Annotated in this window: 109 protein-coding genes, 3 tRNA genes and 2 pseudogenes (2 of these 114 cut by a window edge); 61 read left to right on the top strand and 53 right to left on the bottom strand. The window is 67.8% G+C overall.

Features of this window, described 5'->3' with window-relative positions:
• Positions 1-981 carry the 5' portion of an amidase gene (locus ACJH6I_RS12230; RefSeq protein ID WP_318985306.1) on the bottom strand. 447 nt of this gene lie to the left of the window's left edge, so the window shows 981 of its 1,428 coding nt (coding positions 1-981); the start codon lies at positions 979-981; the stop codon falls past the left edge of the window.
• Between the two features lie 80 nt (positions 982-1,061).
• Between ACJH6I_RS12230 and recO the strand changes: the two genes are divergently transcribed.
• The 4 genes from recO to ACJH6I_RS12250 are packed head-to-tail and all read left to right on the top strand — an operon-like array spanning position 1,062 to position 3,561.
• The gene (gene recO / locus ACJH6I_RS12235; protein WP_212812242.1) at positions 1,062-1,907 is read left to right on the top strand and encodes a DNA repair protein RecO; all 846 of its coding nucleotides are present in this window, start codon (positions 1,062-1,064) and stop codon (positions 1,905-1,907) included.
• Positions 1,852-2,736, top strand: coding sequence for a decaprenyl diphosphate synthase (locus ACJH6I_RS12240; RefSeq protein WP_212812241.1), 885 nt, complete (start codon positions 1,852-1,854; stop codon positions 2,734-2,736). The genes recO and ACJH6I_RS12240 overlap by 56 nt, the downstream gene beginning before the upstream one ends.
• Positions 2,736-3,149, top strand: a complete 414-nt coding sequence (locus ACJH6I_RS12245; RefSeq protein WP_212812240.1) for a hypothetical protein — start codon at positions 2,736-2,738, stop codon at positions 3,147-3,149. The genes ACJH6I_RS12240 and ACJH6I_RS12245 overlap by 1 nt, the downstream gene beginning before the upstream one ends.
• Before the next feature lie 7 nt (positions 3,150-3,156).
• A complete protein-coding gene (locus tag ACJH6I_RS12250) occupies positions 3,157-3,561 on the top strand; it encodes an NUDIX domain-containing protein (RefSeq protein ID WP_212812239.1) in 405 nt (134 codons plus the stop codon).
• Between the two features lie 3 nt (positions 3,562-3,564).
• On the opposite strand, the gene ACJH6I_RS12255 is transcribed toward ACJH6I_RS12250, so the two are convergent.
• Both ACJH6I_RS12255 and ACJH6I_RS12260 read right to left on the bottom strand, forming a co-directional pair.
• Positions 3,565-3,960, bottom strand: a complete 396-nt coding sequence (locus ACJH6I_RS12255) for a Fur family transcriptional regulator (protein ID WP_212812238.1) — start codon at positions 3,958-3,960, stop codon at positions 3,565-3,567.
• The gene (locus ACJH6I_RS12260; RefSeq protein ID WP_212812237.1) at positions 3,957-4,313 is read right to left on the bottom strand and encodes a metalloregulator ArsR/SmtB family transcription factor; all 357 of its coding nucleotides are present in this window, start codon (positions 4,311-4,313) and stop codon (positions 3,957-3,959) included. Before ACJH6I_RS12260 ends, ACJH6I_RS12255 begins: the two co-directional genes overlap by 4 nt.
• A 150-nt stretch (positions 4,314-4,463) precedes the next feature.
• Here ACJH6I_RS12260 and ACJH6I_RS12265 point away from each other — a divergent pair, with 150 nt between their 5' ends.
• The 4 genes from ACJH6I_RS12265 to ACJH6I_RS12280 all read left to right on the top strand — a co-directional run bounded on the left by ACJH6I_RS12265 (position 4,464) and on the right by ACJH6I_RS12280 (position 8,520).
• Positions 4,464-5,849, top strand: coding sequence for a glycine--tRNA ligase (locus ACJH6I_RS12265; RefSeq protein WP_406784137.1), 1,386 nt, complete (start codon positions 4,464-4,466; stop codon positions 5,847-5,849).
• A 116-nt stretch (positions 5,850-5,965) separates the two neighbouring features.
• On the top strand, positions 5,966-7,177 hold the full coding sequence (locus ACJH6I_RS12270; RefSeq protein ID WP_406784138.1) for an EspA/EspE family type VII secretion system effector: 1,212 nt from the start codon (positions 5,966-5,968) through the stop codon (positions 7,175-7,177).
• Positions 7,177-7,611 carry a hypothetical protein gene (locus ACJH6I_RS12275; RefSeq protein WP_346414410.1) on the top strand — a complete coding sequence of 145 codons (435 nt, stop codon included), beginning with the start codon at positions 7,177-7,179 and terminating at the stop codon, positions 7,609-7,611. The genes ACJH6I_RS12270 and ACJH6I_RS12275 overlap by 1 nt, the downstream gene beginning before the upstream one ends.
• Positions 7,612-7,680: 69 nt before the next feature.
• Positions 7,681-8,520 carry an SDR family oxidoreductase gene (locus ACJH6I_RS12280; RefSeq protein WP_346414411.1) on the top strand — a complete coding sequence of 280 codons (840 nt, stop codon included), beginning with the start codon at positions 7,681-7,683 and terminating at the stop codon, positions 8,518-8,520.
• 13 nt (positions 8,521-8,533) lie between these two features.
• Here ACJH6I_RS12280 and ACJH6I_RS12285 read toward each other — a convergent pair whose 3' ends face one another.
• Positions 8,534-10,492, bottom strand: a complete 1,959-nt coding sequence (locus ACJH6I_RS12285) for a TPM domain-containing protein (protein WP_346414412.1) — start codon at positions 10,490-10,492, stop codon at positions 8,534-8,536.
• 63 nt (positions 10,493-10,555) lie between these two features.
• On the opposite strand from ACJH6I_RS12285, the gene ACJH6I_RS12290 reads away from it, so the two are divergent.
• From ACJH6I_RS12290 to ACJH6I_RS12300, 3 genes are all read left to right on the top strand, one after another.
• On the top strand, positions 10,556-11,824 hold the full coding sequence (locus ACJH6I_RS12290) for a deoxyguanosinetriphosphate triphosphohydrolase (RefSeq protein WP_346414413.1): 1,269 nt from the start codon (positions 10,556-10,558) through the stop codon (positions 11,822-11,824).
• A 25-nt stretch (positions 11,825-11,849) separates the two neighbouring features.
• A complete protein-coding gene (gene dnaG, locus ACJH6I_RS12295) occupies positions 11,850-13,745 on the top strand; it encodes a DNA primase (RefSeq protein ID WP_346414414.1) in 1,896 nt (631 codons plus the stop codon).
• 80 nt (positions 13,746-13,825) lie between these two features.
• Positions 13,826-14,107, top strand: coding sequence for a hypothetical protein (locus ACJH6I_RS12300; RefSeq protein ID WP_318985297.1), 282 nt, complete (start codon positions 13,826-13,828; stop codon positions 14,105-14,107).
• A 38-nt stretch (positions 14,108-14,145) separates the two neighbouring features.
• Here ACJH6I_RS12300 and ACJH6I_RS12305 read toward each other — a convergent pair whose 3' ends face one another.
• On the bottom strand, positions 14,146-14,388 hold the full coding sequence (locus tag ACJH6I_RS12305; protein WP_212812228.1) for a hypothetical protein: 243 nt from the start codon (positions 14,386-14,388) through the stop codon (positions 14,146-14,148).
• Positions 14,389-14,546: 158 nt separating this feature from the next.
• On the opposite strand from ACJH6I_RS12305, the gene ACJH6I_RS12310 reads away from it, so the two are divergent.
• The 3 genes from ACJH6I_RS12310 to ACJH6I_RS12320 all read left to right on the top strand — a co-directional run bounded on the left by ACJH6I_RS12310 (position 14,547) and on the right by ACJH6I_RS12320 (position 16,060).
• Positions 14,547-14,619 (top strand) — tRNA-Asn (locus ACJH6I_RS12310).
• A gap of 182 nt (positions 14,620-14,801) precedes the next feature.
• On the top strand, positions 14,802-15,032 hold the full coding sequence (locus ACJH6I_RS12315; protein ID WP_133427281.1) for a hypothetical protein: 231 nt from the start codon (positions 14,802-14,804) through the stop codon (positions 15,030-15,032).
• 176 nt (positions 15,033-15,208) lie between these two features.
• Entirely contained in the window at positions 15,209-16,060 is an 852-nt protein-coding gene (locus ACJH6I_RS12320) for a PRC and DUF2382 domain-containing protein (protein ID WP_318985296.1), read from the top strand.
• Between the two features lie 5 nt (positions 16,061-16,065).
• Here the strand turns inward: ACJH6I_RS12320 and ACJH6I_RS12325 are convergent, their stop codons facing one another.
• From ACJH6I_RS12325 to ACJH6I_RS12335, 3 genes are all read right to left on the bottom strand, one after another.
• On the bottom strand, positions 16,066-16,536 hold the full coding sequence (locus tag ACJH6I_RS12325) for a GNAT family N-acetyltransferase (RefSeq protein WP_318985295.1): 471 nt from the start codon (positions 16,534-16,536) through the stop codon (positions 16,066-16,068).
• A 30-nt stretch (positions 16,537-16,566) separates the two neighbouring features.
• Complete coding sequence (locus tag ACJH6I_RS12330; RefSeq protein WP_212812225.1) at positions 16,567-16,965, bottom strand: hypothetical protein; 399 nt, start codon at positions 16,963-16,965, stop codon at positions 16,567-16,569.
• Positions 16,966-17,052: 87 nt separating this feature from the next.
• Positions 17,053-18,708: a cellulase family glycosylhydrolase gene (locus tag ACJH6I_RS12335; protein ID WP_318985294.1), complete on the bottom strand. Its 1,656-nt coding sequence runs from the start codon at positions 18,706-18,708 to the stop codon at positions 17,053-17,055.
• 257 nt (positions 18,709-18,965) lie between these two features.
• Here ACJH6I_RS12335 and ACJH6I_RS12340 point away from each other — a divergent pair, with 257 nt between their 5' ends.
• Positions 18,966-19,466 (top strand): LppP/LprE family lipoprotein, encoded by a 501-nt coding sequence (locus ACJH6I_RS12340; RefSeq protein WP_318985293.1) that lies wholly within the window; start codon positions 18,966-18,968, stop codon positions 19,464-19,466.
• Positions 19,467-19,469: 3 nt separating this feature from the next.
• Here ACJH6I_RS12340 and ACJH6I_RS12345 read toward each other — a convergent pair whose 3' ends face one another.
• Entirely contained in the window at positions 19,470-19,913 is a 444-nt protein-coding gene (locus ACJH6I_RS12345; RefSeq protein WP_212812223.1) for a MarR family winged helix-turn-helix transcriptional regulator, read from the bottom strand.
• Between the two features lie 100 nt (positions 19,914-20,013).
• On the opposite strand from ACJH6I_RS12345, the gene ACJH6I_RS12350 reads away from it, so the two are divergent.
• Both ACJH6I_RS12350 and ACJH6I_RS12355 read left to right on the top strand, forming a co-directional pair.
• Entirely contained in the window at positions 20,014-22,041 is a 2,028-nt protein-coding gene (locus ACJH6I_RS12350) for an ATP-binding cassette domain-containing protein (RefSeq protein ID WP_318985292.1), read from the top strand.
• The gene (locus ACJH6I_RS12355; RefSeq protein ID WP_212812221.1) at positions 22,038-22,874 is read left to right on the top strand and encodes an energy-coupling factor transporter transmembrane protein EcfT; all 837 of its coding nucleotides are present in this window, start codon (positions 22,038-22,040) and stop codon (positions 22,872-22,874) included. The genes ACJH6I_RS12350 and ACJH6I_RS12355 overlap by 4 nt, the downstream gene beginning before the upstream one ends.
• Here the strand turns inward: ACJH6I_RS12355 and ACJH6I_RS12360 are convergent.
• Genes ACJH6I_RS12360 through ACJH6I_RS12370 form a run of 3 tightly spaced genes read right to left on the bottom strand, consistent with a single transcriptional unit; the run spans position 22,871 to position 25,861 of the window.
• Entirely contained in the window at positions 22,871-24,193 is a 1,323-nt protein-coding gene (locus ACJH6I_RS12360; protein WP_318985291.1) for a sugar ABC transporter substrate-binding protein, read from the bottom strand. The genes ACJH6I_RS12355 and ACJH6I_RS12360 overlap by 4 nt on opposite strands.
• Entirely contained in the window at positions 24,190-25,002 is an 813-nt protein-coding gene (locus ACJH6I_RS12365) for a carbohydrate ABC transporter permease (RefSeq protein WP_318985290.1), read from the bottom strand. The genes ACJH6I_RS12360 and ACJH6I_RS12365 overlap by 4 nt, the downstream gene beginning before the upstream one ends.
• Positions 24,989-25,861, bottom strand: coding sequence for a carbohydrate ABC transporter permease (locus tag ACJH6I_RS12370; protein ID WP_406784139.1), 873 nt, complete (start codon positions 25,859-25,861; stop codon positions 24,989-24,991). The genes ACJH6I_RS12365 and ACJH6I_RS12370 overlap by 14 nt, the downstream gene beginning before the upstream one ends.
• Before the next feature lie 38 nt (positions 25,862-25,899).
• Here ACJH6I_RS12370 and ACJH6I_RS12375 point away from each other — a divergent pair, with 38 nt between their 5' ends.
• Both ACJH6I_RS12375 and ACJH6I_RS12380 read left to right on the top strand, forming a co-directional pair.
• A complete protein-coding gene (locus ACJH6I_RS12375) occupies positions 25,900-27,417 on the top strand; it encodes a TldD/PmbA family protein (protein WP_406775426.1) in 1,518 nt (505 codons plus the stop codon).
• Positions 27,417-28,787 carry a metallopeptidase TldD-related protein gene (locus tag ACJH6I_RS12380; RefSeq protein WP_406784140.1) on the top strand — a complete coding sequence of 457 codons (1,371 nt, stop codon included), beginning with the start codon at positions 27,417-27,419 and terminating at the stop codon, positions 28,785-28,787. Before ACJH6I_RS12375 ends, ACJH6I_RS12380 begins: the two co-directional genes overlap by 1 nt.
• Here ACJH6I_RS12380 and ACJH6I_RS12385 read toward each other — a convergent pair.
• The gene (locus tag ACJH6I_RS12385; protein ID WP_406784141.1) at positions 28,771-29,796 is read right to left on the bottom strand and encodes a threonine aldolase family protein; all 1,026 of its coding nucleotides are present in this window, start codon (positions 29,794-29,796) and stop codon (positions 28,771-28,773) included. The genes ACJH6I_RS12380 and ACJH6I_RS12385 overlap by 17 nt on opposite strands.
• Before the next feature lie 14 nt (positions 29,797-29,810).
• Here ACJH6I_RS12385 and ACJH6I_RS12390 point away from each other — a divergent pair, with 14 nt between their 5' ends.
• Positions 29,811-30,653 carry a carboxymuconolactone decarboxylase family protein gene (locus ACJH6I_RS12390; protein ID WP_318985341.1) on the top strand — a complete coding sequence of 281 codons (843 nt, stop codon included), beginning with the start codon at positions 29,811-29,813 and terminating at the stop codon, positions 30,651-30,653.
• A gap of 119 nt (positions 30,654-30,772) precedes the next feature.
• Positions 30,773-32,173 carry a DUF222 domain-containing protein gene (locus ACJH6I_RS12395; protein WP_318985285.1) on the top strand — a complete coding sequence of 467 codons (1,401 nt, stop codon included), beginning with the start codon at positions 30,773-30,775 and terminating at the stop codon, positions 32,171-32,173.
• A 79-nt stretch (positions 32,174-32,252) separates the two neighbouring features.
• Here ACJH6I_RS12395 and ACJH6I_RS12400 read toward each other — a convergent pair whose 3' ends face one another.
• Positions 32,253-33,056, bottom strand: a complete 804-nt coding sequence (locus tag ACJH6I_RS12400) for a thioesterase family protein (protein ID WP_318985284.1) — start codon at positions 33,054-33,056, stop codon at positions 32,253-32,255.
• A 283-nt stretch (positions 33,057-33,339) separates the two neighbouring features.
• On the opposite strand from ACJH6I_RS12400, the gene ACJH6I_RS12405 reads away from it, so the two are divergent.
• Complete coding sequence (locus ACJH6I_RS12405) at positions 33,340-33,759, top strand: polyketide cyclase (RefSeq protein ID WP_406784142.1); 420 nt, start codon at positions 33,340-33,342, stop codon at positions 33,757-33,759.
• 76 nt (positions 33,760-33,835) lie between these two features.
• Positions 33,836-33,909, top strand: a tRNA-Ile gene (locus ACJH6I_RS12410).
• A gap of 126 nt (positions 33,910-34,035) precedes the next feature.
• Here the strand turns inward: ACJH6I_RS12410 and ACJH6I_RS12415 are convergent.
• Positions 34,036-34,407, bottom strand: coding sequence for a hypothetical protein (locus ACJH6I_RS12415; RefSeq protein WP_318985282.1), 372 nt, complete (start codon positions 34,405-34,407; stop codon positions 34,036-34,038).
• Positions 34,408-34,573: 166 nt separating this feature from the next.
• Between ACJH6I_RS12415 and ACJH6I_RS12420 the strand changes: the two genes are divergently transcribed.
• Positions 34,574-36,655, top strand: a complete 2,082-nt coding sequence (locus ACJH6I_RS12420; RefSeq protein WP_406784188.1) for an FUSC family protein — start codon at positions 34,574-34,576, stop codon at positions 36,653-36,655.
• 117 nt (positions 36,656-36,772) lie between these two features.
• A pseudogene (locus tag ACJH6I_RS12425) lies at positions 36,773-38,104 on the top strand (erythromycin esterase family protein); the annotation flags it as partial.
• A gap of 101 nt (positions 38,105-38,205) precedes the next feature.
• On the opposite strand, the gene ACJH6I_RS12430 reads toward ACJH6I_RS12425, so the two are convergent.
• The 4 genes from ACJH6I_RS12430 to ACJH6I_RS12445 all read right to left on the bottom strand — a co-directional run bounded on the left by ACJH6I_RS12430 (position 38,206) and on the right by ACJH6I_RS12445 (position 40,053).
• Complete coding sequence (locus ACJH6I_RS12430) at positions 38,206-38,529, bottom strand: CD225/dispanin family protein (protein WP_029105914.1); 324 nt, start codon at positions 38,527-38,529, stop codon at positions 38,206-38,208.
• Positions 38,530-38,735: 206 nt separating this feature from the next.
• Positions 38,736-39,350, bottom strand: a complete 615-nt coding sequence (locus ACJH6I_RS12435) for a hypothetical protein (RefSeq protein WP_318985280.1) — start codon at positions 39,348-39,350, stop codon at positions 38,736-38,738.
• A gap of 28 nt (positions 39,351-39,378) precedes the next feature.
• Positions 39,379-39,723: a heme-binding protein gene (locus tag ACJH6I_RS12440; RefSeq protein WP_212812209.1), complete on the bottom strand. Its 345-nt coding sequence runs from the start codon at positions 39,721-39,723 to the stop codon at positions 39,379-39,381.
• A gap of 36 nt (positions 39,724-39,759) precedes the next feature.
• Positions 39,760-40,053: a hypothetical protein gene (locus tag ACJH6I_RS12445; RefSeq protein ID WP_064860199.1), complete on the bottom strand. Its 294-nt coding sequence runs from the start codon at positions 40,051-40,053 to the stop codon at positions 39,760-39,762.
• A gap of 240 nt (positions 40,054-40,293) precedes the next feature.
• On the opposite strand from ACJH6I_RS12445, the gene ACJH6I_RS12450 reads away from it, so the two are divergent.
• From ACJH6I_RS12450 to ACJH6I_RS12470, 5 genes are all read left to right on the top strand, one after another.
• Entirely contained in the window at positions 40,294-40,854 is a 561-nt protein-coding gene (locus ACJH6I_RS12450) for a hypothetical protein (RefSeq protein WP_064983527.1), read from the top strand.
• The gene (locus ACJH6I_RS12455; RefSeq protein WP_406784143.1) at positions 40,854-42,173 is read left to right on the top strand and encodes a Dyp-type peroxidase; all 1,320 of its coding nucleotides are present in this window, start codon (positions 40,854-40,856) and stop codon (positions 42,171-42,173) included. The genes ACJH6I_RS12450 and ACJH6I_RS12455 overlap by 1 nt, the downstream gene beginning before the upstream one ends.
• A 136-nt stretch (positions 42,174-42,309) precedes the next feature.
• Positions 42,310-42,549, top strand: coding sequence for a CsbD family protein (locus ACJH6I_RS12460; RefSeq protein WP_318985278.1), 240 nt, complete (start codon positions 42,310-42,312; stop codon positions 42,547-42,549).
• Positions 42,550-42,576: 27 nt separating this feature from the next.
• Entirely contained in the window at positions 42,577-43,563 is a 987-nt protein-coding gene (locus tag ACJH6I_RS12465; RefSeq protein WP_212812204.1) for a TIGR03557 family F420-dependent LLM class oxidoreductase, read from the top strand.
• A gap of 179 nt (positions 43,564-43,742) precedes the next feature.
• Entirely contained in the window at positions 43,743-43,889 is a 147-nt protein-coding gene (locus ACJH6I_RS12470) for a hypothetical protein (protein ID WP_212812203.1), read from the top strand.
• 12 nt (positions 43,890-43,901) lie between these two features.
• Here ACJH6I_RS12470 and ACJH6I_RS12475 read toward each other — a convergent pair whose 3' ends face one another.
• Positions 43,902-44,318: a transglycosylase family protein gene (locus ACJH6I_RS12475; protein ID WP_020104397.1), complete on the bottom strand. Its 417-nt coding sequence runs from the start codon at positions 44,316-44,318 to the stop codon at positions 43,902-43,904.
• Positions 44,319-44,836: 518 nt separating this feature from the next.
• Here ACJH6I_RS12475 and ACJH6I_RS12480 point away from each other — a divergent pair.
• The 3 genes from ACJH6I_RS12480 to ACJH6I_RS12490 all read left to right on the top strand — a co-directional run bounded on the left by ACJH6I_RS12480 (position 44,837) and on the right by ACJH6I_RS12490 (position 48,577).
• A complete protein-coding gene (locus tag ACJH6I_RS12480) occupies positions 44,837-45,067 on the top strand; it encodes a hypothetical protein (protein WP_212812202.1) in 231 nt (76 codons plus the stop codon).
• A 69-nt stretch (positions 45,068-45,136) separates the two neighbouring features.
• Positions 45,137-46,639, top strand: a complete 1,503-nt coding sequence (locus ACJH6I_RS12485; RefSeq protein ID WP_212812201.1) for an alpha/beta hydrolase family protein — start codon at positions 45,137-45,139, stop codon at positions 46,637-46,639.
• 144 nt (positions 46,640-46,783) lie between these two features.
• A complete protein-coding gene (locus ACJH6I_RS12490) occupies positions 46,784-48,577 on the top strand; it encodes a hypothetical protein (protein ID WP_212812200.1) in 1,794 nt (597 codons plus the stop codon).
• A gap of 14 nt (positions 48,578-48,591) precedes the next feature.
• Here the strand turns inward: ACJH6I_RS12490 and ACJH6I_RS12495 are convergent, their stop codons facing one another.
• From ACJH6I_RS12495 to ACJH6I_RS12505, 3 genes are read right to left on the bottom strand one after another with little or no spacing between them, the layout of a single operon-like run.
• Positions 48,592-48,963 carry a cupin domain-containing protein gene (locus ACJH6I_RS12495; protein ID WP_212812199.1) on the bottom strand — a complete coding sequence of 124 codons (372 nt, stop codon included), beginning with the start codon at positions 48,961-48,963 and terminating at the stop codon, positions 48,592-48,594.
• Positions 48,960-49,886, bottom strand: coding sequence for an alpha/beta hydrolase (locus tag ACJH6I_RS12500; RefSeq protein ID WP_212812198.1), 927 nt, complete (start codon positions 49,884-49,886; stop codon positions 48,960-48,962). The genes ACJH6I_RS12495 and ACJH6I_RS12500 overlap by 4 nt, the downstream gene beginning before the upstream one ends.
• A 54-nt stretch (positions 49,887-49,940) precedes the next feature.
• Positions 49,941-50,747 (bottom strand): AraC family transcriptional regulator, encoded by an 807-nt coding sequence (locus tag ACJH6I_RS12505; protein ID WP_212812197.1) that lies wholly within the window; start codon positions 50,745-50,747, stop codon positions 49,941-49,943.
• A 117-nt stretch (positions 50,748-50,864) separates the two neighbouring features.
• Between ACJH6I_RS12505 and ACJH6I_RS12510 the strand changes: the two genes are divergently transcribed.
• From ACJH6I_RS12510 to ACJH6I_RS12540, 7 genes are all read left to right on the top strand, one after another.
• Positions 50,865-51,890 (top strand): zinc-binding dehydrogenase, encoded by a 1,026-nt coding sequence (locus ACJH6I_RS12510; protein ID WP_212812196.1) that lies wholly within the window; start codon positions 50,865-50,867, stop codon positions 51,888-51,890.
• A 5-nt stretch (positions 51,891-51,895) separates the two neighbouring features.
• Positions 51,896-52,795, top strand: a complete 900-nt coding sequence (locus tag ACJH6I_RS12515; RefSeq protein ID WP_212814884.1) for an alpha/beta fold hydrolase — start codon at positions 51,896-51,898, stop codon at positions 52,793-52,795.
• A 156-nt stretch (positions 52,796-52,951) separates the two neighbouring features.
• Entirely contained in the window at positions 52,952-54,256 is a 1,305-nt protein-coding gene (locus tag ACJH6I_RS12520) for a saccharopine dehydrogenase family protein (RefSeq protein ID WP_212812195.1), read from the top strand.
• Positions 54,253-55,539: an FAD-binding oxidoreductase gene (locus ACJH6I_RS12525; RefSeq protein ID WP_212812194.1), complete on the top strand. Its 1,287-nt coding sequence runs from the start codon at positions 54,253-54,255 to the stop codon at positions 55,537-55,539. The genes ACJH6I_RS12520 and ACJH6I_RS12525 overlap by 4 nt, the downstream gene beginning before the upstream one ends.
• Before the next feature lie 2 nt (positions 55,540-55,541).
• Positions 55,542-56,231, top strand: a complete 690-nt coding sequence (locus ACJH6I_RS12530) for a transporter (RefSeq protein ID WP_212812193.1) — start codon at positions 55,542-55,544, stop codon at positions 56,229-56,231.
• A gap of 7 nt (positions 56,232-56,238) precedes the next feature.
• Entirely contained in the window at positions 56,239-56,835 is a 597-nt protein-coding gene (locus ACJH6I_RS12535; protein WP_212812192.1) for a TetR/AcrR family transcriptional regulator, read from the top strand.
• A gap of 2 nt (positions 56,836-56,837) precedes the next feature.
• Positions 56,838-57,848 (top strand): TIGR03617 family F420-dependent LLM class oxidoreductase, encoded by a 1,011-nt coding sequence (locus ACJH6I_RS12540; protein ID WP_212812191.1) that lies wholly within the window; start codon positions 56,838-56,840, stop codon positions 57,846-57,848.
• 56 nt (positions 57,849-57,904) lie between these two features.
• Here the strand turns inward: ACJH6I_RS12540 and ACJH6I_RS12545 are convergent, their stop codons facing one another.
• Genes ACJH6I_RS12545 through ACJH6I_RS12555 form a run of 3 tightly spaced genes read right to left on the bottom strand, consistent with a single transcriptional unit; the run spans position 57,905 to position 61,734 of the window.
• Entirely contained in the window at positions 57,905-58,375 is a 471-nt protein-coding gene (locus ACJH6I_RS12545; protein WP_020104387.1) for a DUF5078 domain-containing protein, read from the bottom strand.
• 18 nt (positions 58,376-58,393) lie between these two features.
• Positions 58,394-61,306, bottom strand: a complete 2,913-nt coding sequence (locus ACJH6I_RS12550) for an RND family transporter (RefSeq protein ID WP_212812190.1) — start codon at positions 61,304-61,306, stop codon at positions 58,394-58,396.
• Entirely contained in the window at positions 61,303-61,734 is a 432-nt protein-coding gene (locus ACJH6I_RS12555) for an MmpS family transport accessory protein (RefSeq protein WP_133425868.1), read from the bottom strand. Before ACJH6I_RS12555 ends, ACJH6I_RS12550 begins: the two co-directional genes overlap by 4 nt.
• Before the next feature lie 261 nt (positions 61,735-61,995).
• On the opposite strand from ACJH6I_RS12555, the gene ACJH6I_RS12560 reads away from it, so the two are divergent.
• Complete coding sequence (locus ACJH6I_RS12560) at positions 61,996-62,331, top strand: DUF732 domain-containing protein (RefSeq protein WP_053853988.1); 336 nt, start codon at positions 61,996-61,998, stop codon at positions 62,329-62,331.
• 23 nt (positions 62,332-62,354) lie between these two features.
• Here ACJH6I_RS12560 and ACJH6I_RS12565 read toward each other — a convergent pair whose 3' ends face one another.
• Positions 62,355-63,107: an SDR family NAD(P)-dependent oxidoreductase gene (locus ACJH6I_RS12565; RefSeq protein ID WP_064860214.1), complete on the bottom strand. Its 753-nt coding sequence runs from the start codon at positions 63,105-63,107 to the stop codon at positions 62,355-62,357.
• A gap of 72 nt (positions 63,108-63,179) precedes the next feature.
• Between ACJH6I_RS12565 and ACJH6I_RS12570 the strand changes: the two genes are divergently transcribed.
• Positions 63,180-63,710: a hypothetical protein gene (locus ACJH6I_RS12570; protein ID WP_212812189.1), complete on the top strand. Its 531-nt coding sequence runs from the start codon at positions 63,180-63,182 to the stop codon at positions 63,708-63,710.
• A 12-nt stretch (positions 63,711-63,722) separates the two neighbouring features.
• On the opposite strand, the gene ACJH6I_RS12575 is transcribed toward ACJH6I_RS12570, so the two are convergent.
• Positions 63,723-64,436 carry a FadR/GntR family transcriptional regulator gene (locus ACJH6I_RS12575; protein ID WP_371824531.1) on the bottom strand — a complete coding sequence of 238 codons (714 nt, stop codon included), beginning with the start codon at positions 64,434-64,436 and terminating at the stop codon, positions 63,723-63,725.
• Positions 64,437-64,563: 127 nt separating this feature from the next.
• Here ACJH6I_RS12575 and ACJH6I_RS12580 point away from each other — a divergent pair, with 127 nt between their 5' ends.
• On the top strand, positions 64,564-65,097 hold the full coding sequence (locus ACJH6I_RS12580) for a gluconokinase (protein WP_212812187.1): 534 nt from the start codon (positions 64,564-64,566) through the stop codon (positions 65,095-65,097).
• Complete coding sequence (locus ACJH6I_RS12585; protein ID WP_212812186.1) at positions 65,097-66,494, top strand: GntP family permease; 1,398 nt, start codon at positions 65,097-65,099, stop codon at positions 66,492-66,494. The genes ACJH6I_RS12580 and ACJH6I_RS12585 overlap by 1 nt, the downstream gene beginning before the upstream one ends.
• On the opposite strand, the gene ACJH6I_RS12590 is transcribed toward ACJH6I_RS12585, so the two are convergent.
• From ACJH6I_RS12590 to ACJH6I_RS12600, 3 genes are all read right to left on the bottom strand, one after another.
• Positions 66,491-67,558, bottom strand: coding sequence for an SAM-dependent methyltransferase (locus ACJH6I_RS12590; RefSeq protein WP_212812185.1), 1,068 nt, complete (start codon positions 67,556-67,558; stop codon positions 66,491-66,493). The genes ACJH6I_RS12585 and ACJH6I_RS12590 overlap by 4 nt on opposite strands.
• Positions 67,559-67,635: 77 nt before the next feature.
• Positions 67,636-68,259 (bottom strand): MBL fold metallo-hydrolase, encoded by a 624-nt coding sequence (locus tag ACJH6I_RS12595; protein WP_212812184.1) that lies wholly within the window; start codon positions 68,257-68,259, stop codon positions 67,636-67,638.
• Positions 68,256-69,344, bottom strand: a complete 1,089-nt coding sequence (locus tag ACJH6I_RS12600; protein WP_053853984.1) for an S-(hydroxymethyl)mycothiol dehydrogenase — start codon at positions 69,342-69,344, stop codon at positions 68,256-68,258. Before ACJH6I_RS12600 ends, ACJH6I_RS12595 begins: the two co-directional genes overlap by 4 nt.
• 113 nt (positions 69,345-69,457) lie before the next feature.
• On the opposite strand from ACJH6I_RS12600, the gene ACJH6I_RS12605 reads away from it, so the two are divergent.
• Positions 69,458-70,276 carry a serine hydrolase gene (locus ACJH6I_RS12605; RefSeq protein ID WP_212812183.1) on the top strand — a complete coding sequence of 273 codons (819 nt, stop codon included), beginning with the start codon at positions 69,458-69,460 and terminating at the stop codon, positions 70,274-70,276.
• Here ACJH6I_RS12605 and ACJH6I_RS12610 read toward each other — a convergent pair.
• Positions 70,273-71,691, bottom strand: coding sequence for an NCS2 family permease (locus ACJH6I_RS12610; RefSeq protein ID WP_212812182.1), 1,419 nt, complete (start codon positions 71,689-71,691; stop codon positions 70,273-70,275). The genes ACJH6I_RS12605 and ACJH6I_RS12610 overlap by 4 nt on opposite strands.
• A gap of 256 nt (positions 71,692-71,947) precedes the next feature.
• Here ACJH6I_RS12610 and ACJH6I_RS12615 point away from each other — a divergent pair, with 256 nt between their 5' ends.
• A complete protein-coding gene (locus tag ACJH6I_RS12615; RefSeq protein WP_212812181.1) occupies positions 71,948-72,463 on the top strand; it encodes a DUF3145 domain-containing protein in 516 nt (171 codons plus the stop codon).
• Positions 72,464-72,587: 124 nt separating this feature from the next.
• Here the strand turns inward: ACJH6I_RS12615 and ACJH6I_RS12620 are convergent, their stop codons facing one another.
• The 3 genes and pseudogenes from ACJH6I_RS12620 to ACJH6I_RS12630 all read right to left on the bottom strand — a co-directional run bounded on the left by ACJH6I_RS12620 (position 72,588) and on the right by ACJH6I_RS12630 (position 75,819).
• Complete coding sequence (locus ACJH6I_RS12620) at positions 72,588-74,045, bottom strand: NAD(P)/FAD-dependent oxidoreductase (RefSeq protein ID WP_212812180.1); 1,458 nt, start codon at positions 74,043-74,045, stop codon at positions 72,588-72,590.
• Positions 74,045-74,959 (bottom strand): annotated as a pseudogene (locus tag ACJH6I_RS12625) (patatin-like phospholipase family protein). The gene ACJH6I_RS12620 and the pseudogene ACJH6I_RS12625 overlap by 1 nt, the downstream one beginning before the upstream one ends.
• The gene (locus tag ACJH6I_RS12630; protein ID WP_244872608.1) at positions 74,956-75,819 is read right to left on the bottom strand and encodes an SDR family oxidoreductase; all 864 of its coding nucleotides are present in this window, start codon (positions 75,817-75,819) and stop codon (positions 74,956-74,958) included. The pseudogene ACJH6I_RS12625 and the gene ACJH6I_RS12630 overlap by 4 nt, the downstream one beginning before the upstream one ends.
• Before the next feature lie 136 nt (positions 75,820-75,955).
• Between ACJH6I_RS12630 and ACJH6I_RS12635 the strand changes: the two genes are divergently transcribed.
• Positions 75,956-76,594, top strand: coding sequence for a TetR/AcrR family transcriptional regulator (locus tag ACJH6I_RS12635; RefSeq protein WP_212812177.1), 639 nt, complete (start codon positions 75,956-75,958; stop codon positions 76,592-76,594).
• An 11-nt stretch (positions 76,595-76,605) separates the two neighbouring features.
• Here the strand turns inward: ACJH6I_RS12635 and ACJH6I_RS12640 are convergent, their stop codons facing one another.
• Both ACJH6I_RS12640 and ACJH6I_RS12645 read right to left on the bottom strand, forming a co-directional pair.
• Positions 76,606-77,493: a diacylglycerol kinase gene (locus ACJH6I_RS12640; RefSeq protein ID WP_212812176.1), complete on the bottom strand. Its 888-nt coding sequence runs from the start codon at positions 77,491-77,493 to the stop codon at positions 76,606-76,608.
• Positions 77,490-79,070, bottom strand: coding sequence for an FAD-binding oxidoreductase (locus ACJH6I_RS12645; protein WP_371824562.1), 1,581 nt, complete (start codon positions 79,068-79,070; stop codon positions 77,490-77,492). The genes ACJH6I_RS12640 and ACJH6I_RS12645 overlap by 4 nt, the downstream gene beginning before the upstream one ends.
• Positions 79,071-79,120: 50 nt before the next feature.
• Here ACJH6I_RS12645 and ACJH6I_RS12650 point away from each other — a divergent pair, with 50 nt between their 5' ends.
• From ACJH6I_RS12650 to ACJH6I_RS12670, 5 genes are all read left to right on the top strand, one after another.
• Positions 79,121-79,705, top strand: coding sequence for a TetR/AcrR family transcriptional regulator (locus ACJH6I_RS12650; RefSeq protein WP_212812174.1), 585 nt, complete (start codon positions 79,121-79,123; stop codon positions 79,703-79,705).
• Entirely contained in the window at positions 79,702-81,222 is a 1,521-nt protein-coding gene (locus ACJH6I_RS12655; RefSeq protein WP_212812173.1) for a glycerol-3-phosphate dehydrogenase/oxidase, read from the top strand. Before ACJH6I_RS12650 ends, ACJH6I_RS12655 begins: the two co-directional genes overlap by 4 nt.
• Before the next feature lie 256 nt (positions 81,223-81,478).
• On the top strand, positions 81,479-82,612 hold the full coding sequence (locus ACJH6I_RS12660; RefSeq protein ID WP_212812172.1) for an LLM class flavin-dependent oxidoreductase: 1,134 nt from the start codon (positions 81,479-81,481) through the stop codon (positions 82,610-82,612).
• 3 nt (positions 82,613-82,615) lie between these two features.
• Positions 82,616-83,815 (top strand): acyl-CoA dehydrogenase family protein, encoded by a 1,200-nt coding sequence (locus tag ACJH6I_RS12665; RefSeq protein WP_212812171.1) that lies wholly within the window; start codon positions 82,616-82,618, stop codon positions 83,813-83,815.
• 64 nt (positions 83,816-83,879) lie between these two features.
• Positions 83,880-85,160: an MFS transporter gene (locus tag ACJH6I_RS12670; RefSeq protein ID WP_212812170.1), complete on the top strand. Its 1,281-nt coding sequence runs from the start codon at positions 83,880-83,882 to the stop codon at positions 85,158-85,160.
• Here ACJH6I_RS12670 and ACJH6I_RS12675 read toward each other — a convergent pair whose 3' ends face one another.
• A complete protein-coding gene (locus ACJH6I_RS12675) occupies positions 85,161-86,042 on the bottom strand; it encodes a LysR family transcriptional regulator (RefSeq protein ID WP_212812169.1) in 882 nt (293 codons plus the stop codon).
• A gap of 88 nt (positions 86,043-86,130) precedes the next feature.
• On the opposite strand from ACJH6I_RS12675, the gene ACJH6I_RS12680 reads away from it, so the two are divergent.
• Complete coding sequence (locus tag ACJH6I_RS12680; RefSeq protein WP_212812168.1) at positions 86,131-86,880, top strand: SDR family oxidoreductase; 750 nt, start codon at positions 86,131-86,133, stop codon at positions 86,878-86,880.
• Positions 86,881-86,891: 11 nt separating this feature from the next.
• Here the strand turns inward: ACJH6I_RS12680 and ACJH6I_RS12685 are convergent, their stop codons facing one another.
• From ACJH6I_RS12685 to aceE, 8 genes are all read right to left on the bottom strand, one after another.
• Positions 86,892-87,536 (bottom strand): dihydrofolate reductase family protein, encoded by a 645-nt coding sequence (locus ACJH6I_RS12685; RefSeq protein WP_212812167.1) that lies wholly within the window; start codon positions 87,534-87,536, stop codon positions 86,892-86,894.
• Positions 87,537-87,633: 97 nt separating this feature from the next.
• Complete coding sequence (locus ACJH6I_RS12690) at positions 87,634-89,061, bottom strand: acyl-CoA carboxylase subunit beta (RefSeq protein ID WP_212812166.1); 1,428 nt, start codon at positions 89,059-89,061, stop codon at positions 87,634-87,636.
• A 39-nt stretch (positions 89,062-89,100) separates the two neighbouring features.
• Positions 89,101-90,369, bottom strand: coding sequence for a 3-oxoacyl-ACP synthase KasB (kasB, locus tag ACJH6I_RS12695; RefSeq protein ID WP_212812165.1), 1,269 nt, complete (start codon positions 90,367-90,369; stop codon positions 89,101-89,103).
• A 22-nt stretch (positions 90,370-90,391) separates the two neighbouring features.
• A complete protein-coding gene (gene kasA, locus ACJH6I_RS12700; RefSeq protein WP_212812164.1) occupies positions 90,392-91,642 on the bottom strand; it encodes a 3-oxoacyl-ACP synthase KasA in 1,251 nt (416 codons plus the stop codon).
• Positions 91,639-91,932: a meromycolate extension acyl carrier protein AcpM gene (acpM, locus tag ACJH6I_RS12705; protein ID WP_061006272.1), complete on the bottom strand. Its 294-nt coding sequence runs from the start codon at positions 91,930-91,932 to the stop codon at positions 91,639-91,641. The genes kasA and acpM overlap by 4 nt, the downstream gene beginning before the upstream one ends.
• A 92-nt stretch (positions 91,933-92,024) precedes the next feature.
• Complete coding sequence (locus ACJH6I_RS12710; protein WP_212814883.1) at positions 92,025-92,957, bottom strand: ACP S-malonyltransferase; 933 nt, start codon at positions 92,955-92,957, stop codon at positions 92,025-92,027.
• 198 nt (positions 92,958-93,155) lie between these two features.
• Positions 93,156-94,400, bottom strand: coding sequence for a PucR family transcriptional regulator (locus tag ACJH6I_RS12715; RefSeq protein WP_406784144.1), 1,245 nt, complete (start codon positions 94,398-94,400; stop codon positions 93,156-93,158).
• Positions 94,401-94,496: 96 nt separating this feature from the next.
• Positions 94,497-97,292: a pyruvate dehydrogenase (acetyl-transferring), homodimeric type gene (gene aceE / locus ACJH6I_RS12720; protein ID WP_318985244.1), complete on the bottom strand. Its 2,796-nt coding sequence runs from the start codon at positions 97,290-97,292 to the stop codon at positions 94,497-94,499.
• A 152-nt stretch (positions 97,293-97,444) separates the two neighbouring features.
• Here aceE and ACJH6I_RS12725 point away from each other — a divergent pair, with 152 nt between their 5' ends.
• The 4 genes from ACJH6I_RS12725 to ACJH6I_RS12740 all read left to right on the top strand — a co-directional run bounded on the left by ACJH6I_RS12725 (position 97,445) and on the right by ACJH6I_RS12740 (position 99,281).
• Positions 97,445-97,984, top strand: a complete 540-nt coding sequence (locus tag ACJH6I_RS12725) for a hypothetical protein (protein ID WP_212812161.1) — start codon at positions 97,445-97,447, stop codon at positions 97,982-97,984.
• Positions 97,985-98,102: 118 nt separating this feature from the next.
• Positions 98,103-98,525 (top strand): DUF3052 domain-containing protein, encoded by a 423-nt coding sequence (locus ACJH6I_RS12730; protein WP_064979978.1) that lies wholly within the window; start codon positions 98,103-98,105, stop codon positions 98,523-98,525.
• A 184-nt stretch (positions 98,526-98,709) separates the two neighbouring features.
• The gene (locus ACJH6I_RS12735) at positions 98,710-99,165 is read left to right on the top strand and encodes a peroxiredoxin (protein WP_212812160.1); all 456 of its coding nucleotides are present in this window, start codon (positions 98,710-98,712) and stop codon (positions 99,163-99,165) included.
• A 41-nt stretch (positions 99,166-99,206) separates the two neighbouring features.
• Positions 99,207-99,281 (top strand) — tRNA-Val (locus ACJH6I_RS12740).
• A gap of 22 nt (positions 99,282-99,303) precedes the next feature.
• On the opposite strand, the gene ACJH6I_RS12745 is transcribed toward ACJH6I_RS12740, so the two are convergent.
• The 4 genes from ACJH6I_RS12745 to ACJH6I_RS12760 form a co-directional block, all read right to left on the bottom strand.
• A complete protein-coding gene (locus ACJH6I_RS12745) occupies positions 99,304-100,014 on the bottom strand; it encodes an MgtC/SapB family protein (RefSeq protein WP_029105869.1) in 711 nt (236 codons plus the stop codon).
• Positions 100,015-100,227: 213 nt separating this feature from the next.
• Complete coding sequence (locus ACJH6I_RS12750) at positions 100,228-101,358, bottom strand: hypothetical protein (RefSeq protein WP_406774979.1); 1,131 nt, start codon at positions 101,356-101,358, stop codon at positions 100,228-100,230.
• 105 nt (positions 101,359-101,463) lie between these two features.
• Entirely contained in the window at positions 101,464-102,669 is a 1,206-nt protein-coding gene (locus ACJH6I_RS12755) for a hypothetical protein (protein ID WP_406784145.1), read from the bottom strand.
• Positions 102,670-102,760: 91 nt separating this feature from the next.
• A complete protein-coding gene (locus tag ACJH6I_RS12760) occupies positions 102,761-103,036 on the bottom strand; it encodes a DUF4242 domain-containing protein (RefSeq protein WP_318985242.1) in 276 nt (91 codons plus the stop codon).
• A 259-nt stretch (positions 103,037-103,295) separates the two neighbouring features.
• Between ACJH6I_RS12760 and ACJH6I_RS12765 the strand changes: the two genes are divergently transcribed.
• From ACJH6I_RS12765 to ACJH6I_RS12775, 3 genes are all read left to right on the top strand, one after another.
• Positions 103,296-104,546, top strand: coding sequence for a PGRS repeat-containing protein (locus ACJH6I_RS12765; protein ID WP_318985241.1), 1,251 nt, complete (start codon positions 103,296-103,298; stop codon positions 104,544-104,546).
• 77 nt (positions 104,547-104,623) lie between these two features.
• Positions 104,624-107,512, top strand: a complete 2,889-nt coding sequence (locus tag ACJH6I_RS12770) for a BTAD domain-containing putative transcriptional regulator (RefSeq protein ID WP_318985240.1) — start codon at positions 104,624-104,626, stop codon at positions 107,510-107,512.
• A gap of 41 nt (positions 107,513-107,553) precedes the next feature.
• Entirely contained in the window at positions 107,554-108,810 is a 1,257-nt protein-coding gene (locus ACJH6I_RS12775) for an HNH endonuclease signature motif containing protein (protein WP_318985239.1), read from the top strand.
• Here the strand turns inward: ACJH6I_RS12775 and ACJH6I_RS12780 are convergent.
• Both ACJH6I_RS12780 and ACJH6I_RS12785 read right to left on the bottom strand, forming a co-directional pair.
• A complete protein-coding gene (locus tag ACJH6I_RS12780) occupies positions 108,807-109,382 on the bottom strand; it encodes a hypothetical protein (protein ID WP_318985238.1) in 576 nt (191 codons plus the stop codon). The genes ACJH6I_RS12775 and ACJH6I_RS12780 overlap by 4 nt on opposite strands.
• Positions 109,383-109,398: 16 nt before the next feature.
• Positions 109,399-109,968, bottom strand: coding sequence for a hypothetical protein (locus ACJH6I_RS12785; RefSeq protein ID WP_318985237.1), 570 nt, complete (start codon positions 109,966-109,968; stop codon positions 109,399-109,401).
• A gap of 344 nt (positions 109,969-110,312) precedes the next feature.
• On the opposite strand from ACJH6I_RS12785, the gene mddA reads away from it, so the two are divergent.
• Positions 110,313-111,041, top strand: coding sequence for a methanethiol S-methyltransferase (mddA, locus tag ACJH6I_RS12790; RefSeq protein ID WP_318985339.1), 729 nt, complete (start codon positions 110,313-110,315; stop codon positions 111,039-111,041).
• Here mddA and ACJH6I_RS12795 read toward each other — a convergent pair whose 3' ends face one another.
• A protein-coding gene (locus ACJH6I_RS12795) for a thiocyanate hydrolase (protein WP_318985236.1) crosses the window boundary here: on the bottom strand, positions 111,042-111,170 show its 3' end. It continues 213 nt past the right edge of the window; the window shows 129 of its 342 coding nt (coding positions 214-342); its start codon lies beyond the right edge, outside the window; the stop codon is at positions 111,042-111,044.

The raw sequence follows: 111,170 nt of genomic DNA on the forward strand, positions 1-111,170 counted from the left end.
GTCGCGCCATTCGGCGAGTCCGGAGGTGGAGCGGGCCAGGAAGTCCAGGGACAGCCGCAGCCCGTACTCGGGATCGGCCGGCCGGACCGTGTGACCGAGCTCCTCCAGTTGTCCCGCAACGGTGTTCAGCGCGGCCCGGATCTCCGGATGCAGCCGGGCCGGGAACAGCGTGAACGGAAACTTGGTCGACAACGCGACGCGCAGGGGCCCCGGCGCTCGGCCGACGGCCTCGGCCGCGGCGATGGGCGCCGGCTTGTGCAGATCCCCGTCGACGTTGCCGGAGGCGGCGTCGAGAACCAGCGCCGCGTCGGCGACGGTGCGGGCCAGCACGCCGTTGACCGTGATGCCGTTGAAGGCTTCGGGCAGCGGCCAGGTGGAGATGCGTCCGCGCTGCGGTTTGATGCCGACGAGATGCGTCCAGGCGGCGGGGATGCGGACGCTGCCCGCACCGTCGGATCCGATTGCGGCGGTGACCAATCCGGCCGCGACGGCCGCGGCGCTACCGCCCGACGACCCACCCGGGGTGTGCGCGCGCGACCAGGGGTTGCGGGTGTGCCCGAAACCGGGCCCGCTGGTGAACGGCCACTGGCCGAGCTCGCAGGTGTTGGTCTTGCCGACGATCACCGCACCGGCCGCCTTCAGCCGGCGCACCACCTCGGCGTCCGCGGTGGCCGGGGGCACGTCGCCGTCGGTGCCGAACCGGGTGGGCACGCCCGCGACGTCGACGTCGTCCTTGATCGCGATGGGTACGCCGAGAAGCGGAAGATGTTGTCCGGCAGCGCGTTTGCGGTCTGCTTCGGCGGCGTCGGCGAGCGCCTGTTCGGTGAAGACCACCCGGAAGGCGTTCAGCTCGAGCTGACTGGCCGCGATGGCATCCAGCGACTGCCGCACGATCTGCTGTGACGTCACCGTGCCGCTCGCGAGGCGGTACAACTGCTGGGTCAGAGTCGGGAATCGGGGCTGCGCGGAACGTTCGGCCATGTCGGTTCCGAGGATAGTGGTGCGCACTTGCCCGGCGCTGCCTAACGGAAGTTGTCGGTCCGTGATGGGACAATCGCCCGATGCGGTTGTACCGGGATCGAGCGGTCGTGCTGCGCCAGCACAAGCTCGGCGAGGCCGACCGGATCGTCACGCTGCTCACCCGCGAACACGGGCTGGTCCGCGCGGTGGCCAAGGGCGTGCGGCGGACCCGCAGCAAGTTCGGCTCGCGGCTGGAGCCGTTCGCCCACATCGACGTGCAGCTGCATCCCGGCCGCAACCTCGACATCGTCACCCAGGTGGTGTCCCTCGACGCGTTCGCCGCCGACATCGTCAACGACTACGGCCGCTACACCTGCGGCTGCGCCATCCTGGAGACCGCCGAGCGGCTGGCCGGTGAGGAACGCAACCCGATGCCGGCACTGCAGCGGCTCACCGTCGGCGCACTGCGGGCCGTCGCCGACGGCAGCCGGCCCCGTGAACTGGTCCTCGACGCCTATCTGCTGCGGGCCATGGGGATCGCCGGCTGGGCGCCGGCCATCACCGAGTGCGCGCGCTGCGCCGCACCCGGTCCGCACCGGGCGTTCCATGTCGCGGCAGGCGGCAGCGTGTGTGTGCACTGCCGGCCGTCGGGATCGGTCACCCCGCCGCAGGGTGTGCTGGATCTGATGGCCGCGCTGCACGACGGCGACTGGGAGTTTGCGCAGGCCTCGCCGACCGGGCACCGCAGCCAGGCCAGCGGGCTGGTGGCCGCGCACCTGCAGTGGCATCTGGAGCGTCAGCTGCGGACATTGCCCCTCGTCGAGCGTGCGTACCGTCCCGATACCGCACTCATTGAGCAGCGCGTGACCCTACTCAGGCAGGATATTGCCCATGGCACTCAACCGGGCGCGCAAGACCAGCTATCCACAGCTGCCTCAGGCGCCTGACGACTATCCGATCTTCCCGGACGTTTCGACCTGGCCCGTGGTCTTTCCGGAGCTCCCACCGAACTCCAACGGCCGCTTCGCACGGCCGCCGCAGCACCCGTCCAAGGCCGTCGCACCGCAGATTCCCGCCGACCAGGTACCCAACCACGTCGCCGTCGTCATGGACGGCAACGGCCGGTGGGCCACCCAGCGCGGGCTCGGACGCACCGAGGGCCACAAGATGGGTGAGGCGGTGTTGATCGACATCACCTGCGGAGCCATCGAACTGGGCATCAAACACCTGTCGGTGTACGCGTTCTCCACCGAGAACTGGAAGCGCAGCACCGAAGAGGTGCGGTTCCTGATGGGCTTCAACCGCGAGGTGGTGCGCCGCCGCCGCGAGAACCTCAACGCGATGGGCGTCAACATGCGGTGGGTCGGGTCGCGGCCGCGCATGTGGAGCAGCGTCATCAAGGAGTTCGACATCGCCGAGCAGATGACCGTCGGCAACGACGTCATCACCGTCAACTACTGCGTGAACTACGGCGGGCGTACCGAGATCGTCGAAGCGGCGCGCGAACTCGCCGAGCAGGCGGCGGCCGGCAAGATCAACCCGAACCGCATCTCCGAGGCGTCGTTCGCCAAGCACCTGCACCGCCCCGACATCCCCGACGTCGACCTGTTCATCCGCACCTCGGGCGAGCAGCGCGCCAGCAACTTCATGCTGTGGCAGGCGGCGTACGCCGAGTACGTCTTCCAGGACAAGCTCTGGCCGGACTACGACCGCCGCGACCTGTGGGCGGCGTGCGAGGAGTACGTCAACCGCAACCGACGGTTCGGGAGGGCCTGATGGCGGACTTGTTGCAGCGGTTGGCAGCCGTGCTCGCGGATTCGGTGACCATCGTCGAAGAGACCGACGGCGCCCTCACCGTCGCACACGACGGGACGGTGGCGTCACTGCGCGTGGTGAACATCGGCGAGGGACTCGACCTGGTCTCACTGACGCAGCCACTGGCATGGGATATCAAGCTGGACAACAAGGTTCGGGACCGCGTGGCCGATCACGCGGGTCGCACCATGCTCGGCTCGGTGGTGCTGGTGGAGCGGGCCGGTGATCCGCGGTCCAACGGCGCCAAGAAGGTCGGCGACGTGATGCTGCGCTACAACTTCCCGGCCGCCGGACTCAGCGACGACGCCTTGTCCACCCTCGTCATGCTGGTGCTGTCCACCGGCGTCGACGTGCGGGCCGACCTGACGTCGTGACGCCGGCGTGACCGTCATCCGGATCGTCGCCGCGGTGGTCGCCGACGAACGCGGGCACCTGCTGGTCGTCCGCAAACGTGGCACGACGACGTTCATGCAACCCGGCGGCAAGTTCGAACCGGGGGAGTCGCCGGTCGACGCGCTGGCCCGCGAGATCCGGGAGGAACTCGGGGTCGGCATCACCGACGTGCGGGAGTTGGGTCACCACACGGCGGTCGCGGCCAACGAGCCCGGGCACACGGTCGACGCCGAGCTGTTCCTCGTGCAGCTCGACGGCGCGCCGCAGATCGCGGCCGAGATCGAGGAGATGGCCTGGATCGATCCGTCGGCACCCGGCGACATCAGGCTGGCGCCGCTGACGGCCGAGGCGGTGCTGGACTGGGCGCGGAGCCGGGCGGCTCTGGAGCCCTGAACGTCAGGCGCCGGTGCAGGCCGAGCACACCCCGAAAATCTCGATGGTGTGACTGACATCGGAAAAGCCATGGGCGGCAGCGGTTTCGGTGGCCCACGCCTCGACCTCGGTGCCGGCCACCTCGACCGTGGCGCCGCACTGCCGGCACACGAGGTGATGGTGATGGTGGGCCTGCGAGCAGCGCCGGTAGAGCGCCTCACCGCTGTCGTTGCGCAGGCTGTCGACCTGTCCGGCCGCGGCCATCGACTGCAGGGTGCGGTAGACGGTCGTCAGGCCGATGCCCTCGCCGCGGCGGCGCAGTTCGTCGTGCAGCTCCTGGGCGGACCGGAATTCTTCGACGTTGGTGAGCAGCGCCGCGATCGCGGTGCGCTGCTTGGTGGACCGGGTGGGAGCGCTCACGACCGGTCCTCCTCGACGTGCGCGATGGCGTCGACGACGATGTGCGCGAGGTGATGGTCGACCAGGCGGTACATCACCTCGCGGCCGGCGCGTTCACCCGCGACGACCCCGGCCGACTTGAGGATGCGCAGGTGCTGGCTGACCAGGGGCTGCGGGACTTCCAGGGCGTCGACGAGTTCGTGCACGCAGCGCTGTGACTCCCGCAGCTGCATCACGATGGCGATGCGGATGGGCGCGGCGAGGGCGCGCAGCAGGTCGCCGGCGGCGTCGAGCGTGTCCCGCGGCGGGGACGACGGAAACGGCGCGCCGCTGTGCTGGTGGTCGAGCTCGTCATGCGTAGTGGTGGGTGGCACCCCGGCAACTCCCGACTATTGGAAATAGTTTTCATTTAGCTTTCCATGCGCGCATACGCATGTCAAAGGTGGGTGCGACATTGGCCGATCAGCGGGGCCTTTAGGCTGGACGGGTTGCATCCCAGCTGACTCGAGGAGTGCTCGAACATCGTGGCGTCCATCATCGACACCGTTGCCAACCTGGCCAAACGCCGTGGTCTGGTCTTCCAGTCCGGCGAAATCTACGGCGGCACAAAGTCTGCGTGGGATTACGGGCCACTGGGTGTCGAGCTCAAGGAGAACATCAAGCGCCAGTGGTGGAAGTCCGTCGTCACGTCCCGCGACGACGTCGTCGGCCTGGACAGCGCGATCATCCTGCCCCGTCAGGTGTGGGTGGCCTCGGGCCACGTCGCGGTGTTCAACGACCCGCTGGTCGAGTGCCTGAACTGCCACAAGCGGCACCGTCAGGACCACATGCAGGAGGCCTACGCCCTGAGGAAGGGCCTCGATGACCCTGATGCCGTGCCGATGGACGAGATCGTCTGCCCGGACTGCGGCACCAAGGGCCAGTGGACCGAGCCCCGCGACTTCAACATGATGCTCAAGACCTACCTCGGGCCCATCGAGTCCGAGGAAGGCATGCACTACCTGCGCCCGGAGACCGCACAGGGCATCTTCGTGAACTTCGCCAACGTGGTGACCACCGCGCGCAAGAAGCCGCCGTTCGGCATCGGCCAGATCGGCAAGAGCTTCCGCAACGAGATCACGCCCGGCAACTTCATCTTCCGCACGCGCGAGTTCGAGCAGATGGAGATGGAGTTCTTCGTCGAGCCCTCGACCGCGCCCGAGTGGCACAAGTACTGGATCGACACCCGCTTCCAGTGGTACGTCGACCTGGGCATCAACCCGGAGAACCTGCGCCTCTACGAGCACCCGCTGGAGAAGCTGTCGCACTACAGCGCCGGCACCACCGACATCGAGTACAAGTTCGGCTTCGCCGGCAACCCGTGGGGTGAGCTCGAAGGTATCGCCAACCGCACCAACTTCGACCTCAGCACGCACGCCGAGCACTCGGGTGTCGACCTGTCGTTCTACGACCAGGGCACCGATACCCGCTACGTGCCGTACGTCATCGAACCCGCGGCCGGCCTGACGCGCTCGCTGATGGCGTTCCTGGTCGACTCGTACCACGAGGACGAGGCCCCCAACGCCAAGGGCGGCGTCGACAAGCGCACGGTGCTCAAGCTCGACCCGCGCCTCGCGCCGGTCAAGGCCGCGGTGCTGCCGCTGTCGCGCAACGCCGATCTGTCGCCCAAGGCCCGCGACCTGGCCGCCGAGCTGCGCAAGAACTGGAACGTCGAGTTCGACGACGCCGGCGCCATCGGCCGCCGCTACCGTCGCCAGGACGAGATCGGCACGCCGTTCTGCATCACGGTCGACTTCGACTCGCTCGAGGACCACGCCGTGACCATCCGCGAGCGTGACGCCATGACCCAGGAGCGCGTCGCCATCGACGCCGTCAGCGACTACCTCGCGGTGCGCCTCAAGGGCTGCTGACGGGCAACTGCCAACCGTCGGTCGTATGCGCACCGGTGAGAAATTGCCGCCGGGGACCCGCCGCGGGCTCGAATAGGCTTGTGGGCCAGGGGCAAGGGACGCCGGAGGGGGCGACAGTGACGGTTCTCGGCGCATTTCTTTCGACGTGGGACGACGCGCGCGCGACGTTCGGGTCCGGGACGCCGGTCGGCGGTGCCGAATTCGACATGAGCGACCAGTTCCACGAACTTCGCAGCACAGTGCTGTCGGCGGCGAGCGGCGGCGAGTGGACGGGCACCGCGGCCGAGGCGTACGACGATCGCAATCGCGCGCATGCCGGGGCCATCGGCAGGCTCGCCGAACTCGACCGACGGCTCGGTGTCGAGGTCGACCGGTCGGCTGCCGTGGTGACGGCGGGCCGCCGCGACCTCGACTCCGTCAAGCAATGGGTGGTCGACGCGGCCGCCAGCGTGCCGCCCACCGCCGCGGGCGACCGTGCACTGCTTCCCGTGGTGGTGAAGGGGACGGCCGAGATCGCCGACATCATCAGTCGGTCGAACGCCGATATGGATGCCATCGCGGCGCGCATCCGCGAGATCGGTTCGGGCTATGAGGAAATCGCCGGGCGGGACGGACGCGATCCCGACGATCCGAACGGAAAACCGGATGACCCGCCGGCCGACAAACACCCGGGCGACACCATTCCGGCGCCGCCGCCATGGGCGAAACACGATGGCGGGGCGGGGGATTGGGGCTCGCAGCCGTGGTACGCGCGGGGCGACGACGCCGCCTTCAAGGCGGCCATCGAGGCCGGGCTGCCGGTGATCGGCCTGAAATGGCCCCACGCGGCCGACCTCATGGACCATTACCTGGACAACACCGGGACGCCCTACAAGCTCGACGTGAACTCGATGATGAACGACATCCCGCAGATGCGGGCGCGCGCCGACGCCAAGGTCAACGACGAGGTCAACCGGATCGCTGCGGAGGCTGCGGCGACGGGACAGTACGGCCGGCCGGTGGCGTTCCGGACGGGCTGGGACGGCTATTACATGGACGCCGAGGCCAATCCCGACTGGTACCACGCTGTCGGCGGCGTCGACATGTCGGTCGGTGGGGTGGTCACCGTCTACCCGCCGGACAGTCCGGGCGGGCCGCCTCGCGTCCACGTCGAATCGCAGGTGAACGTGGCGGATCAGTACAACTGGGACGAAGGGAAGGAGACCAAGGTGGGACCCATCACGATCACCGACAAGGACATGGGCGGCCTCCAGACCGCAGGCATGGCAAGGGAATTCGAGATCGCGGGTGCGTCGTCGGTCGCGACGTACGACGGGGTGCCGCGGTGATGCGGCACCTGGGAATGTTGGCCGCCGTCCTGGTGATGTGCGCGTTCTCCGCGTGTTCGGTCGAGAAAACAGGAGAGCAGAAGGTGTCTGCGGAAACGGCCGCGGCGTTCGGCAACGTGACCCTGCCGCAGGGCGCGCAGGTTCTGGCCACCGCCACCGATGCGGGCCGGGACACCCGCTACCGGCTGTCCCTGCGGCTGACCGACAGCCAGCTGCGCGAATTCCTGGGCCAGTTCCCGGCGCAGCCGCGGCCGTCCGAGATTCCGAAAACCATCACCGTGCTCGCCGGGCCGTCGCCGGCGACCGCGTCCAAGCCGTTGTTCCTGCAGGACAAGGTCACGACCAAGGACCACAAGCTGGTCAACCGTGAGGTCGTCGTCGACGAGCGCGGGCCCGACGAGGTGTACGTCCACCTGTCGCTGTACACCACCTAGACGAAGTGCTGAGCAGTCTCTCAGCACCCGTCGTCGATCCCGTTGCGCTCCCGGTATAGCGTGACGCCCATGACACGAGTTTCGGTGATCACCGGCGGTGCCGGCGGGATGGGCCGGGCGACGGCCAAGATCATCGGGCGGGACCACACGGTGGTGCTGGCCGATGTGCGTCAGGACCGTCTCGACGCCGCGGCGGCAGAACTGTCCGGTCTCGGGATCGCCGCATTACCGGTCCACGCCGATGTCACCGACCGGGTAGCAGTGGACCAATTGTTCGCCACCGCAACAGAGTTCGGTCCGATCGTGTCGGTGATCCACGCTGCCGGCGTCAGCCCGAGCATGGGGCCGGCGGATTACGTGGCACGCACCAATGCGATCGGCACCGTGAACGTCAACGAGGCCTTCTACCGCTTCGCGGACGCAGGCGCGGCGATCGTCAACGTGGCGTCGATGGCGGCACACCTGCTGCCCGACGAGATCATCCCCACGGCGAAGTTCCCGCTGGCCCTCACCGACGCGGACGCGTTCCTGGCCGAGATGCTGGCGGCCTGTGCGTTCGCGCCCGAGGAACTGCGCTCGGGCATGGCCTATGGGGTGAGCAAGAACTTCGTCAAGTGGTACAGCAGCTCCCAGGCCGAGCGCTTCAACGGCAAGGGGCTGCGCATCGTCTCGGTGTCACCGGGCTCGGTCGACACCGAGATGGGACTGCTCGAGGCCGACGCCGGCGCCGGCGCGATGGTCATGAACGCCGCGGTACCGCGCTGGGGCAAGGCCGAGGAGATGGCCGAGCTGTTCGCGTTCTGCGCCAGCGACAGGGCCGGGTACCTCACCGGCACCGACATCCTGAACGACGGTGGCGTGGTCGCCTCGATGCGCGAGCGGGCCCGTCGCGACGCCGCGGCGGGCTGATCGCTCACCGCGACTAGAACCGCCCGCCACCGCCGGAGAAGCCGCCGCCGGAGCCGCCGAAACTCGTTGAACTCCAACCACCCCCGTGGCTGCCACCGCCACTGCCGCCGCCGCGGATCATGCCCGACAAGATGCCGCCGATGATGATGCCGCCGATGTCGCCGGCGGTGCTCGTGCCGGTCCCGGCGTAGGCCTGGCGGGCGGCGCGGACGTCGTTGTCGGCCAGGTTCTGGGCCTGGGCGGCCAGGGCGTCTGCGGCGTTGGCCTGTTCGATGGCCGCCGGCAGGTCGGTGGCCTGCGCCGCCTGTGCGGCTTCGAGGCGGCGCTGCGCCTCGGCCAGCCGGGTGCGGGCTTCGGAGCCGACGCTGCCGCGGCGGGTGTCGATGAAATCGGAGACGCCGCGCACGCGGGACTGCGCCGCCAGCAGTGCCTGACCGAACGACTGCCGCAGCCGGTTCATTGCGGCGGTTTCTTCGGAGATGGTCGCGAGGAGCTTGTCCAGCTGCGAATCGGCGGCGGTCAGTTGGGTGAATGCGCTCAGCGGATCGGCCGTGCCCGACGCCTGGGCGTTCGAAACCGCCTGCACCGCAGCGGTACGCGCGGCCGTCAGCTCGGGGTAGTGCGTGCCGGGCGGTACCGCTTCCGCGGCCTTGATGCCGTTCTGGATATCGGAGATCGCGGCGGGCAGGGCGCTGATGGCGTGGGCGATATCGGTCGCGGCACTGTCGACCGAATCGAGCAGCCGTTGTGCCTGACCCAACGCCGATTCAGCGGCGCGGATGGCATTGACCAGGGCAGCCTGGCTGTCGCCCGGCTTGCTGACCAACGCGCGCGCGGTGGTGATGTTCTGGTCGGCGAACGTCAGCCGTTCTCTGGCGCCGTCCACGTTGCCGGCCACCGACGCCAGCGCGGTCTCGGTGAACTGGCCGTGCAGCCCGGTCAGGGTCTGCTGGGCCGGCTCGATGCGGGCGGTCAGGGCGACCATCTGCTGTGTCAGCGCGTCCAGCCGGGTCGGCGCGTTGATGACAAGGTCGCGCATCTGATGGAAGGCGGTGCGCTGGTTCTCCAGTTCTCTGTCGGCGCGGGCCGCCGAGACGACCACCTGGGTCAGGAGATCGCGGCGTTGTTGCGGCGTCTCGGGCACCGCGTCGTCGAGCGTCTGGCGCACGCTGAACGCCTGTGCCATGGCGGCTTTCGCGTTCTGCACGGCGGCGATGAACGGCGCGGTGTCGTGCTCGCCGAATTCGCCGACGGCCAGGGCCAGCTCGTTGTCGCTGGTGCGCACGGCGTTGTCGACCTCGACGAGGATCGACTTGGACAGGTCCTCCAACGTCTCCGGCGGCATCTTCGCGAGGACCGCGGGATCGGTGGCGTCAGCCTGCTGCGCGGCGTTGAGGTCGGCCTGCCGGCGCTGCCGACGCCGCCGCCGGGCCCACCAGATGAGCCCGGCGAACGCGACGCCGATGACCGCCAGCGCAATCACCAGCCCGACCCAGTTGAACGGCGCAGACGAGGCCCCGCGAAGTCCGTCGGCGGCCGCGACGGCCGCGCCCGCCCAGTCGCCGTCGTGCAGCTTGGCCTCGACGATCTCCTGGCGCAGGCGGTCGACGTCCACATCGCCCGTCGCGGCCTCGGGGACCAGGAGCGCGTAGGCACGATCCTTGATCGCCACGGCAAGGATGGCGTCGTGGTTGCCCAGAAAGCTTTTGCGCCAGGTGCTTTCTGCCCAGTCGCGGGGACTGGACTCGGAGAAGGTGTCGACATAGACGACCCACAACCGGGTACCGCGCTTGTCGTACAGCTGCTGCACCGCGCCGGAGACCTGGCTGCGTTGTTGCGCGTTGAGCGCACCGGCCCCGTCGGTGACGTAGTCCGGGAGCCGCATGGGTGGTTCAGCGCACGCGACCGGGGCCAGCAGCGTTCCCGCCAGCAGGACCGAAATCATCAGCCAGAGCACTCGCACGATGCGCATGTCGCTCAATGTAGTGACAGGGTATGTGGTAAGCGGACGCGCCCGGGCTGGCAGACTTCGGCCGTGGGCATTGCAAGCGACGGATACAGCGACTTCGACCGGCAGCGGCTGGTCGGGGAGGGCACGAAGAGCGCCACGCTGCCCGGCACCGATTCCGGCCACCGCACGGATTTCGCGCGTGACCGGGCCCGTGTGCTGCACAGCGCTGCGCTCCGCCGGCTCGCCGACAAGACACAGGTGGTCGGGCCCCGCCAGGGCGAGACCCCGCGCACCCGGCTCACCCACTCGCTCGAAGTGGCACAGATCGGGCGCCACATGGCGGTGGGGCTGGGCTGTGATCCCGACCTGGTCGACCTCGCCGGTCTGGCCCACGACATCGGCCACCCGCCCTACGGCCACAACGGCGAACGCGCGCTCGACGAGATCGCCAAGCCGTTCGGCGGGTTCGAGGGCAATGCCCAGAACTTCCGCATCCTGACCCGGCTCGAACCGAAAACGCTTGACAGCGAAGGGCGTTCGGCCGGACTGAACCTGACCCGGGCCGCACTGGACGCCGTGATCAAATACCCGTGGTTCCGTGAGGACCGCGTGAAGTTCGGCTTCTACGACGACGACGCGGCGGCCGCCGCCTGGGTGCGCGAGGGCGCGCCCGCCGAGCGGCTGTGCCTGGAAGCCCAGGTCATGGACTGGGCCGACGACGTCGCGTACTCCGTGCACGACGTCGAGGACGGCATCATCTCGGGCCGTATCGACCTGCGCGTCCTCGCCGACGCCGACGCCGCCGACACCCTGGCCAAACTGGGTGCCCGGTCGCATCCGACGGTGACGCACGACGACATGCTGGCCGCCGCCGCGCGGTTGTCGCAGCTGCCCGTGGTCACCGCCGTCGGCAAGTACGACGGTTCGGTCGCGACGTCGGTGGCGCTCAAGCGGCTCACCAGTGAGTTGGTCGGCCGGTTCGCCAATGCCGCGGTCACCGAGACCAAGAAGCAGGCGGGCCGCGCGACGATGCGCCGTTTCGACGCCGAGCTCGCGGTGCCGACCCTGGTCCGGGCCGAGGTGGCGGTGCTCAAGATGCTGGCCCTGCAGTTCATCATGTCCGACCACCAGCACCTGCAGATTCAGGCCGACCAGCGCACCATGGTCCGCGAGGTCGCGCTGTCACTGTGGGGCCAGGCCCCGGCGAGTCTCGACCCGCAGTTCGCCGCCGAGTTCGCCCTCGCCGACGACGACGGGGCCCGGCTGCGGGTGGTCGTCGACCAGATCGCGTCGTACACCGAGACCCGGCTGGAACGCGTGCACGAGGCGCGCTCGCCGCGGCCGCTGGACTGAATCCCGCGCCGCCTACACTGGGCGCGTGGCCGGCCGGATTCCTGATCGCGATATCGCGGCCATTCGTGAACGCACCCGCATCGAGGACATCGTCGGCGAGCACGTGCAGCTGCGGCGCGCGGGCGCCGACTCGCTCAAAGGCCTGTGCCCGTTCCACGACGAGAAGTCGCCGTCGTTCCATGTGCGGCCCAACCATGGGCTGTTCCACTGCTTCGGCTGCGCCGAGGGCGGCGACGTCTACGCGTTCGTGCAGAAGATCGAGCACGTCACCTTCGTCGAAGCCGTGGAGCTGCTCGCCGACCGGCTGAACTACACCATCAGTTACGAGGGGTCGTCGACCACCAACGTGCAGCGCGACAAGGGCAGCCGCAGCCGCCTGCTCGCCGCCAACGCCGCCGCGCAGGAGTTCTACGCCGAGGCGTTGCAGTCGGCAGAAGCCGCCGCCGCCCGCCAGTACCTGATCGACCGGAACTTCGACGCCGACGCTGCCAAGCGTTTCGGCTGCGGATTCGCCCCGTCGGGCTGGGACACCCTGACAAAACACCTGCTGCGCAAGGGATTCACCTTCAAGGAGCTGGAGGCCGCCGGGTTGTCCCGCGAGGGTCGCCGCGGCCCGATGGACCGCTTCCACCGCCGGCTGCTGTGGCCCATCCGGGGCGCGACGGGTGAGGTGATCGGGTTCGGCGCCCGCCGGCTGTTCGACGACGACCACATGGAAGCCAAGTACGTCAACACACCGGAAACGGTGCTGTACAAGAAGTCCCACGTGTTGTTCGGCCTCGACCTGGCCAAGCGTGACATCGCCAAGGGCCATCAGGCCGTCGTCGTCGAGGGCTACACCGACGTCATGGCCATGCACCTTGCCGGGGTGACCACCGCGGTCGCATCGTGCGGCACGGCCTTCGGCGACGAGCACCTGTCGATGCTGCGGCGCCTGATGATGGATGACAACTTCTTTCGCGGCGAGCTGATCTACGTGTTCGACGGTGACGCCGCCGGACGCGCAGCCGCGGTGAAAGCCTTTGAGGGCGAACAGAATCTGACTGGCCAGTCGTTCGTGGCGGTCGCCTCCGACGGCATGGATCCGTGCGATCTGCGGCTCAAGTCCGGTGACGGTGCGCTGCGGGATCTGGTGGCGCGCCGAACCCCGTTGTTCGAGTTCGTGATTCGTACCGCGCTCGAAGAGCACGACCTGGACAGCGCGGAGGGCCGCGTGGCGGCGCTGCGCCGGTGTGTGCCGTTGACGGCCCGGATCAAGGACCCCACCCTGCGTGACGAGTACGCCCGTCAGCTCGCCGGCTGGGTCGGTTGGGACGACGTGGCACAGGTGATCGCGCGGGTGCGCGAGACCGCCAAGTCGGGCCCGGCGGCGTCGAAGCGGGACGCGCGGCGTCCGGCGGCGCCGGCGGCCCCGGCCGCGGCGGTGGCGGTGGGGCGCCCAAATCCGAAGGACCCGACGCTGTGGCCGCAGCGCGAGGCACTCAAGTCGGCTCTGCAGTACCCGGCGATGGCCGGCCCGGTGTTCGACGGGCTGCCGGTCGACAGCTTCACCCATCCCGGGTACGCGGCCGTCCGGCAGGCGATCACCGCGGCAGGCGGGACATCGTCGGGGCTGGGCGGTGCGGAATGGATCGAGGCGGTCCGGGCGGCCGAGCCGTCGGCCGCGAACCTGATCAACGAACTGTCGGTCGAGGCCTTCCAGGCCGAAGAGGACAAGCTGCCGCGGTACATCGCGAGCGTGCTGGCCCGCTTGCAGGAGGTCTGGGTCGGCCGCGAGATCGCCGAGCTGAAGTCGAAACTGCAGCGCATGTCGCCCGTCGAGCAGAGCGACGAGTACCACGCCCTGTTCGGCGACCTCGTCGCCATGGAGCAGTACCGGCGCAGCCTGCTGCAGCAGGCCAGCGGCGACGATCTCAGCTGAGGGCTTTCGTCTGCTGTAACGCGGGGACGCAGTCTGCGCGATATGGTGGGGCAGAACCGACCCCAGGGGAGAGGCCAATCATGACCTTCGGAGCAACCCGGCTCTTCGCCGCAGCAGCGCTCGTGGCCACCGCAGTGGCCGCCCCCGTCGTCGTTGCGCTCAGCAGCGCCCCGTCATCGCAGACGACGGCCGACGGTGGTTGCCTCGCCTGGTTCGGTAACAAGGAAGACGGCTACTGCATGGGCCGTTCCAACGGCCAGCCCGTGAACGTGGGCACGCCGTGGGGCGTCTGGGGACCGCAGGGCGGTATCAGCAGTGGCCCGCTGCTGCCGGGCCAGACCTGGAACCAGCCGCTCGGCTGACGCCTCCCGAACCGATAACCGCCCGATTGTCGGTCGCGTCAGTCGTGAACCGACTCCGGATGCAGCACAGCGGTCTGTGAGTCGATAGCCGTCAACCGCACCATGTTCGGGTCCGGGGACACCTTGTCGGCCAGCTTGCGCCGCCCGGCATCCAGCATCGCCTTGGTCATCGGGCTCTCGGTGATGGCGCGGTATGTGCCGGCGATCTGCTCGTAACGGCGACGGCCTGCTTTGGCTCCCAGAACATAGCCAACGGCCATGACGGCGACGGCTCGGATCACTGGACCCCTCCCTGATGACGGTGCGTGGCTCCATCCTGCCTCACGATCGCCGATGCGTCTGGCCCGACCGGCAGCTACCAGCCGATTCAAAGATCCGCGCAGTCATGCGCTAGAGTCATGCCTCGGTTCAGGGACACGCGCCCAGGGCCTGAGCACAATCCCCTGTAGCTCAATTGGCAGAGCTCCCGACTGTTAATCGGGCGGTTATTGGTTCGAGTCCAATCGGGGGAGCAACGGTGACCAGCACGAAAGTGCTGGTCATTTTGCATTGCGGGGCTGCTGCGTCGGCCTCGCCTCAGGCCCTGCGCCGAGCGGGCGGCCTGACGTGATTTTTCCGGCGCGTGACCTCGAAAAGACCCACGCTCGGTGCGCGCCCGGAGTTTGGTGCCCACGCTCACGGGTACCCGCAAGGCATGAACGAATCGCGTACCTCGGTCGGCGCCATGGTGCCGGGCCTGGTGACCATCGCCACGAGTTTCGTGGCCCTGGTCGTCGGAGCCGTCGCGATGGTGGCCGGATATCTGACGTTCGGCGCAGTGGCGATGATCGTCTCGCTTGCCGCTGCGACCTTCGGCGCCGTGTGGTTGCTGTCGGGCATGCTGCTCAGTGAGCACCATCCGCACCTCCACGGCCGGCACGTCTGAGCCGCCGGCAGACCCCAAAAGCACTCGAGAAAAAGGCATTTGAGCGCCTTTTCGGTGTGGTGTTGCCGCGTGCGGCAACTGGGACCGACCGAGATCGCCGTCAACACGCCCACGTGGGCCCGAACGGGTCTGCGGCGCAATGGGAAATAGGAGTACGGACGAAAGGGAGCGAATCTATGACGAACGTTTTGGAACAGATCAAGGGAGCGACCGCGTACGACCCGTCTGGCGAGAAGATCGGCAAGATCCACGAGCTCTATCTGGACGCACAGAGCAGGCAGCCCAAGTGGGCATCCGTTCACACCGGCCTCTTCGGTATTTCGGAGTCGCTGGTCCCGCTGGCCGGTGCCCGCCCCGACGGCGACGATTCGGTGCGGGTGGCCGTGGCGAAGAGCGCCGTCAAGAATGCACCGCACGTGGACATCGGTGACCGGATCAGCCCGGCCGACGAAGCCACCCTGATGCAGTACTACGGTATGCGGTCCGATCGGCCGGCCACCCCGCAGCCTGGGCAGCAACCCGCGCCGCAGCCCGGCCCCGAGACCCCGCCGTCCAATGGCGGCAAGCACCTGCGCGGAGCGGCACCGGCTCTCGGCGGCATCGGCGGCACCTCGGCGAACACGTCGGCCCACGCCTCCCAGGCGTCGCCGACTGCTCAGACCGGGCCGGAGATGATCCGTTCGGAGGAGCACCTCCAGGTGGGCACCGAGCGCGCGACGTCGGGTACGGCCCGGCTCAACAAGCATGTGGTGACCGAGCAACAGACCGTCCAGGTGCCCGTCGCCCACGAAGAGGTGCGCGTGGAGCGCGCCGCCATCACCGACCCGTCCCATGCCCGTGACAACCGGATCGCCGACGACCAGCGCGAAGTGACGCTGCACGAGGACAAGGTCGTCGTGAGCAAGGAATCGGTTCCTGTCGAACGGGTTCGACTCGCAGTCGACGAGGTCACCGAGAACAAGCAGATCACCGAGAACGTGCGCCGCGAAGAGATCAACGCGGAAGGCGTGCACCGCCGTCAGCGCTGACCATCTCAGTCGAGCGGAGCCGACGGGGCGGGGCCCAGATGCAAGATCGGAAACGGTCGCCCGTCGCCGTCGGTCTCCGACCGGCTCAGGGTGACGAAGCCGTGACGCTGGTAGAACCCGACAGCTTGTGGATTCTGCTCGTTCACATCGACCAGCAGCCCCGGATTCTTGGCCCGCGCAGCGGCCAGCAGGACCGAGCCCGCGCCACGACCACGGTGCTGGTGGTCGATGAACAACATCTCCAGGTTGCCACCGGCAACACCCGAGAAGCCGACCGGCACACCGTCGGAATCCGCGACCGTGAGGTCGACCATCTTCAGGTACTCCTCGGCCAGCCGCCGCTCGTAGAAATCGATGTCGCCGGCAGTCAGGAAGTCATGCGTCGCTTCGACCGCACTACGCCAGATCTGTAGGAGGACCGGCCATTCCGCGGGTCCGTGGCATGGCCGGAGTACGAAGTCTTGCGTTGTGGTCACGTTCTCAGCGTAAAGACACGCCGGGTCGCCTCACCAAGCCAGGACGTGATCCGGGCCGGAATTCGGTTCTTCGTCGGCGGCCGCCGGGGGCGTCAGCAGGTCGCCCCAATGCTTCAGAGCGATTCGCATCGCGTCGGGTCGAGACCCTCCCGCCAGCCGCAGCGAATGGCCACCGGACAGTTCGACCAGGGCCTCGGCCAGGACGTACGGCGACATGTCGGAATCGTGGGCGACGCCGATCAATTCGACGGCCGCATCCTGCCACCGCCGTCGCTGCAGGCCGACGAGAACGCCGACGGCAAGGGCCAGTACGCGACGTTGCGCCTTGCTGCCCGCGGCCGGCCAGGTACCGCCGCCGTAGAGACCGGCGACGCCTCCAGGCAAATCACCGTCATACTCCGGTGGCCCACTACCGACCGTGATCGACATGGCCATTGTTTACCCGCGCGACAGTGCGGCGAAACGCACAGCTATCCGGAGCGGTGCCGGCGCACCGCCCCGGATGACTGGATGACGCTACTTCTTCGTAGTGTTCTTCGGTGCGGTGTTCTTCGGGCCGGAGTTCGTCGGCGCCGACTTCGCCTTCGGATTCTGTTTCGGTGTCGTTGCCTTCGAGGACGGCGCCGATGCTGCGGTATCGGCGGTTGTCGTCGAGGTGGTCGCTGACGCTGTGGGCGCCAACGCCTTTGGCGCGGCCGGGGCCGTTGGCGCGGCCGGCGCCGAGATGGGTGCGGCCGGCGTCGCGGGAGCTGCCGGTGTGGCGGGGGTGGCCCGTGTTGCCGGGGTGGCCCGTGTCGCCGGAGTGGTGGCGGTGGCCGGGACTGCCGGCGTGGCTGCGATAGCTGCAGTGGCCGGGGTCGCCGCAGTGGCAGGCGTCGCCGGGACGGCAGTGACGGGCGTGGTGGCCGCGGCGATCGGGCCGGCGATCACGGGCACCGCCGCCGGGTCGGTCGCTGCCGAGGTCGTGCTCGTCGTCTTCAGCGCTGCCGCAGTCTCAACGGAGGCAGTGCGCATCGTCGAAACCGATGGATCGGCGACGGGATCGGCGGTGGCGCTCAGTGTCGAAACGGATGGATCGGCAAGGGATCTGGTGGCGCTGAGTGTCGTGAGAGCCATCATGGGGCTCGAGACTGTCGCCGGGTCCGACGCGCCGATCGGCGTCTGCGGATGCGTCGCCGTCCACTGGGCGATGACGTTCGCCGCGGGCTTGGGCGTCCAATCCGTCTGGAAGACACCGAGAGTGTCCTGGTCGCTCGTGCTGGCGGTGTTCCGGTCGCGGGTGGTGTAGATGAACATCGGCCCGGTGTAGTCGAAGCTGCTCCACGAGTTCAGGAAGTTGGAGATGAACGCTGCCTGGGTGTTGTTGTCGACGACCGAGGTCGGCTCTCCGTACTCGGTGGCCCAGATCTGCTTGCTGCCGTCGCCGGCCGCGACCATTTCCTGATGGATCGTCGCGAGCTGGTTGATCGGGGCCACCGGCCCGTACGGCGTGCCGTTCCCGAAGGGCACCTGGTACTGGTACGGGTGGAACGAGAGCGCGTCGAAATACCCTTGGGCTCCGTTGTCGTACATGCCCTGGACGTATGAGGCCGCGTTGATGGCCAGGCCAGGGGTATCGGTGACCCAACCGACCACGCCGCCGATCACCGTCGCGTTCGGGTCAGCGGCCTTGATCGCCGGATATGCCGCCTGCAGCAGCCGGGTGTACGCCGCGGGATCGGGTGTCGGGTACCAGGAGGGCGCCGCGTTGGGCTCGTTCCACACTTCGTAGGCCGACACCTTGCCCGCGTAGCGCTCCGCCACTGCGCTGACGAATTGCGCGTACTGCGTGTTGTCGGCCGGCGGCGCGGCCACGGCCGGATAGCCGGGCTGCACTGCCCACGCCGGCGTGGCGTTGAGCACGCCGAGGATGCCCATGTTGCGTTCGGCGGCAGCGTTCACCAGGGTGTCGACCGTGCTCCAGTTCCAATAGCCCGGTGCGGGCTCGATGTTGTTCCACGGGAGCAGGATCCGCACGTTCTGCACGCCGAGGGACTGCATCTCGTCGAGTGTCTTGTTGATGTCGGCAGTCGACATCCCGATGATGTCCGAATCGGCGAAACCCACCGTCGTGTTCGATTCGGTGATCGCCGCGGACAGCAAATAGGGCACCGGTCCAGGACCGGTGCCCACGCTCGCAAAAATCAGACCTGCAACCCCAACGGGCAATGCCGCCGAGATCGCCACTCTCACACCGGTCTTGATCACCGGCCGTTGCTGTTGACCTCGCTTCTGTCTGTGCCACATCGAAATTCCCCTAATCACAATTGATTTCGCTCCCGGCTAACCCCGCCGGGGCGTCAAAGACAAGGTTTGGGTGCCCCGTGCAAACTGTGGGCAAACCAGGTTCCTGTCAAAAAGCTTGGTGCGCTTGGCCGTAGGCTGGCCGCATGCGGTCCTTCGGCTACCCCTCGGCGTTCGTCCTGCTCTCGGCATCTGCCCTGCTCACCGCGGGATGTGGGTGGAGTCCGAAAGGTCCGGACCCGATGCCGCAGGCCGACAAATGCACACCCGCCGACGGGCCGGCGCAGAACGTCGTGACCGCAGCCATCTACGCGCTGCCGGCACCGCCGTCGGGCAAGTGGACCCAGATGGGCAGTGGCCACACCGCGAACTGCGCGCTGTACTGGGTGCAGGTGGGGCAGAACAATTCGACGCCGGACAGCCTGCAGCAGGTGGTGTTCTTCAACAAGAACACGATGATCGGCACGCCGACGCCCGACGCGCGGCCGTACATCACCGTGACCGCGAGCGCTCCGGACACCGCGACGGTGCAGTACCAATGGCAGCAGCCGAAGGATCAGCCGGGGATGCCGACCGGTATCGGCAGTGTGCGGTTCACCGTCGACGGCGGCGCGCTCAAGGCGCTGGACCCGATCCCCGGGCCGTGAGCGTCAGTGCGCGGCGAGCAGACCGCGCATGATCTCGACGGCCGCCGCGAGGGTGTCTCGATCGGCGCTGTCGAGTTCCGCCAGGAACGGGTCGATGGCGTTGCCGCGGTCGGCGCGCACCTGCGCCAGCGTGGCGATGCCCTGCGGCGTGATGCTGATGAGGACGGCGCGGGCATCGTCGGGGTCGACGGTGCGGGACACCAGTCCGGCATCCTCGAGGCGACGGACCTGGGTCGTCATCGTCGGCTGTGAGCAGTGGTCGAGCGCGGCGAGATCGGAGATGCGGGCGCGGCCCTCGGCTTCGATGGTGGAGAGCAGCCGGGCCTGGGCGAAGGGCAGCGGAAGCCGGACGCGCTGATTGGCCAGGCGGTTGATGCGTGCGACGACGGCGAGCAGATCCGAGGCGAGGGTCGTTTCGGTCGCCGGTGCAACTGTCATGTTCAACATGGTTCCATAGATTCTCTATGTAGTCGAACCTGTCATCGAGAGTGGTGACGGTCACAACACCGTCGAGTTTACGCGTCTGCGCAGCTGGCAGAATTGTGCAATGACTGCTGCCGGCACCAGAGATAAGGCCGGTCCCCTCAATCCGGGCGAGTACGCCCAGGCCGCTGTGATGGCGGCACTGAGCGCGGCCACCGCCATCATCGCCGTCGTCGTCCCGTTCGCCGCGGGGCTCGGCATGCTGGGCACGGTCCCGATGGGACTGCTGGCCTACCGCTACCGGATTCGGGTGCTGGTCGCCGCGACCATCGCCGGCAGCACCATCGCGTTCCTCATCGCCGGCATGGGCGGTCTGATGACCGTGGTGTTCTGTGCCTACATCGGCGGACTGACCGGCATCGTCAAGCGCACGGGGCGCGGGATCGTCACCGTCCTGTGGGCGTCGGTGGTCGCGGGCGCCGCATTCGGCGCGTACGTCATCGGCATCCTGCTCGTGGTGGCGCGGCTGCGAGAGCTGATCTTCGCGTCGATGACCTCGAACATCCACGGCATCGCGAACGTCATCGCGGCGGTCCCGGGCGGGGAGCGCGCGGCCGAGGATCTGCGCACCGATTTCGCCGTGTTCCTGCACTACTGGCCGGTGCCGGTGATGATCTCCGTGATCATGCACATCATCGTCGTCACGCTGCTGGGCTGGTGGGCGCTGTCGCGGGTGCTGAAGCGGCTCTTCGGAATTCCCGATGTGCACAAGCTCGACACCGTCGAATCCACCGGCCTCGTCGCACCGGTGCCGGCGCGCCTGCGCGACGTCCGATTCCGGTATCCGGGTACCGATCGCGATGCGCTCGGCCCGGTCAGCATGGACATCGACGCGGGTGAACATGTCGCCGTCACGGGCGCCAACGGATCGGGCAAGACCACCCTCATGCTGACGCTCGCCGGCCGTGCGCCGACTGCCGGCACCATCGACCGGCCCGGTGCGGTGGGGCTCGGCAAGGCCGGCGGCACCGCGGTCGTCATGCAGCATCCGGAGAGTCAGGTGCTCGGCACCCGCGTCGCCGACGATGTGGTCTGGGGCCTGCCGTCGGGGACGACGATCGACGTCGAAAAGCTGTTGGGTGAAGTCGGTTTGAGCGGCATGGCGGACCGCGACACCGGCGGGCTGTCCGGTGGCGAACTGCAGCGCCTCGCCGTCGCCGCCGCCCTGGCACGCGAGCCGGCACTGCTGATCGCCGACGAAGTCACCAGCATGGTCGACCAGGAGGGCCGCGACGTGCTGCTCTCGGTGCTGTCCGACCTCACCCGGCACCACCGCACCTCGCTGGTGCACATCACGCACTACAACGACGAGGCCGACTCGGCTGACCGGGTCGTCCGGCTCGACGGCGCCAGTGACAACATCGAGATGGTCGCGACCGCACCGGTGCCGATCGTGTCCGCCGGCGTCGAACCCGACGGCCCGGCGGTGCTCGAGGTCCAAGGCGTGGGACACCAGTACGGCAGCGGGACGCCTTGGGAATCAACGGCATTGCGCGATATCAGCTTCACCGTCCACGAGGGCGAGGGTGTGCTGATCCACGGGCTCAACGGCTCCGGCAAGTCGACACTGGCCTGGATTCTGGCCGGCCTCACGGTGCCGACCACCGGAAGCTGTCTGCTCGACGGCAAGCCTGTTTCCGACCAGGTTGGCGCCGTGGCGATCTCGTTCCAGGCGGCGCGGCTGCAATTGATGCGGTCCCGCGTCGGTGCCGAAATCGCGTCGGCTGCGGGCTTCTCGAAGCGCGACACCGTCCGGATCACCGAGGCGCTCGCGATGGTCGGGCTCGATCCCGAACTGGCCGACCGCCGCATCGATCAGCTCAGCGGCGGCCAGATGCGCCGGGTCGTGCTGGCGGGCTTGCTGTCTCGTCGTCCGCGCGCGCTGATCCTCGACGAGCCGCTGGCCGGATTGGATGCGGCCAGCCAGCGCGGCCTGGTGACGTTGCTCGCCGAACTGCGCCGGACCACGGGGCTGACGGTCGTCGTCATCTCGCACGACTTCGCCGGGCTCGACGAGCTGTGCCCGCGCATCCTGCGGCTGCACCGCGGCGAACTCGTCGAGGCTCCGATCACTGCGGGAGGACGATCATGACGGCTCCCGCGACGCAGCGCCGGTCGATGGTGCTGCTGCGTCCCGTGCCGGGGACGTCGCCCATTCACGAACTGTGGGCCGGTACCAAGCTCATCGTGGTGGCGCTGATCGGCATCGTCCTGACGATGTACCCCGGCTGGGTGCCGATCGGCCTGGTCGCCCTGCTGGTGCTGCTCACGGCGTGGCTGGCGCACATCCCGCGCAGCGTGCTGCCGTCGGTACCGCGCCTGGTGTGGGTGCTGCTGTTGCTCGGTGGTGGAACGGCGGCCCTGGCCGGCGGCGAGCCGTTCCTCGACTTCGGGTCTGTGCATCTGGGAGTGGGTGGTCTGCTGAACTTCCTGCGGATCACGGTGCTGTCGATCGTGCTGCTGGGACTCGGCGGGCTGGTCTCGTGGACCACCAACGTCGCTGAAATCGCGCCCGCGGTGGCCACTTTGGGTCGGCCGCTGAAGTGGCTGCGCATCCCTGTCGACGAGTGGGCGGTCACGCTGGCCTTGGCGCTGCGGGCCTTCCCGATGTTGATCGACGAATACCGGGTGCTGTTCGCGGCCCGCCGGTTGCGGCCGAAGGTGCGGCCCGAGACGCGACGGGAGCGCAGCCGGCAGCGTCGCGCCGAGATCGTCGACCTGCTGGCGGCCGCCATCACGGTGGCGCTGCGCCGCGGCGATGAGATGGGCGACGCCATCACGGCGCGCGGTGGCGTGGGCCAGATCGTCGCCAGTCCGGCACGGCCGGGACGGGCCGATACGGTGGCGCTGCTGATGGTCGTCGCGATGTGCGCGTTGTCGCTGTGGGTCGAGGTGGCCACGCCGCTGGCCACCCACCGGCTTTAGCGATCAGCGGCGGCGTTGGCTGCGCGCTGGGCATCGGCCAGCGTTGATGCGACCGGCGCGCGGCCCAGGAACATCTCGTCGAAAAATGGCCTGATGGCGAGGAACCCGGCCGGGAAGCCCGCGCCGCCGGGGGCCGGCAGACGGGGCCCGTCCAGCACGGTGAAGAAGGGCTGCACGTCGACACCGCGCCGTTTCCAGTAGTCGAAGTAGACCGGTTGGGCAGCCAGTACGGCCGGCACTGCCGCCCCTTTGGTGCCCAGGAACGCATTTCCGTCGGCGCTGCCCATCCACTGCAGTACCGCGCGCACCGCATCGGGATGGCGGGTGGCCGAATTGGCCGCGGCGGCAATCCCGTTGGTGACGCTGACGCGGCCGTCCGGTCCGCTGGGCAGCTTGGCCACACCCCACCGGAAGCGCGCCTGATCGGCGATGGCGGCCAGGTTGTAGGTGCCCGACTGGAACAGCGCCATGCGGCCCTGCAGGAACTGGTTGCGGGAGAAGTCGCCGTTGCCATTGGTGTCGGCGGCAGAAGGGGAGACGTGGTCGGAGTTGATCAGCCGCACCAGGTACTCGAAAGCCTCCCGGGCACCCGGATTGTCGAACGCGAACCGGTCACCGTCGCTGAATTTCCCACCGGCCGAACCGATGTAGTTGAGATAGATACCCTGCAGATCGTTGGCGGCGTTGTAGCCCCACTGCCGTACCTGCTCGGGGTCGAATCCCGGTGTCCCGGCCTGGTTTCCGTGCCGATCCAGCGTCAGCCGGGCCAACAGCGGACGCAGCGTGTCATCGGCGCCGGGGGACCAGCGCAGCGTCTCCAGGTCGGCGGGCTCGATTCCGGCGGCCGCCAGCAGGTCGGCGTTGTAGTACACCGCGATGCCGCCGTCGGTCAGTTGCGGTACCGCCCACAGCGTCCCGTCGCGGGTGAACTGCTGATTCACCGACGGCTCCCACGCATCGGCGGCGCCGCGGCCCAACAACTTTCCGATGTCGAGCAGCCGGCCGGTGTCCGCGTAGCCGGCCAGGTAGGCGTTGGACAGCCAGAAGATGTCGTCGGCGCCGCCGCCGGCGACATCGGTGCGCAGCGAATCGAAGTACGACGCATAGGCGACGGCGTCGACCCGGACCTCGATGCCCGGATGCCGGCGGGCGAACTCCGCGAATGACGACCGGTACGCGGCTGCGACCTGCGCGTCCCACAGCCGCACCGTGACAACGGTTTTCCCGGTGTCCTGCGTCCGGCCCATCAGCACGGCGGCCACCAGCAGCACCGCCATGGTGGCGGCCAGCGCGATGACGAACCGGGTCGAGAACTTCATTTCAAGCCGGTGACGACGATCGAGCGGACGATGTGCCGGCCCAGCACGCTGAACAGCAGGATCAGCGGCACGATCGCGACGGTCGTCGCGGCGAGTACGACGGTCCACTGGGTGTCGAACTGGGATTGCAGCCCTGCGGTCGCGACGGTCAGCACCCGCCAGGACGAGCCGCTGGTGATCACCAGCGGCCACATGAAGCTGTTCCATTGCGAGACAACGGTGATCAGTCCGAGCGTGACGAGAATCGACCGGCTGGCTGGCAGCACCACGTGCACGATGACGTCCAGCGTGCCGGCACCGTCGATGCGGGCGGCGCGGATCAGGTCGGCCGGGATGGACCGGAAGTACTCGCGCAGCAGGAAGATCGCGTAGGGCGAGCCGAACATGAACGGCAGCACCAACGCCCAGAAGGTGTTACGCAGCCCGGCCTCGGCCATCATGAGATACAGCGGCACGACCGTCACCGTCGCGGGCACCATCAGCGTCGCCAGGTACAGCCAGAACAGGGTGTCGCGTCCCGGAAATTCGAGCCGGGCGAAGGCGTACGCGGCGGTCACCGAAAACGCCAGCTGGCCCAACAGGATCACCGCGGTCATCAACGCGGTGACCAGCGCGGCCCGGCCGAAGCCGGCGTCGGACAGGGCGGTGTAGTTGGCCAGCGTCGGTGGATTCGGCAGGGACAGCGGCGATTCGGTGTTGAACTGGCGCGCCGAGGTGAACGACGTCAGCAGGCCCAGGCCGAACGGCACGAGGGTGATCGCAGCGGCGAGCACCAGCACCGTATAGATGAGTGCGTTACGTGAGGTCATAGGTGACCCGCCGGCGGAAGTAGAGGTGCTGCACCAGCGTGATGCCGAGCAGCAGGACGAACAGGATGAGGGCCATGACCGCGGCGCGGCCCACGGCCGCCGAGCCGAAGGCCTCGGCATAGATGCGGTGGGCGATCAGGTCGGTGCGGCCCTCGGGGCCGCCACCCGTGAGCGCGTAGACGGTGTCGAAGACCTGCGCCGCGCTAACGACACCCGTCACCAGGACGAAGAAGAATGTCGGCCGCAGCATCGGCAGCGTGATGCGGCGGAACCGCTGCCAGGCGCTCGCCCCGTCGATGCGGGCCGCGTCGTGAACGTCGTTGGGGATGGCCAGGATTCCGGCGAGGAAGAACAGCGTCACATAGCCGACGTTGGTCCACACGGTCACCGCCGAAACCAGCGGCAGCGCCAGGGTGGGGTCGGTCAGCCATTCGATGCGGTGCCCGAGCACGGTGCTCACCGCGCCGTCGGTGGGGCTGAGAATCCATCGCCACAGCACCGCGATCGCCAAGGGCGAGCAGATCCAGGGCAGGACATAGAGCGTGCGGAAGAATCCGGTGCCCGGCAGTCCGCGGGCCAGCAGCATCGCGGCCGCCAGACCCAGCACCGTCTGGACCGGCACCACCAGTGCGACGAAACCCAGCGTCACCGCCAGCGAGCGGCGGAATGTCGGGTCGGTCAGCACGGCGTGCCAGTTGTCGAGTCCGACGAACCGGATGGGTCCGAGCAGGTCCCACCGCTGCAGGCTCAGCCAGCCGACGACCAGCATGGGGAGCAGCAGGAACATCACCACGCCGAACAGGCTGGGGGCGAGCAGCGCATAGCCGGTAAGGGTGTCCCGAAACCTGCGGCGTGCCACCGGATCATTAAAGCGTGTGGTGCTACTACGGTGTAGCCGTGACTGCGCTGCGACGGGTTGACGCCGACTTCCTGGCCTTGCCGCGCCATTTGCTGGCCGAGGCCGCGGTGTCGGCCGCGCTGGCTGCCGGTGCGAGCTACGCCGACCTCCGGATTCACCGGATCACCACCGAACACATCCAGCTGCGTGACGGCGAGCTGGAATCCTCGGTGGTCAACCGGGAAATCGGGCTAGCGGTCCGGGTGATCGTGGACGGCACCTGGGGTTTCGCCTCGCATGCCGAGCTGAACCCCGAGGTCGCGGCCGAGACCGCCCGTCGCGCCGTGCAGGTCGCGGTGGCGCTGGCGCCGCTCAATGCCGAACGCATCGAGTTGGCTCCCGAACCGGTCTACACCGATGTGTCATGGGTGTCGCCGTACCGGATCGACCCGTTCGAGGTCACCGCTGCCGACAAGATCGCGCTACTGGGCGAGTACTCGGGGCGGTTGCTCGCGGCCGACGGCGTGGACCACGTGTCGGCGGGACTGCAGGCCGTGAAGGAGCAGGTGTTCTACGCCGATGCGTTCGGTTCGTCGATCACGCAACAACGGGTCCGGGTGCAGCCGACGATCGAGGCCGTCGCGGTGGATGCCGCAGCCGGTGCTTTCGAAACGATGCGCACACTGGCGCCGCCGACCGCGCGTGGTTGGGAAGCCGTCGCCGGTGACGAGGTCTGGGACTGGACAACCGAATTGGCGGAGCTGCCGACGCTGTTGGCCGAGAAGGTCAAGGCGCCCAGCGTGACGGCCGGCCCCACCGATCTGGTGATCGACCCGACCAACCTGTGGCTGACCATCCACGAATCCATCGGCCACGCCACCGAATACGACCGGGCCATCGGCTACGAAGCGGCCTACGCCGGTACGTCGTTCGCCACCCCGGACAAGCTGGGGACCATGCAGTACGGGTCACCGATCATGAACGTCACCGCCGACCGCACCGTCGAACACGGTTTGGCCACCATCGGATTCGACGACGAAGGCGTCCGCGCGCAGAGCTGGGACCTGGTGCGCGACGGTGTCTTCGTCGGCTATCAGCTGGACCGCGTGTTCGCGCCGAAACTCGGGGTCAGCCGGTCCAACGGCTGTTCGTACGCGGATTCGCCGCATCACGTGCCGATCCAGCGGATGGCCAACGTCTCGCTGCAGCCGGGCACTGACGACCTCAGCACCGATGATCTGATCAGCCGGGTCGAGAACGGCATCTACATCGTCGGCGACAAATCGTGGTCAATCGACATGCAGCGGTACAACTTCCAGTTCACCGGGCAGCGGTTCTTCAAGATCCGCGACGGCAAGCTGGACGGCCAGGTGCGCGACGTCGCCTACCAGGCCACCACCACCGACTTCTGGGGATCGATGGAAGCCGTTGGCGGAGAGTCGACCTGGCGACTCGGTGGCGCGTTCAACTGCGGCAAGGCCCAGCCCGGCCAGGTGGCGGCCGTCAGTCACGGCTGCCCGTCCGCGCTGTTCCGCGGAATCAATGTGCTCAACACGCGAACTGAATCGGGGCGTTGATGCTGACTGCACCGCAAGTTGTCGACCTGGTGCTGGCCGAGGCCACCCGCCGGGGTCGAGCCGACGAGACCATCGTGCTGGTGACCGACAGGTCCACCGCGTCACTGCGCTGGGCCCGCAACACCATGACCACCAACGGTGAGTCGGTGAGCCGCGAGACCACCGTCATTTCGATTGTCCGCCAAGGGGACAAGGCCCGGGTCGGCGTCGTGAAATCCAGTGAGGTCGATCCGTCGACCATCGCGGGCCTCGTCGCGGCGTCGCAGGACGCAGCGGAGGCGGCGCCCGAGGCGCGTGACAGCGCGCCGGCCCTGGCCGGCGTGGAGACCTCCGACGACTGGGACGCACCGTCGCCGTTGACCGGTGCCTCGGTGTTCGGGAACGTGGCCACGCGTCTGGTCGACGGCTTCCACCGCAGCGACGCGCTGTACGGGTTCGCGCGGCACGAACTCGACACCACGTACCTGGCCACCTCGGGTGGCATCCGGCGGCGGTTCACCCAGCCGACCGGCTCGGTGGAGATCAACGCCAAACGCGATGGCGCCAGCGCCTGGGCGGGCGTCAGCACCGCCGACTTCGTCGACGTGCCAGTCGATTCCATGCTCGATGACCTGTGCCTGCGCCTCGGCTGGGCCTCGCGGACCGTCGAGTTGCCCGCCGGTCGGTATGAGACGCTGATGCCGCCGTCGACCGTCGCGGACATGATGATCTACCTCGGCTGGAGCATGGATGGCCGTGGCGCGCAGGAGGGCCGGACCGCGCTGTCGGCGCCGGGCGGTACCCGGGTGGGGGAGAAGCTCACCGACCTCGGACTGACCCTGTACTCGGATCCCTTTGCGCCCGGGCTGGATTGCCTGCCGTTCGTGGCGACGTCGAGTTCGTCGGAGCGGGTGTCGGTGTTCGACAACGGCCTGGACATCGGTCGGGTCGACTGGATTCGCGACGGTGTCGTGAACGCGTTGGCGTATCCGCGTTCTGCCGCAGCGGAATTCGACGCGCCCGTGGCCGTGCCGGCCGACAATCTGCTGATGACGGGCGGCTCGGTGAGTCTGTCCGACATGATCGCCGGCACCGAGCGCGGCCTGCTGCTGACCACGCTGTGGTACATGCGTGAGGTCGATCCGACGGTGCTGCTGCTGACCGGTCTGACGCGCGACGGCGTCTACCTCATCGAGGACGGGGAAGTGACGGCCGCGGTCAACAACTTCCGGTTCAACGAGAGTCCGCTGGACCTGCTGCGGCGCGCGACCGAGGCCGGCGTCAGCGAGACCACGCTGCCGCGCGAATGGGGCGACTGGGCCACCCGGGCCCAGATGCCGTCACTGCGGATTCCGGACTTCCACATGTCGTCGGTCAGTCAGGCGCAATAACTTTCAGTGCCTCGGCGACGTCGTCGTCGGTGGTGGCCCAGGAGCAGACGAAGCGCACGATCGGTCGCAGCGGGTCGGGAGCATGGACCGCGAACCGCTCCCGGACCCGCGCGGTGGTTGCGGCATCGAGGATGACGAACACCTCGTTGGCCTCGGTCGGCGCCGCCAGTTGCAGCCCTGCCTCCGCGAACCCGGCGCTCAATGTCGCCGCCATGCGGTTGGCGTGGGCTGCCGTCTGCAACCAGAGATCGTCGTGCAGCATGGCCTCGAACTGAGCCGAGATGAAGCGGTGCTTGCTGGCGAGGTGGCCGATCTGCTTCTGTACGAAGCGAATTCCCTCGAAATGTGCGGGCCGGCGGATCAGTACCGCGTCACCGAACAGCATGCCGTTTTTCGTGCCGCCGACGGTGACGATGTCGGCGTCACCGATGGCTTCCTGTGGAGTGATGCCAAGGGCGGCAATGGCATTGGCGACTCGCGAGCCGTCCACGTGGACCAGCAGGTCGTGCTGGTGGGCGTAGTCGATGAACTCCGTCAGCGCGGCGGGCGACCAGACGCGGCCGTTCTCGGTCGACTGGGTGATGGTGACGATGCGCGGCTGCGAGTGGTGCACCTCGCCGCGGCGCGCAATGTGTCGATCGAGTTCCTTCGGTGAGATCAGGCCGTCATCGCTCGGTAGCGGGGTCAGTTGTGCCGCGGCGATTCGTACCGGCCCACCGGCTTCGTCGAGCAACGAGTGCGCGATATCGCTGCACAGAATTTCCTGCCAGGGCCGTACTGCCGAAGCCAGCGCGATGATGTTGGCCGCGGTGCCGGTCAGTGCGAACAGGACCTCGGCATCGGGGGCCCCGAAGGCCGCTCTGACGGCCTGCGCTGCGCGTTCGGTGCCCGGGTCGGTGCCGTACGAGCTCACCGGGCCCTGGTTGGCGGCGACGATCGCCTCCACCACCCGTGGGTGAGCACCAGCAGCGTTGTCGGAGGCGAATGCGGCCGAGACGGTCGAACTCATGCGTCGATCGTCTCATCGCGGCAATAATCCGGGGTGTGGAGGAGCTACTGACGTCCCTGATCGCACTGTCGCCGCCCGCCGATCGGCGGCTCAACGCGGCGATGCGGCAGACGTGTGCCGAGACCCTGGGCCTCGCGCCATTGCCCTATGAAGCAGTGTTCGGGCCCGTGTCCGACGCCGAGCCGCTGGTGGCTGAGTTCGCCGAGCAGTTCAGCACCGACGTGTCGGTGATTTCCGCGGCTCAGCGCGGAGAGCTCACTGCAGCGCTGGGCGCCAACAGTTTTCGCATCGTGGCGTTGATGTACGTCGCGGACTTCGTGCCGCGAGTGCAGGCCGGATTTGCGGCGCTCGGGCTGCCGCCGATCGCCGATCCCGACGGCTGGGATCACGACACTGACCCGGTGGACCTGCTGTTGAACCGCTTCGCAAGTTCGGTAGGGGCACGCCGCGAGCTCGATCCGGTGCTGACCGAAGTGGTGCGACTGCGCGGCGCGGCCGCGCACAACTGCCGGCTGTGCAAGTCGCTGCGCGAGGGCACAGCATTGGATGCCGGCGGCAATGAGTCGCTGTACTCGGAAATCGAACTGTACGAGTCGTCGACGCTGCTCGACGAGAGGCCGAAAGCCGCGCTGCGCTACGTCGACGCTCTGGTGTGGACGCCGTCGCGGATACCGGCCGACGTTGCCGCAGGGGTGCGGGCGCACTTCTCCGACGCGGAGGCCACCGAGATCACCCTCGACGTGATGCGCAACGGCATCAACAAGATTGCCGTCGCTTTGGGTGGCGACGCGCCGCGGGTCAGTGAGGGCACCGAGCGCTATCTGCTCGGAGCCGACGGGCAGCCGGTGTTCTCCTAGGGGCTGTTCTGGGAGCGCTCTGAAAAACTTTGGTCACTTTGTTTGCGCTGGTCACGGTAGGTAACTAGCGTCACATCGCTGGCGGTTTCGTGTCGGTGGTTCGAACTAGTGTTCGATGTATGGGATTGACCGATCCGGCCGCTGTCGAGGAGGCGTACGCCGCCTACGAGGCGGCGCACGCGCGGCTCGCATCCCTGGACTACACCGGCCTGGACGTGGCGACGTTGTTGGCGTTGAAGTCCCGCCGCGAAACCCTGAAATGCGCGGCCGAGGCCGTCGATCACCGGATCTTGGTTGCGGCGCAGTCTCAGGTCACGGCCCGTGAACTGGGCGCGAAAAATTGGGCTGAGGTGCTGCGTATCCGCTTGCGCCTGGACGCCACGGAAGCCAACCGCCAGGTCCGCGACGCCCAGTATTTGGCGCCCCGCACCGGGCTGACCGGCGAACCGTTGCCGCCGGAGTGGGAGTTCGTCGCCGCCGCCCAGGCCGACGGCGTGATCAACACCGAGCACGTGAAAGTGATCGGCCAGTTCATCAACAAACTCCCCGGGTGGGTCGACCCCGGCACCCGCGGGCAGTTTGAACAGTCCCTGGTTGCCGGGGCGCGGCACCAGACCCCGGAAGAACTGCGGGCCGCGGCTGAGGCGCTGCTGTACCTGCTCGATCAGGACGGGCCGCTGCCCGATGACGCCGAACGCGCCCGCAAACGCAGCTTCCGCATCGGCAAGCAACAACCCGACGGCATGTCCAAAGTGGACGGCTGGCTCGACCCCGAAGCACGCGCCACCCTCGAAGCAGTCCACGACAAACTCGGCGCCCCCGGCATGTGCAACCCCGCCGACCCCACACCCTGCCAATCCGGCACCCCCACCCAAGCCCAGATCGACCACGACACCCGCAGCACCGACCAACGCAACCACGACGCCCTGGCCGCCATGGGCCGCATCGCCCTCGGCACCGACCTCGGCGACCACAACGGCCTACCTGTGGCCATCGCGGCCACCTGCACTGTCGCCGACTTGGAGCGCGGCACCGGCCACGCACTGACCCTCACCGGCAGCCGGTTACCGATCCGCGATCTCATCCGCATGGCTGCCCGCGGCGCCGACCACTACCTCGTCGTCTTTGACGACCACACCGAACAACCGCTGTACCTGGGCCGAGCGCGTCGCACCGCCACTGTGGCGCAACGATTCGCCCTGTTCGCTCGCGACCTGGGCTGCACCAAACCCCACTGCACCGCCCCCGCCTCACGCTGCCAGGCCCATCACGTCGACACCGACTGGCGCGATGATGGCCCCACCGACATCACCAACCTCGCCCTGGCCTGCGGACCCGACAACCGCCTCGCCGACACCGGCGGCTGGCACACCACCATGGCCAACGGCCGCGCCCACTGGACCCCGCCACCACTACTGGACGTCGGCCAACCCCGAACCAACCACTACTGGCACCCCACCCTCTACCCACCCGAGAGCGGCGACGATGACGGCGGCGAAAGTGACAGTCCCGCAATCTGATCCGGCACCGCGCCACGGCATACCATGCCGCGACGGCAGTGCCACGTGCGCCGCAACGAGTCGCTCGCTGGTGAGGACTTCAGCCCTTGAAGTACACGATCTGATGGGTGCTGGCGAGCAGCGCGCCATCGCGGGCCCACACATGCGCACTCTGGTCGAAGTACCCGTCCGAGAAGCGATTCGCGTGCGCACTGCCCAATACGTAGTCCCCGCCGATGCTTTCGAGTTCCTGCCCATTGGCGTGGAAGTACGTGGTGAGTGAGATGGTGCCGGCCGGGAAGAATCCGCCGCGCCGCAGGAAAACCCGGGGATAGAAGATGTCGGACATCGCGGCCAGGGCGGCGAAGTCGAGGCCGCGCTGGTCGGCGTCCCGCACCCACAGCGTCGTCCGCGACGACTCACTGGGCTCGGAATCCTCTGCCGGGAAAGGGTTTTCGACGAAACGCATGTCGTACTGGCTGACCCACGGCAGGGGAGGGCCGCTGACTTCGAGCCCCTCCGGCCTGGGCGCACTCGGCATGCGTGACTCATCGTCCGACCAGGTGTCGCGGCGGATGCCGAAAACCATGGTGGCCGTGGTCTTGATGTCGCCGTCCTGGCTGAGTTCGGCGATCCAGTGCTGGTTCGTGCGGTTGGTGCGGGCGGGCTTCAAGGTGATGTCGAACTCGCCGTCGACGATGGGCGCGGCGAAGTTGACCGTGAGTGCCAGCGGCTCACCGATGCGGTCGGGTCGCAGCTCGACGGCGTGCAACAGCGTCGCCGCGGTGATGCCGCCGAAGGGGCCGACCATGTTCGCCCAATCCGGGTGCGTCTGCCCACGCATGCGCGTGTCATCGACGGGCTGCAGTTCCAGGGCTTGGTCGAACGAATGAGAGCCAGTCACGCTCCACATGATGCCTGGTGGCAGTTGGGCAGCCTGACCGTGTTGCCGCGCGACTGGACACCCTGCCGGTCGCGTCGGCGCGAAACAAGGCGTCGTTGAAGCCGTTCCACCGGCTTGGCGTGCAGCCAAAGAGACGCATCCGCTCAGGGCCGATCAGATGCCCGTTTACACCGAGCCACGATGACAAACGGCGCTGTGCGCAGTCTCGATATATAGGCGGTGAATTCGCAGAGGAGCTTCAGTGATGGCTATTCACCACAGCCGCATACAGGTACCACGTGTCGTGGACGCGCCTGCTGATCGCGTGTTCGCGTTTCTGACCACGCCGGACAACCATGTTGTGCTCGATACGAGCGGCATGATCCTCAGTTCGGCCGACCATCGCCGCCTCAGCGAGTTGGGTGCGGTGTTCGTGATGAACATGCGAGCGGGCAACCGAGTCGAGAACCACGTCATCTGTTACGAGCCCGACCGTGCTGTCGGATGGGCCCCCGCCGAACCCGGCCAAGAACCTGCGGGTCACACCTGGATATGGCGGCTCACGCCGATCGGACCGGAGCGGACACTTGTCACTGAGACATACGACTGGTCGGCATTCCGACACACCGACATGCTGGAGCGCCTGCCGGTCATCGGCCGCGCGCAGATGGAAGAGTCGACGGAGCGGCTGGCGGAAGCGCTCTGCCGGCGTGGCGGCTCTTAGACCGCAACGCCGATGGCAGCCCATGGGGTGCCCGCCCGCGGCGCCATGCGAACATGGTGGCCGCGATCTTCGCGATGGGGCGGTAGCTCAGTTGGTTAGAGCCGTGGACTCATAATCCATTGGTCGCGGGTTCGAGCCCCGCCCGCCCTACTCAAAGCTGTATTACGTCGGCTGATGGCTGACATTTCTCTGTCGGGTGATGCCTGACAGTGTTTCGGCTGATGCTTTACACCTGCTTCGGTTGATCCTTGACACCGAGCACCGCCCGGCCCGAACTCAAACTCCCTGACGCGGTGGACTCAACGACACTCGCCGCGTGACCCTCGCCGAACTGCCCCGACTATCCGTCGCTTCGACTTCGATCACGGCGATGACGGGTTCGCCTCGTTTCAGTGCGCGAGCGGCCTTGCGCTGCGCGACGGGAGGAATCTCGACAGCAAGCGTGGCTTTGCGCAAGGGCGGCAGGTTCAGCATGGCGGGCCGCAGATGCAGTGTCCGGGGCTGGCGCATCCGGCGGGGGACGTCGATCTCGCCGGTGGCGATCACGTCGCAGGGCAGGCCGGCCGAACGCACTTGCAGAACCACCGAATCGCCAAGTGGCTGATTGCGTTCACCGCCGAGCCACAGCCGCACGTTCGGCAGCGTCATGCCGCCGACTTCCTCATCGCGACTTAGCCGCGATGCGATGGCAGCGCTGATCAACCTGCTGGTCAGCCCACCTTTGCGACGTGCCACGACGGTAACTTACGCCGGTTGGCAACGCTGCGAAGCCAGAACCGCGACGTCCACCGAGCTGGACATGCCACACAGGCTGATGCCGCAGAATTGGCCTGTGCGGGTGGCGGCGGTGGTGCGGAGAGCGAGTGTCCTCAGCGCTGCCGACCCCGGACGCATCCGGTTGCGCAGCGCAGCGGCGACCACCTTCTCGCTGCTGCTGGCGATCGGCGCGATGTTGGTGTTCACCCGTGCGGCCGGCCAGCCGGTGACGGTCGCGATGCTGGGCGCGGTGGTCGCGATGCAGGCCTCGGCCGCCGTGAAGGACCGAGACCAGCGCAGCCGCAACATCACGACGCTGCTGCTGTTCTTCCCGGCGATCGGCGCCATGGCCTTGGCCGCATTCCTGGTGCCCCACGGGAAGATCGTCGACGTCGGCTTCATCGCTGTGCTCTTCGCCGCGGTGTGGGTGCGGCGGTACGGCCCGCGCGGAAACGCGCTCGGGATGGTCGCCTTCATCTCGTACTTCTTCGTCATGTTCCTGCGGACCCCGGTGCATCAGATTCCGGTGTTGGCAGTGGCCGTTGCGGTGGGCATCGTGTCGTCACTGTTGGTGCATGTGCTGCTGTTTCCCGAACGGCCACGTATCGAGGCACGTCGCCTCCTGTCGGCGCTGCGCGCCGCATCGCTCTCGACACTGGATGTCGCCACCCGGCGCGGCGAGGTGAGTGTCGAGGTCGCCCGGCACCAACTCGACCAGCTCGGTGAGACTGCGCTGCTCATCGACGACTGGCTCGATCGGCACGAGGCCGCCAAATCACTGAGCGTCACCAGTAAGGACCTGGCGCTGCGGGTTTTCGAGGCGCAGATCATGCTGGAGCAGGCGGCGTCGTTCCTGTGGTGGCTGGACCAGGACGAGCCGTGGCCCGACGGCCTGGTTGATGCGGTCGCAGCGCTGCGGATCTGCCTGGACAACAACCCCACCGACGAACAGTTGCGGCAGGCCCGGCGGATGGGTGCCGCAGCGGCGGACAAGGCCGACCTTTCGGCCTCGGCGGGCGTCGCGACCGTCACGGCGTACCGGGCGATGCAGGCGCACTTGGCAATTCACCACATCACCACCAACGCCCGCGGCATCAGCGACGACGATATCGCCGCCGCCGAGACCGACGGCGACGACGACCACGACACGCCTCAGGGGCTCAATCCCAGCACCAAGGCCGCGATTCAGGTCGCGGTGGCGACCAGTGCCGCAACGGTTCTGGGCAATCTGATCTCGCCCGATCGCGGATATTGGGCGGTGCTGACGGCCTTCCTGGTGTTCACGGGCGTCTCGACGCGCGGCGAGATCCTTTCGCGTGCCGGTCATCGCATTGTCGGCACCATCGCCGGGGTGGTGGCGGGCGTGCTGCTCGCCGCGGAGATCGGGCGGAACCCGGCGCTGCAGATCGTCGTCCTCGTCGTCTGCGTGTTCTTCGCGTTCTACCTGGCAACCGTCGCCTACTTCTGGTTGACCTTCTTCGTGACGGTCCTGCTGGCGATGTTGTATGGCCTCCTCGGCAATTTCAGCGCCCAGGTCCTCGAGGTACGCATCGCGGAAACGGCAGTGGGAAGCCTGGTGGGTATCGCGTCCGCGTATTTCGTCTTCTCCACCAAGACCCGCGCCACGTTCGCCGAAAAGGTCACCGATTACCTCGACCAGATGAAGCGGGTGATCGACACCGCGGTGACGGCGGTACTGACCGCCGGCGATGCCGGCGATCTGGTTGTCGACACCCGCCGGATGGACAACTCGTTGAAGGCAGCAATCACTGCCGGCAAACCGCTCCAGATGGGCCCGGTCTCGGAACTGCGGCACGGGGTGCGGCGCCTGATGCGCGGATTGCAGGTCGCGAACCGTTCGGCGCATGCCCTGGCGCGTGCCGGGGTGACCGCGTCGCATGCCGGGCAGCCTCCCGATGGCGCCGACGCCGCGTTGCATCAGGCCGCCGCACGCGCCGATGAAGCGATAGCGCGGGTGCGGAGACTGATCGCCGGCGAAGACGTCGGAGCTGAGAAGCGAAGCGACGCAGCCGTATTCGATGTCGGGCTGCCGGAGATGCGGCCGGGCCCGGTGCGTGCGTCGGTGCGGGCGCTCAACATGCTGGATCGGGCGCTGACCGAGGTCACCAGCAGGGTCTGAGTCATGCGTCAAACCTCCGAGAATCGGGGTTGCCGTTTACGCATCTGAAAGCGGGGAATGCCGGTCGATGAGAGGAGTCGATCGATGTCACTGCGAACCCTGGGCAGGCACGCGTCAGCGCACGTCATCCGCTCCGTCGCGATCGAGGCACCCGACGGGGTACCGCCGGTGGACGTGCTGGAACAGCTGATCGGCGATGCGCGAATCGTCCTCATCGGGGAGGCGTCGCACGGAACGCATGAGTTCTACGCCGCACGTGCCGCGATCACGCGGTGGCTCATCCGGCAGAAGGGGTTCTGCGCCGTTGCGGCTGAGGCGGATTGGCCGGACTCCTACCGGGTGAACAGGTTCGTTCGTGGACTCGGTGACGATCGGTCCGCGGATCAGGCGCTGAGTGGGTTCGAACGATTTCCGGCCTGGATGTGGCGCAACGTCGTGGTCCGGGATTTCGTCGATTGGCTGCGCCGGTGCAATACCGAATTCGCCGATCGCAGCGGCAGGCCGGCCGGTTTCTACGGCTTGGACCTCTACAGCATGCACCGCTCCATGAGTGAGGTCATCGCGTATCTCGACAAGGTTGATCCGCGAGCCGCGGGCAGGGCCCGCGAGCGCTACGCCTGCTTCGACCATGTCGCGTCGGCCGAAGACGGTCAGGAATACGGCTATGCCGCGGCCTTCGGCGCGGGACGGACGTGTGAACGCCAGGCGATCGAACAGCTCTTGGATATGCAGCGCAACGCGGCGGATATCGCCAATCAGGACGGCCTGCTCGGTGAGGACGAGGCGTTCTACGCCGAACAGAACGCGCAGGCCGTTCGTGACGCCGAAGAGTATTACCGCACGATGTTCGGTGGCCGGGTGTCGTCATGGAATCTGCGCGACGAACACATGGCCCGCACGTTGAGCGCGTTGCTGGACCACCTGGACCGCGACGGCGCCAAAGACTCCAAAGTCGTTGTCTGGGCGCATAATTCGCATGTCGGTGACGCGCGCGCGACGGAGGTGGGTCGTGATGGACAGCTCACGCTCGGCCAGTTGGTCCGGGAACGGTATGGCCGTGAGTGCCGGTTGATCGGCTTCAGCACCTACGCAGGCACCGTGACCGCGGCGAGCAGGTGGGGTGGCGTCGCCCAACGCAAGGCGGTCCGGCCTGCACTCAGCGGCAGTGTCGAGGAGCTCTTGCACGCTGTGGGTGGCACGTCATTCTTCGTATCGCCCCTGCTCACTCGTCAAGCCGCCGAACCGCTTTCGGTGGCGCGCCTGAGCCGCGCCATCGGCGTCATCTACCGCCCCGAGACGGAACGGCAGAGCCACTACTACCACGTGCGTGCCGCCGATCAGTACGACGCGATGATCCATATCGACCGGACCCGGGCGCTGGAACCGCTCGAGCCGACCAGCGTCTGGCACGAAGGGGAAACTCCGGAGACGTATCCGAGTGGGCTCTGAACCGGTACCCGGATTCTGTTGTCGCCCAATGCTGTCAGCGCGGCTCCCCGCCGGTGGACCGCCGGCACCACTGTGGGTGCGGCGGCCACCGTCGAGTCGCATCAGGTGAACGCAGCCCCGTAGGACGCCGCGCCGATCACGAACGTGAACACCAGGTAGATCACGAGCACCACGGCGCCGGCGATCGCACCCCACGTCGCCCACTTCTTGGCCTCGTCCGCGGCAGTCTGCGCGGCTTGGAACTGGCCCTGGGCCCACAGACCCGACACTTGAGTCGCCTTGACGATCGACACGATGCCGAACGGTAGGCAGCAGAAGATCGTGACGAGGATGCCCAGCACCAGGTTGTTGTTGGGCGGTCCACCTGCGGGCGGAAGGCCGCCGGCGGGCGGCGGAGGGTAGTTCCCTGGCGGTATCTCAGTCATTGCAGCCTTTCGTTGTTCCGGTCACTACTCGGTAGGACGTCCGTCGTCGGACGCGGTCAGCGGTGACCGCTTCGGCACGCTACGGCGCACCGATTGGAATCCGTTTGGGACGCCTACCGGGCAAGGACACAACGCCGGGACGGCTACCGATCCCAATATTGCAGCGGTGAGCGGTGGCTGCGGTTACGGGAGCGGGTGGACGACCGTCAGCCGTGCAGCCCGTTCTTGATGGCCAGGGCCTGTTTCTGGCCGACGTCGAGCACGAAGTCGGACGGCGGGGTGGCGTCCTTGGGTCCGTCGAATTCGAGGGTGACGAACGCGCGGCCCTCGGTGAACAGCACGACGGTCACCGATTTGGAGTCGTCGGGCGAGTTGCCCGACACCGAAATGCCGCCGCTACCAATCTCGATCGGTGCGGGCGTACCGCCCACCACGCTGCCCCCGAGCGTGGCTTTGGCTGCCTCGAGCGCCGCGGTGGCGGCGGCGGGGTCCGGCAGGATCAGGATGGTGTCGCCGACGACGTGGGTGCGGTCGGCGTTGCCGAACGACGTTGCGACACCGGGTTTACCGCCCGGGTCCGGTACGGGCGGGGTTGCGATGAATTCCTCGGGTGCGACGAGGTCGGTCGCCTTGATCAGCAGCGCCGAGTAGTCGACGGGCTGGGCCGGAGTGGAGGCGGTCGTCGACGTGGCGGCGCTCGACGACGTCGCCGACTTCGACGCGGCGGGTGGCGCAGAATCCTTGCTGCATCCGGTGATCGTCACGATCACCGCCGCGCTGACCGCAACCGCGCCGCCGGCCACCCTCATGCGAGAGCTCATCGGTTTCACTCCTCTCCGGCCCCCGCCGTCAGTTCAGCGGACCGTCCGGCATCGGGGCGTTGCAGCGCGCGCGGAAGTCGGCCGCAGGCTGGCGGATACCCTCGATGTCGGTCTTCACCTGCGGGTTCGCATCCATGTACGCGGTGATATCGGTCCGCATCTGATCCCGAGTCTTGCCCTTGAGACCCGTGAAGAACGCATTCACATCGGGGTGCGTGAACAGGTACGACGCGGTTGCGGCGTTCACGCCGGACATCACGTTCGCGAGGTCGCCGGCAGTGCAGTCCGGCGGGTCGGCAATGGCGGTCGTGGCTGTGCCGATGAACGTCGCACCGGCGATCAGGCCGGCACCGATGATGTTGCGGATTCTCATGTTTGGTTGCTCCTCGAGGTTGTCGAAATAAAGGGATCAGCGACGCGGACCGATACCGCCACCGCCGCCGGGGCGCAGCGGCGGGCGCGGGGGCAGGGGCACGATGACGTCCACGCCCCAGCCGTCGTCGCAATACCAGGGATCAGCGCAGTACGACGGGTAGGCCGCGCTGGGCGGCGTGGGGCCGCCGCCACGAACGTCACCCTGTGCGCACACGGTGGCGTATCCGGCGCCGGTGCAGTCGGCCGAGGCCGGCGCTGCCGCACTGAGGCCGATGGGCACAAACGTGAGCGCCAGACCCAGACTCAGGGAGCGCTGCTTCAGTCGCATGGTCTTCTTCCTTCGAACGGCTGGCTCGCGGTGGTCGGCACGGTGCCGGTGCGCGGAACCGGTGTCGGCTGAGCATAATTGGGCGTTGCCGCTCAAGAAGCGGTTGCGCGATTATTGCGTTGTTTAGGCTGTGTTAATCCTTGGTGCGGTTTGCTGAGCGACCGGGCCACAATCGCCGCGCGAAGCATGGCGGCGGTGGTACCGTCCGTCCCGTCGAGTATGCGTGACGAAGGGGTCAATATGAGCGAGAACAGCCAGGATTGGACCAAACCGGCGGCCATGGCGATCCCCAAGGAGGGCTACTTCGAGGAGGTGCGGGGCCGCTACGGCCCGGTGTTCCCGAAGACGCCGGCCTGCTACGGCTTCTCAATCATCGCGAAGGTGAAAGAGGGCCGCGAGGAAGTGGTCAGGGCGTACGGCAAGACCATCGAGGAGACCATCAAGGCCAGTCCGGAGGCGTTGGCGCCGCTGCGCTTGCACTACCTGCGCTGGAACCTGTTCGACGTGGGCTCGGGTCTGCACTTCCAGTACATGGGCATCTTCGACACCGATTTCGACAAGTACACCGAAGATGCGGTGGCACTGTTCAGCGCAACCGGCGTCACGACGGTGTTCACCAATCTCGAAGGCTTCCCGGAAGATTGGCAGACCAACACCGAGGCATTCATCAAGTTCGTCCGGGACCATCAGCAGCCGAGCTTCCTGGAGTACGGCGAGTACCCCTACGTGACCGCGGACGAGATCAAGAAGGCGTTGCGGCTCAAGGCGGCGTTCTCGACGATGCTGGACCAAATGCAGTAATGCTCGAGTTCGACGACATTCAGCACATCCTGCTGACCCGGACCCCTGCGCTCACCGGGCGCTACGAGTTCCTGACGTTCGACACCCCTGAAGGTGGCCGGGCATGGCTGGCAGAGATGCAGGACAAGGTGCAGTCCGCGACCGACGCCAAGGCGACGATGGACGAGTCCGATCGTTGGGTCACGTTGGCGTTCACCTGGAATGGCCTGCGCGCGTTGGGCGTGCCCGAGGAGTTATTGGCGACGTTCCCCGATGCGTTTCGGGAGGGTATGGCATCGCGGGCCGCCATCCTGGGTGACGTCGGGCCCGCGGCACCGGAGCACTGGGTCGGCGGGTTGGCCGGTGATGACCTGCACGCCATCGCAATCCTGTTCTCCCGCACGGACGAACAGAATGCGAAGTCCATCGCGGCGCATGACGACCTACTCGCGCGGACCGACGGCGTGCGCAGCCTGTCGTATCTGGATCTCAATGCCACGCCGCCGTTCAACTACGCCCACGACCACTTCGGATTCCGGGACCGGTTGTCGCAACCGGTCATGAAGGGGTCGGGGGAGGAGCCGACGCCAGGCTCGGGCGACCCGTTGGCGCCCGGGGAGTTCATTCTCGGGTACGACGACGAGAACGGGCCGGTGGTGGATCTGCCTCAGCCCGAGGTGCTTTCGCGCAACGGCAGCTACATGGCGTACCGCAGGCTCGAGGAGCACGTCGCCGTCTTTCGCGAGTACCTGCGCCAGAACGCGGACAGCCCGGAAGGTGAAGAGCTGCTGGCCGCCAAGTTCATGGGCCGGTGGCGCAGCGGCGCCCCGCTGGTGCTGGCTCCGGACAAGGACGACCCCGAGTTGGGCGCGGATCCGATGCGCAACAACGACTTCAACTACAAGGAAGAGGATCCGTTCGGTTACGCGTGTCCGTTGGGGGCGCACGCACGGCGGCTCAATCCGCGCGATACCGCGCACTACATGAATCGCCGCCGGATGATCCGGCGCGGCGCGACGTACGGCCCGGCACTGCCCGACGGAGCACCGGACGACGGTGTCGACCGCGGTATCGCGGCCTTCATCATCTGCGCGGATCTGGTGCGCCAGTTCGAGTTTGCGCAGAACGTCTGGATCAACGACAAGGCGTTCCACGAACTCGGCAACGAGCATGACCCGATCTGCGGTACGCAGGACGGCACGCTCGACTTCACGGTCCCGAAACGGCCGATTCGCAAGGTGCACAAGGGACTTCCGGCCTTCACCACGTTGAAGGGCGGCGGTTATTTCTTCCTGCCGGGTATCGGCGGCATCCGTTATCTGGCGTCGCTGGGGGACTGAGACTTCTCCACGGCCCGGCGTGGGCCATGTTGTGCAGCCACGCGAGCCCATGTTTCGCATCCGACGGTCGGGGAACCCATCCAGTGGCGGCTGGATGGCTCGGCCGTCGCGAAACCACGACCGGAAAGAGGAGCTCATGGGTAAGAGCGGTCCGGAAGAAGCTGCCAAAGGTCTCGTCGAAGGCATCAAAGGCAAGGTGAAGACGTTGCTCGGTGCGCTGATCGGCCGCGACGACCTGTTCCGTGAGGGCCAGGCGCAGCAGGACAAGGGCGAGGCGCAGCGCGACGCGGCGAAGCGGGAAGCCGAGGCGGAATCCGCCCGGGCGGCCGCAAAGGCGGCAGAGGCGCGGGAGCGCGCGAACCAGCAGGATCAGTAGTTGGCGCTACATCGGAGGGGCGCGCGTATGACTTCATTCGGCTACACCTTGATGACTGAACAATGCGGCCCGAAAGAGCTTGTCAGACATGCTGTTCGGGCCGAGGAAGTGGGCTTCGACTTCGAAGTTTGCAGTGACCACTACTCGCCGTGGTTGGTCTCGCAGGGGCATGCGCCGAACGCCTGGGTGGTGCTCGGTGCCGTTGCGCATGCGACCAGCCGGGTGGAGCTCTGTTCCTACGTCACGTGTCCGACGATGCGGTACCACCCGACTGTCGTCGCACAACAGGCGGCGACGGCACAGATTCTGGCGGACGGCCGGTTCCTCCTCGGGCTGGGCACCGGCGAGAACCTCAACGAACACGTGGCGGGTCAGGGCTGGCCGGCCTACGAGCGCCGCCTCGACATGCTGTGCGAGGCGACCAAGATCATCCGCCAGCTCCTCGACGGCGCGGTCGTCAACCACAAGGGTGAGTACTTCCAGGTCGACTCCGCGCGACTGTGGGATCTGCCTGCCGATCCCGTCCCGATCGGCATCTCGATGACAGGGGAGAAGGCGGTCGGGCGGCTGGCTGACTTCGCCGACTTCATGATCGACGTGTCACCTGACAAACCGATCGTCGACCAGTGGATCCATGAGCGTCGGGTGCAGGGCCTGGAGACGACGGGACGCGCGGTGGCGCAGTTGCCGATCTGCTGGGACCGCGATCGCGACAAGGCAGTGGCGCGTGCGCACGAACAGTTCCGGTGGTTCGGCGGTGGCTGGCCGACGAACGCGGAATTGCCCAACCCCAAGGCTTTTGATGCCGCGACGCGGTTCGTGCGACCGGAGGACGTGGCAGAGCAGATTCCCTGTGGCCCGGACATCGACGCCGTCGTTGAGGCCGTCAGCGCCTACCGGGACGCCGGCTTCACCGATATCGCACTCGTGCAGATCGGCGGAGATTCCCAGGACAGCTTCTTCGATGAGGCGGCCCCGGCGCTGTTGGCGGCACTGCGCGCCGACGCCGCCTGACGGGCGTCGTGTCGCGGAGCGCGGCACGGTCTCACGACGATTGCGCGCGACACGCGCACGGCACGCCAACGTGCGCGACATGTGATGCAGCCGTATCCAAAATGTGACGCGTGTAGACCAGTGTGATCAGAGTGGCCGGAGGGCAGTCAGGCCATTCAGTTCGTGGTTGGGAGCGTCCAATGATGTCTACAGCTCGCAAGGTGGAACGCATCGTCGCGCAGGTCACCGCCGCCGTCACCCGTCGTCCGTCCGACGACCAGGCCTACCGGGCCGAGATGGAGCGCTTGGTCACCGAGCAGGAACTCGCGATGCTGACCAGCAGGTAGTTCTCCTGGCCGTCAGCGGAAGACGCTGAGCAGCGTCCGGCACAGGAACGGCAGGTTCGACAGCGGGATGAACTGCACGAGAGTGCGGCACACGTTGGGCGCTTGAGCCTGTCCAGCCGCGCTACCGCATACCGGCCATGCGCCGATTCCCTGTGTCTTCATGACATTTCGGGCCACGCGGATCTGTTCTCCGCGGCTGGCCGCCGCCGGTGAGCCGGTGCCGCCGTTGGCGGTCCAGGTGCCGGGGCTGAATTGGAGCCCGCCGTAGTAGCCGTTGCCGGTATTGGCCGACCAGTTGCCCCCCGATTCGCACTGGGCGATGGCGTCCCAGTTGGGTTCGGCGTTTGCCTCGGAGATCGCCAACGACAGTTGGGAGATCGCGAGGACGCCGGAGATGGCGACCGCACGAACAAATAGGTGCCCGCTCATACCCACCTCGATCCTGTTGTGCGAACGGCCTGATTCCGCTCGCAAAAATGGTTCGCAATTGACGCATGGTGCTGTCTATACAGACGTTAAACCTGATAATCAGCTGTGCTAATGGGGTAATTGTTATTCTTCGAGTAATTTTAGTGTTTCTGCATATTTCTGATGCAGAAGCGACGGCGCTGACTGTTGTTACTGGGCGTGTCGCTGCAGGTCAGTGAGTTGTTACGTGAGTAGTGTTTACCGTGTGGTTATAGGCACTACTGGGGCCTGTGATTCTTTTGTTATTAGTGATTCAATCGCGCTCAGTGATGCAATTGTTATTGAAGTGATCTGAGTTACTAATCCACATTAGAGTTTCCTATGTGACAGCTGTGACTGCTGTTACTAGAGTGAATTGGACCGTCTGGCATTCGTTCGGAATGGTCCTGGCGTCCCGAATCGGCCGGGCGCAAACTGGTCACAAGGCGGAAACCGGCATGGCGACGAATGCCCGAGCAATGACGAGTGCAATGAACGCGATGAACAAGACAGCGCGGCTGGCCGCCGGACTGTCGGCGGCTCTCTGTGCCGGATTCCTCACGGCGCCGACCGCGACCGCCGACCAGCCGGCCACCTGCCAGAGCCGGCACGTCGACGGCGTCGAGGAGGACGTCTGCGTCGGCATTCCGGGACAGGCCGGCGGCGCCAACCCGCGCGACCTCTTTCCGGGCGTCGTGCCCGAGCTGTATTTCGGCGTGGGGATCGGCTAGCCCGAAGCTCACGAGCCTCATGCGGTCAGCACAGCCGGCGCACAGCTACCGCCACCATCATCGAATTCTGTGACGACGACGCTCCTTGCCGACGCCTCCGGCGGCCCCGCCGCCCCGACTCTTCCGCCCGTTGTCGCCCCCAATCACCACGGACTGTCCCTGCTCTACGGCTGGCTGCCGGTGACCATCCAGGTGATCGCCGCGATCGTGCTGCTCGTCGCCATCGGCTGGCGGGGCCGGCGGTGGCGCTACCTGTGGCTGCCGGTCTGCGCCATTCTCGGCATCGCGGCCGCCGCATGGGCGAACTGGTTCACCACATCGCAAGGCCTGGCGGGGAACCCGGCGCCGCCGGCCCTGTGGATCTGGGTGGGCCTGTCGGGCCTGGCGCTGGGCGTGCTGATACTCGGCTGGCGCGGCACCCCGTGGTGGCGCCGCGGCGTCGCGGTCCTCGCCGTGCCGCTGTGTGTGCTCAGTACCGGCGTTGCCCTCAACGACTGGGTCGGCTACTTCCCGACGGTGCAGACCGCGTGGGGCGAGCTCACCGCCGGCCCGTTGACCGACGAGACCGAGATGTCCAGCGTCACCTCGATGAAGGCCGCCGGTGTCGTCCCGTCGCACGGCGCGGTGGTCGAGGTGGACATCCCGGACACCGCATCGGGCTTCAAACACCGCACCGAGATCGTCTACCTGCCGCCGGCATGGTTCGCGCGCAACACCCCGCCGCTGCCGGCTGTGATGATGGTCGCCGGCGAGTTCAACACCCCGGCGGACTGGCTGCGCATCGGCAACGTCGCCAGCCTCTTCGACAACTTCGCCGCGACCCACGGCGGCAACGCGCCGGTGTTCGTCTTCGTGGACGCGGGCGGTTCGTTCAACAACGACACCGAGTGCGTCAACGGCCCGCGCGGCAACGTCGCCGACCACCTCACCAAGGACGTCCCGCCCTATATGGAATCGACGTTCGGCGTCAGCGCCACACCCGCCAACTGGGGCGTCGTGGGCTGGTCCATGGGCGGCACCTGCGCGGTGGACCTCTCGGTGATGCACCCCGAGCAGTTCGGCACGTTCGTGGACATCGCCGGGGACATGGGACCCAACGCGGGTACCAAGGAGCAGACCATCGCCCGGCTCTACGGCGGCAGTGAAGCTCAGTGGGCGGCGTTCGATCCGCGCACGGTGATGGCCAAACACGGTCCTTATCAAGGTGTTTCGGGCTGGTTCGCCATCTCGTCGGATGCCCCGACGCAGTGGAAGGGCGCCAAGGCACACCCCGATGCCATCGGCCTCGGCGGCCGCGACGGCGCCGGCAACCCGGGCGACCAGACCGAGGCCGGGAAGACGCTGTGTGCCCAGGGGCGTCAGCTGGGCATCGACTGCGCCGTCGTGGCGCAGCCGGGCAAGCACGACTGGCCGTTCGCGGTGACGGCGTTCCAGACCAGCCTGCCGTGGCTGGCGGGACGCGTCGGCACTCCCGGTGTGCCGGTGACCGGGTTCCCGGCGGGATCGACGACCCCCGCACCGCCCGCCGGCCCGGCCGCGACGATCGCGGCCGGAACAAACCCGGGCAAGTAGACGTCGAATGTAACGCCGAGCCCGTCTAAGTAGATGGACTCGGTGAGACGTTGCGACACAGCAGGGAGTCGATGCGCGATGGGTACTCGAACCGATAAAACCGATAACAAAAATTTTGGCCAGGCACGCCGGCAGAGCCGGCTCGTGGGAGTCGTCGCCACTGGTGTGGTGACGACGTTGACCGCGCTCACCGTGGGCGCGGCGCCGGTGTCCGCCAAACCGAGCAGTGATTCAGACAGCTCGAGCACCACCACGCTGGTGCCGAAGCCGCCGCGGCAGGATTCGTCCGCTGCGCAGGACGGCTCCGGTTCCGGTGGCGGCTACGGGCAGGACGGCGGCCAGCGGGGACGCAAGCAGCGCGAGCAGCCGGTAGAGGCAGAGGCGCCGAGCCGGCCTGTTCCTGCCGACGTTCCCGCCGTTCAGGCCAAGCCGCCGGCCGATCCGCCCGCGGCGCCCGTCACCCCGGTGGCGCCGGTGATCGCCGCTCCGGAGAACAAGGTCCCGGAGAACAAGGCTCCCGAGAAGGCACCGGAGAAGACGCCACAGGCTCCGGCGACCACGACCCCGCCGGTCGAGACGCCTGTCGTCGCGGCCCCGCCGTCGCACACCGAGGCTCCCGCGCCGACCACCAAGGTCACCAAGGCGCAGGAAGCGCCTGTCGACCCGACCACGCCGGCGCGGCCATCGACCGCCGTCGCCGAGCCCGACAAGTCGGCGCCGTCCGCCACCTCGGTGACGCAGGGCCCGACCACCGCGCTCGCCGAGCGTCCGGCGCCGGCCGGTGCTGTCGATCCGGACAAGTCGACGGCGCCCACGGATCGCACTGTGGCAGAAGGCAAGCCGGTCGCCGGTGTGGAGGGCCAGCTCGGTGAGCGCGTCGAGGCCGGGCCGGGACGGGTCGAAGCCTCGGCCTCCGCGTCGGCCACGGTGACGGCAGGTTCGTCGAAGTCGGCGTCGCCGTCGACCGCCGCGGCCCGCGAAGTCCGCGACGTGAAGCCGATCGAGCTGCTCAAGCCCGAGACGCTGACCGCTCCGGTCGAGGACATCGCCACCGCAAAGGCCGCCGCAGCAGTCGACGTGAAACTGCCTGCGCCGGCCCCGGTGCACGACGTGGCCGATCTCGCCAAGGTCGTCAACGTCGCCAACTTCCAGTTCGACAGCCGCGCCGACTGGAACCTTCGTGACAACCGGCGGGACTGGGACCGTCGCGACGACCGGCCCATGGGCCGGGACTGGGACAACCGCGTGCGGCAGTGGCGGCCGGACTGGGTGCAGTACGACGACTACTACCGTCCGGTGCTGTTCAACCCGTACCGCGACCCCGTGCGGGTGGTGTACGTCTACCGGAACGCGCCGCGCATCGTGTACATCCCGCCGCTACAGCGCATCGTCATGGAGGTCGCCGACCTCGCGGCGTACAGCTTCACCGCAGTCGTGGTGAACGCCGTCAACACCGCCGTCAACGTGGCAGTCGGCAGCTTCTTCGGTGGCGGCTACTACCCGGGTGTCGGCGTGCCGCTGCCCCCGCCGCCTCCGCCGGTGCTGAGCTACGCGAATGTGCCTGTCCAGGTTCGCTATTCGGATGCGGTCTACCAGCCGTTCCGGGTGCAGCGCATCGTCGACGCCGGTGACGACGTGCAGTACGGCGAACGCCGCGTGCTGCTCGACGGTGTCACCCCGGCCTGGGGTCAGTGGACCCAGAGCCCCAGTGGCGAACGGCAATTCGAGGTGCACCGGACGCAGCAGTTCCCGGGCCTCGACGAGCCGCGTGAGGCGCCGCTGCCCGGTGACTACAACCTGCAACTGGTCAACGACCAGAAGGGGCTGGAGAACCCGAACAAGGCGCTGACCATCGCCGCGGTGACCTGCGGCGTGCTGAGCCTCGGTGCGGTCGGCCTGGCCGTCTACATCGGGCGCCGTCGCCGCGAGGTGGTCTGACGTTGTCCCCGCGGTCAGTCGCGCTGCTCGAGCCGGCTGCCGCGGGGAAACGTGATCGACATGATGTCGCTGGGACGTGACAACGCGATGCGGTGCCACGTCCCACTCGGCACGACCAGCGCGTGTCCCGTCGTCAGGGTGACACCTGGACCGTCGTCGGCAGCCCTTAGGAACAGCCGAATCTCCCCGGCGAGGCAGACGACGAGTTCGTCTGCCTCCGTGTGGATTTCCCAATAGTCCGCATGCACCTCGGCGTCGGTCTCCGCGTGGAATGTCATGACGTGCCACCCTGGCTCGCCGGAGCCGAACGTGCGCTCGGCCGGTTCGATGCGGCCGTCGTCGTAGAGATGGACGAACGAGGCGAACAGATCGACGGCGGTGGTCATGCCGGCACCGCCCGCAGGTCCGCCGAGCCGGCGGTCAACCCGCGGCGCAACGCACCGCTGATCTCGGCGAGCAGACGAACCGAGACGTCGGCACCGAGGATCACCTGAGATCCGTGGAACGTGCCGGGCCACTGGTGCAGTTCGACGGACACGCCGGCCTGCAGCAGCCGGATCCCGAATTCGAGCGCTTCGTCGCGGTTGGGGTCGAACTCCGCGGTGGCGAGGTACGTGGGCGGCAGCCCGGACAGATCCTCGGCCCGGGCCGGTGCCGCGTAGGCCGTCGCGGGTCGGCCGCCGAGATAGTGCCGCCAGCTGGCGGCGACCTTGGCGCGCGTCATGAAGACGGTGTCGGTGAAGGTGCGGGCCGACCAGCTGCGCTGACGGTCGTCGAGCGGTGGCTGGTTCAGCAGTTGAAAAGCGATCCGGGGGCCACCCTCGTCACGTGCCCGCAGCGCGGCCGCGGCGGCCAGGTTGGCGCCCGCCGCATGACCACCGACGGCGATGCGGCCCGGCTCGACACCGAGCTGTGACGCATTCGCCGCCAGCCAGGTCAGTGCCTCGTAGACGTCGTCCAGCGCTGCGGGATAAGGGTTTTCGGGTGCGCAGCGGTAGCCGACGGACACCACGACGACGTTGGTGGCCTGGGCGATGCGCGCGGCCCAGGGGTGCTCGGTGTCGAGATCACCCATGACGAATCCGCCGCCCCGCAGCCACAGGATCGCGCCGACCGGTTCCGCGGGTTGGTACAGCCGTACCGGAACGTCGGGGCGGCCGGGAACGCTACGGTCGCTGATCTGCAGGCCGGCGGTGTCGGGAGCGGGCACGGCGGCGGACAGTTCGGCGAGCCGCCGGCGGGCGGCCACCGGGTCGTCCAACTCGGCTTTCGGGAACAGCGACAGGAAGGGCTGCAGCTCGGGGTCCATGCCACCACGATGGCGGCCCGGTGGGGCGGTGTCTTGGAGGAATGTTCCCGCGGACTACCGCCACGCCACGGGATCGACGTCGAGCCACGGCGCCTCGGCGACACCCGCCGGCGTCAACCCCGCGAACAACCGGGCGTCGCGGTGCAGATGCGATTGGTCGGCATAGCCGCAGGCACCGGCCACCTCGGCGGGCGCGGCGCCGGTCGCAAGGCGGTGCGCGGCGTCGTCGAACCGGATCAGTTGTGCGGCCCGCTTGGGTGGCAGGCCGATCTGCGTGCCGAACCGATGCCACAGTCGCTTGCGACTCCAGCCGATCTCGTCGGCGACGTGCTCGATCCGGACTTGTCCACGGCTGCGCACCATCGCGTGCCACGCCGCGGCGACCTCGGGGTCCGCGGCGGGCCCGGTTTCGCGCCGGTGCGCCAATTCCGTTGTGGCGATGGCGAACCGCTCGTCCCACGACGATGCCGTGTGCAGCCGCTCGCACAGGCGCTCGGCGGCACGGCCCCAGACCGCGTCGAGGGGCAGCACCCCGGTGGGGTCGCAGTCGCCGAACACCGTGTGGGCGAGTGTCGGCGACAGCCGGATCTGGAGGCAGTCGACGTTGTGGCCGACAGCGACCACGGTGCCGGGCGTCAGGCCGACGACCCCGCCGCCGGTCCGGCGTGCGCCTGTGGCGTCGACGAGTACACCGTCGCCGAACTCGATGAACACCGTCACCGCGGGGTAGGGCACGAGCTGCAGCGCGAGTTGCGACGGTGCCCGGCCGCGGAAACCGGCCATGGCCAGCCCCGGCTGCCGATGCGCCGGAATCGCGAGGTCCCACACGGCGGCACTCAGCCGCCGCGTGCTCGCTTCCATGTCTCGATGGTAGGCGTGGCGCGGGCTTGCCGAGGGTTCTCGACACAGCCGAGTCCGGACTCCGTAAGGTGACTCTGTAACAGCGTTACGGAACGCCGGATCAGCAGAGGTGGACAGTTGAGAACCGTATCGATCGACGCCCCCGGGAATGTCTACGTCGACACCGTGCCCGACCCGGCGCTGCCTGGGCCCGACGGCGCCGTCGTCCAGATCACCACGGCGGCCATCTGCGGATCGGACCTGCATTTCTACGAAGGCGACTACCCGTTGGCCACGCCGCTGGCGCTCGGTCACGAGGCCATCGGCACGGTCGTCGAGGTGGGTCCGGAGGTGCGCACCGTCAAAGTCGGTGACCCGGTGCTGATCTCGTCGGTGGCGGGTTGCGGCCACTGCGTCGGCTGCGACACCAAAGACCCGATCACCTGTGTATCGGGCCCGCTGATCTTCGGCTCCGGGGTGCTCGGTGGCGCGCAGGCAGAACTGCTCGCGGTGCCGTCCGCCGACTTCCAGTTACACCGGCTGCCAAGCGATCTCAGCACCGAGGCCGCGCTGCTGCTGACCGACAACCTGGCCACCGGCTGGGCCGCGGCGCAGCGCGCCGACATCCCGCCCGGCGGCACCGTTGTTGTCTTCGGTCTGGGTGCGGTCGGCCTGTGTGCGGTGCGCTGCGCCATCGCGCAGGGTGCGGGTCAGGTGTTCGCCGTCGACCCGGTCGAGGGGCGCCGCGAGATGGCCGCGCTCAGTGGCGCCACCGCGATCACGCCGGAGCAGATCGGCGCCGTCCACGAAGCGACGGGCGGCAGGGGAGCAGCCGCGGTCATCGACGCTGTCGGCAACGACACCACCATGAACGCGGCGCTGGCCACCGTGCGCGCCGGCGGCACGGTGTCCGTCGTCGGCGTGCACGACCTCAACCCGTTCCCGTTCCCCGCGACCCTGTCACTCATCCGCAGCATCACGCTGCGCATGACCACTGCGCCGGTCCAGCAGACCTGGCCGGCGTTGATCCCGCTGCTGCAGTCGGGCCGGCTCGACGTCGACGGCATCTTCACTCACGCCATGTCGCTCGATGACGCGCCGAAGGCCTATGCCGCGGTTGCGGCCCGGACCGCGGATTGCATCAAGGTCACGCTGACCCCGTAGTGATGATGGCCAATCAGGAGACCCTGGACCTCACGCTGCCGCGACTGCGCATGCGGGCGCTGGCGTGGGGGCCGGCTGACGGACGATTGATGTTGTGCCTGCACGGTTTTCCGGACAGCGCACATGGCTGGCGCCGGGTCGCCCCGCTGCTCGCCGAGGCGGGCTACCGGGTTGTGGCACCCTTCATGCGCGGCTACGCCCCGAGTGGCGTGCCCGCCGACGGCAACTACCACGTCGGCGCGCTGGTGTCCGACGTGCTCGACCTCTACGACGCGTTGGGCGGCGGGCCCGACGCGGTGCTGGTGGGGCATGACTGGGGCGCCTTCGCCGCCAATGCCGTTGCCGCGTATCAGGATTCGCCGTTCGCTGCGGTGGTCTCGATGTCCGTCCCGCCGCTGGCGGCAATGAGCCAGGCCAAGTTCAGCCCGGCCCGCACCGCCCGGATGGGCCTGGTCCAACTCCGAATGAGTTGGTACATCATGTACTTTCAGCTCCCCTGCCTGCCGGAACGCACGCTGCACCGGGTCATCCCGCGACTCTGGCGCGACTGGTCGCCGGCCGGCACCGACGTCGCCGCGGATGTCGCGACGACGCTCGCGGCGCTGCCGACACCCGAGCACCGTGCGGCCGCCGTCGGCTACTACCGGGCGCTGGTGCGGCCGGGCAGTGTCGGTGGGCCGTACGCCGAGTTCGAACGCTATCTGCGGGAGCTGCCGTGCGCGCCGATCCTGTACCTGCACGGTACGGACGACGGCGCCATGCAGGTGGGCTACACCGAGCAGCTGCTGACCGCGCTGCCGGCCGGTTCGGTGGTCCGAACCATCGACGGGGCAGGGCATTTCCTGCAGGTCGACCGTCCGGCCGACGTGGCCGCGGCGATCCTGAGCTACGTCGGGCGCAGCTAGGCGGCGCCGTTGCGGTGCTCGCGACCCTGACAACAGGGTGATTTTCGACGCCGGTTCCGCCACCTGGTCAGGGCCGCGGAACCGGCGGCCGGCATGTGCCCCCTTCAATTACATCGTGTCATTGACAACGCGTAATTATGGGCGCAAGCTGGTGCCATGACCACGACAAAGCGAATTGTCTTCATCGGTGCAGCCGGCGAGATGTGCCGCGTCGCCATCGAACGTTTCGCCACGGCGGCCGGCGACGGCGGCTGGGCGCTCGAGCTCTACGACATCCGGCCCGAACTCCTGCACGACTTCGCGGCGAAGCTGCCCGGCACCGCGACGGTCGGCTCGTTCGACCTCTTCGACGGCGGCGCGTTGCGCCGGGCCATCGAGGGTGCCGACCTCGTCGTCCTCGGCGCGGGGCCGTACAACCGCACCGCCGAGCCGGTGATGGCCGCCTGCATCGAGAAGAAGGTGCCCTACCTGGATCTCGACGACGACGAGGCGAGCACCCGCGCGGCGCTGGCACTCGACGCCAAGGCGAAGGCCGCGGGCGTGCCGATCCTGATCTGTTGCGGGGCCTCACCCGGATACACCAACGTGATGACGGCGGACGCCGCTCGCGACATGGATGTTGTTGAGCGCATTGACATCTGCTGGGTCACCGGCGACGAAGGACCGGTGCCGTATGGCCGCGCGGTGCTCGACCACGCGATCCGGGGCTTCGCCGGGCCGTGCTGGACCTGGGAAGGCGGCCGCGCCGTGCAGCATCAGACGTTCATCGAGAACGACGTCTTCGACGTCGGCAACTCACTCGGCGATGCCTACCGGTTCTACGAGTGCGCGCATCCGGAAGCGGTGACGTTGCCGCGGCGCTGGCCGGGCGCCGACCGGGTTCGCGTGCTGGGCGCGCTCGACCCGCCACCCACGAACGGCATCATGCGCGGCGTCGCAGTTGCCGTACAGGACAACAAGATCACCATGGACGAGGCCATCGACTTCGTCAACGACCTGCTGACCGACAAGACCGGCTCGGTCAAGGTGTGGCGGCACGCGCTGTCCGGGCTCTGGGGCACCATCCGTCGCGGCGAGATCGGGGCCGTCGAGGTGCTGAAGTTCATGGCGACATCGGCGGCCAAGAAGCACCCGCCGTTCCGGGGCACCAACTACGTGCGGGTGACCGGCACCCGCGATGGGCAGCCGGTGGTTTCCGTGCGGCGGGCGCCCGTGAGTGGGCCGGGCACGCCGTGGACCACCATGGCGTCGCTCACCGGATCGGCCACCGCGGCGTTCATGCTGTTGGCACTCGATCGGTTGGGTGAACGGTCGGGTGTCCTGGCGCCAGAGGACTGGGCGGACCCGGAGACGTTCTACCGCGCGCTGGCGGCGACCGGCCGGGCGCCGCTGCACCAGGTGGTCGAGGCAGTGGTCACGCCGAGCACCGCGGTGACCTCCCGGAAGGCGGTCTCGGCATGAACCTGTTGACGGAAACCGGTTGGGCCGAGGTACCGGTCGGCGAACCCGCGCTCGCCGGCGAGGTGACATGTGATGTCGCGGTCGTCGGGGGCGGCGTCGGCGGGATGACGGCAGCCCTGCGGCTCGCCGAGTCCGGTGCCGACGTCGTGCTGATCGAGGCACAGACCTGCGGCTGGGGCGCCAGTTCGCGCAACGCCGGCTATGTCACCAACTCGATCGCCGCTGACCCGGCGCTCCTGGCGCTGCTGTTCCGGCGGGAAAAGGTCCGCGCGCTGTTCCAATTCGCCGAATGCGCAGTCGAATTCACCGAGGAAGCCATTGCGCGCCGGGGCATCGACTGCGACTTCGAGAAGGTCGGCATCGTGCAGGCCGCCGTGTCGAAGGGGCAATTGCGCAAGGCCCGCCGCAACGCGAAGATCATGGCGGAGGCCGGATCGTCGGCCGAATTCGTCGAAGGACCCGCGGCGGGGTTGCCGGACGGGTTCCTCGGCGGCATGCGCGAGGGCATCGGCGGCACCCTGAACCCGGGCAAGTACGTGCTCGGTCTCCGTGACGCCGTCTTGCGCTCGGGGGCAAGGGTTTTCGAGCATACGGCCGTGCAGGACGTCGATGCGGGTCCGGCCGGGGTGACGGTCCGGACCGCAGGTGGTCGCGTCCGCGCCAAGCAGGCGCTGCTCACCGCCAACGCCTACGGCAAGGACCTCGCCGTCACGCCGCGGCGGCTGGTGTCGCCGGTGTGGACCTCGCTGGTGGAGACCGAGCCGGTCGCACCGGAACGGCTGGATGCGATCGGCTGGACGAGTCGTGCACCCCTGGTGACCGCCCACATGATCCTGGAGAGCTACCGCGTAACCCCCAGGAAAACCATCGTTTTCGGCACGCGCCGGCTGGAGACCACCAACGGCCCGCTGCGCGCACGGACGCCGTCGGCGCCCGTCGTCGACGACCTCGTGCGCGGCTTCCGGGAACGCTTCCCCGGACTGAGTGATGTTGCGCCTGGGCGGGCGTGGGGTGGCTGGATCGGCATGAGCTCCACGTGGCTGCCGGTCGCCGGAGAAGCGGCGCCCAATGTCCTGTATTCGTTGGCGTGCAACGGACATGGCTTCGCCCAGGCACAGTATGTCGGCAGCATGCTCGCCGACAGGCTGTCCGGCGCACCCGTGCCGGACGACCTCGCGGCCATCTGGCACGAGGGCCGATTCTGGCCCAGCTTCGTCAGCCAGCCGGCGCTGACCCTCGGCTGGTTCGGCGACCGGGTTCTCGACCGTCTGGCCCGGGTGTAGCCATGGACGTCATCGGCGCGCTGTTCGTCCTCGCGGACCTGCTCATGATCTTCGCCGGGTTCACTTACGGGTGGAAGTTCATCCGGCGCCATGGGAACTACCTGCTCGGCCTCGAATGGATCATCGTCGCGACCTCCGGGGTCAACTTCCTGCTCTACGCGGTGCTGCGGCTGAGCCAGGACAGCCCGAGTTTCCACGTCGCGATCTTCTTCGACGCGTTCTCCCGGTCGGTCGGCATCACCTTGATCCTCGTGTTGGGGTTGATGGCGGTGACCCACGGCTACAAGCCGTCGCGCGCCGTCGACATCGGTGTCTTCGCGCTCGCCGGTGCGGTCGGTCTCGGCCTGACGTTCTACGCGCTGCGGACGGCGTCGCCCGTCACCCACCACATCGGGTTGGCCGGCGCGGTGTTCCTGGTCACGGTCAACGTCCTCACGAGCATCTTCCTCGTCTATTTCGCGGCCCGGCTGTGGCGCGTGGGGGAGCGCAAACATGCGGTTCTCGTCGGCGCCGTCACGGCGATGGGAGCCGTCATCGCCGCGACGTACGACTTCTATGACGTCCCCGGTGATGATCCGAACCGGACGATCTTCTACACCGCGGCGTTGACGACGTGGGGGCTGCAGTTGATCGTCTACTACTACGCCTACCGCGCACTGGACAAACACAATCGAGCGGTTGTGATGAACTAGGGACACGATGAGCAGACGTCCGAAGCACGACCCCAAAGAGTCTGAACGCGAGATCCTCGTCGCCGCGGAGGAGTTCTTGCGGGAGCGGCCCTTTCGCGAGATGACGGTCGACGCCGTGATGAGCCGGACCGGGCTCAAGCGGCCGGCGTTCTACGTGCACTTCCGCGACCGCCACGACCTGGCGCTGCGCGTCGTCGAGCATCTCGGGATGGAGATCGGAGAAATGGTCGACCGGTGGCTCGTGGGAACCGATCTCGTCAACGATGCCCGGTCGGCATTCCGGGGCCTGACCGAGGTCTACTCGCAGCACGGGCGCGTCTTGCGTGCGCTGTCGGATGCGGCGGGCTCCGACGAGAAGGTCGAGGCCGCATACGCACAACTGATTCAGCAGTTCATCGACGCCACCGCCAAGCGCATCGCCGACGACCAGGCGGACGGGAAGATCAAGGCCGGCCTCGATGCGGTGGAAACCGCGCGGGCCTTGGTGTGGATGGACGAACGCTATCTGACACAGTCGTTTTCGGCCGAGCCGCACCCGGATCCCGATGTCGTCGTCGAGGTGCTGTACAACATTTGGATGGCAGCGTTATACGGACCGCGGTAGTCATGCGGGTACAACTGCAGATCGACGGAGCACCGCAGCGGGCGGCCGACCACGCCCGCGAGCTGGCGGGTCTCGGTGCCGACGGGGTGTTCACCTTCGAAGGCCCGCACGATGTCTTCCTGCCGCTCGTCGCGGCGGCCGGCGCGGCGAACGTGGACCTGATGACCAACGTCGCGATCGCCGGCCCGCGCAGCCCGCTGCATCTCGCGCACGCCGCCTACGACCTGCAGGTGTACAGCGGTGGCAGGTTCCGGCTGGGCCTGGGCTCACAGATCAAGGTGCACATCGAAAAGCGTTACGGCGCACAGTGGGCCAAACCCGCCGAGAAGATGGCCGAGACCGTCACCGCGATCAAGGCGATCTTCGACTGCTGGGAAGGCAAGGCGCCGTTGAATTTTCGCGGCAAGCACTTCACCCACACCTTGATGCCGCCGAACTTCAACCCCGGGCCCAACCCCTTCGGTCCGCCGGCGGTGCTCATGGGGGCGCTGGGGCCGATCATGACCCGCACCGCCGCGCAGGTCGCCGACGGGCTGCTGGTGATGCCGTTCCACAGCGCGCGGCATTTCGCCGACCGGACCCTGACGGCAGTGGGGGAGGGCTTGCAGATCGCCGGGCGCGCGCCCGGCGATCTGCAGATCATCGCGCAGGCCATGGTGGCGGTGGCACGGACCGAGGTAGATCTGACCGCGGCGATCAACGGCGTCGCCACGCTGATCGCGTTCTACGGCTCCACGCCCGCCTACCTGCCGGTGCTCGAGACCGAGGGGTGGGCGGACCTGCAGCCCCAACTCAACGCGATGTCCAAGGTCGGTGACTTCGCGGGCATGCGCGCCTTGATCAGTGACGACATGGTGCGCACCATCGGCATCGTCGGCACCCCGGAGGAATGCGCCGCCGAGATCGGCCGCCGCTTCGGCGGACACGTCGACGAAATCTGTTGCTATTTCCCGGGTTACGAACAGCGGCCCGAGGACGTACGGGACCTGGTCACGGCCCTGCACACCCAGTGATTTGTGCACGAAAATCCGCGGTCCGCGCGGAAAATCGTGCACAAATCGCTAGGAGACTACGGTGCCTGGACCCAGTTCCAGACGCTCAGGTCGCCCTTGGGGTAGTTCTGGCAGACGTCGGTGGCCTTGGCGACGACGCCCTTGTTATTGAAGAAGATCTTGGCCCAGTTGCCCCAGTGCGTGGCCACCTGCTCGTAGTAGACGTTGGTGGCGGTGTCCTCGGAGTACTGGCGGCGGCCGACCGGGTCGAGCGAGAAGAACCAGTGGATGCGGTCCTGGGCCATCTGCTGGATGTCGGCCGGGCGGTTGTGCATGTCGATCATGTACCGCGAGTAGTAGACCGGGCTGGTGTCGCGGGCGGCGGCCAGGTACTGCTCGGCATCACAGGTGGTGATGATGATGCGGTGGGGGATCGGGTAGTCGTCGGTGGCATCGGCGGCTGCCGGTCCGGCGAGCGTCGTCGCGACCGCGCCCAGGGCTGCGACCGCGGTACCGGCGCGCTTCAGGCCACGCTTGATCTGGACCATAGTCATTACTCCTGTTTCCTAGATACCTGTGCTGCTGGAGGCTGATTGCAGTTCGCCGGTCGGCTTGGGCTGGGGCCACGGCTCTGGCACCGGACGCTGACGCACCCGCTGCGGCCACCAGAACCACTTGCCCATCAGGGCGGCGATGGCCGGTGTCATCAGAGATCGGATGATCAACGTGTCGAACAACAGACCCAGACCGATGGTTGTTCCCACCTGACCGACCACGTGCAGCTCACTGACCGCCATGGACATCATGGTGAAGGCGAAGACCAGGCCGGCCGAGGTGACCACGGAACCGGTGCCGCCCATCGACCGGATGATGCCGGTGTTGAGGCCGGCGTGGATCTCTTCCTTGAACCGGGCGACGAGCAGCAGGTTGTAGTCCGCGCCGACGGCCAGCAGGATGATGACCGCCATCGCGATGACCATCCAGTGCAGGTTGAGCCCGATCAGGTGCTGCCACAGCAGAACCGACAGACCGAATGATGCGCCGAGTGAGAGCACCACGGTGCCCACGATGACCGCCGCGGCCACCACGGACCGCGTGATGATCAGCATGATGACGAAAATCAGTGCGAGGGCGGAGATTCCGGCGATCAGCAGGTCGTAGTCGGCGCCCTCCTGCAGATCCTTGAAGGTCGCCGCGGTGCCGCCGAGGTAGATCCTGGAGCCCTCCAGGGGAGTGCCCTTGATGGCCTCCTTGGCGGCGTTCTTGATCGCGTCGATGTGCGAGATGCCTTCGGCACTCATCGGTTCGCCCTCATGCGAGATGATCAGCCGCACGGCTTTGCCGTCGGGCGAGATGAAGTTCTTCATGCCGCGCTTGAATTCGGCGTTGTCGAAGACCTCGGGCGGCAGGTAGAACGAGTCGTCGTTGCGGGAGTTGTCGAACGCCTCGCCCATGGCGCTCGCGTTGTCCTGCTGCGCCTGCATCTGATCCTGCAGACCTTTCTGGGTCTGGTACATGGTCAGCATGTACTGCTTCATGTTGGTCATCGTCGAGATCATCTCGGGCATCAACGCGACCATCTGAGGCATCAGCTTGTCGAGCTTCAACATGTCCGGCATCAGGTTCTGGATGTCGTCGGTCATGGTGTCGATGCCGTCGAGGGTGTCGAAGACCGAGCGCATGGTCCAGCAGACCGGGATGTCGTAGCAGTGCGGTTCCCAGTACAGGTAGTTGCGGATCGGCCGGAAGAAGTCGTCGAAGTCCGAGATGTGGTCGCGCAGGTCGGCCACGTCCAGGGTCATGTTCACCATCTTGGCGACCATGCTGTGCGTGGTGGCCGCCATCTGGGTGGTGATGCCCTGCATCTTCTTCATCGTGTCGATGTTGATCTGCATGTCGTTGGCCTGCTTGAGCATGTTGGCCATCGAGTCCTGCGCGTACTTCTCGTTCATCTTCTGAGAGGTGCCGCTCATGCTCATCAGGAACGGGATCGAGGTGTGCTCGATCGGCTTGCCCTCGGGGCGCGTGATCGTCTGCGACCGCGAGACGCCGGGGACCTTGAAGATGGCCTTGGCGATCTTGTCGATCACCAGGAAGTCGGCGGAGTTGCGCAGATCGTGGTCGCTCTCGATGAGCATCAACTCGGGGTTCATCCGGGCCGGCGAGAAGTGCCGGTCCGCCGCCGCATAGCCCTCGTTGGCGGGGATGTCGGCGGGCAGGTACAGGCGGTCGTTGTAGGCGGGCTCGTAACCCGGCAGCGTCAGAAGGCCGACCAGGGACAGCGCGATGGTGCCGACCAGGATGGGAGCCGGCCACCGGACCACGACGGCGCCGAGCTTGCGCCAGCCGCGCACGCGCATGGCGCGCTTGGGCTCGAGCGTCTTGCGGAACCGGCTGGCGAGCGAGATCACGGCCGGGCCCAGGGTCAGGGCGGCGAACACCACGGTGATCATGCCGATGGCCAGCGGGACGCCGAGCGACACGAAGTACGGCATGCGGGTGAAGTGCAGACAGAACGTGGCGCCGGCGACGGTCAGGCCGGAGCCGAGCACGACGTGGGCGGTGCCCTCGAACATCGTGTAGTAGGCGTCTTCGCGGGATTCGCCCGCGCCGCGCGCCTCCTGATACCGGCCGATCAGGAAGATGGCGTAGTCGGTGGCTGCGGCGATGGCCAGCGTGACCAGCAGGTTGGTGGCGAAGGTCGACAGACCGATGATGTCGTAGAAGCCCAGCGCCGCGACGACGCCCTGTGCCGCGGACAGCTCGAGGACCACCATCAGCAACGTCAGCAGCACGGTGATGAACGACCGGTACACCAGCAGCAGGGTGACGATGATGACGAGGAACGTGACGCCCTCGATCATCTTGACGCTGCGGTCACCGGCGATGTGCTGATCCGCCGCCAGTGCCGCGGGGCCGGTCACGTAGACCTTCAGGCCGGGCGGCGTCTTGATGCTCTTGATGATGTCCTGCGCGGCCTGAACGGACTCGTTGGCCAGCGCCTCGCCCTGATTACCGCGCAGGTAGACCTGGACGTATGAGGCCTTGCCGTCATTGCTCTGGGAGCCGGCGGCGGTGAGCGGGTCGCTCCAGAAGTCCTGGATGTGCTCGACATGCGTGGTGTCGGCCTGGAGCTTCTTGATCATCTCGTCGTAGTAGGCATGTGCCTCTGCGCCGAGCGGCTGATCGCCTTCCAGCACGACCATGACCGAGCTGTTCGACTTGAACTCCTGGAACACCTCGCCGACGCGCTTCGTCGCGATGACCGACGCGGCCTGGTCCGGCGACATGGAGACCGAGCGCATCTTGCCGACCTCGTCGAGCGACGGGACGGCGCTGCCGAGGAAGACGATGACGCCGATCCAGAAGAGGATGACCGGGATCGCGAAGGTGCGGATCAGGCGGGCGATGAGCGGCCGGTGCGGCGGCTGCTCGGCCTTCGGGAAGATGACGGTGTCTTCGTCTGTTGGCTGTGTCATGCGGATTTCACCAGGCAGAAGGTCTGGGCGTGCACGCCGGTGGAGGTGCGGGTGTCTTTGAGTTCGTCGTCGACGTGGACGGTGCAGGTGATGGAGTCACCGTCGCCCTGGGCGACGATGTTGGGCGATGCTGCCGGTGCGGTGGTGGACAGGGTGAGCTTCCAGGGCAGCGGCGCGTGGTCGATGCGCTGGGGCTTGGCGTCCAGGTCGAGGTAGTTGATGTCGGCGTAGCTGCCGGTGCCGGTGATCTCGTAGGTGACGACCTTGGGTTTGAACGGTTTGGCATCGTCGGCGAAGTTGCGTGGGGTGACGATGACGGGGTTCTGGCCGAAGTAGGTGCGTACGCGCTGCACGGTGAAGCCGGCGACGAGGGCCACGGCGAGGATGAGCAACGGGATCCACGCCTTCTTGAGCGCATTGCCGATCACGCTGCGGACACCATGGTCGACTGCACTCGCTGTTCCCCGCTTCCCGTACCCTGACCCCGACAGATTAGGTCATTTAAGTGTTAGATTAGACCAGTTAAGTTAATCATGGGAAACCTACGCTGCGGGTGGCTCGTATCACCGTAGCCGGTAACGCGCAGCAGATCGAACCAAATACGCAGCAGTTCAATGGGATTGAACAGGCGGCGACGACTGTTCAGGGAGCAGGGGCACATGGCAACCAGCACGAATAGACTCCGTCACATGAAGGCACGCACTCTGGTCGCAGTTGCGGGTGCCGTGGCGGCTGCCGTCACCATGGCGGCTCCCGCGCAGGCCGACCCCGACACCGATTTCGCCAACCAGCTGCACACCTACGGGATCTACGGCCCCAAGGACTACAACGCCTGGATCGGCAAGATCACCTGTCAGCGGCTCGACAACAACGTCGACCACAGCGCCACCGACTCGGCGGCGTTCCTGAAGAAGAACCTGCCCCGCAACAGCAGCTCGGAGCAGCAGGTGTACCAGTTCCTCAACGCCGCTTTCGACACGTACTGCCCCGAGAAGCACGACCTGCTGGTCGCGCTCGCGCACTAGTCGCCGGACTCGATTCCGGCCGGTCAGGCCGGGCCCTTGCCGTTGTCGACGCGGTACACCGAGCCGTGGATCGCGGCGGCGTCGTCGCTCGCCAGGAACGCGATGACGTTCGCGACGTCACGCGGCTCCATGAAGCCACGCGGCGCGGCGATCCGCATGATCAGGTCCCAGTCGGCGTTCTCGGGCGCCGCGAACTCGGTGACCTGTGCGGTGAGCATGCCGCCCGGGCACACCGCGTTGACCCGGAGCTTTTCCTTCGTGTACTCGACGGCCAGTGCCCGCGTCAGACCGATCAGCCCGTGCTTGGCGGCGCAGTAGCCCGCCGAGTAGATCTCGCCCTCGACGCCGGCGATCGACGAGACGTTGACGATGTTGCCGCCGTTCTCCAGCAACTGCGGCAGCGCCGCCCGGGTCAGGTAGAACGGGCCGTTCAGGTTCACCGCGAGGTCGCGGTCCCAGTCGTCATCGGTCATCGACAGGGTGTGCCGCATGACATGGAATCCCGCGACGTTCACCAGCACGTCCAGCCGCCCGAATTTCGCGATGCAATCCTCGACCGCCTGCCGGCAGGCGTCGGCCGTGCTGATGTCCACCGCGGCGAACGCGCCGCCGGGCTCGTCGCCGTAGGCGTCGGCGAATACCGTCGCCATCCGCTCGGCGTCCCGCGCGATACCGAAGACCGATGCGCCGCGTTCGGCGAAAACCTTGACCGTGGCCGCGCCCAGGCCGGCCGAGGCCCCGGTGATCAACGCGACCTTCCCGCTGAGTGAACTCATACGGTGACTTTCTCACGCCGTGGGCAAGTCATTTGCGATACTCGGGCGGTGAAAATGAAACGTGTTCTCGCTATGGTTTCGAGTTTTGGCTTCGTCGCAGCGGGCGCACTCTTCGGCACGGCGGCGCCGGCGCAGGCCGACAACATCCGGCTGCCCGAAGGCATCTACACCTACATCCAAGAGGGCACGCCGATGAGCGTGTGGACCATCTGGCCCGTCTGCGCCCCGACCGTCGGCGATCTGCGCAACAACCTGGAACTGCCGGTGGGCTGCCTCGTGCACGTCGGCTCCGACCAGTACGGCGGCACGCTGGGCGGCGATGCCCGCCAGACCGGCGGTGAGGGACATTGGATGTTCACCCAGACCGACCTCCAGGGTTTCACGTGCCCGGACGGCACCAAGTCGAAGCTCGTAGAGACCTACGAGTGGGAGGACACCAACTGGACCGGTACCCGGACCACCACCAACAACGAACAGTGCGGCGTGCAGGCGGCCATGACGAAGAAGTCGTTCCGGCTGGAATTCCAGAAGCCGCTGCCGATTCCGGTGCAGCAGTTCCCGTTGTTCTGTGATCCCAACGACGGCCTCAAGCGCTGCCGCTGACGGCCGGGCCGGTCAGGCCGAGCCCTGCTCCTCGGCGACCGCGGCGGCGGCCTCGTCGATGATGGCGCGCATCGCGCGTTCGGCGCCGGCCTGATCGCGCATCCGCACGGCGCGGGCCACTTCGTCGTGCAGCGCGATGGCCGCCGGGTTGGGGGAGTCGGGCATCATGCCGTGGTGGGTGCGTCCCGCCAGGACCTCCGACACCACCGCGGTGAGCGCGCGGAACATCTCGTTGCCGCTGGCCTCCAGCAACGTCTGGTGGAAGATCTTGTCCGCCAGCAGGTATGCCTCGAGATTGCCGTCGCGCCCGTGTACCGCCATGTCCGACACGGCGGCGGCCATGATCCGGCACTGGTGCGGGTCGGCGCGCTCGGCAGCCAGGGCGGCCGCGACGGGTTCGAATCCGCGCCGCAACTCCGACAACGACACCAGTTGGGCGGCCCGGTCGCCGGACTCGAGTCGCCAGCGAATCAGCCTGGGGTCGAACACATTCCAGTTGGCCGCCGGCTGAATCGTGATGCCGACCCGGCGGCGGGAGGCGACCATGCCCATCGATTCGAGGACCCGGATCGCTTCCCGGACGACGCTGCGGGAGACGCCGTGTTCCGCGCTCACTCCTTCGAGCGTGATCACCTCGCCGGGGGCGTACCTACCGGAGACCACCGCGGCCCCCAGCGCGCTCAGCACGTTGTCGTGGAGAGCGCCGACGTTTGACGGGGTGGACACGCATAACATCCTGTCATAACTCCGGAGATCTGACTTAGAACCGATGTTTTTCTGTGGCCTCTTGAAAAAGTATGACTTTTGAGTCACGCTGTGTGAGTCAAACCACAACAAGGGGCGGGTGCAGAACATGCCATCACCCATCGTCGTCATGGGCGTTTCAGGATCCGGTAAGTCCACCGTCGGCGCGGCGCTCGCGCAGCGGCTCCGCGTGCCGTTCGCCGATGCGGACGACTTCCATCCCGCCGCCAACATCGCCAAGATGAAGGCCGGTCACCCGCTGAACGACGACGATCGCCGGCCCTGGCTCGAGACCATCGGCCGATGGCTCGGGGAGCACTGCGGCACCGGCGGCGTGATGAGCTGTTCGGCGCTGAAATACAAGTACCGCGTGCAGCTGCGCAGCCACTGCCCGGAGACCCGGTTTCTGCACCTGTTCGGCACCCCCGAGGTCATCGGCGCCCGGCAGGCCAGCCGCCCCGGCCACTTCATGCCGGCGTCGCTGCTCGCCTCACAGTTCGAGACCCTCGAACCCCTGCAAGCCGATGAGGCCGGCATCGTGATCGACGTCGGGCAGAGCATCGATTCGATTGTCGACGAATACATTTCGCGCACCCAAGGGGAGAACCGACGGGGCGAGCGGAGCGACGGGGAGAAGATCTGATGCGCACCGCCGTCACCGTCCTCGCCGACGCACCCAAACTCATCGAACCGGTCTCCTCGGCCACTCAGCTGATCCTGGCCTTCGTGGCCGGCATCAGCGTCATCGTCGTGCTCATCACGCTGCTCAAGCTGCACCCGTTCCTGTCGCTGATCTTCGGTGGCCTGACGGTGGGGCTGACGGCCGGCGAGAACCTCGCCGCGGTTCTCAAATCGTTCTCCGACGGGTTCGGCGCGACGGCGGCCGGCGTGGGCATCCTGATCGCGCTCGGCGCGATGTTCGCCAAGCTGCTCGCGGACTCCGGTGGCGCCGACGAGATCGTCGACACCATCGTGGGTGCCGCCTCGCCCCGAGCCCTGCCGTGGGCGATGGCGCTGGTCGGCGCGATCATCGGGCTGCCGATGTTCTTCGAGATCGGGCTCGTGCTGCTGATGCCCGTCATCTATCTGGTGGCCCGGCGCTCGCAGCAGTCGCTCATCACCATCGGCATCCCGGCACTGGCCGGCCTGTCGGCCATGCACGGCTTCGTGCCACCGCACCCCGGGCCGCTGACCGCCGTCGGACTGCTCAATGCCGACCTCGGGGTCACGCTCGGCCTCGGCGTGCTCGTCGCGGTCCCGACGATCGTCGTCGCGGGCCCGCTGTTCGGCCGCCTCGCCGGCAAGTGGGTCGTCGTCGCGGCACCGGACACCTTCACCACCGATCCGGAAGCCCTTCGGGCACATGGCAAACGGCCCCGCTTCAGCGTCACGCTGTTCTCGGTGCTGCTGCCCGTGGCGCTCATGCTGGGCAAGGCCCTCGTCGACATCTTCATCGACGACAAGACGCAGTGGTTCCGCCGGATCTTCGACGCCGTGGGCACTCCGCTGGTCGCGCTGCTCATCGCCGTCGTGGTCGGCACCGTCACCCTCGGTCGCGGCGCCGGCATGGACCGCACCGCGATCACCAAGTGCATCGAGTCGAGCCTGCCCCCGGTCGCGGGCATCTTCCTGATCGTCGCCGCCGGCGGTGGCTTCAAGCAGGTGCTGGTCGACACCGGCATCGGCACCATGCTGGCGCGCTGGGCCGAAGGCGTGCACATCTCGGTGCTCGTGCTGGCCTGGGTGCTCGCGGTCCTGATCCGGCTGGCCACCGGGTCGGCCACAGTCGCCACCATCACGGCGTCGTCGCTGGTGCTGGGTCTGGTGCATGGGATGGGCACCGGCGAACTGTCTCTGGTGGTGCTCGCCGTGGGCGCCGGCTCGCTGTTCTTCTCGCACGTGAACGACGCCGGCTTCTGGTTGGTCAAGGAGTACTTCAAGCTCAGCGTCGGCCAGACCATCAAGACCTGGTCGATCATGGAGACCGTGCTCTCGGTGTCCGGTCTGGCCATGGTCCTGATCCTGGACGTGTTCGTCTAACTTTCGCGCTGCTGTTTCTCGACGACGATGTGCGCCACCGGAATCGGCATCGGGCGGGGTGCGGCGGACAGTAGCTCCACCAGTGCGGCGTCCAGGGCATCGGCGAGCTGACATCGGCGCGCCGGGTCGGCCGGCTCCAACGCTTCCAGCAGGGTGTCGAACACCGCCGCCCTGGTGAAACCGACCCAGCTCTTGGCGAAAGCCGTTGCGTCACCGTCGGTCTGGTATCGCTGCCAGAAGCGGTCCGGTTCGTCGGCGACCACGAGGTGGGTGATCCGCAGGCGCTCGAAGCGACCCGAAGGGGCGAACGGTGAGCGGAAGTCGGCTTCACTGCGGCCCACGATCGGCAGCCGCATGCGCCGCACCTCCTCGGAGGTGACGAGCCGTTGGTCCTGCAGGTCGGACAGCGCACGCATCAGTCCGTCGAAAAGCGGCTCGAGTCCGAGCCGTCCGTCGTCGTGCTGGCCCATGGTCATGACCACGAGGCGGCCGCCCGGACTCAACTCGCGGCCGCGGAACGCGATGAACTCATGCCAGTCGTGCGCCGCCTGCCGCGCGTACGCGGCGCGCACCTGCGCGTCGGCGCTGTAGGACGGCTGGATGTGATCGGGGATGTCGGACGGCATGCGGCTGAGCCAGTGGATGGCCCACGCCGACCAGCCCAGGTGCACGCCTTCCGACGGCAGGATCTGGCTCAGATACGACCGCCCCACCGCCGAGGCGAACGTGGCCCGATCGGTCCGCAGGTAGCTGAATGCGTCGTCGCGCAAGGTGCGGAACAGGGCGCTGAAATCGTTGTCGGGGATGTCGGTGTGCGTCACCGCGATGGGGTGCTCGGGCCGGATGCGCTTGCGCAGCGCGGTGATGCCCGCGCCGATGGGCAGCAGGCCGTTGTGCGCGTTGCCGCAGCCGTACTCGGCGATCACCACCGGCCGCGGCGCCGCCGGGAGCGGCACCTCGGCGGCGGCCTGTTCGAAAAGCTTTGTGGCCGTGCGGAGTCCGACGGTCTGCAGGCGCGCGCTCCCGATCGGGTCGGGCTGCACCACCACGCTGGACTCGGGCATGTCTCACGGTAGCGCCGTGAGCTGTGTGGCGCGCTCTGAACCAGCGTGGAATCAGTGGCCGGTGCTCGATCGGCAGCTCAGCTGCCGCGGGCCACCCATTCGTCGTAGTGGACCAGCTCGCCGCCGATGGTCGTGGTGTCACCGTGGCCGGTGTAGACGACAGTGTCGCCGGGCAGCTTGCCGAGCTTCTCCGATATCGACGCCAGGATGGTCGGGAAATCCGAGTACGAGCGGCCGGTCGCGCCGGGGCCGCCGTGGAACAGGGTGTCGCCCGAGATCACCGCGCCCAGTTCGGGGATGTGCCAGCACACCGAGCCGGGGGAGTGCCCCGGGGTGTGGATGGCCTTGATCTCCAGGCCGCCCACGGTGAGCACCTGGTCGTCGTCCACGGTGTGAAAAGGGTTGTCCGGGTGGACATCCCGCCACAGCATCTCGTCGGCCGGGTGCAGCAGCACCGGGGCGTCGAGGGCCGCGGACAGTTCCGGGGCGACGGTGATGTGGTCGTTGTGGCCGTGGGTGCAGACGACGGCGACGACGTTGCGGCCGTTCACCGCCTCGATGATGGGCGCGGCGGTGTGGGCGGCGTCGAACACGATGACGTCCGTGTCGTCGCCGACGAGCCAGATGTTGTTGTCGACGTCCCAGGTGCCGCCGTCCAGGCTGAAGGTGCCGCTGGTGACGACGCGCTGGATGGCACTCATTTGAGGACCACCACCGAGCGCAGCACCTCGCCGCTGTGCATCTTGTGGAAGGCGTCCTCGATCTGGTCGAGCCCGATGCGTTCGGTGACGAACTTCTCCAGCGGGAGCCGGCCCTGCAGGTACAGGCTGATGAGGGTGGGGAAGTCGCGTTCGGGCAGGCAGTCGCCGTACCACGACGACTTCAGCGACCCGCCGTGGGAGAAGAAGTCGATCAGCGGCATCTCGAGGGTCATGTCGGGCGTCGGAACACCCACGAGGACAACGGTTCCGGCGAGGTCGCGGGCGTAGAACGCCTGCTTCCAGGTCTCGGGCCGGCCGACGGCGTCGATCACGACGTCGGCGCCGAAACCGTCGGTCAGGTCCTGGATGGTCTCGACGGCGTCGAGGTCGCGGGCGTTGATGGTGTGGGTGGCGCCGAACTCGCGGGCCCAGTGCAGCTTCTTGTTGTCGGTGTCGACGGCGATGATGCGCTTGGCGCCGACCAGGGCGGCGCCGGCGATGGCCGCGTCGCCCACGCCGCCGCAGCCGATGACCGCGACGGTGTCGTCACGCGTCACGCCGCCGGTGTTGATGGCGGCGCCGATGCCGGCCATCACGCCGCAGCCCAGCAGTCCGGCGACGGCCGGGTCGGCCTCGGAATCGACCTTGGTGCACTGGCGTTCGTGCACGAGGGTCTTGTCGGCGAAGGCCCCGATGCCCAGGGCGGGGGTCAGTTCGGTGCCGTCGGTCAGCGTCATCTTCTGGGTGGCGTTGAAGGTGTCGAAGCACAGGTGCGGGCGGCCGCGCTTGCAGGCGCGGCACTCGCCGCACACGGCGCGCCAGTTGAGGATGACGAAGTCGCCGGGGGCGACGTGGGTGACGCCCTCGCCGACCGACTCGACGGTGCCGGCGGCTTCGTGGCCGAGCAGGAAGGGATATTCGTCGTTGATGCCGCCCTCGCGGTAGGTGAGGTCGGTATGGCACACCCCGCAGGCGATGATGTCCACGACGACCTCACCGGGTCCGGGATCGGGGATGACGATGTCGACGAGCTCGATGGGCTGCTTCTTGGCCCGGGAAATCACACCACGCACTGTCTGACTCATGGCTATAACCTAATGCCTCCGGGAAGGGTTGGAATGGTGTCCATACAAATGTCTGGTCAACGGCGGCTCGGCGCCCGCCCATCGGCGCTGCGATGTGTGACAGGGTCGATGACGTGACCGCTCTCGAGCTGCTGGATTCCTGGCCGGTACCGAACGCCGCGGCGGCGGTCGTGTCGCCCGCCGGTGTGCTCGCCACGCACGGACCCGTCGACCGCGCGTTCCGGCTCGCGTCGGTGACCAAGCCTCTGGTGGCCCGCGCCGCGCAGATCGCGATCGAAGAGGGCGTCGTCGAGTTGGACACCCCGGCCGGCCCGCCCGGGTCGACGGTGCGCCACCTCCTGGCACACACCTCGGGTCTCGCGATGCAGACACCCGACGCCATCGCCGCGCCCGGCACGCGCCGCATCTACTCGAATGTCGGGTTCGCGGTACTGGCTCAGGTGCTGCAGCACGAGTCCGGCATCGAATTCGCGCAGTACCTGCGGGAAGCGGTTTTCGAGCCGCTGGGGATGAGCGATTCCGACCTGCCGGGCGCGGCCGAAACCGCCGGCTACGGCGCCTGGTCCACGGTGGCCGACCTGGCGGCATTCGCCGGTGACCTGCTGCGTCCCGCCCTGGTGTCGACGCCCATGCATGCCGACGCGATCTCGGTGCAGTTCCCGGGTCTCGACGGCGTGCTGCCGGGATTCGGATCGCAGCGCCCGAACGACTGGGGTCTGGGTTTCGAGATTCGGGACGGCAAGCAGCCGCACTGGACGGCGGCGGGCAACTCGGGCCGGACGTTCGGCCACTTCGGTCAGTCGGGGACGTTCCTCTGGGTGGATCCCGAAGCGGACCTGGCGCTTGTCGTGCTGACGGACCGCGATTTCGGCGACTGGACGCACGCCGTCTGGCCGGAAGTGTCCGCCGCGGTTCTGCGCGAGTTCGCCTAGCGGACGACCCCGATCATGCTGTCGATCCAGCCGCGCGCGAAGAACAGCAGGAACCCGGCGGCGACGACCCAGAGCAGCGGACTGATCTCTTTGATGCGGCCCGACGCCGCACGCAGCACCGCCCAGGCGATGAAGCCGACGCCGATGCCGTTGGCGATCGAGTAGGACAGCGGCATGACGGCCACGGTCAGCACGACCGGCAGGGCCACCGAAAAGTCGGAGAAGTCGATCTCGCGGAGCACCGAGACCATCAGGGTGCCGACGATGACCAGCGCGGCGGCCGCGACCTCGGTGGGCACGATCTCCGTCAGCGGTGTCAAGAACATTGCGGCCAAGAACAATCCACCGGTCACGAGGCTGGCCAGACCGGTGCGGGCACCTTCGCCGATGCCGGTGCCCGATTCGACGAACACCGTGTTGGACGATGCCGACACCGCGCCGCCGACCACGGCGCCAGTGCCCTCGATCACCAGCGCGGACTGCAGGCGCGGGAAGTTGCCGTGTTCGTCGGACAGACCGGCCTGCCGGGACAGGCCCGTCATGGTGCCCATGGCGTCGAAGAAGTTCGTGAAAAGCAGCGTGAACACCAGCATGAGCGCGGCGATGGCGCCGATCCGGCCGAAGCTGCCGAAGTCCACGTGACCGATCAGGGCCAGGTTGGGCACCGCGAACGGCGAACCGGACAGCGTCGGGACGGACAGGCTCCAGCCGCCGGGCTTTTCCGTCGCCGAGCCGAGGTGCCAGATCGCCTCGATGATGGCGGCCAGCACGGTGCCCGAGATGAGGCCGATGAGGATGCCGCCGCGCACCTTGCGGGCCACCAGCACACCTGAGGTCAGCAGGGTGAACACGAACACCAGGGTCGGGATGGCTCGGACCGAGCCGGTGCCGCCGGCGCCCAGACCCAGCGGCGGCGACGGGTGCCCGGTCGACGCGACGAAGCCGGCGTTGACCAGGCCGATGAACATGATGAACAGCCCGATGCCTGCGGTGATGGCCAGTTTCAGAGGCATGGGCACGGCATCGAAGATCATGCGCCGCAGGCCGGTGACGGCCATCGCGACGATGATCAGGCCTTCGATGACCACCAGCCCCATGGCTTCCGGCCACGTCAGGACGCCCACCACGGAGCTGGCCAGGAACGAGTTGATGCCGAGGCCGGCGGCGAACGCGAAGGGCAGGCGGGCGACGACGCCGAACAGGATCGTCATGGCGCCGGCCGCCAGTGATGTCACCGCCGAGACCTGGCCGAACGGGAGCTTGTGCCCGGCGATGTCTGCCGTGCTCGACAGGATGATGGGGTTCAGCACGATGATGTACGCCATCGCGATGAAGGTCACCGCGCCGCCGCGCAGTTCAGCAGCGACAGTCGAGCCGCGTGCGGAGATCTCGAAGAACCGGTCCAGGGCAGTCACGGCTTAGAAGATAGATGGCGCGCTGGTGCTCCGCGCGGGTGTTTGGGTGTGTCCGGTAATTGCCGGGATCGGCGACGCCGAGTCGGCAACGCCCCTGATCGCGGTGCGATTCTGTGGCCGTCCTGAGAGATTGCGCGACAGACTAGCGCAACAGGGGTCTCAGGCGGCACAATAGACACGCACTAAACAACTGCAACATTTCAGCAACACCAGGTCGTTGGGGAAGACGTCCCTCGTGTAGCTGAAGGAGCAGATGATGCGTGCGTCGAACCAACTCGCCGACGCGACGACGGGCGTGGTGTATATCCATGCCTCTCCCGCGGCGGTATGCCCGCATGTGGAGTGGGCACTTTCGTCGACTCTGTCGGCGCGGGCGAACCTCAAGTGGACGCCCCAACCCGCCATGCCCGGTCAGCTGCGCGCCATCACCAATTGGATGGGACCCGTCGGCACCGGAGCTCAACTCGCCAGCGCTTTGCGGTCGTGGTCGGTGCTGCGCTTCGAGGTGACCGAGGATCCGAGCACCGGCGTCGACGGCCACCGCTGGTGCCACACCCCGACGCTGGGCCTGTGGAGCGGATCGATGAGCGCCAACGGCGACACCGTGGTCGGCGAGCAGCGGCTGCGCGCGCTGATGGAGGGCGGCGCCGACATGCTCGCCGCTGAACTCGACACCGTGCTCGGCACCGCCTGGGACGAGGCGCTGGAGCCGTATCGCGGCGGCGGCGCCGAGGTCGGCGAGGTCAGCTGGCTGAACCGGGGCGTCGGCTAGTTCGACCGGTCCACGCGGCTGTCGCATCGACGCGAGCGTGCACACAGCTCGCCGAACCGGCGAGATTCGCGATCCACGTGCACCTTCGCGGTCGATAGAGTTCTACGCGCCGATCCATCCCCGGCTAGCTGACCCGGTAGTGCTCCGGTTCGGGCTCGCTCAGCATGCTGGTGATCGTGGCGACGTCGAACGGCCACAGGTCGATGGTGCCGCCTTCGCTGAAGTACCAGGAGTTGCAGCCGGTGTTCCACACCGTCGGCTCCATGGCCTCGACAGCGGCGGCGTTGAATTCGTCGGTGGCCGCCTCGGTCACTTCGACCTCGTTGATCTCGCCACGCTCGAAACGCTTGAGCCACTTCACGATGTACCGCGCGGTGAGTTCCGCGGTGTACTGCAGCGAGATGGACCCCGTGGGTGAGTTCGGGCCCAGCACGGTGAACAGATTCGGGAAGCCGGGGATCGCGGTCATCCGGTAGGCGCGCGGGCCTTTGACCCAGGCGTCGTCCAGGGTGACGCCGTCGCGCCCCACCACCTGCATCGGACGCATGTAGTTGTGCGCCTGAAAACCGGTGGCCAGCACGGCGATATCGATCCTGTGGTGCTCGCCCTCCGTGGTGCGGATGCCGGTGGGCGTGAACTCCGCGATGCGATCGGTGACGAGTTGGGCATTGGGGGCCTTGATCGCCTGGTAGTACGTGCCCGACAACACCTGCCGTTTGCACAGCGGCTGGTAGTCGGGCGTCAGCTCGGCACGCAACTTCGGGTCGCGGACCTGGGCCCGCAGGCTCAGTCGGGCGTACTGCTGCACCAGCTTGCGACGCCACGTCGGCTTGGTCACGATGTCGACGAGAACGCTCGAACCCCACAGCGGAATGCGTTCGGCGACAGCCTGATACAGCTGCGGCATGGCGCGCAGCAGCGCGGTGACGGCACCCAGCTGCGGCAACTTCATCGGTGCCCACAGCATCCACTGCGGCGACCGCGCGAAGTGCAGCAGCCTGCCGGCGGTGGGCTGCAACGCCGAAACCACCTGCACGCCGGTCGACCCGGTGCCGATCACGGCGATGCGCTTGCCCGCGGTCTCGAGTTCGGGATCCCACCGGGCGGTGTGCACGACGGTGCCCTCGAAGGCGTCCATGCCGGGGATGTCCGGCGTGAAGGGGTGGTGCAGCACGCCCGTGGCACAGATGACGAAATCGGCTGTCAGCGTCTCGTTCTGGGTCGTGACGGTCCAGGTGTGTTCGTCCTGGTTGTAGTGCAGCGCCGTGACCTCGGTGTTGAGGCGCAGGTGCTTGTCGAGCCCGAAGCGCTCGACGACGTCGCGGTGATACTCCTGAATCTCCTGGCCACCGGCCCAGATATGGCTCCAGTCGGGCTTGGGCGCGAAGGCGAACTGGTAGATGTGCGACGGCACATCACACGTCAGCCCGGGGTAGCGGTTCCAGTGCCACACCCCGCCGACGTCCGAACCCTTCTCCAGGATGGTGAAGTTGGTGAACCCGGCCTGCTGGAAGGTGTACGCGGAGGCGATCCCGGCGACGCCGGCGCCGATGATGACGATGCGCGGATCACGTGTGCTCATCAGGACTCCCAGGCTCGACGCACCGTGTTCGGTGCGGTGGTCATGGCGGATTCGAACGCCGCGCGCCGCTTGCCGCGCAGCATGAAGTTGGCACCCAGGCCGGCCAGATCGTCGGCGTCCGGTTGGATCACGACGACCTCGATGCCGCGGGCCCGGGCGGTGGCGACTTCGGCATCCAGCACGGTGGACATCGGGCGGCGCAGCAGTCGGTGTTCGAGGATGCCGCCCAACCCCGGTGCGCGAACGCCGCTTTCGGAGGCCATCGGCGTGATGACGTAGATGAGGTCGGCGTCGTCAGGGCTGATGAGGTCGACCGACGCGGTGGACGCGGCGCCGCCGTCGACGAACGTGCGATCGCCGATACGGACCGGTGGCATCCAGCCGGGGACACCCCATGACGCCCGGAGTGCTTCGCCCGCCGTGGCTTTCGGCGCGCCGGGGGCGCCGAAAGCCACCCGCTCGCCGCGCTGGTAGTCGAATGCCACCATGCGGGCGCCCGGGTGATCCAGCCAACCCGATTTGTTGGCGAAGCCAGATGCCAAGTGCTGCAGCCAGTCTGCGTTGCCGCGGCCGGTCGGTGCGATGCCGGTGACCGCGGCCAGGCCGTTCTGACTGCGCAGAAGTGCGGGGTTGAGCAGGCGGGGTGCCGGCAGCGGCGGCAGGCTCGGCGGCGTCGCCTCGATGTGCCGGCGCAGACGTTCGTCGGTACTGGTGCCGCGGTGCATCGCGACCAGGTCGTCGACGGACGCGCCGCCGCCGAGCATCGTGACGATCTCGGCGCCCGCCGAGGTGCCCTGCAACACCGAGGCTTCCCGCGGGTCCCAACCGGTCTACTCCTGGAGGGCGTGCAGGGCCGCGACGATCCAGGCGCCGCCGATGGTCCCGCCGCAGCCGATGACGAGCGCCCGCTTCATCGGCGCGCTTCCGAGTTCGACTCGACATCATGGTCTTTCGACTGCCGCTCGATCCGATCCAGGTAGGCCGAACGGCCGACGGGGTCGAGGGCGGTCAGGGCGCGGCGATCGTCGATGAGCGCGCGTGCCGCACGCTGGACGAACTCCGGCACCAGCGCGTCGACCAGAGCCCAGCCTGGTGCCACCCATTGGGGTACCGAGGTCCGGGCGGCCTTGGTGCGCAACGTCTTGAGGACCGCCTGCGCGACATCTTCCGGGTCGACCGTCGGCATGCCGCCGCCGAGTTGGACGCCGGAGGACAGTTCGGTGCGGACTGCTGACGGCAGCACCGCGCACACGGTGACGCCCGTTCCGGCGTATTCGGTTCTCGCCGCCAGCGACGCCCCGACGGCGGCGAACTTGCTGGCGTTGTAGGTCACCATGCCCGGGACGGGAATCATGCCCGCCATCGATGCGATGTTCACGACGTGGCCGCTGCCGCGCGTGATCATCAGCGGGATCACTGCCCGCATGCCGTTGAGCACGCCCCGGACGTTGACGTCGAGGATCAGGTCGGTCGTGGCCTCGGCTTCGGACTCGAAAGCGCCCAGCGGCATCACGCCGGCGTTGTTGATAAGGATGTCGATGCGGCCGGACTCCTTGACCACCTGCCCGACGAACTGGTCCCAGGAGTCACGCCGGGTGACATCGAGGCGTGCGCTGCGACAGCGGGGGATTTTGCGGGCCGTCTGCTCGGCGATGTCGGCGTCGACGTCGCCGATCCACACGGTGGCGCCGTGCTGAGAGAACAGCTCGGCGGTCTTGGCGCCGATGCCCCTGGCACCTCCGGTGATGATGACTGTGGCGCCGTCGAGTGACATGGCGCGTCGTGCTAGCTGCATCGATAGCCTCGAATCTGCTGGTAGGAGCCTTGCTGGCTCGTTCGAATACTCACGGTATCCGAATTCTCCGAGTAAAGCCAGTACTCCCGGTATCGCAAACCATTAATATCAACGCATGCCGCGATTGACCAGGGTGCAGCGTCAGGAACAGACGCGTGCCGAACTGCTCGACGCGGCGAAGGCCCGGTTTCTCGAGCACGGTTATGCCTCCACGAGCCTCGAGGACATCGCCGACGACGCCGGCTACAGCAAGGGCGCGGTGTATTCGAATTTCGGCAGCAAGCCGGTCCTGTGCCGGGAGGTGCTCGAGGCCATCCACCGCGAGAAGTTCGCCGAGATGTCAGAGCTGGCGATGTCGGATGCCGATGTGCCGAGCCGCGTCGAGGCGGTGAACGCCTGGCTGGAACGGACCGCCGGCGACGTGGGCTGGACGATGCTGGAACTCGAATTCGTGGTGCTGTCGCGCAACGATCCCGAGTTGGGGCAGATGGTCACGGACCTTCGCAACGAAGCCGCTCAGATGGTCGTCGACGTATTGCGTTCGCTCGCGGTCGATTTGGGGCTCGGCGAAGAGCAGATGGTCGCCGCCGGGGTGATCGACAGCTTCGACGACATCGGCAACCTGTTTCTCAGCGCCGGCATCGGGCTCGGGATTCAGCGTGCCGTCGATCCGACACTGCCGGCCCGGCCGGTCACCGGCGCCATCACCCGGTTGATGAATCTGCTTGCGCTGCTTGCCGCTACGCAGGACTGACGACCGCCGGACTACGGAACCAGGACCCGCAGCGCGTTGGGCACCGCGGACACCGTCACCGGCAGCGGGCACACGTATTCGCCGTCGGCATAGGCGTTGATGCCCGGCACGTCGATGGTGACGGTTCGGGCCCGCCGCGTGGTCACCTCGTCGAGGTGGACATGCGTGCCCTTGAACACCGTGGGGAACAGCCGGATCAGTTTGGTGCGCGACGCCGAGGCCGCCATCGTGACATCGAGCAGGCCGTCGCCCAGGTCGGCGCCCGGGCAGATCAGCATGCCGCCGCCATAGCTCTTGCCATTGCCGAAAGTCGCCAGTGTCACGGGGATTTCCTGCTCGGGACCGCCGTCGAAACTGACCCGCGCCGTGTGCAGCCGCAACTGCGACAGCTCGACCAGCATGGCCGCGTTGTAGCGCATCCGGCCCCGCGGCCACGTCATCCGGTTGGCGCGATCGGTGACCAGCGAGTCGAAGCCTGCTGACATCACCGTGCCGAACCAGCGGACGGTGCCGTCGGCGCCCTCGATCCGGCCCAGGTCGATGGTGCGGGTGCGGCCTGTCGCGATGATGTCGGCGGCGGCTTCCGGGTCGTCGCGCGGAATCTCGAACTCGCGGGCATGGTCGTTGCCGGTGCCGGCCGGGATGATGCCGAGCGGCACGTCGCCCTGCGCAAGTGCCTGCAGCGCAAGGGAGATGATGCCGTCACCGCCGGCCACCACCACCGCGTCGGTGCCGTGGTCGAGTGCCTCGTCGAGCAGTTGGCGGGCATGGGCGGCGTCGGACCCGATCAGCTCGACCACGTCGACACCGCGGCGTTGCAGCCGCACGACGGCGCGCTGCGCTGCCGCCGAGCCGCGTCCCTGGCCCGAGGCGGGGTTGGTCAGCAGGGTGACTCTCACGGGATCAGCTTGCCCGGGTTGAGGATTCCGCCGGGATCGAGCACGTTCTTGACGGCGCGCAGTACCTCGACGCCCAGGTCGCCGACCTCGGCCGTCATCCACGGCTTGTGGTCGGCGCCGACGGCGTGGTGGTGGGTGATGGTGGCGCCGCAGCGCACCATGGCCTCGGACGCCGCGGTTTTCGCCGCGCGCCACTGCTCGATGGGGTTGCCGCGCTGGCCGGCCACGACCGTGAAGTACAGCGAGGCACCGGTGGGGTAGACGTGCGAGATGTGGCACATCACCAAAGCCGGTGTGCCGCTTTCCTGTAGCGAGCTGGTGAGGGCCTCGGTGACGGCCGCCTTCAGCGCCGGCACGTTGGACCACGTCGTCGCGGTCTCCAAGGTCTCGCACAGGGCGCCGGCCGTGAGCAGTGAGTCGCGTAGATACGGGGCGCCGAACCGGCCGTGCTGCCACGCGCGGGCCGGGGCCTCGCCGAGCGAGGTGCCACCCTGAGCGGCCAGCAGCGCACGCGTCTCGTCGTGGCGGCTCTCGGTGTGCGCGGCCGTGCCTTCGAACAGCGTGATGGCCAGGCAGCCACCGGTGATGGTCTGCTCGCCGATGCTGTCGGTGGTGGCCAGGTTGATGCCGGTCTCCACCTCATCGGACAGGCGGATGACCGTCGGGCCGGTGCCGGTCTGCACGACGGCGCGCAAAGCCGCTGCGCCGGTGGCGAAGTCGGGGAAGGACCACGCCTCGTAGCGGGTGGTCTCGGGCACCGGGTGCACGCGCACCCGCACCCGGGTGATGACGCCGAAGGTGCCCTCCGAGCCGACGATCAGCTGACGCAGGTCGGGCCCGGCTGCCGACGCGGGGGCGCGGCCCAGGTCCAGGACGCCGGCCGGGGTGACGACGGTGAGTCCGCGCACCATGTCGTCGAACCGGTTGTAGCCGGCCGAGTTCTGCCCCGACGACCGCGTCGCGGCGAACCCGCCGATGGTCGCGAATTCGAAGCTCTGCGGGAAGTGGCCGAGCGAAAAGCCCTCGGCGCCAAGGAGTTCCTCGGCCTGGGGGCCGGTGACGCCGGCCTCGAGCTCGGCCTCGCCGGATTCCTTGTCGAGCCCGACCAGCCGGTCCAGGCGGCGCAGGTCCAGCGATACGACGGCGCTGAAGCCGTTCCGGATCGGGTCGAGTCCGCCGACCACACTGGTGCCACCACCGAACGGGACGACGGCGATGCGGTGTTCGGTGCAGTACTGGAGCACCCGGGCGATCTCGTCCTCGGAGCCGGGCAGCAGGATCGCGTCCGCTGCGTCCTGCTCGCCGGTGTCCTTGCGGCGCAACAGGTCCAGTGTCGACTTGCCGCCGGCCCGCAGCAGGCGGTCGTGATCGTCGGTTCGGCAGAACTCGTCGCCGACGATCGCCGCGAGTGCAACGCGGTCGGCGTCCGCCAGGGCGGACGGGCGCAACGTGACCTGGTCGGCCTCGAGCTCGTCGGCCGGCGTCGCGTCGATGCCCAGGGCCGCGGTCAGCAGGCCGCGGATGCCGTCGGACAGGGGCTTGGCTGCAGCGGGGTCACCCCAGGCGTTCCACTTCATCGGCGGTTCGAGGTGGTCACGTGTCGCGGTCATGCGTTACAGTATTACACATGATGTCAATCAGTAACGATGAAGCTCGGGATTCTCTGGATGCCCGAATCATCGACGCTGCGGCTGATTGCGTGATCGCCTTCGGCGTGGATCGCGTGACGTTGGCCGAGATCGCACGTCGTGCCGGCGTCAGCCGGCCGACGGTGTACCGGCGCTGGCCGGACACGCAGGCGATCCTCGCGGCGCTGCTGACGGCACGAATCACCAACGCGCTCAATGAGGTTGCCGTCACTGGCGACGACCGCGAGGCGATCGTCAAACGCATGGTCGGCATGGCGGAGCGGCTGCGCGCCGACGAAGTCATCATGTCCGTCCTGAGCAGCGCACCCGCGCTGGCGATGGTCTACATCTCGCAGCGCATGGGCACCAGCCAGCAGATCCTGCTGGAAGTGCTGGCCGGCGCGCTCGCCACGGCGCAGGCCGACGGCAGCGTCCGCCCCGGCGACCCCAGGCAACTCGCCGCCATGTGCCTGCTGATCGTCCAGTCCGCCATCCAGTCGGCGCAGATGGTCGCGCCTGTCCTCGACGTTGCCGCGCTGGACATCGAACTCGCGCACTCCCTGAACGGATACCTGAAACCATGAGCAGCAGTGCCCTCAACGCCGCCCGCCGCACAGCCGAGCTGACGGCGCTGGCGGACGGCGAGACCGTCGACGTCGTCGTCATCGGCGGCGGCATCACCGGCGTGGGCATCGCGCTGGACGCCGCGACCCGCGGACTGTCGACGGTGCTCGTCGAGAAGCACGACCTGGCGTTCGGCACCAGCCGGTGGAGTTCCAAACTCGTGCACGGCGGCCTGCGCTACCTGGCCACCGGAAACGTGGGCATCGCCCGGCGCAGCGCCATCGAGCGCGGCATCCTGATGAGCCGCAACGCCCCGCACCTCGTGCACGCCATGCCGCAACTCGTGCCGCTGCTGTCCGAGATTAACCGGGCCTCAAGGGCTTTGGTGCGTACCGGATTCATCGCCGGCGACGGCCTGCGCCGGCTGGCCGGCACATCGGCGTCGATCCTGCCGCGGTCGGGACGGGTCGACGCGGCCCGCGCGGCGGAGTTGGTGCCCGCGGTGCGCCGCGACGGACTCGACGGCGCGTTGCTCGCCTACGATGGCCAACTGATCGACGACGCCCGTCTGGTCACCGCGGTGGCGCGCACCGCCGCCCAGCATGGCGCCCGCATCCTGACCCGGGTGGCGGCGTCCGACGCCACCGGCACCTCGGTGCGGCTGACCGACCAACTCACCGGGGAAACTTTCGATCTGACGGCGCGCGCGGTGATCAACGCCGCCGGCGTGTGGGCCGGTGAGCTCGACGGCGCGATCAAGCTGCGGCCCAGCCGCGGCACCCACCTGGTGTTCGACGCCGCGGCGTTCGGCAATCCGACTGCGGCGCTGACGGTTCCGATCCCGGGCGAGCTCAACCGGTTCGTCTTCGCCATGCCCGAACAGCTCGGCCGCGTCTACCTCGGCCTCACCGACGAGGACGCGCCCGGCCCCATTCCGGATGTGCCGCAACCGACTCCGGCCGAGATCACGTTCCTGCTCGACACCGTCAACACCGCGCTGGCGACGAGCCTGGGGCCGGACGACGTCCTGGGTGCCTACGCGGGGCTGCGGCCATTGATCGATACCGGCGAGGGCAACACCGCCGACGTGTCGCGCGATCACGCCGTCGTCGTGTCCGGCAGCGGTGTGCTCAGCGTCATCGGTGGCAAGCTCACCGAATACCGGTACATGGCCGAGGATGTGCTGAATCGGGCGATGTCGCTGCGCGGGCTCGGCGCGGGGGAGTGCCGGACCCGGAATCTGCCGCTGGTCGGCGCTCCGGAGAACCCGGTGTCAGTGGATCGTCTTGCGGCGCTGCCGGAGTCGCTCGTGGCGCGCTACGGCGCCGAGGCGCCGAACGTGTTCGCCGCCGCCACGTGTGAGCGTCCCACCGAGCCGGTGGCCGACGGCATCGACGTCACCCGCGCCGAATTCGAATACGCCGTCACGCACGAAGGCGCGCTGACCGCCGACGACATCCTGGACCGCCGGACCCGGATCGGGCTCGTCGACGCCGACCGCGACCGCGTCGCCGAGGTGGCACAGGAGTTCATCTAGCTCCAAGACCCGTGTTGGAATCAGCATGATTCTGACGGAATCGCAGCCACGTCCGGTGGTCACGCCTGTCGCGGCACCGGGATCGGAGTCAACGGCAGTTCCCGGTGACGGCGCTTGGCTCTAGATTCCGGAGAGAAGTCTGCATTCGCCACTGCTCTTCTCTTGTGGTGGCATCACGTTCCCGGGAGTTGAGAAATGCCTGTTCTGACCACGACCACTCGCAACGGCAGTCGCGTCGAGTTCTCGCGGTAGACCGATGGCAATCACATTGCACTGGTTCCTGCCGACCAACGGTGACTCGCGCACCGACCTGAGTCTCGGCAACGCGGTCGGTGGCGCAGGCAGCCGGGCCGACGCCTTCGGCGCGGATCGGGCTCCCGACCTCGACTACCTCAGCCTGGTGGCCGGCGCCGCGGAGAAACTCGGGTTCACCGGCGCGCTGACCCCCACCAGCAGCTGGTGTGAGGACGCCTGGGTGTTCACGGCAGCGCTGACCCAGCGGACCGAACACTTCAAGTACCTCGTGGCCTTCCGGCCGGGGCTGCAGGCGCCGACCCTGGTCGCCCAGGCCGCCGCCACCTACCAGCGCATCTCGCGAAACCGATTGCTGCTCAACGTCGTCACCGGTGGTGATGACATCGAGCAGCGCCGCTTCGGCGACTACCTCGGCAAGTCGGAGCGCTACGAGCGGGCCGCCGAGTTCCTCACGATCTTCCGGCAGCTGTGGTCCGGCGAGCCGGTCACCTTCACCGGCAAGCACCTGTCCGTGGAGAACGCGACGATCATCCCGGCCGAGACCTGGCCGGACATCTACCTGGGCGGCTCGTCGGCCGAAGCGCTGGAAGTGGCCGCCGAACACGCCGACGTGTATCTGACCTGGGGTGAGCCGCCCGCTCAGGTCGCCGAGAAGCTCGACGCCGTGCGTCACCAGGTCAAGAACCTGGGCCGAGCGCGGCGCGCTGCCGGGGAACTGCGGTTCGGGATTCGGCTGCACGTCATCAGCCGCCCCACGGAAGAGGAGGCGTGGGCGCAGGCCGACAAACTGCTCGCGGGCCTCGATCCCGAGAGCATCAAGCGCGCCCAGCAGGTGCAGCGCAGCTCGCAGTCCGAGGGGCAACGCCGGATGTCGGCCCTCCACGGCGGTCGGACCGACAACCTGGAGGTCTCGCCCAACCTGTGGGCCGGTATCGGTCTGGTCCGTGGTGGCGCCGGCACCGCACTGGTCGGCAGTCATGAGCAGGTCGCCGACCGCATCGCCGAGTACCACGAGCTGGGCCTCGACGAGTTCATCCTGTCCGGGTATCCGCATCTGGAAGAGGCCTTCAGCTTCGGCGAGGGCGTCATCCCGATCCTGGCGGAGCGCGGCCTGCTCGCTGATCGGCACTCCTGAGACATGGCCCGCACCCGGGCTCCCCGGAGCCACGCCGAAGTCGTCGCCGTCGCGGAAGAGTTCGCGGCATCGGTGAAGCCCGGTGCGGCAGAACGTGATCGGGCCGGTGCGGTACCCCGCGCCGAAGTGGCCGAGTTCGACAAGCTGGGCCTGCCGGCCGTCACGGTGCCGATCGACGACGGGGGAGACGGGCTCGGGCCGCGTACGCTGGCCGAGGTCATCAGGATCGTCGCGGCCGCGGATCCCGCGCTGGCGCAGACGCCGCAGGGTCACTACCTGGCGGTGGACATCCTGCGCCTGCTCGGCACACCACTGCAGCGGGCCCGAATCCTGCCGGCTGTCGTCGACGGCGCGCGCATCGCCCCGGTGCTCGCCGAGCGCGGCGGTCACCATGCCCAGGACCTCAAGACGCGCCTGGTCAAGGACGGTGCGCGGTGGCGACTCGACGGCACCAAGTACTACTGCACCGGTGCCATCACGTCGCGGTGGCTGGCGGTCAGCGCGCTCGATCCCGCCGACCGTCTCGTGCTGGCCTTCGTCGAACGTGACGCCCCCGGGGTGTCGATCGACGAGGACTGGGCCGCCATGGGGCAGCGCTCGACCGTGAGTGGCACCACCACGCTCGACGGCGTCGCCGTCGACAGCGATCTGGTGGTGCCCTACTGGTCGGCATTCGAGAAGCCGCAACTGCTCGGTGCCCGCGCGCAGCTGGTGCACACCGCCATCGAAGCCGGCATCGCCGAGGGTGCCCTGGCCGATGCCGCCGAGTTCGTCCGCACCCGCAGCCGGCCGTTCTTCGAGGCGGTGCGCTACGGCGGCGCCAAGGCCGCGAGCGACGATCCGCACATCCTGCTGCGGTTCGGTCAGCTCGCCACCCGGACGCGCGCGTCGACCCAGCTGTTACGTTGGGCCGCAGGCGAACTCGAAGACATCGGGCTCGATGTCGCCGATCCCGACGCCGCCGCGCACGGCTCGATTGCGGTTGCGCAGGCCAAGGCCTTCGCCAGTGACGTGGCCGTCGACGTCGCCAGTCAGCTGTTCGCGTTGACCGGCGCGAGCGGCACCGACCGCCGCCACGACCTCGACCGGCACTGGCGCAATGCGCGGACCCACAGCGTGCACGACCCCGTCGACTGGAAGTACCACCACATCGGCGCGTGGGAGCTCTCCGGTGTCGCGCCGCCCAATCACGGGCAGATCTGAACCACTTGCGATCCGGGCGATTCTGAATCTTCGGACGCCGTCCGGTGCCCGATACCGTCGACAGATGTCCGCGAATCTGGAAGAGACACAGGTCGATTCGCCCCCGCGGAAGTCGCAGCCGTTCAAACCGGCGTTGTTTGTGGCGGTGACGGCGGGGCTGGGGTACGGCTTCGACTCCTACGCCGTGAACATCTACGGCCTGGTCCTGCCCGAGATCAAGAAGACCCTGCAGATCACCGAGGCCCAGGCCGGGTACATCGGGTCGATCTTCCTGGTCGGCTACACCATCGGCACCATCGGTTTCGGTATCGCCGCCGACCGGTGGGGCCGCAAGACCACGCTCGGTGCGTCGATCCTGCTCTACGGCATCACCACGGCACTGGCGGGCATCACCACCAATCTGGCCGCGTTCACCGGCCTGCGCTTCCTCACCGGTGTGGGCGGTGCCGGCGAGCTGGCGGTGGGCGCCCCCTATACCGCCGAGGTGTGGCCGACCAAGACCCGCGCGATCGGGGTGGGCGGCGTGATCTTCTCGTTGTTCTCGCTCGGTTACGTCCTCGCGGCCGCCGTCGCGCTGGTGCTGGTGCCGCGGTTCGGCTGGCAGGCGTCGTTCATCGTGGCGATCGTCCCGGCCATCATCCTGTTCCTTGTCCGCCAGGGCATCACGGAATCACCGCGCTACACCGAGGTCAACGAGACACGGAAGCGCGACGGCATTCCGCGAGCGAAGCTGTGGCAGCTACCTGGCGTACGGCGGCGGCTGGTCGTGGGCTGGCTGATCTACACCGCCAATGCGGTCGGCTACTGGGGCTCGACGCTGTTCCTGACCACCTACATCGTCAAGAGATTCCACGCGTCCACCACCGATGCGATTCGCTACGCCCTGGTGTTCTTCCTGCTGCAGGTCGTCTTCGTCTTCATCGGCACCGCGTTGGCCGACCGCTTCGGCCGCCGGCCCTCGGCGATCCTGGGCGCCGTCATCGAGGCCGGTTCGGCGATCTTGGCGGCCACGTCGGATTCGCTTGCCGAATACCAGGTCTACGGTGCCATCTCCATCGCCACCCTCGGCTGGCTCTGGGGCGTCGGGGACGCGTACATCTCCGAGCTGTTCCCAACCGTGCTGCGCGGCACCGGCTTTGGTGTCGCCGTCGGTGGCGGCCGCATCGTGTCGATCGCCGCGCCGACCGTCGTCGGCTGGGCCATCGGTCATTACGGCGTGCAGACGCCCTATCTGGCGCTGTCCGCCATCTGGCTCCTGACCGTGATCGGTTATCTGTTCGGGCCAGAGACCAAGGGCAAGGAGTTGGACGACCTTGCCGACGAGGCGCTGCTGGCGCGCGCCTGACTACGCCTGCTGGGCGAGCAGCAGGTCACGGATCGGCGAGCGCGTGTGCCGCTGCCACATGGCCTGCACCGGCAGCAGCAGCGGCGGCTGGAGGTCGACGACCGTGACCCGCCCGTCCAGCACCGGCCCCACCGGATGCGTGACGAACGCCACCGCGCCCGTCGTCAACGGCGCGGCCACGGTGGCCGCGCCCTGTACGCGACTCACGACATAGTCCGGCTCGAATCCGGCGCGGCGGCAGGCGCCGAGCAGCAGGTCGCTGTAGTACGACGCGCCGGGCGGTGCCCAGAGTGCGATGCGTTCGTCGGTCAGGTCGGTGAGGTCGACGGCGTCGCGCCCCGCCAAGGGGTGCGAACTCAGCACCGCCACGCGCACCGCGTGATAGCCCAGCACCGCGGTGGCGAGGTCGCGGTCCGGCACCACGCCGCGGCGCAGGGCGAGCTGGATCGAGCCGTCGAGCAGCGCGGGGGACAGCTGATCCGGAAACATCTGGCGGAACGTGAAGGACACGTCGTGGTAGGCGTCGATCACCGGCTCCAGCAGTGCGTACACCTCGACGCTCTCGAGCGCCGGCGTGTGGCCGACGACGTAGTTCTCCCGTGCGGCGCTGGCCGCGCGCTGCACGTGGTCGGTGACGGTGTGGGCGGCGGCCAGGAGGGTGCGCGCATCGCTGTGCAGCTGCCGGCCTGCCGGCGTCAAGGTGACCCGGCGGCCGTCCCGGTCGAAAAGCGTTGCGCCCAGCTCTTTTTCGAGCTGGCGGATCGAGCTGCTGAGCGCCTGCTGGCTCAGGTGCAGCTGGTCGGCGGCGCGGGTGAAGCCGCCCGCGTCGGCGACCGCGAGGAAGTGCTGCAGCCGGCGCAGATCGGGATACGGCCTGGTCATGCCGACCACCCTAACTACAACCATTGCTTGTGGATAGGTAGAAAAGTTTCGTTTCTAATTGTGGTCCGCCGTGGCTAGCGTGGGCCACATGAGCAATCTCGAAGGTAAAACAGCAGTCGTCGCCGCCGGAGCCAAGAACCTGGGCGGCCTGATCAGCACCACCCTCGGTGCCCGCGGCGTCAACGTCGCGGTGCACTACAACAGCGCGGCCACCGAGGCCGACGCCGATCAGACCGTTGCCGCCATCGAGTCCGCCGGCGCCAAGGCCATCAAGGTTCAGGGCGACCTGACCGTTCCCGGCAACGTGGAGAAGCTGTTCGACGCGGCTGTCGAGGCGTTCGGCGGTGTCGACATCGCGATCAACACCGTCGGCAAGGTGCTGCGGAAGCCGATCGTGGAAACCACTGAGGCCGAATACGATTCGATGTTCGACATCAACGCCAAGGCCGCGTACTTCTTCCTGCAGCAGGCGGGCCGCCGGCTCAACGACGGCGGATCGGTGATCACCATCGTGACGGCGCTGCTGGCGGCGTTCACCGACGGTTACAGCACCTACGCCGGCGCCAAGAGCCCCGTCGAGCACTTCACCCGCGCCGCCGCGAAAGAGTTCGCGGCGCGCGGGATCAACGTCAACAACGTGGGTCCGGGGCCCATGGACACGCCGTTCTTCTACGGCCAGGAGACCCCGGAGCGCGTGGCGTTCCACAAGTCGCAGGCGATGGGCGGCCGGCTGACCCTCATCGAGGACATCGCCCCGCTGGTCGTGTTCCTCACCGACGAGGGCCACTGGATCACCGGCCAGACCATCTTCGCCAACGGCGGCTACACCACGCGGTAGTGGCCGAAAGCTCAGCGGCGCCAGAACAAGTGGTGGATGACGCCGCTGGAGCTGGGCACCACGTCGCAGTGGTACCGGTCGAGCAGCTCGTCGGGGGACTCCCAGAGTCGTGAGCCCTCGCCGAGCGTCACGGTGGGGGACACCACGATGTGCAGGGTGTCGATCAGGTCGGCGTCGAGGAACTCCCGGACCGTCGTGGCCCCGCCGCCGATGCGAATGTCCTTGCCCTGCGCGGCCTCTCGGGCCAGTTCCAGCACCTCGGCGGGGGTCGCGTCGACGAAGTGGAATGTGGTGTCCGACAACGTGAACGACGGCCGCAGGTGGTGCGTCATCACGAAAACCGGGGTGTGGAACGGCGGTTCGTCGCCCCACCAGCCCTGCCAGTCGAGCCGCGCCGGCCCGCGGTAGGGGCTGAACTTGCCCGCGCCCATGATCTCGGCGCCGATGTTGTGGTGGAAGTCGCGCACGAGGTGGTCGTCAAGGCCGCGGGTGCCGCCCGGATCGGTGCGGTTGGGCCAGCTGGCGGTGGCGCCGGCCCAGGCGAACATGGTGCCCGGGTCGGCGTGGCCGAAGGGCCGCTCGAAACTCTGCCCGACACCGGCACCGAAGCCGTCCGCCGAGACGTTGAAGTTCTGCACTTTCACCAGTTGCGTCATGTGCGTGTTGACCTCCGGGGTTGGCGAAATTCATCGCGGACAAACAAAACTGCCCCTCGTCCTAAGGAGAGGGGCAGTTTTGTGGTTTGTCGCGTGATTACAGCGCGATGTTCTTGTGGCGACCGCGGCGGGCCGGGGCCTCGGCGAGGGCCTGGGTGATCTTGGACCGGGTGTGGGCCGGGTCGATCTTCTCGTCGACGACGCCGATCTCGATGGCCGAGTCGACGCCACCGGCGATCTTCTCGTGCTCGAGGGCCAGTTCCTCGTGCAGGGCCTCACGCTCGGCGGCGTCCTCGACGGCGGCCAGCTTGCGCTTGTGCAGGATGCCGACGGCGGCCTTGGCGCCCATGACGGCGACCTCGGCGTCCGGCCAGGCGAACACCTTCGTCGCGCCCAGCGACCGCGAGTTCATGGCGATGTACGCGCCGCCGTAGATCTTGCGGGTCACCAGCGTGACGCGGGGGACGACGGCCTCACCGAACGCGTGCAGCAGCTTGGCGCCACGGCGCACGACGCCGCCCCACTCCTGGTCGACACCGGGCAGGTAGCCGGGGACGTCGACCAGAACGATCAGCGGGATGCCGAAGGCGTCGCACAGCCGCACGAAACGTGCTGCCTTCTCGGCGCTTTCGGAGTTCAGGCAGCCGCCCAGACGCAGCGGGTTGTTGGCGATGACGCCGACGGAGCGACCGGCGAGGCGGCCCAGGCCGACCACGATGGACGGCGCCCACTTGGACTGGAACTCTTCGAACGGCACGCCCTCGTCGAGCAGGGCCTCGACGATCGGGTGCACGTCGTACGCGCGACGCGCCGACTCGGGCATGAGGGCCTTGATGTCGGTGTCGCCGGCCTCGGCCTTGGTGCGGTCGAAGTGGCCCTGCTGGCTGAACAGGCCGACCAGGCGACGGCCGCGCTCGTAGCAGTCGAGTTCGTCGTCGGCGACGATGTGGCACACGCCGGACTTCTTGTGGTGGGTGTCGGGGCCACCGAGCGAGACCATGTCGACGTCCTCACCGGTGACGCTGCGGACGACGTCCGGGCCGGTGACGAAGACGCGGCCCTCGGGGGCCATGACGATGACGTCGGTCAGGGCGGGGCCGTAGGCGGCACCACCGGCGGCGAAGCCGACTACCAGCGAAATCTGCGGGATGTAGCCCGAGGCCCGGATCATGGCCTCGAAGACCTGGCCGACCGCGTGCAGCGCGCGCACACCCTCGGCGAGGCGGGCGCCACCGGAGTGCCAGATGCCCACGATGGGGGCCTGCTCGTCGATGGCGGTGTCGTAGGCGCGGACGATGTGCGCGCAGCCGTCAACGCCCATGGCACCACCCATGACGGTGCCGTCGGTGGCGAACGCGATGGTGTGCACGCCGTTGACGGTGCCGGAGGCGGCCAGGACGCCCGACTTGTCGCGCTCGTGCAGCGGCTTGACGCTGCCCGGGTCGAAGAAGGTCGAGAGCCGCAGCAGCGGGTCGCGAGGATCAAGTGATTCGGCGGCCGTCGCCTCAGGTGCCAGGGTCGTCATTCTCTAATCTCCTTGATCTCGCGGTATGCGCTTCGTCGCTCAGTACCGGCCGAATGCGAGTGCGACGTTGTGTCCGCCGAACCCGAACGAGTTGTTGATCGCGTACTTGTAGTCGCCCTGCCGCGGAGCCTTGGAGACCACATCCAGATCGATCTCCGGATCCAGGTTGTCCAGGTTCAGTGTGGGCGGAATTACGCCGTCGCGCAGCGCGAGCACGGTGAGGATGGACTCCACCGCACCAACTGCACCCACCGAGTGGCCCAGCGCCGACTTGGGGGCGTACACCGCCGGCCGGTGGCCCTTCATGGCGTTGTTGATGGCCACGCCCTCGGCGACGTCACCGACGCTGGTGCCGGTCGCGTGCGCGTTGACGTGGTCGATGTCGGACGGCACGAGCCCGGCCAGTTCGATGGCCCGGGTCATGGCGTAGCCGGCCTGCTCACCGTTGGGGTCCGGCGCCACGATGTGGTAGCCGTCCGAGGTGACGCTCGCGCCCATCAGGCGGGCCAGAATGTTGGCGCCGCGGGCCTTGGCGTGTTCCTCGGTCTCGAGCACCAGCATGGCGCCACCCTCGCCGAACACGAAGCCGTTGCGGTCGCGGTCGAACGGGCGGCAGGCACCGGCCGGGTTGTCGTTGGTGTTGGACAGCACGATGCGCATCTGGGCGAACCCGGCGATCGGCACTGCCTCGATCTTGGTTTCGACACCGCCGGTGATGGCGACGTCGGCCTCGCCCAGCACCAGCTGGCGCCAGGCGTTGGCGATGGCTTCGGACCCGGACGCGCAGGCCGAGATCAGGGTGGACACCCCGGCCTTGGCCTTGCGCTCCAGTCCGACAGCGGCCGCCGCCCCGTTGGGCATGTACATCTGCACGACCAGCGGCGAAACCGCTCGCAGGCCGCGCTCGCGCATGCCGTCGTAGGCGAAGACCAGTTCCTCGGTCGAGCCGAGGCCGGTGCCGATCGACACCATCAGTCGTCGGGGGTCAACGTCCGGCGAGCCTGCGTTTTCCCAGACTCGCCGGCCGATGACCGTCGACATTTTCTGCAGATATGACAGCCGACGCAGTTCGACGCGCGTCAGTTCACTGTCGAAATCCTCGTGCAGATGCCCACCGATACGGACGGGAAGGTCGTACTTCTCGATGAAGTCATCTTCGAGAAGACGGATCCCGCTCTGCCCGTCAAGGAGCTTCTGCCACGTGGTTTCGGCATCGGTCGCCAGGGCAGTCGTCATGGCTACACCAGTGACGACCACATTGGGGAGACCATTCCCCGTTGACAACCTCTGTGCGGTTACCCCTGCCATTACTGCTCAATGTCCCTTCGACTTAATAACGCCCAAAGGCCAGGGCGACATTGTGTCCACCGAACCCGAACGAGTTGTTGATGGCGTACTTGTAGTCGCCATAACGAGGCTCGCCCGCAACAACATCGAGATCGATGGCGGGATCCGGCGTCTCGTAGTTGAGCGTCGGGGGGATGACCCCGTCGCGCAACGCGAGCACCGTCAACACGGACTCCAGCGCACCGACCGCACCGATGGAGTGGCCGAGCGCCGACTTCGGCGCGTACACCGCGGCGTTCTGACATCCGGCGACGCGGATGGCATTGGCCTCGGCGGTGTCACCGATCGGGGTGGCAGTGCCGTGGGCATTGACGTGGTCGATGTCCTTGGCGTCCAGCCCCGCGGTCTCCAGTGCACGCTTCATCGCGGCACCGGCACGCACGCCGCCGTCTGCCGGGGCCACCATGTGGAACGCGTCCGAGGTGATACCGGCACCCAGCAGGCGGGCGATCGGCTTGGCGCCACGCGCCAGCGCGTGCTCTTCGGTCTCGATGATCATCATCGCGCCGGCTTCACCGAACACGAAGCCGTCACGATCCTTGTCGAACGGCCGCGACGCACCCGCGGGATCGTCGTTGCGGGTCGACATGGCGCGCATCATCGAGAACGCCGCGATGGGCAGTGCCTCGATGCCGCCTTCCACGCCACCGACGACGGCGAAGTCCGCGTCGCCCATGACGATCTGACGCCAGCCGTGGGCGATGGCCTCAGAACCCGACGAGCACGCCGACACCGGGGTGATGACCCCGGCGCGGGCGCCCAGCTCCAAGCCGGCGACCGCAGCCGCGCCGTTGGGCATGATCATCTGAACGGCGAGCGGGCTGACCTTGCGGATGCCGCCCTCGTTCATGGCGTCGTAGGTTTCGACGATCTTCTCGCCGCCACCGAGACCGGTGCCGATCACGACGGCGAAACGGTCGGGATCGACCTCGGGCGCACCCGCGTTCTTCCACAACCGTCGCGCCAGCACGAGCGACATGCGCTGCACGTACGAGTTACGGCGCAGTTCGACGCGGGTGAGCTCGGCCTCGAGATCGTCGACCAGGTGGCCACCGATACGCACCGGAAGGTCCCACTTGGTGACGAAATCGTCGGTCAACTCACGGATGCCGCTTTCGCCTGCCAGGAGGCCCTTCCACGTGCTCTCGATGTCAGCAGCGAGCGCCGTGGTTGCCTCCACGGCGGTCACCACGACGTTCGGGAAGCCTCCGTTAGCCGTGGAAGGCCTGGTCACTTGCTGAACTTATCGCGCAGCGCGGCAGCAGCCTCGGGGTTCTCTTCCTCGAGCTTCTGGATGTAGGCGACGACGTCACCAACGGTGCGCAGGCCGGCCAGGTCCTCGTCCGGGATCTTCACGCCGTACTTGTCCTCGGTCTGGACGGCGATCTCGACCATCGACAGCGAGTCGATGTCCAGGTCGTCGACGAAGGACTTCTCGGGGGTCACCTCAGACGGCTCGATGCCGGTGACCTCTTCGATGATCTCGGCGAGGCCGGCGATGATTTCTTCTTGACTGGCAGCCACGATGGCTCCTTCTTTTTGTTGTGTCGGCACACCGGATTTGGTGTGCCGGGTCGGTTGATTCGGGTTGGTTGCTTTTCAGGCCTACAGCCCTGTCAGAACTCGGTGAGTCCGTCCAAATCTGCGGGGGTCTTGATGGCGAAGGTGGGCACGCCCTTGACTTCGCGCTTGGCGATACCGGTGAGGGTGCCCGCCGGGGGGAACTCGATGATGCCGGTCACTTCCTGGCCTTCCTGTGCGGCACTGAAGCGCTTCCGCATCGTTTCCGAGCACAGGTCCCAGCGGACCGGGCGGGTCATCTGGGCGACCAGCTTGGCCATGGCGTCCGCGGCGTCGGCGACCGGCTGGCCGTCGGCGTTGGACAGCAGGGTGGTGGTCGGCTCGCTGGGGGTGACTGTCGCCGCGGCAGCCGCGTACGGCTCCTGCGCCGAGCCCATGAAGTGCGTGTGGAAGGCGCCGGCGGTGGCCAGGACACGGACGCGGGCCTTGGCCGGCGGATCCTCGGCCAGCTTCTCCAGCGCCGAGACGGCACCGGCCGCGACGATCTGTCCCGCCGCGTTGCGGTTGGCCGGGACCAGTTCCAGGGCTTCGAGACGTGCGAGTACCTCGGCCTCGTCGCCGCCGAGCACCGCGGCCATGCCGGTGGGCTCCAGGGCGCAGGCCTTGGCCATCTCGGCGCCGCGGGTGGCGGCGAGCTTGATGGCCTCGTCGGCGGAGATGACGCCCGCGATGGCGTAGGCGGCGATCTCGCCGACCGAGTGGCCGGCCACGATCGTGGTGGCGCCGGCCAGGAGGCCGCGCTTGGTCAGCTCTTCGTGTGCGAGCAGCGTGGCCGCGACGACCAGCGGCTGGGTCACCGCGGTGTCGGTGATCTCCTCGGCGGTCGCCGTGGTGCCCAGCTGGGCGAGATCGAGACCGCTGATCTCCGACCAGGTGGCCAGACGGTCAGCCGCACCGGCCAGCTCCAACCATGGGGTGAGCATGCCGGGCGTCTGAGATCCCTGCCCGGGGGCAAGCAGCGCAAGCACAGGTGTTTGAGGCACGGATTAAGAAAACACTGTGAAGCGGGATTTATGCCGTGTAAGAGATTATGAACCTGGTCTTAAAGTTTTGTGGAATGTCTACAAAAACGCACGTTATGCAACGTTGGCGAGACCTGGCTGCGATGTGGATCACAGTGGGGGGTCGATAGCTACCGGCGGGTAGGTTTGCTGTAACTGTGCTGATCAGGCCGTTTGCTGGTTGGCTTGAGCGGGGGTACGGCTCAATCGACCCACTGTCGAGGCCACTCGGAGCACATAGGCGTCCCTGGGCACCATGGGATCGCGGCCGGTGAAGTCGGCGATCCGGCGCAGCCGGTACCGGACGGTGTTTGGATGAACGAACAATTTACGGGCGCACGCTTCTATGGCGCCGCCGGCGTCGAGGTAGGCGTCGAGCGTCTCTGTCAGCGCCGGACCCGCGTCTGCCAGCGGCCGGACGACCTCGAGTTCCAGGGCCGCGATGGCCGTGCGGTCCCCGAGCAGGGCGCGTTCGGGCAGCAGTTCGCGCGCGGCGACGGGGCGCGGTGCACCCGTCCAGCCGCTCACCGCATTCATGCCGGAGATGGCTTCGGTGGCGCTGTAATGGGCGGCTGCCAGCGTGGCGGCGGTCGGGCCGATGACCACCGGGGCGTCGGCGAACACGCCCATCAGTTCGCCCAGGAACCGATCGGTGGGGGCGATCTGTCCGGAGATGATGGCCACCAGCCAGGTGCCGTGGACGTCGGACAGGGCGACGCGACCGTTGCGGCTGGCGACGTCGTGGACGTCCTCGCTGGCCAGATCGGCGCGGTCGGGTTGCGGGTAGCCCACCACGACGGTGGCGGGCGCGGTGGCGTCCCAGTTCAGTGCCGCCGCCTGCGACTGCAGGCTGGTGCCGACGTCGCCACGCACGACAGCGTCGACGACATTGGCCTCCATCCGGGTGTCCCAGGCGCCGCGGGCCTCGGCCTGATCGGCGTACGCGCTGGCGGCAGCGAACGCCAGGTCGCGGCTGTACCGCAGGATGCCGGCGGTCAGTGCCGTCAGCTGTTCCTCGGTGCGGGCCAGTAGCGGCACCACTTCCTCGAAGAACTCCATGGTGGTCCGCACCATCTCCACCGACTGCCGCAGCGCGATGCGGCGCCGCAGATCCTGGGGCACGACCTCGAAGGCCTCCGCGGTGTAGCTGACGTCGCTGTTCGGGTCGCGCATCCACTCGACGAAGTTGACCACGGCGGTCTGCACCACCAGGTGAACACTGGCGCGCTGCGAGGCCTCCAACTCGGCGAAGAACGGCAGGCGCTCTTCGAGGGCGTGCACGGCCTGCGTCGCCAAGGTGCCGGAGTACTGCTTGAGGCGACGCAGCACGGTGTCCGGGACGTTCTCGAGGACTTCGAGCGTCGACTTGGGCGGAACGAACCGCTTACCGCCGTTCGAGTTGTCAGGCATGACTAAAAGCTACGCCTGATTTCTGGAGACTTCTGCCAATCCGGTCGCGCCGAGATGACGGTTCCTGTCGGAAACCGTCATCTCAGCGTCTGCGGACTACGCGCTGCCGGTGTCGGCGTACGACACCTCGGCGGCCGAGACGTCGTCGATCCGGTACTGCTTGGCCGCCGCGACGGCCACCGACGGGTCGATCTCGCCGTCGCGGGCCAGGGCCTCCAGCACCGCCACCACCACCGACTCGGCGTCGGTGTTGAAGTAACGCCGGGCCGCCGGGCGGGTGTCGGAGAAGCCGAACCCGTCGGTGCCGAGCGTGACGTAGGTGTTCGGCACCCACGGCCGGATCTGCTCGGGCACCGCGCGCATCCAGTCGGACACCGCGACCACGGGGCCCGCGGTCTTCGCGAGCTGGGCGGTCACGTACGGGACGCCGGCCTGCTGTTCGGGGTGGCGCAGCGCCTGCCGGTCGATGGCCACGCCGTCGCGGTTCAGCTCACCCCAGCTGGTCACCGACCACACGTCGGCCGCCACATCCCAGTCGGCGGCCAGGATGTCAGCCGCCCGCAGCGCGTCGGGCATCGAGACGCCCGACGCCAGGATCTGCGCCGTGCTGGAGCGCTTCTCCGTCGCGGTGCGGAACCGGTACATGCCGCGCAGCACGCCCTCGGGGTCGAAGTTCTCGGGCTCGGCCGGCTGGACGTACGGCTCGTTGTAGATGGTGATGTAGAAGTAGACGTTCTCGGGGTTGTCGCCGTACATGCGCTCGAGGCCGCTCTCGATGATGTACGCGATCTCGTAGGCGAACGCCGGGTCGTAGGCCACCACCGCGGGGTTGGTCGAGGCCAGCAGCAGCGAGTGACCGTCGGCGTGCTGCAGGCCCTCACCGGTGAGCGTGGTGCGCCCGGCTGTGGCGCCGAGGACGAAGCCGCGGCCCATCTGGTCGGCGGCCGCCCAGAAGCCGTCGCCGGTGCGCTGGAACCCGAACATCGAATAGAAGATGTAGATCGGGATCATCGGCAGGTCGTGCGTGGCGTACGACGTCGACACCGCGGTGAACGACGCCGTCGACCCGGCCTCGTTGATGCCCTCGTGCAGAATCTGGCCGACTTCGGATTCCTTGTACGCCAACATCAGATCCGCATCCACGGCGGTGTAGAGCTGGCCGTTGCGGTTGTAGATCTTGAGGCTCGGGAACCACGAGTCCATGCCGAAGGTGCGGGCCTCGTCGGGAATGATCGGGACGATGCGCGGTCCGATGTTCTTGTCCCGCAACAGTTCTTTGAAGGTTCGCACCGTCGCCATCGTGGTGGCGACGGCCTGGTTGCCCGAGCCCTTCTTGAGCGACTTGTAGACGTCGCGGCCCGGCAGCTGCAGCGGCTTGGACTTGGTGCGCCGCTCCGGCAGGAAGCCGCCGAGCGCCCGGCGCCGGTCGAGCATGTACCGGATTTCCGGCGACTCCGAGCCCGGGTGGTAGTAGGGCGGCAGGTACGGGTTCTCCTCGAGCTGGGCGTCGGTGATCGGCACCCGCGTCGCGTCGCGGAACTTCTTGAGGTCGTCGAGCGCCAGCTTCTTCATCTGGTGCGTCGCGTTGCGGCCCTCGAAGTGGCTGCCCAGGGTGTAGCCCTTGATGGTCTTGGCGAGGATGACGGTCGGCTGGCCCTTGTGCTCCATGGCCGCGCGGTAGGCGGCGTACAGCTTGCGGTAGTCGTGGCCACCGCGCTTGAGGTTCCAGATCTCCTGGTCGGTCATCGGGTCGACCAGCGCCTTGGTGCGGGGGTCGCGGCCGAAGAAGTGGTCGCGGACATACGCGCCGTCATTGGCCTTGTAGGTCTGGTAGTCACCGTCGGGCGTGACGTTCATCAGGTTCACCAGTGCGCCGTCCTTGTCGGCGTGCAGCAGGGCGTCCCACTCGCGGCCCCACACCACCTTGATGACGTTCCAGCCGGCGCCGCGGAAGAACGACTCCAGCTCCTGGATGATCTTGCCGTTGCCGCGGACCGGGCCGTCGAGGCGCTGCAGGTTGCAGTTGACGACGAACGTCAGGTTGTCGAGCGCCTCGTTGGCGGCAACCTGGATCAGGCCGCGGCTCTCGGGCTCGTCCATCTCGCCGTCGCCGAGGAACGCCCACACGTGCTGATCGCTGGTGTCCTTGAGCCCGCGGTCGTGCAGGTAGTGGTTGAAGCGGGCCTGGTAGATGGCGTTCATCGGGCCCAAACCCATTGACACCGTGGGGAATTCCCAGAAATCGGGCATCAGGCGGGGGTGCGGGTACGACGGCAGGCCGCCGCCGAGGCCGGCATGCGAGTGCTCCTGGCGGAAGCCGTCCAGCCGGTGTTCGTCGATGCGGCCCTCGAGGAAGGCGCGGGCGTAGATGCCGGGGGAGGCGTGGCCCTGGATGAAGATCTGGTCGCCGCCGCCCGGGTGGTTCTTGCCGCGGAAGAAGTGGTTGAAGCCGACCTCGTACAGCGAAGCCGACGACGCATACGTCGAAATGTGGCCGCCCACACCGACTCCCGGCCGCTGTGCGCGGTGCACCATGATGGCGGCGTTCCAGCGGATCCAGCGGCGGAAGCGGCGCTCGACCTCTTCGTCACCGGGGAACCACGGCTCCAGATCGGTGGGGATGGTGTTGACGTAGTCGGTGGACGTCAGCGCGGGGATGGACACGCGCATCTCCCGCGAGCGCTCCAACAGCCGAAGCATCAGATACCGCGCACGTGCGGGCCCGGACCGAGCCAACAGGTCGTCGAACGATTCCAGCCATTCGGCGGTCTCGTCCGGGTCGATGTCGGGAAGATACGACGCGACGCCATCACGGATCACCCGAACCCGGTCCGGTTCGGCTGAGGTACTGGAGTTTTGAGCCAGGTCTTGGCGCACGAACTCAGTGGTCAACTGCCACTCCTTGGTATGCGATTTTGGGGATGCTTTTGGCACTGCCCATGGTCCCCCCATCGTTCCGCAGATTAGGCGTTGGGGTGGGCTACCGGCGAGTACGCGTTCGGATGCCTGTGATTGCCGCATCGACCCTGTACGGTCAGCTGATGATGACCAGCGCGGCTAGTGTGTCGCGGCTTCGCGCAGCCGCTTTGGTATCCGGGGCCCTGGCGATGGTCGGGATGATGATCGTCGGCTGCAGTAAGTCCGTCGAAGGCAGCTCCACGGTCGACCAGCCCGGCGCGGCGGCGTACCGCACCTCGGTGTCGCTGTCCGCGGCAGCGTCGGCCAGTTCCAGTTCGTCGAGTGCTTCCGCAGCGGCGACCGAGGCCGCGTGCCAGACGTTCGTCGACACCGGCAAACCGGCGATGCAGGCGGTCAACGCCTACGTCGACGCCGAGAACGCCGGTGGCACCGACGCCGCCAAGCTGCAGGCCGCGGTCGACGCACTGCACCACGCCGCGGACGCGGTGACCAAGAGCGCCACGACGGTGCAGTCCGACACCCTCAAGGCGGCGCTCGCCGGCTGGTCAGCCGCGGCCCAGGCGCTGGCGACGGCGATCAGCACGAACGCGTCGACCTCTGATTTCAATGCGGCGGTCGACTCGTTCAACAACGCCAAGTCGGCCACCGAGACCGCATGCGGGTAACACGTGCGCTGATCTTGTCGATCAAAGATGTGTCTTGCGTCGAATGAATCGTCGTCGCGTGCGACTATTGGGTTCCACACACACGGGCTGCAAACAAGCAGGTTAGAGGAGGACACCGGTGGCCGCGGCGGACGCGCCGAACTACGCCCAGAGACTGGGCATTCACAAAGATCAGATCGTCCAGGAGCTGGGTTGGGACGAGGACACCGACGACGACATCCGCGCTGACATCGAAGATGCGTGCGGCGGAGAGCTTCTCGACGAGGATTCCGACGAAGTCGTGGACGTCGTGCTGCTGTGGTGGCGCGATGACGACGGAGACCTGGTGGACCGTCTGATGGACGCCATCACCCCGCTGGCCGACGACGGCGTGATCTGGGTGGCCACCCCGAAGACCGGCAAGAACGGCCACGTTCAGCCTGCCGAGATCGCCGAGTCGGCGCCTACCGCAGGACTCGTCGTCACCTCGTCGGCCAACCTCGGGGACTGGATCGCCAGCCGCCTGGTGCAGCCCAAGTCGAAGGCCGCGGGCCGGCACTAGTGGTGGTCGGTGCCCTGGCGCCGCGGTCTCGTAGGTCTGACGTGCCCGGCTCTGTGCGATGTTCGTGGGCCACCGTCTGTTTGTGGGCCGCTGTCTGTTTGTGGGCCACTGTCGCCGCGAGTGCAACCACACGGCGGAAAAGCGGCCTGATTTCCGCCACCACGTTGCATTCGCGGGTTGAGTCATGATCGAGGTCGGGTCCGTCGCGCCGGACTTCACTCTCAAAGACCAGCACGGTCGCGCCGTGACGCTGTCGGCGCTGCGCGGCCGGAATGTGCTGCTGGTGTTCTTCCCACTGGCGTTCACCCCGGTGTGTGCGGGGGAGCTCGGCGAGATTCAGGAAAACCTGGCCCGGTACCGCAATGATTCGGTGGAAACGCTGACCATCTCGGTCGGGCCGCCGGCCACTCACAAGGTGTGGGCGCGGGAATCGGGCTTCGAGTTCCCGATCCTGTGCGACTTCTGGCCGCACGGCGCGGTGTCCCAGCTGTACGGGGTTTTCAACGAGGTTTCGGGCTACCCGGACCGGGGCACATTCCTGGTCGACCGGGAGGGCATCGTGCGGTTCGCGGAGTGCACATCGCCCGGCGAGGCGCGGGACCAGCAGGTCTGGGTCGACGCCCTGGCGGCCTTGGACTGATTTTCCCTGACCCGCCATCGGCGTGTAGCGTGCCCGGGGCGGGGCGCGTAGCTCAGTGGTAGAGCTCTGGTTTTACACACCAGCGGTCGGCGGTTCGATACCGTCCGCGCCCACCAACTTTCCCCAGGTAGCGGCTTACTAGTCGACCGGGCTCATGTCGTCGGCACTCCACCGCACCGCGGTGACGGCAGGTGCCTTGATGACATCGGCGAGGGCCGCTTCGATGCGGTGGTCGTCTCGCTCGTCGGCGATGACGGTGGCCGTGATGCGGACTCCTTCGTCATCGGGTAAGTCGACGGCAGAGATGGAGCGCACCGTCAGGTTGGGGTGCGAGATGGCGTCGAAGATGAGGCTCCGGATGTGGAGTTCGGCGCTCGTCGCGCACCGCACCTCGAACCGGTATTCGGCGGAGGACTCTTCGGCGCCCGGGCGGCGGTGACGGTCCAGCGTGCGCCCGACCGGCCGCAGGAAGATGTTGGCGGCGATGACCGCGCAGCTGCCGATCACCGCGGGCAGCATCAGTCCACCGCCGGCCAGGGCGCCGATGGCGGCGGAGGCCCACAGGGTGGCCGCGGTGTTGAGCCCCGAGATCGTGGCGCCCTGCTGCATGATCACGCCGGCACCGAGGAAGCCGATGCCGGACGCCACCTGGGCGGCAACACGGGTTGGGTCGGCGTGTTCGCCTGCGAAGGTGTAGCCGCCCATGATCACGAACAGCGCGGAGCCGAGGCTCACCAGCGCGGTGGTGCGCAACCCGGCGTTGCGGGACCGCCACTGGCGTTCCAGCCCGATCGCTGCGCCGAGGCCCAGGCCGGCGCCGATCCGCAGCGCGATATCCAGTGTGTCGATCACCTTGTGCTCCTGTTGCTTTCGTGCGCCGGGGCGCGCTCTCGGCGCGTCCACGGCTGCGACGGCAGTAGGGGCGGATGATAGGGACGGTGTGCGAACTCAAGGTGAACGGCGGCCGACCCGCCGTTCACCTTGAGGCGCGGATATCGTTGAACCAGTGCGGATTTCGCGTTGCTGAGGTCCGCTGTGAGTTACCTCCCGATGTGCTGGGCGTCAGGCGGCGGCCTGCGACGTCGCCGCGGCCTTCTTGCCCTGGGTCTTCTTGCCGAACTTGGACTTCGGCTTCTTCGGGGCGGTCTGCTTCTCGGCCTTACTGCCGGTGTCCGACGTTCCAGCGCCGGCGTTCGTGTCGGTTGCCGCTCCGGTGGTGTCGGGTTTGGTGTCGGGTTTGGTACCGGAGTCGGTGTCGTGCTTCGTCGTCGAGACGGTGTCGGGTGTCGTTGAATCCTTGGGATCCGTCGGGTCTTTGGTGTCCTTGGGGTCGGTCACCGTTGGCTTGGCCGCTGTCGGCGCAAGCTTGATCGTGGGCTTGACCTTGGTGGTGGTGATCTTCGGTATTGCGGTGGCCTCGACGCCGGCTGCCGCCGTGGGCGTGGTCGTGTCGACCGCCGCGATTGCCGCGGGCTTGGTCGCGAGCGCGTTGGCGATGGTGTTCTGCGCGAAGGCGATTCCGTCGATGACGTTGGCGGCGCCGGTCTTGAGGCCCTGGACGACGAGTTTGGCGCCGTCGACGACGGCTGTGACGAGATTGCCGATGTTGATGGGCAGTAGCGCCGCCACGACGTTCTGAGTGGCGATGATGGCCGAGGTCGCGAAAGCGTTGAATCCGCCGAGCAGACCGGTGCCGAGACCAATCAGCGCTACCGGGACTGCTTGCACCAACGCCTGGTCCACGGCCAGCACGCGTTGGTCGCGCGCGATCATGGACACCAGAATCGGTCCGCCGATGACGGTCACCGCGCCGATCACGCCGGCTTCGACGGTGCCGAGCGCGCCGACGAAGTCGCGGGCCAGAACCTGCTGCGCGACGGTGGTCACGAGTCCCGGGATGGCGGCGATGGTCTGCCCGACGCCCTGGCCTGCTTTGACCAGGCCCGCGCTGATTGTCACGAAGTCGGTGATCTGGTTGGCGACCCACTGCTTGAACGCGGGGAATTCCAGGATGTCGGCGATGGTGGCGGTCAGCTGGATGTCGGGTACCTGGATGTGCGGCACCTGGACGCTGTGGACGATCGGTGCCGGCAGGGCCCTCAATGCTGGTGGCGGGGGAGCGGAGACGATGACGCCCGCGGCCATGACAGCGGCGGCGGTGGGCAGGCTCAGACGGGCGGTGAGTGTATGCATGTGAAAGCTCCTGACCGAGAGTGGAACTCAAGCAATATTGACGGTATCGACAAAATTGTCTCGGTGCTGGGCAATCGCAATGTTCGTGCCGGGATCCGGCCGCGCTCAGTGCTGCGGGCGGTGCTCGTCGGGGTGGAAGCTGCCGGGTGCCATTTTCGGGGCCTCGGGTTCGGCCGACAGGGTGCGGCGCAGGCGCTGGCCCAGTTCGTGGTTCTGCACGGGCTTGCCGACGTGCGGAGCGAGCGCGCGGGCAACGGCCTGTAGTGCGGGCTCGCGGGGCGGGATGGGATAGAAGTGGTCGCCGATGACCAGCCAGCCGTTGCCGCCGGAGGCGGCGCCACCAATCAGCTTGCCGACCAGATCCGGCAGGTGGAGGTCCGCGGGCGTGACGTGCAACTGGGCGATCACCGACACCGTGTTGGCATGTCGGTTGGTGACGTAGATCCGTGATCCGTCGGGCGAAACAGCAACGGCCCCTGCGTAACTCCCGATGCTGACCGTGTCGGTCACGGTCATGGTGGTGGTGTCGATCCGGTTGACGTCGCCCGTCTGCTGGGTGGCGTAGACCGCCGAGCCGTCGGGCGCGACGGCGATGTCGCTGAGTTCCTTGCCGAGCGGGAAGGTGACGCCGCCGATGATCGCACCGGTGGCGGCGTCCACCGCGGTCACCGAGCAGGTGGTGACGCCGAACTCAACCGCGCCCATCACGTAGATGCGACTGTTGTCGGGGCTGACGACGAGTCCGGAGACCGGCTTGCCGACGGAGATGGTGCTGACGACGCTGTGGCTGGTGGTGTCGAGGACAGCTAGCGTGTCCGCGCCGTAGCCCGCCACGTAGAGTCGGGCGCCATTGGGGCTGACGGCCACGTAATACGCCTCGTCGACCTTGATGCTTCCCGTCACTGTATTGGTGGCGGCGTCGATCAGTATGACCTTCGGGTCAGGAGTGCCACTGTCGTCGCCGCCCGACGCGAGGTAGACGGTGGAGCCGTCGGGATGGACAGCCACCATTCCCGCCCACCCCGAAGGGATCAGGGCGGCAATGGATTTCGCGTTGACATCGACCACCGCCACCGCGCCGAAGGTGTTGCAGTACAGCCGAGTACCGTCCGGGTGCACCGTCAACTGCTGGGCGCCCTGCAGTCCGAGGGGTGCGGGCCCGATGGAGTCGATCACCGTATTGGTGACCGTGGCAATCACGGAGATCGTCGGGTTGGCGGTGCTGCCAACGTAGATGCGGTCCCCGCTGGGACTCGACGCCGGCGCGGTGGGACCACCGCCGACCGGGATCGTGGCAATTACCGCAAGCATGGCGAAGGCTCCTCGGACCGCTCGAGTCATCGGGCTGCGCTGCCCGCCGCCAGTGTGGCACCTAGGCGCCGGCTGTGGGCCGAAAGCGCCATCAGGTATCGGCGGACTCCGGGCCGAATTCGTTGGCCAGTACCGCGACTTTGTCGGCGGGGAAGCCACCTCGCCGGGCGTGCTCGCGGACCGCGTTCTCGTCGGGTGCCTCGTGGACGCAATAGATCTTGTCGCCCGCCACGTAGCTGGTGATCCAGCGATAGGGCACCCCGAGGTTCGCCACGACGTCGTTCGACTTCGCCGCGATATCGGACAACTCGGCCTCGGTCAGCTCGCTGGCCCCTGGAATCTCCCGCTCGATGAGGTAGCGCTTCATGATCTCTCCATCTCTGGTTCCGACATCCACGACGGCCGTCGCGGTCGTCTCGAACACTGCACCCGCTCGGTTGCCGCAGCTTTGACGGATTTCTGAAATCGGCTGGTCAGAGCGGTGCGAAACGGCGATCCATGTCCGTCTTGCCGGCCGGCCCTTCACAACTGTTTCAGCCGCACGCAACGGCCCCGGTGCACCTTCGAACCGTCCGATGCTTCGTCGGGCAACGACCTGATGAGGAACGGAGAAGACGGTGTTGGACATGAAGTCAGTCGGTCGGGTGGGTCCGCTGGCGATGGCGCTGGGTATCGGAATCGCGATGCTGCCAACGTCATTCGCATCGCACGAGGAGTCTTCGGAGCTGCCGCGCCACGTCGATGTGGTGACGGTGCGTGCCGCCGTGACGGAGCCGGCCAGGGCGGATGCGGACCGGACGATGCCGGCCTCGCCGCGAACCCCAGTGGAATCCGTTGCGGCGCAGCGGCAGTCAGCGGGGCGTATCGGTGGCGCTCCCGTTGTCGCCAGCCGTCCGGTGCACAACGAACCACGGGTGCGAGTCGCCGGCGACACGGCGCTCGTGTTCGGCCCCGCGGTGCTCGCGTCGGTGGCATCGCGCCCGCCCGTCGGAGATGGGTCGCCGACGGCACTTCAACCGGGCGCGGGCGGCAACCCGCTCGGCGAGCTCATCGGCATCTTCGTCAGCAACGGTGATGCGCCGGGTGAGAACGGCGGCTTGTTGATCGGCAACGGAGCCGACGGCGCGGCAGGCCAGAACGGCGGCCGGGGCGGACTGCTCTTCGGTAACGGCGGCAGGGGCGGTGACGCGACGGCAACTCAGGGCCCGGGCAATGGCGGCAACGCCGGGCTGTTCGGGAATGGCGGTGACGGCGGCGCCGGGGCCAACGCGTCGTCGGCCGACGGCGGGATGGGCCATCCGGGCGGCTCCGGCGGGAACGGCGGCACCATCGCCGGCAATGGGGGCAACGGCGGTCGGGGTGGCAACGCCACCAACGTCGGTACCGCGGTCGGCGGCACCGGCGGGCACGGCGGCAAATCCGGGACATTCGTCGGGACGGGCGGCCGCGGGGGTGATGGCGGCAACGGCGCGAGCAGCCAGGGCCAGGGCATCGGTGGCAGCGGCGGCGCGGGCGGCGACGGTGGATTCTCGGGAACCGGAGGCGCGGGCGGTGCGGGCGGTGGCGGCGCCGGGGTGAGCGCCAGCGGCGGCTACGCCGGTTCCGGTGCGAATTCACAAGTCGGCAGGGGCGGTGCGGGCGGTACCGGTGGCGCGGCATCGTCGACCTCGGGCGCGGCCAAGGCGGGCGGCGGCGGTCACGGCGGCAACAGCGGTCCGTTGGGTACCGGTGGTCGCGGCGGCGACGGGGGAAACGCGACCACGAAGACCGGCACAGCCAAGGGCGGCGACGGTGGTGACGGCGGCAGCCCGCGAGGTACTGGCGGTACCGGCGGCCAGGGCAACAACGGCAACGGCAGCAATGGCAGCAACGGGTAGGTTCGCCGGGCGGCGCCCGGCGATGATTGCCGCGAATGCCGGGCGCCGGGCCGAAACTTGGGGGACGCTGTACGTCGATGGCGGTGGAGTTTCGGGTGCTCGGCGACGTCGAGGTGCTGGTCGATGACCGGCGCCTCGACGTCGGTCATGCACGCCAGCGGTGCGTGCTGGTGGCGTTGCTGGTCGACGTCAACCGTCCGGTGTCGTCTGATCAGCTCATCGACCGGGTGTGGGCCGACGAGCCGCCGCACAAAGCGCGGAATGCGTTGGCGGCGTATATCTCTCGACTACGACAGCTGTTCTCGGAGACCGATGGCGTACAAATCGTCCGGGGCCCCGCCGGCTATGCGCTGCAGGCCGATCCGCGCACCGTGGATGTCCATCTGTTCCGGGACACGCTTGGCCGGGCTCGGACGGCACCGAACCCGGCTGAGGCCGCGGGCCTGTTCGACACCGCACTGCGGCTGTGGCGCGGGGAGCCGTTCGCCACGATCGACACGCCGTGGGCCAACGAGGTACGGGGTTCGCTTGAGGCTGAGCGGTTTTCAGCGGTCCTCGACCGCAATGACGCGGCGCTCGGTGCGGGCCGCCACGGTGAGTTCCTCAACGAGCTGACGACGACGCTGCAGGCGCATCCGCTCGATGAACGGGTGGCCGGACAACTGATGCTGGCGCAGTACCGGTGTGGCCGACAGGCTGCCGCCCTCAAGACGTACCGCGCGATGCGCGAACGGCTCGTCGAGGAATTGGGAGTCGACCCCAGCCCGGCGCTGCAGGCGGTGCAGCAACAGATCCTCGACGGCGATCCGGCGCGGCCCGTCCAGCACCACGCCGCGGCGGCCCCTGCGGCGGCGGAACCGGTGGTGCCGCGGCGCGTCACCCGGCTCGTCGGTCGCGACGACGACGTGCGCCGCGTGATCTCCGCGTTCGATGACGGGCCGGTCGTCACGCTCACTGGAGTCGGCGGCGTCGGCAAGACGCGCCTTGCCCTCGAGACCGCGGCCCGCGAAGAGCGCAATTTCGTTGATGGCGTGTGGGTTTGCGAGTTGGCGCCGCTGAGCGACGGTTCGGCCATCGGCCGCGCCGTGGCCGCCGCGCTGAGGGTGCAGGCCGGCTACGGACAGGACGTCGACGATGCGGTGATCGATCATCTGCGTCCGCTTAAACTGCTGCTGGTCATCGACAACTGCGAGCACGTGCTCACCGCCGCGGCCACCCTGATCGACCGGATCACCTATGAGTGTCCCGGCGTGACGGTGCTGGCCACCAGTCGAGAACCGCTCGGGGTCGAAGCCGAGCGCATCGTGCCGGTGCAGCCGTTGTCTGAGGACGACGCCGCCGAGTTGTTCGTCGACCGGGCCAGGGCCAGCCGGCCCGATTTCGATCCCGACCGCGAGCCGGCGGGCGCTGTGGCGGAAATCTGCCGACGGCTCGACGGAGTGCCATTGGCCATCGAGTTGGCCGCCGCCCGGATGCGGGCCATGTCGAGCGGCGACGTCGCCCGCCGACTGGATCGGTTACGCCTGCTCAGCGGCGGTAAGCGCGGCGCGCACCCGCGTCAGCAGAGTGTCACCGCGACGATCGACTGGTCGTTCCGGCTGCTGTCCGGGGCCGAACAACAGTTGTTCGCGCGGTTGTCGGTGTTCGCGGGTGGGTTCGACCTCGATGCGGTACACGGCGTGTGCGCCGACCCCGGGACCACCGACGACGACGTGTTGGACATGCTGATGGGCCTCGTCGACAAGTCGATGGTCATGGTGCGCACCGGCCCCGGCGGCACCCGCTACGACGTCCTGGAGACACTGCGCGCGTACGGACGGGAACGCTTGCAGGACAACGGGAGCGCAGACGCCGTGGCGTCGCGCCACGCGACGTATTTCGTCGAACTCGCCGAGCGCGCGTCGGCCGGGATGCGCGGCCGCGACGAAGCGGCATGGGTACAGCGGGTCCTACCCAAGGCCGGAACCACTTTCGTCGCACCGGATTTCGATAATCTCCGGACAGCGTTCGAGTTCGCGATGTCGCGCCACGACATCGACCTGGCACTCCGGCTCGCCACGTCGCTGCCGGAGATCCACCTTCGGGTGGGCTATGACCCGATGGACTGGGTGGAGCGGGCGATCCAGGCCGCCGACCGTCACCATCCCTTGTTCCCGGCGGCCGTCGGCACCGTCGCCCGCGGCTATCAGGTGCTCGGGGAGTTCGCGCACGCGCGGGCGATCATCGCGCTGGCCGAAGGCCGCGAGCCGGGCGCGGACGTGTCATTTCTCGCCTACCCCGCCGATGTCCTAGCCGACGTCGCGATGAATGACGGCGATTTATCCACCAGCACTGCCTATTTCGAGGAGCTGTTCTCCGGGGCGGGCGATGGCACCGACCCACTGCGAAGGCTGCTCGCGGCGGAGCGGATCTCGCTCGGGTATCAGGCGATGCGGACCAACGAATCGGCGCTGCCGGCCGCGCGGGAAGCGGTGCGGATCGCGGACGGTGTCGGAAACCCGACAGGACGGGCGTTGGCGCGTTGTGCGCTGGCGCGGGCGCTGTCGGTCAGCCAACCGGACGAGGCGTTGCTGATCATCAGCGATGCCCACGAGCTGGCATCGACCGTGGAGAACACCTGGCTCATCGCCATGGCCGAAATGGAATCGGCGACCATCCATGCCGCCCGCGGTGACCGTCGCGCGGCAGCGCGCGGCTACCACGTCACACTCGAGATGTTCGTGATCGCCGGACCGTCGAAAGTCATTCCGCTGCAGTGGGACAACCTGGGCTGCATAGCGCGGTTCATGTTCCAGGTGGGTGCACTTCCCGAAGCCGCGGCGCTGCATCATGCCGCGGTGGCGGCGGGCCGCCGGCCACCGCTGAGCGCCGACCAGGTGGCCCAGTTGGACGGCGTCGACGTCGCCGTGCCGAGGGGCACCGAGATCGTCGACTACGCGCGTACAGCGCTGCGCCGCTTCATATGAGACGCGCAAAACTTGTCGTACCCTTCTGCTTTGATGGTGTCATGTCCAGCAGCGCAACGGCTTTCGATGTTGAGTCGTCGCCGTGCGAGCGGATGGATGCGTTCTTCGCGGAGATCGGTGAGCTGACCGGTCAGCGCAACGCGATCGATGCGCGGTTGGTGCAGATTGCCGCCGAGATCGACCGGGATGGGCTCTGGGGTGCCACCGGTGCGCGGTCGATGGCGTCGTTGATGGCGTGGAAAACCGGTGTCTCACCGCGCAATGCGGAAGTGATGGTGGCGGTGGCGCACCGGCTCGAGGAGTTCCCGCGCTGCGCGGAGGCGATGCGTGCGGGGCGGTTGTCGCTGGATCAGGTTGGGGTGGTCGCCGAGCATGCCGGCGAGGGTTCTGATGAGCATTACGCGCAGTTCGCCGAGAGCGCCACGGTCACGCAGTTGCGGACTGCGGTGAAACTGGAACCGCGCCCGGAGCCCGAGCCGAAGCCCGAGGTGCCGCGGTCGATCGCCAAGACCACCCATGATGACGGCTCGGTCACGTACAAGATCCGGCTGCCGAAACTGGAAGCGGCGAAGTTCGATGCCGCGCTGGCGTCGCATCAGGATGCGATGGTCGCGGACTGGAAACGCGACCACGAAGACCCCGAAGGGCAAGTGTCGGAGCAGGCACCGCCGTTCCCGAACAGTGTGGATGCGTTCATGAGCGTGGTCGAGGCCGGTTGGGACAGCGATGTCGCACTGCGGCCGCATGGGCAGCGCACCACCGTCGTCGTGCATGCGGACCTCGAACAGCGCACGGCCGCCTTGCATCTGGGGTCGGTGCTCACCGACGAGGAACGCCAACTGCTGTTGTGCGATGCCACCTGCGAGGTGTGGCTCGAGAAACACGGGCAGCCGTTCGGCGTCGGCCGCAGCACCCGCACCATCAGTCGCCGGCTGCGCCGCGCGCTGGAGCACCGCGACCGCTGCTGCCGGGTCCCCGGGTGCGGGGCGACCCGCGGCTTGCATGCCCATCACATCATTCATTGGGAGAACGGCGGGGAGACCGAGCTGCACAACCTGGTGCTGGTGTGCCCGTACCATCACCGGTTGCATCACCAGCGGGTCATCACGATCACCGGGCCGGCTGATCGGCTGGTCGTGACCGATGCTGCGGGCCGCCAGCTCGACGGCGGATCTCTTGCGCGGCCACCCACCTCAGCTCGCCCTGCTGTGCCGCCCTGCCCCGGCCCCACCGGGGAGCGCGCCCAATGGTGGTGGTACCAACCCTTCGAACCACCACCCACACCACCGGCAGCCTAGGAACAGCACCCGTCGCAGACGCCGGGCGCGGTGAAGTCCTTGGTGATCTGCTGACTGATCTGCGTCCGCGCGCCGCCGTCGGCGTCGATGAACGTCGCCGCGGCGTAGATCTCGTCGAGGTCTTCGCCGGTGACCCGGTCGGGGTCGTACCACTTGGTGCCGTCGGCATCGAGGTCGTAGGTACGCACCGAAAGCTCGCGCTGGTATTCCAGTCCGGCAGGGCCGGCCCGGAGAAAACCGCCGGCGTCCGAATGCCGGTGCGGCACTTGCAGGTAGGCGATGCTGCTGTCGCCCTCGTGACCGTGACCGTCGTCGTCCTGCAGGTAGTAGACCATGTGGCCCGGCTTGGCGGGATTGTCGTCGATGTGGATGAGGTAGCCCTCGGCGTCGGCCTGCGTCATCGGGAAGACGCCGCGGATGGTCACCCGGTAGTAGCCGGGCCTGCCGAAGTCCGGGCAGAGGAAAAGCGTTGCGCCGCTGGGCTTGGGCGCCGCGACAGCTGGTGTGGCGGTGGCGGCGGTCACGGCGAGAACGGCCGCGGCGAGTTTTACCGGCCATGAGTGGGTGTTCATTGTCGTATTCCTCGGGTTAGTGGCAGCAGCCGTCGCAGATGCCGGACACCTCGAAATTGCGTGTGATGACCTGCGTCACGGCACGACGTTCACCGCCGCCGCCGTCGCGGAAAGTCGCGACGGCGTAGACCTCGTCGACGTCGTCGTCGGATCCGGGTTGTTTGTAGTCCTCGTTGAAATTCGGTCGGGGCACGACCATTTCGCGCCGATACTCGAGTCCCGCGGGGCCCGCCTGCAGATAGCCCTCACTGGTGGTCTGGGTCGTGGGGTAGAAGCCGTAGCCGATGTCGTAGTCGGAGCCGTTGCCGGGATCGTCGGCCTTGAGCTGAACGCGCAGCCCGCCGGGGCCGGAGCCGCCGGGATGATTGCCGTCGTTCATGTGGATGAGGTAGCCGGCCGCATCGGGTTGTTGCATCGGGTAGGCGCCCTTGACCGTGATCCGGTAGCTGCTGGGGTTTCCGATGTCCTGACAGATGTAGAGCGTGGCACCGTCGGTTTGCGTGGGCGCCGCCGCGGCGGCCCCGGTACCGAGGCCGACGGTCGCCGCGACGGCGGCCAGGCCGGCCAGGTGGTTGATGACGTTCATTGCTGATCTCCTCAGGCAGTGGTTGTTGTCGGCATCACCGTGCGCGGGTGACGTTGCCCGCTGCTGAAGAAGTCGTGAAAGGCGCAGGTGGTCGGCTGGTGCCGCCGGTGCAGACAGTGCGGCACGCGGTGCGTAGACCCTCTGAAACCCGTGCTGACCTCGGCATTTCATAGCGGTGCAACGTTTGGTGCAGAGCGGGGACGGATCGTCGGGTGACTACGAAACCGCACCACCCGAGAGGAATTCCCATGAGCCCCACACCGCCGCCGGACGTCGTTGCCGGACCGAAGATCACCAGCTGCCCGGTGCTCCGTCACCCCACCTCGCGACCCGCCGACCGACGGATCGCCCGCTCGGCCGCACTGGTTTACGGCGCGGTGAGCTACGCGCTGTTTCTCGCTGTGTTCGTGTACGCCATGTGGTTCGTCGCCGATGTCATCGTGCCGCGCAGCGTCGACCGCGCGATCCCGGCGCCGGCCGGACAGGCGGCGATCGTCGACCTCGGTTTGTTGACCGTCTTCGCGGTCCAGCACAGCGTGATGGCCCGGCCGGCCTTCAAACGGTGGTGGACCCGTTTCGTGCCGGTGGCCATCGAGCGGAGCACCTATGTGCTCTGCGCGTCTGCCGCGCTCGCCCTGGTGTTCTGGCAATGGCGCTCGATCGACACCGTGGTGTGGCAGGTGAACTCCGAACCGGTCGCCGTGGCGCTGTACGCACTGGCGACCGTGGGCTGGATGACGGTCCTCGCCTCCACCTTCATGATCGACCATTTCGAGCTTTTCGGTGTCCGCCAAGTGGTGCTCGCGTGGCAGTCTAAGGTCCATGCGGACAAGGGTTTTCGCACGGTGCTGCTCTACCGCCTGGTGCGGCACCCGCTGATGCTCGGATTCGTCATCGCCTTCTGGGCCACGCCGACCATGACAGCTGGGCATCTGTTGTTCGCAGTCACGACGACCGCGTACATCCTCGTTGCGATCCAGCTCGAGGAACGTGACCTGATCGCCGTGCTGGGTGATCAGTACCGCACCTATCGTGCGCGCGTGCCGATGCTCGTGCCCTCGCTGCGACGGTGATCAGCCTGCCTCCAGGCGCGCGCGGACGCTCTCGAGCCGCTCCTGCAACTCGGCTTCGCTGATGACGCCGCGGGCGACGAGCGAGTGGGCGAGCGAGACCAACTGGCTCTCGGGGTACGGCAGGCCCGC

This window comes from Mycobacterium sp. SMC-13, from assembly GCF_045311035.1.
Taxonomy (GTDB): domain Bacteria; phylum Actinomycetota; class Actinomycetes; order Mycobacteriales; family Mycobacteriaceae; genus Mycobacterium.

Coding starts and splice junctions, on each gene's coding strand:
- recO (WP_212812242.1), top strand. CDS start 1,062: ATGCGGTTGTACCGGGATCGAGCGGTCGTGCTGCGCCAGCACAAGCTC.
- ACJH6I_RS12615 (WP_212812181.1), top strand. CDS start 71,948: ATGCGTGCGTCGAACCAACTCGCCGACGCGACGACGGGCGTGGTGTAT.
- ACJH6I_RS12500 (WP_212812198.1), bottom strand. CDS start 49,886: ATGGACCCCGAGCTGCAGCCCTTCCTGTCGCTGTTCCCGAAAGCCGAG.
- ACJH6I_RS12440 (WP_212812209.1), bottom strand. CDS start 39,723: ATGAGAATCCGCAACATCATCGGTGCCGGCCTGATCGCCGGTGCGACG.
- ACJH6I_RS12545 (WP_020104387.1), bottom strand. CDS start 58,375: ATGGTCCAGATCAAGCGTGGCCTGAAGCGCGCCGGTACCGCGGTCGCA.
- ACJH6I_RS12645 (WP_371824562.1), bottom strand. CDS start 79,070: ATGAAGTGGAACGCCTGGGGTGACCCCGCTGCAGCCAAGCCCCTGTCC.
- ACJH6I_RS12620 (WP_212812180.1), bottom strand. CDS start 74,045: ATGAGCACACGTGATCCGCGCATCGTCATCATCGGCGCCGGCGTCGCC.
- ACJH6I_RS12725 (WP_212812161.1), top strand. CDS start 97,445: ATGACCAGCGCGGCTAGTGTGTCGCGGCTTCGCGCAGCCGCTTTGGTA.
- ACJH6I_RS12495 (WP_212812199.1), bottom strand. CDS start 48,963: ATGACCACCGCCGTCGATCTGTTCGCCTCGTTCGTCCATCTCTACGAC.
- ACJH6I_RS12465 (WP_212812204.1), top strand. CDS start 42,577: ATGACTTCATTCGGCTACACCTTGATGACTGAACAATGCGGCCCGAAA.
- kasB (WP_212812165.1), bottom strand. CDS start 90,369: ATGGCAGGGGTAACCGCACAGAGGTTGTCAACGGGGAATGGTCTCCCC.
- ACJH6I_RS12570 (WP_212812189.1), top strand. CDS start 63,180: ATGGTTTCGAGTTTTGGCTTCGTCGCAGCGGGCGCACTCTTCGGCACG.
- ACJH6I_RS12365 (WP_318985290.1), bottom strand. CDS start 25,002: ATGACCTCACGTAACGCACTCATCTATACGGTGCTGGTGCTCGCCGCT.
- ACJH6I_RS12275 (WP_346414410.1), top strand. CDS start 7,177: ATGCGGCACCTGGGAATGTTGGCCGCCGTCCTGGTGATGTGCGCGTTC.
- ACJH6I_RS12445 (WP_064860199.1), bottom strand. CDS start 40,053: ATGCGACTGAAGCAGCGCTCCCTGAGTCTGGGTCTGGCGCTCACGTTT.
- ACJH6I_RS12665 (WP_212812171.1), top strand. CDS start 82,616: ATGGCCCGCACCCGGGCTCCCCGGAGCCACGCCGAAGTCGTCGCCGTC.
- ACJH6I_RS12635 (WP_212812177.1), top strand. CDS start 75,956: ATGCCGCGATTGACCAGGGTGCAGCGTCAGGAACAGACGCGTGCCGAA.
- ACJH6I_RS12590 (WP_212812185.1), bottom strand. CDS start 67,558: ATGCCCGAGTCCAGCGTGGTGGTGCAGCCCGACCCGATCGGGAGCGCG.
- ACJH6I_RS12300 (WP_318985297.1), top strand. CDS start 13,826: ATGACCTTCGGAGCAACCCGGCTCTTCGCCGCAGCAGCGCTCGTGGCC.
- ACJH6I_RS12395 (WP_318985285.1), top strand. CDS start 30,773: ATGGGATTGACCGATCCGGCCGCTGTCGAGGAGGCGTACGCCGCCTAC.
- ACJH6I_RS12735 (WP_212812160.1), top strand. CDS start 98,710: ATGATCGAGGTCGGGTCCGTCGCGCCGGACTTCACTCTCAAAGACCAG.
- ACJH6I_RS12750 (WP_406774979.1), bottom strand. CDS start 101,358: ATGCATACACTCACCGCCCGTCTGAGCCTGCCCACCGCCGCCGCTGTC.
- ACJH6I_RS12780 (WP_318985238.1), bottom strand. CDS start 109,382: ATGAACACCCACTCATGGCCGGTAAAACTCGCCGCGGCCGTTCTCGCC.
- ACJH6I_RS12785 (WP_318985237.1), bottom strand. CDS start 109,968: ATGAACGTCATCAACCACCTGGCCGGCCTGGCCGCCGTCGCGGCGACC.
- ACJH6I_RS12770 (WP_318985240.1), top strand. CDS start 104,624: ATGGCGGTGGAGTTTCGGGTGCTCGGCGACGTCGAGGTGCTGGTCGAT.
- ACJH6I_RS12280 (WP_346414411.1), top strand. CDS start 7,681: ATGACACGAGTTTCGGTGATCACCGGCGGTGCCGGCGGGATGGGCCGG.
- ACJH6I_RS12285 (WP_346414412.1), bottom strand. CDS start 10,492: ATGCGCATCGTGCGAGTGCTCTGGCTGATGATTTCGGTCCTGCTGGCG.
- ACJH6I_RS12420 (WP_406784188.1), top strand. CDS start 34,574: ATGCCGCAGAATTGGCCTGTGCGGGTGGCGGCGGTGGTGCGGAGAGCG.
- ACJH6I_RS12520 (WP_212812195.1), top strand. CDS start 52,952: ATGACCACGACAAAGCGAATTGTCTTCATCGGTGCAGCCGGCGAGATG.
- ACJH6I_RS12600 (WP_053853984.1), bottom strand. CDS start 69,344: ATGAGTCAGACAGTGCGTGGTGTGATTTCCCGGGCCAAGAAGCAGCCC.
- ACJH6I_RS12760 (WP_318985242.1), bottom strand. CDS start 103,036: ATGAAGCGCTACCTCATCGAGCGGGAGATTCCAGGGGCCAGCGAGCTG.
- ACJH6I_RS12680 (WP_212812168.1), top strand. CDS start 86,131: ATGAGCAATCTCGAAGGTAAAACAGCAGTCGTCGCCGCCGGAGCCAAG.
- ACJH6I_RS12630 (WP_244872608.1), bottom strand. CDS start 75,819: ATGTCACTCGACGGCGCCACAGTCATCATCACCGGAGGTGCCAGGGGC.
- ACJH6I_RS12475 (WP_020104397.1), bottom strand. CDS start 44,318: ATGAGCGGGCACCTATTTGTTCGTGCGGTCGCCATCTCCGGCGTCCTC.
- ACJH6I_RS12330 (WP_212812225.1), bottom strand. CDS start 16,965: ATGTCGATCACGGTCGGTAGTGGGCCACCGGAGTATGACGGTGATTTG.
- ACJH6I_RS12550 (WP_212812190.1), bottom strand. CDS start 61,306: ATGACACAGCCAACAGACGAAGACACCGTCATCTTCCCGAAGGCCGAG.
- ACJH6I_RS12360 (WP_318985291.1), bottom strand. CDS start 24,193: ATGAAGTTCTCGACCCGGTTCGTCATCGCGCTGGCCGCCACCATGGCG.
- ACJH6I_RS12685 (WP_212812167.1), bottom strand. CDS start 87,536: ATGACGCAACTGGTGAAAGTGCAGAACTTCAACGTCTCGGCGGACGGC.
- ACJH6I_RS12345 (WP_212812223.1), bottom strand. CDS start 19,913: ATGTTGAACATGACAGTTGCACCGGCGACCGAAACGACCCTCGCCTCG.
- ACJH6I_RS12505 (WP_212812197.1), bottom strand. CDS start 50,747: ATGGAAGCGAGCACGCGGCGGCTGAGTGCCGCCGTGTGGGACCTCGCG.
- ACJH6I_RS12450 (WP_064983527.1), top strand. CDS start 40,294: ATGAGCGAGAACAGCCAGGATTGGACCAAACCGGCGGCCATGGCGATC.
- ACJH6I_RS12540 (WP_212812191.1), top strand. CDS start 56,838: ATGCGGGTACAACTGCAGATCGACGGAGCACCGCAGCGGGCGGCCGAC.
- ACJH6I_RS12670 (WP_212812170.1), top strand. CDS start 83,880: ATGTCCGCGAATCTGGAAGAGACACAGGTCGATTCGCCCCCGCGGAAG.
- ACJH6I_RS12340 (WP_318985293.1), top strand. CDS start 18,966: ATGCGGTCCTTCGGCTACCCCTCGGCGTTCGTCCTGCTCTCGGCATCT.
- ACJH6I_RS12775 (WP_318985239.1), top strand. CDS start 107,554: ATGTCCAGCAGCGCAACGGCTTTCGATGTTGAGTCGTCGCCGTGCGAG.
- ACJH6I_RS12655 (WP_212812173.1), top strand. CDS start 79,702: ATGAGCAGCAGTGCCCTCAACGCCGCCCGCCGCACAGCCGAGCTGACG.
- ACJH6I_RS12525 (WP_212812194.1), top strand. CDS start 54,253: ATGAACCTGTTGACGGAAACCGGTTGGGCCGAGGTACCGGTCGGCGAA.
- ACJH6I_RS12515 (WP_212814884.1), top strand. CDS start 51,896: ATGGCCAATCAGGAGACCCTGGACCTCACGCTGCCGCGACTGCGCATG.
- ACJH6I_RS12430 (WP_029105914.1), bottom strand. CDS start 38,529: ATGACTGAGATACCGCCAGGGAACTACCCTCCGCCGCCCGCCGGCGGC.
- ACJH6I_RS12350 (WP_318985292.1), top strand. CDS start 20,014: ATGACTGCTGCCGGCACCAGAGATAAGGCCGGTCCCCTCAATCCGGGC.
- ACJH6I_RS12650 (WP_212812174.1), top strand. CDS start 79,121: ATGATGTCAATCAGTAACGATGAAGCTCGGGATTCTCTGGATGCCCGA.
- ACJH6I_RS12460 (WP_318985278.1), top strand. CDS start 42,310: ATGGGTAAGAGCGGTCCGGAAGAAGCTGCCAAAGGTCTCGTCGAAGGC.
- ACJH6I_RS12245 (WP_212812240.1), top strand. CDS start 2,736: ATGGCGGACTTGTTGCAGCGGTTGGCAGCCGTGCTCGCGGATTCGGTG.
- ACJH6I_RS12240 (WP_212812241.1), top strand. CDS start 1,852: ATGGCACTCAACCGGGCGCGCAAGACCAGCTATCCACAGCTGCCTCAG.
- ACJH6I_RS12595 (WP_212812184.1), bottom strand. CDS start 68,259: ATGAGTGCCATCCAGCGCGTCGTCACCAGCGGCACCTTCAGCCTGGAC.
- ACJH6I_RS12435 (WP_318985280.1), bottom strand. CDS start 39,350: ATGAGCTCTCGCATGAGGGTGGCCGGCGGCGCGGTTGCGGTCAGCGCG.
- ACJH6I_RS12585 (WP_212812186.1), top strand. CDS start 65,097: ATGCGCACCGCCGTCACCGTCCTCGCCGACGCACCCAAACTCATCGAA.
- ACJH6I_RS12455 (WP_406784143.1), top strand. CDS start 40,854: ATGCTCGAGTTCGACGACATTCAGCACATCCTGCTGACCCGGACCCCT.
- ACJH6I_RS12660 (WP_212812172.1), top strand. CDS start 81,479: ATGGCAATCACATTGCACTGGTTCCTGCCGACCAACGGTGACTCGCGC.
- ACJH6I_RS12415 (WP_318985282.1), bottom strand. CDS start 34,407: ATGACGCTGCCGAACGTGCGGCTGTGGCTCGGCGGTGAACGCAATCAG.
- ACJH6I_RS12535 (WP_212812192.1), top strand. CDS start 56,239: ATGAGCAGACGTCCGAAGCACGACCCCAAAGAGTCTGAACGCGAGATC.
- ACJH6I_RS12480 (WP_212812202.1), top strand. CDS start 44,837: ATGAACAAGACAGCGCGGCTGGCCGCCGGACTGTCGGCGGCTCTCTGT.
- ACJH6I_RS12715 (WP_406784144.1), bottom strand. CDS start 94,400: ATGCCTGACAACTCGAACGGCGGTAAGCGGTTCGTTCCGCCCAAGTCG.
- ACJH6I_RS12690 (WP_212812166.1), bottom strand. CDS start 89,061: ATGACGACCCTGGCACCTGAGGCGACGGCCGCCGAATCACTTGATCCT.
- ACJH6I_RS12580 (WP_212812187.1), top strand. CDS start 64,564: ATGCCATCACCCATCGTCGTCATGGGCGTTTCAGGATCCGGTAAGTCC.
- ACJH6I_RS12675 (WP_212812169.1), bottom strand. CDS start 86,042: ATGACCAGGCCGTATCCCGATCTGCGCCGGCTGCAGCACTTCCTCGCG.
- ACJH6I_RS12755 (WP_406784145.1), bottom strand. CDS start 102,669: ATGCTTGCGGTAATTGCCACGATCCCGGTCGGCGGTGGTCCCACCGCG.
- ACJH6I_RS12385 (WP_406784141.1), bottom strand. CDS start 29,796: ATGAGTTCGACCGTCTCGGCCGCATTCGCCTCCGACAACGCTGCTGGT.
- ACJH6I_RS12355 (WP_212812221.1), top strand. CDS start 22,038: ATGACGGCTCCCGCGACGCAGCGCCGGTCGATGGTGCTGCTGCGTCCC.
- ACJH6I_RS12470 (WP_212812203.1), top strand. CDS start 43,743: ATGATGTCTACAGCTCGCAAGGTGGAACGCATCGTCGCGCAGGTCACC.
- ACJH6I_RS12765 (WP_318985241.1), top strand. CDS start 103,296: ATGAAGTCAGTCGGTCGGGTGGGTCCGCTGGCGATGGCGCTGGGTATC.
- ACJH6I_RS12530 (WP_212812193.1), top strand. CDS start 55,542: ATGGACGTCATCGGCGCGCTGTTCGTCCTCGCGGACCTGCTCATGATC.
- ACJH6I_RS12380 (WP_406784140.1), top strand. CDS start 27,417: ATGCTGACTGCACCGCAAGTTGTCGACCTGGTGCTGGCCGAGGCCACC.
- ACJH6I_RS12315 (WP_133427281.1), top strand. CDS start 14,802: ATGAACGAATCGCGTACCTCGGTCGGCGCCATGGTGCCGGGCCTGGTG.
- ACJH6I_RS12565 (WP_064860214.1), bottom strand. CDS start 63,107: ATGAGTTCACTCAGCGGGAAGGTCGCGTTGATCACCGGGGCCTCGGCC.
- ACJH6I_RS12320 (WP_318985296.1), top strand. CDS start 15,209: ATGACGAACGTTTTGGAACAGATCAAGGGAGCGACCGCGTACGACCCG.
- ACJH6I_RS12560 (WP_053853988.1), top strand. CDS start 61,996: ATGAAGGCACGCACTCTGGTCGCAGTTGCGGGTGCCGTGGCGGCTGCC.